This window comes from Rugamonas aquatica (genome assembly GCF_009380215.1).
In the GTDB taxonomy this organism is placed as follows: Bacteria; Pseudomonadota; Gammaproteobacteria; order Burkholderiales; family Burkholderiaceae_D; genus Rugamonas; species Rugamonas aquatica_B.
In genome coordinates, this window is the sequence record NZ_WHUG01000003.1 from 226,152 (window position 1) to 336,821 (window position 110,670).

General features: G+C 63.2%; 113 protein-coding genes and 1 riboswitch (2 of these 114 running past the window's edge). Of the genes, 73 read left to right on the plus strand and 40 right to left on the minus strand.

Annotation, left to right across the window (positions count from 1 at the left end):
- From GEV02_RS09070 to GEV02_RS09080, 3 genes are all read left to right on the plus strand, one after another.
- Window positions 1-2,311, plus strand: the 3' portion of a protein-coding gene (locus tag GEV02_RS09070) for a response regulator (RefSeq protein WP_152837713.1). It extends 1,238 nt beyond the left edge of the window; 2,311 of the gene's 3,549 nt are visible here — the last part of the coding sequence; the start codon falls outside the window, past its left edge; it ends in the stop codon at window positions 2,309-2,311.
- Window positions 2,312-2,530: 219 nt separating this feature from the next.
- Window positions 2,531-4,906 (plus strand): catecholate siderophore receptor Fiu, encoded by a 2,376-nt coding sequence (locus GEV02_RS09075; protein WP_152837714.1) that lies wholly within the window; start codon window positions 2,531-2,533, stop codon window positions 4,904-4,906.
- Between the two features lie 68 nt (window positions 4,907-4,974).
- Window positions 4,975-5,655: a Fe2+-dependent dioxygenase gene (locus tag GEV02_RS09080; protein WP_152837715.1), complete on the plus strand. Its 681-nt coding sequence runs from the start codon at window positions 4,975-4,977 to the stop codon at window positions 5,653-5,655.
- Here the strand turns inward: GEV02_RS09080 and GEV02_RS09085 are convergent.
- On the minus strand, window positions 5,652-6,317 hold the full coding sequence (locus GEV02_RS09085; protein ID WP_152837716.1) for a TMEM175 family protein: 666 nt from the start codon (window positions 6,315-6,317) through the stop codon (window positions 5,652-5,654). The two genes, GEV02_RS09080 and GEV02_RS09085, sit on opposite strands and share 4 nt — an antisense overlap.
- Window positions 6,318-6,388: 71 nt before the next feature.
- Window positions 6,389-7,045 (minus strand): response regulator, encoded by a 657-nt coding sequence (locus tag GEV02_RS09090; RefSeq protein WP_070268022.1) that lies wholly within the window; start codon window positions 7,043-7,045, stop codon window positions 6,389-6,391.
- 109 nt (window positions 7,046-7,154) lie between these two features.
- On the opposite strand from GEV02_RS09090, the gene GEV02_RS09095 reads away from it, so the two are divergent.
- The 3 genes from GEV02_RS09095 (at window position 7,155) to GEV02_RS09105 (ending at window position 12,255) form a co-directional block, all read left to right on the plus strand.
- Window positions 7,155-7,892 (plus strand): hypothetical protein, encoded by a 738-nt coding sequence (locus GEV02_RS09095; protein ID WP_152837717.1) that lies wholly within the window; start codon window positions 7,155-7,157, stop codon window positions 7,890-7,892.
- 107 nt (window positions 7,893-7,999) lie between these two features.
- Window positions 8,000-8,881 carry an SDR family oxidoreductase gene (locus tag GEV02_RS09100; protein ID WP_152837718.1) on the plus strand — a complete coding sequence of 294 codons (882 nt, stop codon included), beginning with the start codon at window positions 8,000-8,002 and terminating at the stop codon, window positions 8,879-8,881.
- Window positions 8,882-9,018: 137 nt separating this feature from the next.
- Window positions 9,019-12,255: a S41 family peptidase gene (locus GEV02_RS09105; protein WP_174999032.1), complete on the plus strand. Its 3,237-nt coding sequence runs from the start codon at window positions 9,019-9,021 to the stop codon at window positions 12,253-12,255.
- A 3-nt stretch (window positions 12,256-12,258) separates the two neighbouring features.
- Here GEV02_RS09105 and GEV02_RS09110 read toward each other — a convergent pair whose 3' ends face one another.
- Window positions 12,259-13,185 carry an AraC family transcriptional regulator gene (locus GEV02_RS09110; RefSeq protein WP_152837720.1) on the minus strand — a complete coding sequence of 309 codons (927 nt, stop codon included), beginning with the start codon at window positions 13,183-13,185 and terminating at the stop codon, window positions 12,259-12,261.
- An 85-nt stretch (window positions 13,186-13,270) separates the two neighbouring features.
- Between GEV02_RS09110 and GEV02_RS09115 the strand changes: the two genes are divergently transcribed.
- Both GEV02_RS09115 and map read left to right on the plus strand, forming a co-directional pair.
- Window positions 13,271-13,483 (plus strand): ParD-like family protein, encoded by a 213-nt coding sequence (locus tag GEV02_RS09115; RefSeq protein ID WP_152837721.1) that lies wholly within the window; start codon window positions 13,271-13,273, stop codon window positions 13,481-13,483.
- On the plus strand, window positions 13,480-14,247 hold the full coding sequence (gene map, locus GEV02_RS09120; protein WP_152837722.1) for a type I methionyl aminopeptidase: 768 nt from the start codon (window positions 13,480-13,482) through the stop codon (window positions 14,245-14,247). Before GEV02_RS09115 ends, map begins: the two co-directional genes overlap by 4 nt.
- A gap of 1 nt (window position 14,248) precedes the next feature.
- Here map and cobA read toward each other — a convergent pair whose 3' ends face one another.
- Window positions 14,249-14,968, minus strand: a complete 720-nt coding sequence (gene cobA, locus GEV02_RS09125; protein ID WP_152837723.1) for a uroporphyrinogen-III C-methyltransferase — start codon at window positions 14,966-14,968, stop codon at window positions 14,249-14,251.
- A gap of 84 nt (window positions 14,969-15,052) precedes the next feature.
- A riboswitch (cobalamin riboswitch) is annotated at window positions 15,053-15,245 on the plus strand.
- Between the two features lie 116 nt (window positions 15,246-15,361).
- On the opposite strand from cobA, the gene GEV02_RS09130 reads away from it, so the two are divergent.
- From GEV02_RS09130 to GEV02_RS09195, 14 genes are read left to right on the plus strand one after another with little or no spacing between them, the layout of a single operon-like run.
- Complete coding sequence (locus GEV02_RS09130; protein WP_152837724.1) at window positions 15,362-16,045, plus strand: energy-coupling factor ABC transporter permease; 684 nt, start codon at window positions 15,362-15,364, stop codon at window positions 16,043-16,045.
- The gene (locus tag GEV02_RS09135) at window positions 16,042-16,389 is read left to right on the plus strand and encodes an energy-coupling factor ABC transporter substrate-binding protein (RefSeq protein ID WP_152837725.1); all 348 of its coding nucleotides are present in this window, start codon (window positions 16,042-16,044) and stop codon (window positions 16,387-16,389) included. Before GEV02_RS09130 ends, GEV02_RS09135 begins: the two co-directional genes overlap by 4 nt.
- Complete coding sequence (cbiQ, locus tag GEV02_RS09140) at window positions 16,379-17,113, plus strand: cobalt ECF transporter T component CbiQ (protein WP_217433121.1); 735 nt, start codon at window positions 16,379-16,381, stop codon at window positions 17,111-17,113. Before GEV02_RS09135 ends, cbiQ begins: the two co-directional genes overlap by 11 nt.
- Complete coding sequence (locus tag GEV02_RS09145; RefSeq protein ID WP_328595764.1) at window positions 17,110-17,967, plus strand: energy-coupling factor ABC transporter ATP-binding protein; 858 nt, start codon at window positions 17,110-17,112, stop codon at window positions 17,965-17,967. The genes cbiQ and GEV02_RS09145 overlap by 4 nt, the downstream gene beginning before the upstream one ends.
- Window positions 17,964-18,758, plus strand: a complete 795-nt coding sequence (gene cobM, locus GEV02_RS09150; protein WP_008443329.1) for a precorrin-4 C(11)-methyltransferase — start codon at window positions 17,964-17,966, stop codon at window positions 18,756-18,758. The genes GEV02_RS09145 and cobM overlap by 4 nt, the downstream gene beginning before the upstream one ends.
- Entirely contained in the window at window positions 18,755-19,747 is a 993-nt protein-coding gene (locus tag GEV02_RS09155; protein ID WP_152837726.1) for a sirohydrochlorin chelatase, read from the plus strand. The genes cobM and GEV02_RS09155 overlap by 4 nt, the downstream gene beginning before the upstream one ends.
- Complete coding sequence (locus GEV02_RS09160; protein WP_008443337.1) at window positions 19,744-20,421, plus strand: precorrin-8X methylmutase; 678 nt, start codon at window positions 19,744-19,746, stop codon at window positions 20,419-20,421. The genes GEV02_RS09155 and GEV02_RS09160 overlap by 4 nt, the downstream gene beginning before the upstream one ends.
- Window positions 20,418-21,608, plus strand: coding sequence for a cobalt-precorrin-5B (C(1))-methyltransferase (locus GEV02_RS09165; RefSeq protein WP_152837727.1), 1,191 nt, complete (start codon window positions 20,418-20,420; stop codon window positions 21,606-21,608). Before GEV02_RS09160 ends, GEV02_RS09165 begins: the two co-directional genes overlap by 4 nt.
- Window positions 21,609-21,610: 2 nt before the next feature.
- Window positions 21,611-22,921, plus strand: a complete 1,311-nt coding sequence (gene cbiE / locus GEV02_RS09170; protein WP_152837728.1) for a precorrin-6y C5,15-methyltransferase (decarboxylating) subunit CbiE — start codon at window positions 21,611-21,613, stop codon at window positions 22,919-22,921.
- Window positions 22,914-23,726, plus strand: a complete 813-nt coding sequence (cobI, locus tag GEV02_RS09175; protein WP_152837729.1) for a precorrin-2 C(20)-methyltransferase — start codon at window positions 22,914-22,916, stop codon at window positions 23,724-23,726. The genes cbiE and cobI overlap by 8 nt, the downstream gene beginning before the upstream one ends.
- Window positions 23,723-24,484 (plus strand): cobalamin biosynthesis central domain-containing protein, encoded by a 762-nt coding sequence (locus tag GEV02_RS09180; RefSeq protein ID WP_152837730.1) that lies wholly within the window; start codon window positions 23,723-23,725, stop codon window positions 24,482-24,484. Before cobI ends, GEV02_RS09180 begins: the two co-directional genes overlap by 4 nt.
- The gene (locus GEV02_RS09185; protein WP_152837731.1) at window positions 24,481-24,885 is read left to right on the plus strand and encodes a cobalamin biosynthesis protein; all 405 of its coding nucleotides are present in this window, start codon (window positions 24,481-24,483) and stop codon (window positions 24,883-24,885) included. Before GEV02_RS09180 ends, GEV02_RS09185 begins: the two co-directional genes overlap by 4 nt.
- The gene (gene cobJ, locus GEV02_RS09190; protein ID WP_152808007.1) at window positions 24,882-25,874 is read left to right on the plus strand and encodes a precorrin-3B C(17)-methyltransferase; all 993 of its coding nucleotides are present in this window, start codon (window positions 24,882-24,884) and stop codon (window positions 25,872-25,874) included. The genes GEV02_RS09185 and cobJ overlap by 4 nt, the downstream gene beginning before the upstream one ends.
- Complete coding sequence (locus GEV02_RS09195) at window positions 25,871-26,218, plus strand: (2Fe-2S) ferredoxin domain-containing protein (protein ID WP_008443347.1); 348 nt, start codon at window positions 25,871-25,873, stop codon at window positions 26,216-26,218. The genes cobJ and GEV02_RS09195 overlap by 4 nt, the downstream gene beginning before the upstream one ends.
- Window positions 26,219-26,221: 3 nt before the next feature.
- Here the strand turns inward: GEV02_RS09195 and GEV02_RS09200 are convergent, their stop codons facing one another.
- The 11 genes from GEV02_RS09200 to GEV02_RS09250 form a co-directional block, all read right to left on the minus strand.
- Window positions 26,222-26,956 (minus strand): hypothetical protein, encoded by a 735-nt coding sequence (locus GEV02_RS09200; RefSeq protein ID WP_328595765.1) that lies wholly within the window; start codon window positions 26,954-26,956, stop codon window positions 26,222-26,224.
- Between the two features lie 16 nt (window positions 26,957-26,972).
- Entirely contained in the window at window positions 26,973-27,740 is a 768-nt protein-coding gene (locus GEV02_RS09205; RefSeq protein ID WP_152837732.1) for a helix-turn-helix domain-containing protein, read from the minus strand.
- Window positions 27,741-27,843: 103 nt separating this feature from the next.
- On the minus strand, window positions 27,844-29,376 hold the full coding sequence (locus tag GEV02_RS09210; protein ID WP_152837733.1) for a cryptochrome/photolyase family protein: 1,533 nt from the start codon (window positions 29,374-29,376) through the stop codon (window positions 27,844-27,846).
- A 2-nt stretch (window positions 29,377-29,378) separates the two neighbouring features.
- Window positions 29,379-29,804, minus strand: coding sequence for a nuclear transport factor 2 family protein (locus GEV02_RS09215; RefSeq protein WP_152837734.1), 426 nt, complete (start codon window positions 29,802-29,804; stop codon window positions 29,379-29,381).
- Window positions 29,801-30,580 (minus strand): SDR family NAD(P)-dependent oxidoreductase, encoded by a 780-nt coding sequence (locus tag GEV02_RS09220; protein ID WP_152837735.1) that lies wholly within the window; start codon window positions 30,578-30,580, stop codon window positions 29,801-29,803. The genes GEV02_RS09215 and GEV02_RS09220 overlap by 4 nt, the downstream gene beginning before the upstream one ends.
- Window positions 30,568-31,101, minus strand: a complete 534-nt coding sequence (locus tag GEV02_RS09225; protein WP_152837736.1) for a DUF3833 domain-containing protein — start codon at window positions 31,099-31,101, stop codon at window positions 30,568-30,570. Before GEV02_RS09225 ends, GEV02_RS09220 begins: the two co-directional genes overlap by 13 nt.
- Window positions 31,098-32,405: an MFS transporter gene (locus GEV02_RS09230; protein WP_328595766.1), complete on the minus strand. Its 1,308-nt coding sequence runs from the start codon at window positions 32,403-32,405 to the stop codon at window positions 31,098-31,100. Before GEV02_RS09230 ends, GEV02_RS09225 begins: the two co-directional genes overlap by 4 nt.
- Window positions 32,402-32,968 (minus strand): chalcone isomerase family protein, encoded by a 567-nt coding sequence (locus GEV02_RS09235; protein ID WP_152837737.1) that lies wholly within the window; start codon window positions 32,966-32,968, stop codon window positions 32,402-32,404. The genes GEV02_RS09230 and GEV02_RS09235 overlap by 4 nt, the downstream gene beginning before the upstream one ends.
- Window positions 32,937-34,142, minus strand: a complete 1,206-nt coding sequence (locus tag GEV02_RS09240) for an SAM-dependent methyltransferase (RefSeq protein WP_152837738.1) — start codon at window positions 34,140-34,142, stop codon at window positions 32,937-32,939. The genes GEV02_RS09235 and GEV02_RS09240 overlap by 32 nt, the downstream gene beginning before the upstream one ends.
- Window positions 34,139-34,912 (minus strand): DUF1365 domain-containing protein, encoded by a 774-nt coding sequence (locus GEV02_RS09245; protein WP_152837739.1) that lies wholly within the window; start codon window positions 34,910-34,912, stop codon window positions 34,139-34,141. The genes GEV02_RS09240 and GEV02_RS09245 overlap by 4 nt, the downstream gene beginning before the upstream one ends.
- Window positions 34,909-36,189 carry an NAD(P)/FAD-dependent oxidoreductase gene (locus GEV02_RS09250; protein ID WP_152837740.1) on the minus strand — a complete coding sequence of 427 codons (1,281 nt, stop codon included), beginning with the start codon at window positions 36,187-36,189 and terminating at the stop codon, window positions 34,909-34,911. The genes GEV02_RS09245 and GEV02_RS09250 overlap by 4 nt, the downstream gene beginning before the upstream one ends.
- Before the next feature lie 98 nt (window positions 36,190-36,287).
- Here GEV02_RS09250 and GEV02_RS09255 point away from each other — a divergent pair, with 98 nt between their 5' ends.
- On the plus strand, window positions 36,288-36,893 hold the full coding sequence (locus GEV02_RS09255; RefSeq protein ID WP_152837741.1) for a TetR/AcrR family transcriptional regulator: 606 nt from the start codon (window positions 36,288-36,290) through the stop codon (window positions 36,891-36,893).
- 10 nt (window positions 36,894-36,903) lie between these two features.
- Here GEV02_RS09255 and glmS read toward each other — a convergent pair whose 3' ends face one another.
- Complete coding sequence (gene glmS, locus GEV02_RS09260) at window positions 36,904-38,733, minus strand: glutamine--fructose-6-phosphate transaminase (isomerizing) (RefSeq protein WP_152837742.1); 1,830 nt, start codon at window positions 38,731-38,733, stop codon at window positions 36,904-36,906.
- Window positions 38,734-38,872: 139 nt separating this feature from the next.
- Between glmS and GEV02_RS09265 the strand changes: the two genes are divergently transcribed.
- Window positions 38,873-39,325, plus strand: a complete 453-nt coding sequence (locus GEV02_RS09265; protein ID WP_152837743.1) for an Lrp/AsnC family transcriptional regulator — start codon at window positions 38,873-38,875, stop codon at window positions 39,323-39,325.
- 380 nt (window positions 39,326-39,705) lie between these two features.
- Here the strand turns inward: GEV02_RS09265 and glmU are convergent, their stop codons facing one another.
- Window positions 39,706-41,070: a bifunctional UDP-N-acetylglucosamine diphosphorylase/glucosamine-1-phosphate N-acetyltransferase GlmU gene (gene glmU, locus GEV02_RS09270; RefSeq protein ID WP_152837744.1), complete on the minus strand. Its 1,365-nt coding sequence runs from the start codon at window positions 41,068-41,070 to the stop codon at window positions 39,706-39,708.
- Window positions 41,071-41,112: 42 nt separating this feature from the next.
- Between glmU and GEV02_RS09275 the strand changes: the two genes are divergently transcribed.
- From GEV02_RS09275 to GEV02_RS09295, 5 genes are all read left to right on the plus strand, one after another.
- Complete coding sequence (locus GEV02_RS09275; protein ID WP_152837745.1) at window positions 41,113-41,994, plus strand: DUF6279 family lipoprotein; 882 nt, start codon at window positions 41,113-41,115, stop codon at window positions 41,992-41,994.
- A gap of 53 nt (window positions 41,995-42,047) precedes the next feature.
- On the plus strand, window positions 42,048-42,704 hold the full coding sequence (gene rsmD / locus GEV02_RS09280) for a 16S rRNA (guanine(966)-N(2))-methyltransferase RsmD (protein ID WP_008443382.1): 657 nt from the start codon (window positions 42,048-42,050) through the stop codon (window positions 42,702-42,704).
- 108 nt (window positions 42,705-42,812) lie between these two features.
- A complete protein-coding gene (coaD, locus tag GEV02_RS09285) occupies window positions 42,813-43,304 on the plus strand; it encodes a pantetheine-phosphate adenylyltransferase (protein ID WP_008443383.1) in 492 nt (163 codons plus the stop codon).
- Window positions 43,305-43,319: 15 nt separating this feature from the next.
- Window positions 43,320-43,574, plus strand: coding sequence for a YfhL family 4Fe-4S dicluster ferredoxin (locus GEV02_RS09290; protein WP_070268086.1), 255 nt, complete (start codon window positions 43,320-43,322; stop codon window positions 43,572-43,574).
- Between the two features lie 113 nt (window positions 43,575-43,687).
- Complete coding sequence (locus GEV02_RS09295) at window positions 43,688-44,281, plus strand: chalcone isomerase family protein (protein ID WP_152837746.1); 594 nt, start codon at window positions 43,688-43,690, stop codon at window positions 44,279-44,281.
- A gap of 52 nt (window positions 44,282-44,333) precedes the next feature.
- On the opposite strand, the gene GEV02_RS09300 is transcribed toward GEV02_RS09295, so the two are convergent.
- Entirely contained in the window at window positions 44,334-44,609 is a 276-nt protein-coding gene (locus GEV02_RS09300; protein WP_235914554.1) for a hypothetical protein, read from the minus strand.
- A gap of 171 nt (window positions 44,610-44,780) precedes the next feature.
- On the opposite strand from GEV02_RS09300, the gene GEV02_RS09305 reads away from it, so the two are divergent.
- Window positions 44,781-45,749, plus strand: coding sequence for a LysR family transcriptional regulator (locus GEV02_RS09305; protein ID WP_152837747.1), 969 nt, complete (start codon window positions 44,781-44,783; stop codon window positions 45,747-45,749).
- Here GEV02_RS09305 and GEV02_RS09310 read toward each other — a convergent pair whose 3' ends face one another.
- A complete protein-coding gene (locus tag GEV02_RS09310) occupies window positions 45,750-47,315 on the minus strand; it encodes a methyl-accepting chemotaxis protein (RefSeq protein ID WP_152837748.1) in 1,566 nt (521 codons plus the stop codon).
- A gap of 57 nt (window positions 47,316-47,372) precedes the next feature.
- Complete coding sequence (locus tag GEV02_RS09315) at window positions 47,373-47,828, minus strand: Lrp/AsnC ligand binding domain-containing protein (RefSeq protein ID WP_008443393.1); 456 nt, start codon at window positions 47,826-47,828, stop codon at window positions 47,373-47,375.
- A gap of 212 nt (window positions 47,829-48,040) precedes the next feature.
- On the opposite strand from GEV02_RS09315, the gene putA reads away from it, so the two are divergent.
- Entirely contained in the window at window positions 48,041-51,697 is a 3,657-nt protein-coding gene (gene putA, locus GEV02_RS09320; protein ID WP_152837749.1) for a trifunctional transcriptional regulator/proline dehydrogenase/L-glutamate gamma-semialdehyde dehydrogenase, read from the plus strand.
- A gap of 49 nt (window positions 51,698-51,746) precedes the next feature.
- Here putA and GEV02_RS09325 read toward each other — a convergent pair whose 3' ends face one another.
- The 3 genes from GEV02_RS09325 to GEV02_RS09335 all read right to left on the minus strand — a co-directional run bounded on the left by GEV02_RS09325 (window position 51,747) and on the right by GEV02_RS09335 (window position 56,242).
- Window positions 51,747-52,406 carry a formylglycine-generating enzyme family protein gene (locus GEV02_RS09325; RefSeq protein ID WP_152837750.1) on the minus strand — a complete coding sequence of 220 codons (660 nt, stop codon included), beginning with the start codon at window positions 52,404-52,406 and terminating at the stop codon, window positions 51,747-51,749.
- Entirely contained in the window at window positions 52,397-53,086 is a 690-nt protein-coding gene (locus GEV02_RS09330; RefSeq protein WP_152837751.1) for a 5'-methylthioadenosine/adenosylhomocysteine nucleosidase, read from the minus strand. Before GEV02_RS09330 ends, GEV02_RS09325 begins: the two co-directional genes overlap by 10 nt.
- 363 nt (window positions 53,087-53,449) lie before the next feature.
- Complete coding sequence (locus GEV02_RS09335) at window positions 53,450-56,242, minus strand: bifunctional diguanylate cyclase/phosphodiesterase (protein ID WP_235922721.1); 2,793 nt, start codon at window positions 56,240-56,242, stop codon at window positions 53,450-53,452.
- 389 nt (window positions 56,243-56,631) lie between these two features.
- On the opposite strand from GEV02_RS09335, the gene GEV02_RS09340 reads away from it, so the two are divergent.
- The 8 genes from GEV02_RS09340 (at window position 56,632) to GEV02_RS09375 (ending at window position 66,366) form a co-directional block, all read left to right on the plus strand.
- Entirely contained in the window at window positions 56,632-57,669 is a 1,038-nt protein-coding gene (locus GEV02_RS09340; RefSeq protein WP_152837752.1) for an NAD(P)H-dependent flavin oxidoreductase, read from the plus strand.
- 29 nt (window positions 57,670-57,698) lie between these two features.
- Window positions 57,699-59,327 (plus strand): GMC family oxidoreductase, encoded by a 1,629-nt coding sequence (locus tag GEV02_RS09345; protein WP_152837753.1) that lies wholly within the window; start codon window positions 57,699-57,701, stop codon window positions 59,325-59,327.
- Between the two features lie 124 nt (window positions 59,328-59,451).
- Window positions 59,452-60,222 carry an ABC transporter ATP-binding protein gene (locus tag GEV02_RS09350; protein ID WP_008443410.1) on the plus strand — a complete coding sequence of 257 codons (771 nt, stop codon included), beginning with the start codon at window positions 59,452-59,454 and terminating at the stop codon, window positions 60,220-60,222.
- The gene (locus GEV02_RS09355) at window positions 60,222-60,929 is read left to right on the plus strand and encodes an ABC transporter ATP-binding protein (protein WP_152837754.1); all 708 of its coding nucleotides are present in this window, start codon (window positions 60,222-60,224) and stop codon (window positions 60,927-60,929) included. The genes GEV02_RS09350 and GEV02_RS09355 overlap by 1 nt, the downstream gene beginning before the upstream one ends.
- 63 nt (window positions 60,930-60,992) lie before the next feature.
- A complete protein-coding gene (locus tag GEV02_RS09360) occupies window positions 60,993-62,201 on the plus strand; it encodes an ABC transporter substrate-binding protein (RefSeq protein WP_152837755.1) in 1,209 nt (402 codons plus the stop codon).
- Window positions 62,202-62,302: 101 nt separating this feature from the next.
- Window positions 62,303-63,187: a branched-chain amino acid ABC transporter permease gene (locus GEV02_RS09365; protein ID WP_070359486.1), complete on the plus strand. Its 885-nt coding sequence runs from the start codon at window positions 62,303-62,305 to the stop codon at window positions 63,185-63,187.
- A gap of 10 nt (window positions 63,188-63,197) precedes the next feature.
- On the plus strand, window positions 63,198-64,181 hold the full coding sequence (locus GEV02_RS09370) for a branched-chain amino acid ABC transporter permease (RefSeq protein ID WP_152837756.1): 984 nt from the start codon (window positions 63,198-63,200) through the stop codon (window positions 64,179-64,181).
- A 124-nt stretch (window positions 64,182-64,305) separates the two neighbouring features.
- Complete coding sequence (locus GEV02_RS09375) at window positions 64,306-66,366, plus strand: 3-hydroxybutyrate oligomer hydrolase family protein (protein ID WP_152837757.1); 2,061 nt, start codon at window positions 64,306-64,308, stop codon at window positions 66,364-66,366.
- Window positions 66,367-66,369: 3 nt separating this feature from the next.
- On the opposite strand, the gene GEV02_RS09380 is transcribed toward GEV02_RS09375, so the two are convergent.
- On the minus strand, window positions 66,370-67,536 hold the full coding sequence (locus GEV02_RS09380; protein ID WP_152837758.1) for an iron-containing alcohol dehydrogenase: 1,167 nt from the start codon (window positions 67,534-67,536) through the stop codon (window positions 66,370-66,372).
- A 143-nt stretch (window positions 67,537-67,679) separates the two neighbouring features.
- Between GEV02_RS09380 and GEV02_RS09385 the strand changes: the two genes are divergently transcribed.
- From GEV02_RS09385 to tet, 16 genes are all read left to right on the plus strand, one after another.
- Window positions 67,680-68,444 (plus strand): sulfite exporter TauE/SafE family protein, encoded by a 765-nt coding sequence (locus GEV02_RS09385; protein ID WP_152837759.1) that lies wholly within the window; start codon window positions 67,680-67,682, stop codon window positions 68,442-68,444.
- 167 nt (window positions 68,445-68,611) lie between these two features.
- Window positions 68,612-70,543 (plus strand): tRNA uridine-5-carboxymethylaminomethyl(34) synthesis enzyme MnmG, encoded by a 1,932-nt coding sequence (gene mnmG / locus GEV02_RS09390; RefSeq protein WP_152837760.1) that lies wholly within the window; start codon window positions 68,612-68,614, stop codon window positions 70,541-70,543.
- Window positions 70,540-71,193: a 16S rRNA (guanine(527)-N(7))-methyltransferase RsmG gene (rsmG, locus tag GEV02_RS09395; protein ID WP_152837761.1), complete on the plus strand. Its 654-nt coding sequence runs from the start codon at window positions 70,540-70,542 to the stop codon at window positions 71,191-71,193. Before mnmG ends, rsmG begins: the two co-directional genes overlap by 4 nt.
- A gap of 116 nt (window positions 71,194-71,309) precedes the next feature.
- Window positions 71,310-72,080 carry a ParA family protein gene (locus GEV02_RS09400; RefSeq protein WP_152837762.1) on the plus strand — a complete coding sequence of 257 codons (771 nt, stop codon included), beginning with the start codon at window positions 71,310-71,312 and terminating at the stop codon, window positions 72,078-72,080.
- Between the two features lie 9 nt (window positions 72,081-72,089).
- Window positions 72,090-72,977, plus strand: coding sequence for a ParB/RepB/Spo0J family partition protein (locus GEV02_RS09405; RefSeq protein ID WP_008443426.1), 888 nt, complete (start codon window positions 72,090-72,092; stop codon window positions 72,975-72,977).
- A 288-nt stretch (window positions 72,978-73,265) separates the two neighbouring features.
- Window positions 73,266-73,631 (plus strand): ATP synthase subunit I, encoded by a 366-nt coding sequence (locus GEV02_RS09410; protein ID WP_070268109.1) that lies wholly within the window; start codon window positions 73,266-73,268, stop codon window positions 73,629-73,631.
- 21 nt (window positions 73,632-73,652) lie between these two features.
- Window positions 73,653-74,453, plus strand: coding sequence for a F0F1 ATP synthase subunit A (gene atpB / locus GEV02_RS09415; RefSeq protein WP_008443430.1), 801 nt, complete (start codon window positions 73,653-73,655; stop codon window positions 74,451-74,453).
- 61 nt (window positions 74,454-74,514) lie between these two features.
- Complete coding sequence (gene atpE / locus GEV02_RS09420) at window positions 74,515-74,790, plus strand: F0F1 ATP synthase subunit C (RefSeq protein ID WP_008443432.1); 276 nt, start codon at window positions 74,515-74,517, stop codon at window positions 74,788-74,790.
- A gap of 42 nt (window positions 74,791-74,832) precedes the next feature.
- The gene (locus GEV02_RS09425; RefSeq protein WP_008443434.1) at window positions 74,833-75,303 is read left to right on the plus strand and encodes a F0F1 ATP synthase subunit B; all 471 of its coding nucleotides are present in this window, start codon (window positions 74,833-74,835) and stop codon (window positions 75,301-75,303) included.
- A gap of 2 nt (window positions 75,304-75,305) precedes the next feature.
- Entirely contained in the window at window positions 75,306-75,851 is a 546-nt protein-coding gene (locus GEV02_RS09430; protein WP_008443436.1) for a F0F1 ATP synthase subunit delta, read from the plus strand.
- Between the two features lie 62 nt (window positions 75,852-75,913).
- Complete coding sequence (atpA, locus tag GEV02_RS09435) at window positions 75,914-77,455, plus strand: F0F1 ATP synthase subunit alpha (protein WP_152807972.1); 1,542 nt, start codon at window positions 75,914-75,916, stop codon at window positions 77,453-77,455.
- Between the two features lie 52 nt (window positions 77,456-77,507).
- Window positions 77,508-78,383 carry a F0F1 ATP synthase subunit gamma gene (atpG, locus tag GEV02_RS09440; protein ID WP_008443438.1) on the plus strand — a complete coding sequence of 292 codons (876 nt, stop codon included), beginning with the start codon at window positions 77,508-77,510 and terminating at the stop codon, window positions 78,381-78,383.
- A 30-nt stretch (window positions 78,384-78,413) separates the two neighbouring features.
- Window positions 78,414-79,814 (plus strand): F0F1 ATP synthase subunit beta, encoded by a 1,401-nt coding sequence (gene atpD / locus GEV02_RS09445; RefSeq protein ID WP_152807971.1) that lies wholly within the window; start codon window positions 78,414-78,416, stop codon window positions 79,812-79,814.
- Window positions 79,815-79,874: 60 nt separating this feature from the next.
- Entirely contained in the window at window positions 79,875-80,297 is a 423-nt protein-coding gene (locus tag GEV02_RS09450; protein ID WP_008443442.1) for a F0F1 ATP synthase subunit epsilon, read from the plus strand.
- Between the two features lie 59 nt (window positions 80,298-80,356).
- A complete protein-coding gene (locus tag GEV02_RS09455) occupies window positions 80,357-80,749 on the plus strand; it encodes a hypothetical protein (RefSeq protein ID WP_152837763.1) in 393 nt (130 codons plus the stop codon).
- Between the two features lie 81 nt (window positions 80,750-80,830).
- On the plus strand, window positions 80,831-82,012 hold the full coding sequence (gene tet, locus GEV02_RS09460) for a Tet(A)/Tet(B)/Tet(C) family tetracycline efflux MFS transporter (RefSeq protein ID WP_152837764.1): 1,182 nt from the start codon (window positions 80,831-80,833) through the stop codon (window positions 82,010-82,012).
- Window positions 82,013-82,133: 121 nt separating this feature from the next.
- Here the strand turns inward: tet and GEV02_RS09465 are convergent, their stop codons facing one another.
- The 4 genes from GEV02_RS09465 to GEV02_RS09480 form a co-directional block, all read right to left on the minus strand.
- Window positions 82,134-82,352: a DUF433 domain-containing protein gene (locus GEV02_RS09465; RefSeq protein ID WP_152837765.1), complete on the minus strand. Its 219-nt coding sequence runs from the start codon at window positions 82,350-82,352 to the stop codon at window positions 82,134-82,136.
- A gap of 72 nt (window positions 82,353-82,424) precedes the next feature.
- Entirely contained in the window at window positions 82,425-83,477 is a 1,053-nt protein-coding gene (gene rsgA, locus GEV02_RS09470; RefSeq protein ID WP_152837766.1) for a ribosome small subunit-dependent GTPase A, read from the minus strand.
- Between the two features lie 237 nt (window positions 83,478-83,714).
- Complete coding sequence (locus GEV02_RS09475; protein ID WP_152837767.1) at window positions 83,715-84,563, minus strand: PhzF family phenazine biosynthesis protein; 849 nt, start codon at window positions 84,561-84,563, stop codon at window positions 83,715-83,717.
- Entirely contained in the window at window positions 84,560-85,369 is an 810-nt protein-coding gene (locus tag GEV02_RS09480) for an AraC family transcriptional regulator (RefSeq protein WP_152837768.1), read from the minus strand. The genes GEV02_RS09475 and GEV02_RS09480 overlap by 4 nt, the downstream gene beginning before the upstream one ends.
- A 79-nt stretch (window positions 85,370-85,448) precedes the next feature.
- Here GEV02_RS09480 and GEV02_RS09485 point away from each other — a divergent pair, with 79 nt between their 5' ends.
- Together GEV02_RS09485 and GEV02_RS09490 are read left to right on the plus strand one after the other, a co-directional pair.
- Window positions 85,449-86,081 carry a glutathione S-transferase family protein gene (locus GEV02_RS09485; RefSeq protein ID WP_152837769.1) on the plus strand — a complete coding sequence of 211 codons (633 nt, stop codon included), beginning with the start codon at window positions 85,449-85,451 and terminating at the stop codon, window positions 86,079-86,081.
- Between the two features lie 156 nt (window positions 86,082-86,237).
- Window positions 86,238-86,693 (plus strand): hypothetical protein, encoded by a 456-nt coding sequence (locus GEV02_RS09490; protein ID WP_152837770.1) that lies wholly within the window; start codon window positions 86,238-86,240, stop codon window positions 86,691-86,693.
- On the opposite strand, the gene GEV02_RS09495 is transcribed toward GEV02_RS09490, so the two are convergent.
- Window positions 86,694-87,062 (minus strand): VOC family protein, encoded by a 369-nt coding sequence (locus GEV02_RS09495; protein WP_070268128.1) that lies wholly within the window; start codon window positions 87,060-87,062, stop codon window positions 86,694-86,696.
- An 86-nt stretch (window positions 87,063-87,148) separates the two neighbouring features.
- Between GEV02_RS09495 and GEV02_RS09500 the strand changes: the two genes are divergently transcribed.
- Complete coding sequence (locus GEV02_RS09500; RefSeq protein ID WP_152837771.1) at window positions 87,149-87,619, plus strand: hypothetical protein; 471 nt, start codon at window positions 87,149-87,151, stop codon at window positions 87,617-87,619.
- Here GEV02_RS09500 and speD read toward each other — a convergent pair.
- From speD to GEV02_RS09525, 5 genes are all read right to left on the minus strand, one after another.
- Window positions 87,612-88,013 (minus strand): adenosylmethionine decarboxylase, encoded by a 402-nt coding sequence (speD, locus tag GEV02_RS09505; RefSeq protein WP_328595767.1) that lies wholly within the window; start codon window positions 88,011-88,013, stop codon window positions 87,612-87,614. The genes GEV02_RS09500 and speD overlap by 8 nt on opposite strands.
- Window positions 88,010-88,189, minus strand: a complete 180-nt coding sequence (locus GEV02_RS09510; RefSeq protein ID WP_152837772.1) for a hypothetical protein — start codon at window positions 88,187-88,189, stop codon at window positions 88,010-88,012. The genes speD and GEV02_RS09510 overlap by 4 nt, the downstream gene beginning before the upstream one ends.
- Window positions 88,186-89,586, minus strand: coding sequence for a DUF4178 domain-containing protein (locus GEV02_RS09515; protein ID WP_235922722.1), 1,401 nt, complete (start codon window positions 89,584-89,586; stop codon window positions 88,186-88,188). Before GEV02_RS09515 ends, GEV02_RS09510 begins: the two co-directional genes overlap by 4 nt.
- Window positions 89,587-89,648: 62 nt before the next feature.
- Window positions 89,649-90,677 (minus strand): SPFH domain-containing protein, encoded by a 1,029-nt coding sequence (locus GEV02_RS09520; RefSeq protein ID WP_152837774.1) that lies wholly within the window; start codon window positions 90,675-90,677, stop codon window positions 89,649-89,651.
- A gap of 20 nt (window positions 90,678-90,697) precedes the next feature.
- Window positions 90,698-91,084: a DUF350 domain-containing protein gene (locus GEV02_RS09525; RefSeq protein WP_328595768.1), complete on the minus strand. Its 387-nt coding sequence runs from the start codon at window positions 91,082-91,084 to the stop codon at window positions 90,698-90,700.
- Window positions 91,085-91,149: 65 nt separating this feature from the next.
- Between GEV02_RS09525 and GEV02_RS09530 the strand changes: the two genes are divergently transcribed.
- Genes GEV02_RS09530 through gabD form a run of 4 tightly spaced genes read left to right on the plus strand, consistent with a single transcriptional unit; the run spans window position 91,150 to window position 96,593 of the window.
- Window positions 91,150-92,661, plus strand: coding sequence for a polyamine aminopropyltransferase (locus tag GEV02_RS09530; protein WP_152837775.1), 1,512 nt, complete (start codon window positions 91,150-91,152; stop codon window positions 92,659-92,661).
- Entirely contained in the window at window positions 92,661-94,271 is a 1,611-nt protein-coding gene (locus tag GEV02_RS09535; RefSeq protein ID WP_152837776.1) for an NAD(P)-binding protein, read from the plus strand. The genes GEV02_RS09530 and GEV02_RS09535 overlap by 1 nt, the downstream gene beginning before the upstream one ends.
- A gap of 12 nt (window positions 94,272-94,283) precedes the next feature.
- On the plus strand, window positions 94,284-95,126 hold the full coding sequence (locus tag GEV02_RS09540) for a polyphosphate kinase 2 family protein (RefSeq protein WP_152837777.1): 843 nt from the start codon (window positions 94,284-94,286) through the stop codon (window positions 95,124-95,126).
- 12 nt (window positions 95,127-95,138) lie between these two features.
- Window positions 95,139-96,593, plus strand: coding sequence for an NADP-dependent succinate-semialdehyde dehydrogenase (gabD, locus tag GEV02_RS09545; protein WP_152837778.1), 1,455 nt, complete (start codon window positions 95,139-95,141; stop codon window positions 96,591-96,593).
- A gap of 2 nt (window positions 96,594-96,595) precedes the next feature.
- Here the strand turns inward: gabD and GEV02_RS09550 are convergent, their stop codons facing one another.
- Entirely contained in the window at window positions 96,596-97,660 is a 1,065-nt protein-coding gene (locus GEV02_RS09550) for an extracellular catalytic domain type 2 short-chain-length polyhydroxyalkanoate depolymerase (protein WP_235922723.1), read from the minus strand.
- Window positions 97,661-97,827: 167 nt separating this feature from the next.
- On the opposite strand from GEV02_RS09550, the gene GEV02_RS09555 reads away from it, so the two are divergent.
- Together GEV02_RS09555 and GEV02_RS09560 are read left to right on the plus strand one after the other, a co-directional pair.
- A complete protein-coding gene (locus tag GEV02_RS09555; RefSeq protein ID WP_152837779.1) occupies window positions 97,828-98,436 on the plus strand; it encodes a glutathione peroxidase in 609 nt (202 codons plus the stop codon).
- Between the two features lie 82 nt (window positions 98,437-98,518).
- Complete coding sequence (locus tag GEV02_RS09560) at window positions 98,519-98,779, plus strand: hypothetical protein (protein ID WP_152837780.1); 261 nt, start codon at window positions 98,519-98,521, stop codon at window positions 98,777-98,779.
- Between the two features lie 11 nt (window positions 98,780-98,790).
- On the opposite strand, the gene GEV02_RS09565 is transcribed toward GEV02_RS09560, so the two are convergent.
- On the minus strand, window positions 98,791-99,564 hold the full coding sequence (locus tag GEV02_RS09565; protein WP_152837781.1) for a substrate-binding periplasmic protein: 774 nt from the start codon (window positions 99,562-99,564) through the stop codon (window positions 98,791-98,793).
- Between the two features lie 136 nt (window positions 99,565-99,700).
- Between GEV02_RS09565 and GEV02_RS09570 the strand changes: the two genes are divergently transcribed.
- From GEV02_RS09570 to GEV02_RS09590, 5 genes are all read left to right on the plus strand, one after another.
- Window positions 99,701-99,994 (plus strand): hypothetical protein, encoded by a 294-nt coding sequence (locus GEV02_RS09570; RefSeq protein ID WP_152837782.1) that lies wholly within the window; start codon window positions 99,701-99,703, stop codon window positions 99,992-99,994.
- 219 nt (window positions 99,995-100,213) lie between these two features.
- A complete protein-coding gene (locus GEV02_RS09575) occupies window positions 100,214-101,113 on the plus strand; it encodes an RHS repeat domain-containing protein (RefSeq protein ID WP_152837783.1) in 900 nt (299 codons plus the stop codon).
- Entirely contained in the window at window positions 101,110-103,470 is a 2,361-nt protein-coding gene (locus GEV02_RS09580; protein ID WP_152837784.1) for an RHS repeat domain-containing protein, read from the plus strand. Before GEV02_RS09575 ends, GEV02_RS09580 begins: the two co-directional genes overlap by 4 nt.
- 10 nt (window positions 103,471-103,480) lie before the next feature.
- Window positions 103,481-103,801 (plus strand): hypothetical protein, encoded by a 321-nt coding sequence (locus tag GEV02_RS09585; RefSeq protein ID WP_152837785.1) that lies wholly within the window; start codon window positions 103,481-103,483, stop codon window positions 103,799-103,801.
- A 97-nt stretch (window positions 103,802-103,898) separates the two neighbouring features.
- Window positions 103,899-104,555 (plus strand): class I SAM-dependent methyltransferase, encoded by a 657-nt coding sequence (locus GEV02_RS09590; RefSeq protein WP_152837786.1) that lies wholly within the window; start codon window positions 103,899-103,901, stop codon window positions 104,553-104,555.
- Here the strand turns inward: GEV02_RS09590 and GEV02_RS09595 are convergent.
- Complete coding sequence (locus tag GEV02_RS09595) at window positions 104,502-104,942, minus strand: rhodanese-like domain-containing protein (RefSeq protein WP_152837787.1); 441 nt, start codon at window positions 104,940-104,942, stop codon at window positions 104,502-104,504. The two genes, GEV02_RS09590 and GEV02_RS09595, sit on opposite strands and share 54 nt — an antisense overlap.
- Window positions 104,943-105,039: 97 nt before the next feature.
- On the opposite strand from GEV02_RS09595, the gene ftrA reads away from it, so the two are divergent.
- From ftrA to GEV02_RS09610, 3 genes are all read left to right on the plus strand, one after another.
- Window positions 105,040-105,996, plus strand: a complete 957-nt coding sequence (gene ftrA, locus GEV02_RS09600) for a transcriptional regulator FtrA (RefSeq protein ID WP_152837788.1) — start codon at window positions 105,040-105,042, stop codon at window positions 105,994-105,996.
- 66 nt (window positions 105,997-106,062) lie between these two features.
- Window positions 106,063-106,422 (plus strand): DUF1428 domain-containing protein, encoded by a 360-nt coding sequence (locus GEV02_RS09605; protein WP_070268150.1) that lies wholly within the window; start codon window positions 106,063-106,065, stop codon window positions 106,420-106,422.
- The gene (locus tag GEV02_RS09610; RefSeq protein ID WP_152837789.1) at window positions 106,423-106,884 is read left to right on the plus strand and encodes a GNAT family N-acetyltransferase; all 462 of its coding nucleotides are present in this window, start codon (window positions 106,423-106,425) and stop codon (window positions 106,882-106,884) included.
- Here the strand turns inward: GEV02_RS09610 and pabB are convergent.
- The 3 genes from pabB to GEV02_RS09625 are packed head-to-tail and all read right to left on the minus strand — an operon-like array spanning window position 106,881 to window position 110,080.
- Entirely contained in the window at window positions 106,881-108,728 is a 1,848-nt protein-coding gene (pabB, locus tag GEV02_RS09615) for an aminodeoxychorismate synthase component I (protein WP_152837790.1), read from the minus strand. The two genes, GEV02_RS09610 and pabB, sit on opposite strands and share 4 nt — an antisense overlap.
- Window positions 108,729-108,732: 4 nt before the next feature.
- On the minus strand, window positions 108,733-109,308 hold the full coding sequence (gene slmA / locus GEV02_RS09620) for a nucleoid occlusion factor SlmA (protein WP_152807621.1): 576 nt from the start codon (window positions 109,306-109,308) through the stop codon (window positions 108,733-108,735).
- A gap of 43 nt (window positions 109,309-109,351) precedes the next feature.
- Complete coding sequence (locus GEV02_RS09625; RefSeq protein WP_328595769.1) at window positions 109,352-110,080, minus strand: HAD-IA family hydrolase; 729 nt, start codon at window positions 110,078-110,080, stop codon at window positions 109,352-109,354.
- Window positions 110,081-110,138: 58 nt separating this feature from the next.
- Between GEV02_RS09625 and GEV02_RS09630 the strand changes: the two genes are divergently transcribed.
- Window positions 110,139-110,670: the 5' portion of a TraB/GumN family protein gene (locus tag GEV02_RS09630; RefSeq protein ID WP_235922724.1), read on the plus strand. The gene runs 356 nt beyond the window's last position; 532 of the gene's 888 nt are visible here — the first part of the coding sequence; the start codon lies at window positions 110,139-110,141; its stop codon lies beyond the right edge, outside the window.

Genomic DNA, 110,670 nt, shown 5'->3' on the forward strand with positions numbered 1-110,670 from the left:
GCGCGGCCAGCACGCCGCCCACCGCGTCAAGTTCTTCGCCGAGCGCCTCAGCGCCGAGCCGGTGCGCATGGGCGACGGTTCGGTGCTGTACGGCTTGCGCCAGGACGGCAGCGAGTTCCCGGTCGAGATCAACCTGAGCGCGGTGCGCACCGACCAGGGCACGAAAGTGCTGGCGGTGATTTCCGACATCACCGAACGCCACCGGCTGCGGCTGGAGGTGGAGGCGCGCGCCGAGGAGCTGGAGCGCGAACGCGACCGCGCCGAGGCGGCCAACCGCGCCAAGAGCGAGTTCGTGGCCAATATGAGCCATGAAATCCGCACACCGATGAACGCCGTGCTGGGCATGGTCTACCTGCTCGGCAACACGCCGCTGACGCCGCAGCAGCGCAAATACCTGAGCATGGTGCGGGTGTCGGGCCAGTCGCTGCTGGGCATCCTCAACGACGTGCTGGACTTCTCCAAGATCGAGGCGCGCCACATGGAACTGTCGCCGGTGGACTTCACGCTGGACGACACCATGAACTCGCTGGCCACCTTGATGACCATGAACGCCAGCGACAAGGAACTGGAGCTGGCGATCAGCGTCGACCCGGCCGTGCCGCGCCACCTGCGCGGCGATTCCATGCGCTTGCAGCAAATCCTGGTCAACCTGGCCGGCAACGCCATCAAGTTCACCGAGCAGGGCGAGGTGGTCGTCAGCGTCGAGCTCAGCGCGCGCGACGAGGGCCACGCGCTGCTGCGCTTCGAAGTGCGCGACACCGGCATGGGCATGACCGAGACCCAGCTGGCGCAACTGTTCCAGGCCTTCTCGCAGGGCGACCAGAGCATCACGCGGCGCTTCGGCGGCACCGGCCTGGGGCTGGCCATCACCAAGCGCCTGATCGAGCTGATGGGCGGGCAGATCGCCGTCAGCAGCGCCCAGGGGCGCGGCACGGCCTTCTGGTTCAGCCTGCCGTTCGACGTGCTGCCGGAACTGCCGGACGAGCGCCGCAAGCCGGCGCTGGGCAATCTGCGCCTGCTGGTGGCCGACGACAACCGCACCAGCCGCGAAGTGATCGCCAAGCTGATACGGGCCTGGGGCTGGCATGCGGACGAGGTCGACTCCGGCGCGGCCGCGCTGCACCGCTACCGCCAGAGCCAGCAGTCGCAGCAGACCTACGACGTGGTGCTGGCCGACTGGCACATGCCCGGCATGGACGGCCTGGCCACGGCCAAAGGCATCCGCGAGGCGGCCGGGGGCGGCAAGCAGCCCATCGTGGTGATGGTCAACGCCTTCGCCCGCGACCATGTGGAGGAAATCTCCAACGCGCCGGAGGCCGACGTGGTGCTGGTCAAGCCGATCACCAGTTCCAACCTGTTCGACGCGCTGCACCAGGCGCTGGTGGCCAAGAGCGACGGCCAGCCGCAGACGGCGGTCGACGCCGGCATCGCCGGCAGCCTGACCGGCCGCCATTTCCTGCTGGTGGAAGACAATGCGCTGAACCAGGTGGTGGCGCGCGGCATCCTCGAACACGCGGGCGCGACGCTGGACGTGGTCGGCGACGGCCGCCAGGCGGTCGAGCTGCTGCGCGCCAGCGCCAGCCGCTACGACCTGGTGCTGATGGACATGCAGATGCCGGTGATGGATGGCTTCACCGCCACCCGCATCCTGCGCCAGCAACTGTGCCTGACCCTGCCCATCATCGCCATGACGGCGGGCGTGCTCGGTTCCGAGCGCCACCGCAGCCAGGAGGCCGGCATCACCGATTTCATTCCCAAGCCGATCGAAGTCGAGGAAATGCTGGAAGTGCTGCTGCGCCATCTGCCTGCCCCGGTCCCGGTCCCGGCTGCGGCCGCGCCGGCCGTCGAGGACGATCTGCTGGCCGCCATGGCCGCCGCCGCCGCGCCGGTGCCGGCGCCGATGCCGGAACCGGTGCTGGTCAAGCCCCATGTCGCGGCCATGCCCACCGGCGAGGCCAGCATCTTCAACATGGACGCGCTGATGCGGGTGATGGGCAAGGACGCCAAGGGCCGCGCGGTGATGGCCAAGATGGTGCGCGGCGCCGTCGACACCGGCATGACGCCGGCCGAGGAAGCCGGCACGGCGCTGCAGGAAGGCCGGCTGCGCGACGCCGCCCGCCTGTTCCACAGCCTGCGCGGCGCGGTCGGCGTGCTGGGCGCCAAGCGCCTGATCCAGGCCACCGTGGACGCCGAGAACGCCATCAACGAACAGCGCGACGAAGAACTGGCGCAGCGCTACCAGACCGTCTGCGCCGAGCTGGAACTGACGCTGGCCCAGGCCCGCGCCTGGCTGGAACGCGAACAGCTGTAATCCCCCTCCATCTTTACATTTGTCACCATCTGCGCCCCGGGTCCAGGCCCGGGGCGCTGTCGTTTTTTCACATAACGAAATGTTATTGATAATAATTCGCATTTACATATGTGAGCTTCGTTGTTACAATCTCACGCATTAAATCGCCATGATCCGGCAGCCAGACGCAAGAACGCTTAGACCTCAGCGCAGCCAGCCGCCTACATTCTCGGAAGAAAGATGCAAATGATTAAGAGTCGCAAACACGCGCAATCGCGCTTCAACCAGCAAATGAGCGCGGCATTGGCCGTGATGCTGCTCCCGGTCGCCGCCCACGCCGCCGACGCCGGCGTCGATCCGGTCATCGTGGCCGGCAGCAACCAGACGCTGCAGGAAGTCAAAGTCACCGGCAACGCCATCAACGACTTCAAGGCCGACAAAGCCTCTTCCGCCAAGTACACCGAGAAACTGGTCGACACCGCCCAGACCCTGACCGTCATCAAGAAAGAGCTGTTCGACCAGCAAGGCGCCGTCACGCTGACCGAAGCGCTGCGCAACACCCCGGGCGTGGGCGCCTTCTTCCTGGGCGAAAACGGCAGCACCACCACCGGCGACGGCGTCTACATGCGCGGCTTCGACGCCTCCAGCAGCATCTACGTGGACGGCGTGCGCGATGTCGGCTCGATCTCGCGCGACACCTTCAACATCGAACAGATCGACGTGCTCAAAGGCCCGGCCGGCACCGACAACGGCCGCAGCTCGCCGACCGGTTCGATCAACCTGGTCAGCAAGAAGCCGCTGATGGAAGACGCCTACCTGGGTTCGGTCACCGTCGGCAGCGGCAGCCAGAAGCGCGCCACCGCCGACCTGAACAAGGTCATCAACGCCGACACCGGCACCGCCTTCCGCCTGAACCTGCTCGACCAGGACAGCGGCAATCCGGGCCGCGACGTGGTCAAGAACAAGCGCTGGGCCATCGCACCGTCGGTCGCCTTCGGCCTGAACGGTTCGACCCGCGTCTACCTGAACTACCTGCACGTCAGCCAGAACAACATCCCCGACGGCGGCGTGCTGACCATCGGCCTGCCGGGCTGGACCCCGCCGGCGCCGGTCGTCATCACCCCGGCCGCCGGCGGCAAGCCTGCCGTGCTGGGCCCGAGCTTCGACTTCATGGCTGGCGCCAAGGCTGTCGATCCAAAGAACTTCTACGGTTCGGTGCTGGACTTCGACAAGGTCAAGGCCGACATGTTCACCGCCCGCATCGAGCATGACTTCGCCGGCGGCGCCAAGCTGCAGAACACCACCCGCTACGGCCGCACCAAGCAGGATTACCTGCTGACCTCCTTCATGTCGACCGGCGCCAACCTGCGCGGCGTCGTCGCCGGTTCCAATCCGGACAACTGGCAGATGGCGCGCACCAACCTGAACTACAAAGACCAGCTGAACGAAATCCTGACCAACCAGACCACCGTCACCGCCGACTTCGACGGCGCCGGGATGAAGCACACCGTGGTCGGCGGTATCGAGCTGATCAACGAGAAGCAGACCAACTACACCAACGTCAACGCACCGGGCGCGACCGGCCTGCCGCTGGTCAGCATCTACCACCCGGACACCAGCCAGCCGGTGACGGCCGCGCAGGTGAGCACCGTGCGCAACGGCGCCCGCGGCGACGGCACCACCAACACCCAGAGCCTGTACGTGTTCGACACCGCCAAGCTGGGCGACCAGTGGATCTTCAACGCCGGCGTGCGTCTGGACCACTACAACACCACCTACAACGGCGTCACGGTGCAGGGCACGGCCACGCCGCAAACCATCCCGGTCGGCACGCTGCTGGGCAGTTCGCTGACGGCGTCGGACAACCTGATCAACGGCAAAGTATCGGCGCTGTACAAGCCGACCGCCGACAGCAGCGTCTACGCGCTGGCCGCGACCTCGAAAGCTCCACCGGGCGGCAACAACTTCACGCTGAGCTCGGCCGCCAACAGCGCGTCCAACCCGAACTACGATCCGCAAATCACCACCACCTACGAGATGGGCACCAAGTGGGATCTGCTGAAACAGAAACTGTCGCTGTCGGCCGCAGCCTACCGCACCGACGTGCGTAACGAGATCGAAGTCGACCCGAACAACGCGGCCAACTTCTTCCAGACCGGCAAGAAGCGCGTGCAGGGCGTCGAGCTGGGCGTGACCGGCGAAATCATGCGCAGCTGGCTGGTCAGCGCGGGCTACACCCGCATGTCGACCAAGGTCGTGTCCGGCAAGGTGGTCACCGCCGCCGGCGACAACCTGCTGAGCTACACGCCGAAACAGGCGTTCACGCTGTGGACCTCGTACACGCTGCCGATGGGCCTGCAGGTCGGCGGCGGCGCCCGCTTCAGCGACAAGCTGATGCGCGGCACCGACGGCGCGGTCGGCACCCCGGCCTACGCCGATTCGTACTGGGTGTACGACGCCATGGCTTCGTACCCGATCAACAAGCACGTCGATCTGCGCCTGAACGTCTACAACCTGGCCGACAAGCAGTACGTGCAGGCGATCAACAAGTCGGGCTACCGCTACACCCCGGGCGCACCGCGCTCGGCCAGCCTGACCGCCAACTTCAAGTTCTAAGCGACAGCGCAGCTGTTATGCTGGCCCCGCCCTCACCGGCGGGGCTTTTTTTTGCGAGGAGAATCATCATGATGTTGCACATTCCCGGCGTACTGAGCCGCGAACAGGTGGCCGCCATGCGCCAGCGCCTGGACCAGACCGACTGGGTCGACGGCCGCACCACGGTCGGCGCCCAGGGCGCGCAGGTCAAGCAGAACCGCCAGCTGGCCGAAGGCTCGGCGCTGGCGCAGGAACTGGGCGCGGAAGTGCTGGCGGCGCTGGCGCGCAGCCCCTTGTTCTTCTCGGCCGCGCTGCCGCTGCGCACCTGTCCGCCGCTGTTCAACAGCTATGCGGGCGGCGAGCACTACGGCGACCACGTCGACGGCGCGCTGCGGCGCGTGGCGTCCAGCGGGCAATGGCTGCGCACCGACGTGTCGTCGACGCTGTTCCTGTGCGATCCCGAGGATTACGACGGCGGCGAGCTGATCGTCACCGACGCCTATGGCGAACATGAGGTGAAATTGCCGGCCGGGGATTTGATCGTCTATCCATCGACCAGCGTGCACCGGGTCGAGCCGGTCACGCGCGGGGCGCGGGTCTGCTCCTTCTTCTGGACGCAGAGCATGGTGCGCGACGATATGCGCCGCAGCCTGCTGCTGGAACTGGACCAGAACATCCAGAGCCTGCGCGCGCGCCTGGGCGACTGCCCGGAACTGGTCGGCCTGACCGGCCACTACCACAACCTGCTGCGGCAGTGGAGCGAGGTCTAGGCCGCGGCTTCGGCGTCAGCCCTGGCCTTGGCCTGCGCGTAGTGACGTTCGATGCGCGTACCCATCGGGCGCATCAGGGACATCAGCACGAACACAAAGTTGGCATTGCCCGGCGCCGCGTAGCTGATGACGACGGCCAGCGCGGCGATCAGCATCACGCCGCAGCTGCGCGCCACGGTGGCGCGGTAGACGCCCAGCGACATCGGATGCACGCACAGGCCGGGATGGCGGTGGATGTAGCGCGCCAGCAGCAGCGTGGACACGCTGAGCCAGATCATCACGCCCGAATACAGCGCCTGCCCCGTGATCGACGCGTACTGGCCGTTGACCGCCGATGCGAACGGCAGCAGCGCGGCGCTGGCCAGGCCGAGGATGGTCAGCCACAGCAAGCCCTGGTCGGCGTGGCGCACGTAGCTGAACAGGCGGTGGTTGGCGATCCAGAATATCGCCAGCACGAAAAAGCTGATCAGCCAGGAAATCAGATTCGGGATCAGGCCGTACAACGCGCCGCGCAACGCCGCCTCGCTGTCCAGGTGCCCATGCTCGGGCAGGCGCAGCTCGATCACCAGCAGGGTCATGGCGACGGCAAAGATGCCATCGATCAGGGCTTCGATACGGTGTTTGCTCAGCTGCGGCTGGCCGTCGGCGCTGACGTCGGTCATAGGTACTCCAGGATGATGGGACTGGCCGTATTCTTGCCGCAAATTAAAATGTTTGCAACATCGGCCTGCCCTCAGGCGGCCAGCATGTAGCCGACGCCGCGCACCGTGCGGATGCGCTGGGCGCCGATCTTGCGCCGCAGGTTGGAGACGTGGACTTCGATCACGCCGAAGTCGAGGGCGTCGCCCAGCGGCTCCAGGCGCTGCGCCAGCGCGCCCTTGGGCACCACCACGCCCGGTTCGCGCGCCAGTTCCAGCATCAGCCGGAATTCACGCGGCGACAGGTCCAGCAGCTCGCCGGCCAGCCAGGCCTTGTAGCCGCGCGGCTCGATGTGCAGCTCGCCGATGGTCCACAGCGGACTGGCCTGCTGCGCGTAGCGGCGCAGCACCGCCCGCAGCCGCGACACCAGCTCGGCCATCGCGAACGGCTTGATGATGAAATCGTCGGCGCCGCCGTCCAGCCCGGCCAGACGGTCGTGCAGCGCCGAGCGCGCGGTAATCATGACGATGGGCAGCGTGACGCCGGACTGGCGCCAGCGCAGCAGCAGGTCCAGGCCGCTGCCGTCGGGCAGCGAGATGTCCAGCAGAGCGCAATCGTAGGGCAGGTCGGCCGCCAGCAGCGGCGCGTCGGCCACGCGGCGCAGCCACTCGCTGCTGATGCCGTCCGCCTTCAGCGCCTGCTGCAATGCGAATCCCAGGTCCAGGTCGTCTTCGATGATCAATATGTGCATGCGGCGATTATAACGACGTCAACCTTAAGCCCGGCTATCGGATTTTTTTCGCCCCGGCGCGGCGATACGTTATAGTTTCAGCTATTCAATTTTTCAACTGTGGATGGACATGGCGGAACAGGAAATAGCAAAGCACACCAAAAAAGTGGTGCGACTGATGGGCAAGAGCGAACATGGCTGGCGTCACAAGCTGGGCGAGATGGGGCTGGAGATCGTCACCATCGTCTTCGCGGTCAGCCTCAGCATCTGGCTGCACAGCCTGGGCGAGCACCGCCACGAGCAGCAGCAGGTGCGCGCCTTCCTGCTGGGCCTGCGGCACGATATCGGCAGCGACCTCGACATGATTAAGGAGCTCAATCAGGCCCACCATGTGTACGACGCCAACTTCGTCTACCTCGGCAAGTTCGATCCACGCGCCACGCCCGACCCGCAAACCTTCGACACCGCCTACCAGCGCGCCGACAGCAACTACTTCTTCAATCCGCTGGTCAGCCGCTACCAGGGGTTCAAGTCCTCCGGCAAGCTGGGCCACATCGAGAACGAAGCCCTGCTGGACAAGATCCTGGACCTGTACGAACGCAACACCGCCGCCATCAAATCGTCCGAAAACGGCTGGCGCAACAACCAGGACATCTACCGCGCCTACATCGAAAACGGCCTGACGGGCGAGGACAACCTCGCCGAGCGCTACCGCCTGATCACCGCGCCCAAGGGCAAGCGCCTGTTGCGCAAGCAGATCACCTTCCCGCAGCTGTACGAACGCTACAACGACTACGCCACGCTGGGCGCGGAGATCATCAAGGAAATCGAGCGCGAATATCCGGAAGCGGCACAGGAGAAAAAATAACGCGCCGCCCGCCGGACGATCGCGACAACAATACGGACGCCGACGCATAGCCCACGGCCGGGCGGCGGCATAGCATGTGTTCTTTCACCACACTGAAGGAATGCAAGATGCGCGTATTCGTTACCGGAGCGACGGGATTCGTCGGCTCCGCTGTCGTAGCAGAACTGATCGCTGCGGGCCACCAGGTCACCGGACTGGCCCGCAGCGATGCCTCCGCCCAAGCCTTGGCCGCCGCCGGCGCGCAGGCACACCGGGGCGACCTGGAAGATGTCGACGGCCTGCGCCAGGCTGCCGCCCAATCGGACGGCGTCATCCACACCGGCTTCAACCACGACTTCTCGAAATTCCAGGCCAGCTGCGAAATGGACCGCCGCGTCATCGACGCGCTCGGCTCGGCGCTGGAAGGCAGCGCGCGGCCGCTGGTCGTGACGTCGGCCATGGGCGTGCTGCCGCGTGGCGTGGTCTCGACCGAACAGTCGACGCCCATCGGCCATCCGCGCGCCGCGTCGGAGCAGGCGGTCGATGCCTTGCGGGCCAGGGCGGTGCAAGCCTCGGTGCTGCGCCTGCCGCCGTCGGTGCACGGCGCGGGCGACCATGGCTTCGTGCCCATCCTGATCGAGACGGCGCGCCGGACCGGCGTCTCCGCCATGGTCGACGGTGGCCTGAACCGCTGGCCCGCCGTGCACCGGCTGGACGCGGCCCGTCTCTACCGCCTGGCGCTGGAACAGGGTGAAGCCGGCCGCCGCTACCACGCCGCCGCCGAGGAGGGCGTGGCCTTCCGCGACATCGCCGGTCTCATCGGCGACAAGCTGGGCCTGCCCGTCGTCAGCCTGAACGCGGAGGAAGCGGCGGCCCACTTCGGCTGGTTCGCCAACTTCGCCGCGATGGATATTCCGTCGTCCAGCGCATGGACGCGGGCAACGCTGGGATGGCTGCCGACGCAGGCGGAGCTGCTGTCCGACCTGCGGCAGGCGAACTATTTCGCGTAATCGAACCGGCTCGGCCAGGGCCGGCCGCGACGGCTTTTCTGCATTCTATTCCCGCCAAACTGCAGTGCGTCGTCGCGGCATAATTCATCTGGTTTAATCGTTTTACCATGGCGCCTCCGAACAATTGGAGACACCCGATGAAATTGCGTACCACCCTGGCCCTGGCCTTATGCATGTCGACCGCACAGGCCGGCGACGTGCTCAAGCGCTTCCCCCATGCATCCGCCGAGCGCATCGTATTCGTCGCCAAAGGCAAGCTGTGGCAGGTTGCGCGCAGCGGCGGCGTGGCGAGCCAGCTGGCGCCGCAGGCCACCCGGCCGGTGATGCCGCGCTATTCGCCGGACAGCCAGTGGATCGCCTTCAGCGCCCAGCGCGACGGCCACCAGGACGTGTACGTGATGCCGGCCGCCGGCGGCGAGCCGCGCCGCCTGACCTTCAATCCCAACTACGCCCAGCAGAAAGACGACATGGTCGTGACCTGGACGCCGGACTCGCGCCACATCGTGTTCGGCTCGCGCATGCAAGCCTGGAACCAGAAGGGCTACCGCATGTTCCTGGTGCCGCGTGAAGGCGGCCTGCCGCAGCCGCTGCCGATGGAGCACGCCGGCCTGATGAGCTACGCCGCGGACGCGCGCCACATCGCCTACACCCAGGTGCTGAACGACTTCGACGCCCGCAAGCGCTACGACGGCGGCCTGGCGCAGGATATCTACACCTACGACCTCGACACCCACGCCAGCCAGAAGATCACGCACTGGAAGGGCAACGACACCGCGCCGATGTGGTACGGCCGCAGCATCTACTACCTGTCCGACAGCGACAGCAAGCGCCGCATGAACCTGTGGGCCTACGACCAGGACAGCGGCAAGTCGCGCCAGCTGACCTTCTTCACGGATTTCGATATCGACTTCCCCGCGCTCGGCGGTAATCAGATCACCTTCCAGCAGGGCGGCAAGCTGTACGCGCTCGACCTGCCGACGGAGCGGCTGCGCGAGATCCGCGTGACGCTGCCGGCCGATGCCAGCCCGCAGCTGCAGGAAGTCGACGCCTCGCGCTTTATCCGCGAGGGCGACGCCGCCTTCGCCCTGGCTCCCGACGGCGGCGCGGCCGTGTTTTCCGCGCGCGGCGATCTGTTCGCGGTCGCCACCGGCGTGAACGCCGTGACGAGGCTGACCGCCACCAGCGGCGCCGATGAAGAACGTCCGGCGTTTTCGCCCGACGGCAAGCTGCTGGCCTACATCACCGACATCAACGGCGAACAGCAGGTCGCCGTGCGTCCCGCGCAAGGCGGCGCGGAACGGCTGCTGACGCATTCCACGCGCGGCGCCTACTACACGCCGGTCTGGTCGCCAGATGGCAAGACGCTGGCCGTCACCGACAGCGACAAGCGCCTGTGGCTGCTCACCGTCGCCGACGGCACACTGCGCGACGTCGCGCACGACCTGCATCGCGTGATCGACGACGCCGCGTTTTCACCCGACGGCCGCTGGCTGGCCTACAGCACGCAGGCCGAGAATCAGCAGCGCGCCATCCACCTGTACGACATCGCGGCGGGTCAGGACCGCGTGGTCAGCTCGCCGATGAACAGCGACTGGAAGCCGGCCTTCTCGGACGATGGCCAGTACCTGTACTTCCTGTCGTCGCGCCATGAGCTGCCGGTATCGTCCAGCAGCGAGGAGGCGTTTGCGACCGTGAATCCGAACGGCATCTACGTCACCACCTTGCAGCAGCAAGCGCCGTCCGCCGTACGCGCGCTGCGCGCTTCCGCGCCGGCCGGCAATGGCAAGGCCGCGAACGGACAAATCGATTTCGAAGGACTGATGCGCCGCGCCGTACCCGTGCCTGTCGGGCCGGGCAACTATTCGGGGCTGGCGGTAAAGCAGGGTAACGTTGTCTACCTCAGCCAGCCGATGCCGCTGGTGGCCGGCGAGCTGCCGGGCCAGCAGAACGCGCTGCACCTGTACGACATGCAGCGCGGCGAAGACCGCGTGCTGCAGCAGGATGTGGAGCAGTTCCAGCTGTCCGGCGACGGCCGCCGGGTCTTGATCAAACAGGGCGACCAGTGGAAGACCATCGCCACGGCGGCCGGCGCCGCCGACAGCCAGCCACTGTCGTTCAAGGGCATGACGGCCACCATCAACCTCAAGGAGGAGTGGGCCGCGCTGTACAACAAGGTCTGGCGCCTCGACCGCGATTTCTATCTGAGTCCCACCATGAACGGCATCGACTGGCCGGCCGTGCGCAAGGCCTACGCGCGCCTGCTGCCCCTGCTCGGCTCGCGGGACGACCTGAACTACCTGATCGGACAACTGCAGGGTGAACTGGCGACCTCGCACATGGTCTACGGCAGCGGCGATTTCGGCCCGCCGCCGAACCGGCCAGCGACGCCGCGCCTGGGCGCGGACTATGCGCTGGACGCGGCCAGCGGCCGCTATCGCCTGGCACGCATCTACCCCGGCGACAACTCCCGTCCATCGTTGCGCAGTCCTTTGGCCGAGCCCGGCCTCGGCGTGCGGGAAGGCGACTATCTGCTGGCGATCAACGGCAAGCCGCTGGCCGCGCCGCACACGCCCGACGAACTGCTGGAAGGCCTGAACGGCAAGCTGGACTTGCTGGTCGCCGACAAGCCCGACGGCACGCCGCGCCAGATCACGGTTGATCCGGTCAGGAGCGAGATGGCGCTGCGCGAGGAATACATGATCGAGCAAAACCGCCGCAAGGTGGAGCAGTTGTCCGGCGGGCGCATCGCCTACGTCTTCGTGCGCGACTTCCATCAGACCGGCGCGGAGCAGTTCGTGCGCCAGTTCTATCCGCAGATGGACAAGCAGGGGCTGATTTTCGATGTGCGCTGGAACCTGGGCGGCTTCACCAGCCAGCAGATCCTGGCGCGCTTGCGGCGCAACGTGGCGGGCCTGTACGTGAACCGCGCCGGCGGCCGCGAGACGCTGCCGGCGCAGCAGATCATCGGCCCCAAGGTGGCGCTGACCAACCAGTTCACCGGTTCCGACGGCGACCAGTTCGCCTACTACTTCCGCGATTACGGGCTCGGCAAGGTCGTCGGCCAGCGCAGCTGGGGCGGCGTGCGCGGCGTGACCGGCGCGATGGAGTTGGCCGACGGCGGCTATCTGGCCATTCCCAAGGATGCGCTGTACAGCCCGGACAGCCGCTGGCTGATCGAGAATCACGGCACCGATCCCGACGTGGAAGTCAACGACGTGCCGGGCGAGACGCTAGAGGGCAAAGATGCCCAGCTGGAAGCGGCGATCCGCATGATGGTGGATGCGCTGGACCGTCAGCCGGCGGTGCTGCCGCCGGCGCCACCCGCCTTGCCGTCGTATCCCAAGGATGGCGATGTGCCGGGGCCCAGCCTCTAAGCTCTAGCCGAGGCTTGCGGCCTGCCGCTCCAGGCTGTACTGGCGCGGCGAGCCGCCCATGACGCGCTTGAATGCCGCGCCGAAAGCGCTCTCCGATTCGTAGCCGAGCGACAGCGCGACGCGCGCAATCGGCGCGCTGGAATTGGCGAGCCGGTCCGCGGCCAGCAGCATGCGCCAGCGGGTCAGGTATTCCATCGGCGGCGTGCCGACCTTCTGCTTGAACTTCTGCGCGAAGATGGAGCGTGACATGCCGGCCACGCCGGCGAGTCCGGCCAGCGTCCAGCGCTGCGCGGGGTCTTGGTGAATGGCGTTGATGGCCGCGCCGATCTGCTTGTCGGCCAGCGCGCCCAGCCAGCCGGCCTGCTCGCCGTGCTCGTCGGACAGGTAGAGGCGCAGGGCCTGCACCAGCATCATGTGGGCCAGCTGCTGCACCACCAGATCGTTGCCCGGCTGCCGTTCGCGCAGCTCCTGCGCCATGCGCTCGACCGCCCAGCGCAGCGCGGCGCGGTCGCTTTCCTTCCACAGGTGGACGACCGGCGGCAGCATGGCCAGCAGGATGCCCACATGATCGCCATTGACGGCGAAGCGGCTGCCGCCCAGGAAAAAACCGCCGCCGCCGTTGTACGTGACGACGCCGCCTTCCTGCGCCGACGAGAACACGGCCACGGATTCAACGGCCGGCAGCGACAGGTCGCTGGCCAGCCGGAAGGTGCGTCCGCTGCCCAGCACGAAGCAATCGCCGGCCGTCAGATGCATGGGCTCCGGCACGCCATCCACCGCCAGCCAGCACTGGCCGGACACCACCGTGCAGCACTTGATGAAGTTCTGCTGCTGCGAAAAACGGACGGACCAGTCGCCGCCCGCATCGAAGCCGGCGGAAACATAGCTGCGCGGTTTCAGCAATGACAGTACATCCGAGAGTGGGTCCATGGCGTTACTTTAATACATCTTGCCGCTTGCGCGGCTCTGCAACACGAATATATAATCCATATACGTTTCGTATATAGGATAAATCATGGGCATAGTGAACATCGACGACGATCTGCACGACCAGATCCGCAAGGCCAGCACCGTAGGCTGCCGCTCCATCAACTCCCAGGCGGCCTTCTGGGTCAAGATGGGCATGCTGAGCGAAATGCATCCCACGCTGACGTTCAACGAGATCGTGGCGCGGGAGATGCGGGCCGCCGGGGTCGAGATACCGCCCTTGCGGGTGGCGGCCGCATGACCAAGCGGCCGGAAGAAATCGCCCTGATGGCGGAATCGGGCAAGCTGCTGGCGAGCGTCTTCGGCCAGCTGGACAAGCTGAACCTGATCGGCATATCGACCATGGAAGTCAACGACATGGTCGACCGCTACATCGTGAACGAACTCAAGGCGCGTCCGGCCAGCAAGGGCCAGTACGGCTACGCCTATGCGCTGAATTCCTCGCGCAACCACGTGGTGTGCCACGGCGTTCCATCGGCCGGCGACATCCTGCGGGACGGGGATATCGTGAACTTCGACATCACGCTGGAAAAGAACGGCTTCATCGCCGACTCCAGCAAGACCTACTTCGTCGGCGCCGTCTCGGCATCGGCCAAGCGACTGGTGCAAACGACCTACGAAGCCATGTGGCACGGCATCCGCGCCGTGCGTCCGGGCGCCAGGCTGGGCGACGTGGGCCACGCGATCGAGCGCCATGCGCGGCGTTCCGGCTACACGGTGGTCAAGGAATATTGCGGCCACGGCATAGGCCGCGAAATGCACGAACCGCCGCAGGTTCTGCATTGGGGCAAGCCGAAGACCGGGCTGGTGCTACAGGAAGGGATGGTGTTCACCATCGAGCCCATGCTCAACCAGGGCCGCCGCACCGTGCACACCGAAGACGACGGCTGGACCGTCGTCACCACGGATGGAAAATTGTCCGCGCAGTTCGAGCACACGGTGGCGGTGACGCGGCACGGCGTGCAGGTGCTGACGCTGCGACCCGAGGAACGGCCGCTGAACTGAATCACACCGGCTGATGCAGGCGCAGTTGCAGCGCCTCGCCTATCATCACCAGCACCGGCCCGTCCGTCGCATCCAATCCCTCGCCCAGGCCCGCCAGCGTCAGGCGCCGGATGCGCTGGTCGGCGCGACTGCAATTTTCCACCACCACCACCGGCAGATCCGGCCGGCGTCCCTCGGCCAGCAGACGGGTGGCGGTGCCGACGGCTTCACGTCCGCCCATGTATTGAACCAGCGTATCCGTCGCCGGCAGCGCTGGGTGGTCCGGCTCGCCGGGCGCGGTGCTGGAGGTGAAGAAGGCCACGCTGCGGGCCACGCCGCGCCGGGTCAGCGGCTGCTTGGTGGCGGCGGCGGCGGCCAGCGCGGTGGTGATGCCGGGTACGACTTCGACCTCGATGCCCTCGGCTTCCAGCGCGCGCAACTCCTCGTCGGCACGGCCGAACAGCATCGGATCGCCGCCCTTGAGCCGCACCACCATTTGATAGCGCTGCGCGCATTCGACCAGCTGCTGGTTGATCGCCGTCTGCGCGGTCGAGCGCTGGCCCGAGCGCTTGCCGACCGAAATCAGCTCGGCCTGCGCGCACAACGCCAGCATCTCCGGCGTCACCAGCGCGTCGTACAAAACGACCTCGGCCTGCGCCAGCAGACGCGCGCCGCGCACGGTGATCAGATCGGCCGCGCCCGGTCCCGCTCCGATCAAATAGACTTTTCCCAGCGCTGCCATTGCTATCCTTTGAGTGATGTTCCAGGGCGAATGATACCGGCTACGGCACGGTTTGGGTTTCGCTTGGCACGCTATGGGGCCTAGTGTAAGATGCGACGCTTGGGTGCGCCGAATCCCTGCGGGGATAGGCGTTAAACGGGAAACCGGTTCAATTCCGGTGCAGCCCCCGCTGCTGTAAGCCAGACGACTCCGTCATCACGTCACTGCCGTAACACGCGGGAAGACACGGAGAAGGATGAAGGCGAGCCAGAATACCGGCCCAAAAAGTCCAGCACCATTCTCCGGGGTAAGGGGAAGCCGCTGTCGACCGGCTTTCCGTCCCCGCTGCTGTCGACCGTCCTCTCCTGCCCCTGTCCTTGGTGTCCATATCGCCCATTCGACGGGAGGTTTCGAATGCACATCATGGAAGGCTTTTTGCCGCCAGCGCACGCGCTCGGCTGGGCAGCCGTTTCCTTACCTTTTCTGGCCTGGGGCTTGCGCGCCATCGGCCGCGACCTGCAAGCACATCCCGAGCGGCGCATGCTGCTGGGCGTGGCTGCGGCCTTCGCCTTCCTGCTGTCGGCGCTCAAGCTGCCATCGGTGACGGGCAGTTGTTCGCACCCCACCGGCGTCGGGCTGGGCGCCGCCTTGTTCGGCCCCGCCGCGATGGTGCCGGTGGGCTTTGTCGTGCTGCTGTTCCAGGCGCTGCTGATGGCGCACGGCGGCCTGACCACGCTGGGCGCCAACGTGTTCTCGATGGCCATCGTCGGGCCGTTCGTCTCCTACGGCGTGCTGCGCGCCGTGTCGGCGCTGGGCCTGTCGCGCTCCGTGGCGGTGTTCCTGGCCGCCAGCCTCGGCGACCTGGCGACGTACGTGACCACCTCGGCGCAACTGGCGCTGGCGTTTCCTGCTGCGGCGGGCGGCTTCGGCGTATCGTTCTTCAAGTTTGCCGGCATCTTCGCACTGACGCAGGTGCCTATCGCCATCAGCGAAGGCTTGCTGACGGTGCTGGTGGTGAACGCCATGGTGCGCTTCAACGCCCACGAACTGCGCGCGCTGCCGGTGATGCGCTTGGGCGCGCGGAAGGAAGGCGCATGAAGGCCCGTACCTGTTTGCTATGGCTGGCGATCATATTGCTGACAGTGCTGCCGCTATGGCTGGTGAGCGCGCCGCCGGCGGCACCCGGCGCTGAAGCACCCGCGATCTTTGCCGGCGCCGACGACCGCGCACAGCGGGCCATCGGCGATATCGCGCCCGGCTACCAGCCGTGGTTCGCGCCGGTCTTCTCTCCGGCCAGCCCGGAAATCGCCTCGCTGCTGTTCGCGCTGCAAGCGGCCATCGGCGCCGGCGTGATCGGCTTCTGGCTTGGCCTGTCCATCGCCCGCGAACGCGCGCGCCGGGACGCTGCTGCCGTATCGTCCCAGGATCGCCGTGCTGATTGAGGCGTCGGCGTACGCGAGCCGCTGGCGCGATGTGGCGCCGTCGGCCAAGGCGTGGTTTGCGCTGGCCGGCATCGTCGCGGCTTGGCTGGCGCGCAGTCCCGCCGCACTGGGCGCACTGGCGGCGCTGCTGATGCTGGCCGCGTTGTGCGGCGCGCGCGTGAACCCGCGCGCCTACCTGCAAGTGGCGCTGCCGCCGCTCGGCTTCCTGCTGCTGTCCTGCCTGACCATGCTGGTCGGCCCCGACGCCCATGGCCACTGGGGCCTGACCACCGCCATGCTGCCGACCATAGAACATACCGCCCTGCGCTCGCTCGCCATGCTGGCCGCGCTGCTCGGCCTCGTGCTGACCACGCCGTTGCCGGACCTGCTTAACCTGCTGCGGCGCCTGCGCACGCCCGAGCTGCTGCTCGACTTGATGGTGCTGTGCTACCGCATGCTGTTCGTCATGCGCCAGGCCTGGGACGAAAGCATCACCGCGCAGAGCGCGCGCCTCGGCTATCGCAACTTGCGCCAGGCATGGCGCTCCACCGGCCTGCTGGCGGGCCAGATGGCGGTGCAGGTGTGGCAACGCGCCGCCGCGCTGCAAATGGCCGCCGACGCCCGCGCCTACCAGGGCACGCTGCGCTTCCTGCCCGCCTTCTATCCGCTGGCGCGGCGCCAGCAGGCGTGGGCCGCGCTGGCCGGCACGCTGATGCTGGCGATCGCCGTGGGAGATCGTCTGTGAGCACGCCGCAACTGGAACTGCAAACCGTCGACCACATCTACCCGGACGGCAGCACCGGCCTGCGCGACTGCACGCTGGCGCTGCAACGTGGCCGCCGCTACGCGCTGCTGGGCGCCAACGGCGCCGGCAAGACCACCGTGCTGCAACACCTGAACGGCTTGCTGCGCCCGACCGCCGGCACGCTGCGCGTCGACGGCCAACCGTTCGACTACAGCCGCCAGGGACTCACCGCGCTGCGCAGTCGCGTAGGCCTGGTGTTCCAGAACCCGGATCGCCAACTGTTCTCCGCACTGGTCGAAGAAGACGTTTCCTTCGGCCCCCTGAACCTAGGCCTGGACGCCGCCGAAGTGCGCGCCCGTGTCGCCGCCGCGCTGGACGCCGTCGGCCTGCGCGGCCATGCGCGCCGCGCCGTGCACCAACTGAGCTTCGGCCAGAAGAAGCGCGTCTGCATTGCCGGCGTGCTGGCGATGGAACCGGACGTGCTGCTGCTGGACGAACCCATGGCGGGCCTGGACGCCCCCATGCAAACCGAATTGGCCGCACTGCTGGACCGCCTCGCCGCGCGCGGCGTGACAGTACTTCTGTCCACCCACGACATCGACTTCGCGCTGCGCTGGGCCGACGACATCCACGTGATGGCGGCCGGCCGCTGCATCGCCTCCGGCTCCGCACAGCAACTGGCGACACAGACCGACATGCTGCGCGCAGCAGGCCAGCGTCCGCCGGCCGCCTTGGCGCTGCACGCGGAACTGGTCGCCCTCGGCGTGCTGCCGCAAGGTCCCGCGCCACGCAGCGTCGACGCGCTGCTGGACGCGCTGCGCGCACTACAACCATCAGGAGCAATTAACGCATGACCGGCATGACCACCTTCGGAAAAATCTGGTTCGTAGGCGCAGGCCCCGGCGACCCGGAACTCATCACAGTCAAAGGCCAGAAGCTGCTGTCGCAAGCGGGCGCGGTGCTGTTCGCCGGTTCGCTGGTCGACCACGCCGTGACGCTGTACGCGCCGCCCGGCTGCGCCATCCGCGACTCCAAGGACATGACGCTGGAAGAGATGACCGCCTGGCTGATCGAGCAGGCGCGCAGCCACGCCACCGTGGTGCGCCTGCAAACCGGCGACCCCGCGCTGTACGGCGCGCTGATCGAGCTGGCGCGCCCATTGAGCGACGCCGGCATCGAGTGGTCGGTGGTACCGGGCGTATCGTCCGCGATGGCCTCGATGGCGGCGGCAGGCGAATCCATGACGCTGCCGGAAGTGACGCAGACCGTCATCCTCACGCGCGTCGAAGGCCGCACGCCGATGCCGGACGGCGAAGACCTCGCCAGCCTGGCCGCGCACCGCACCACGATCTGCATCTTCCTGTCGATCACCTTGATGCACAAGGTGGAAACCGCGCTGCGCAGCGCCGGCTGGGCCGAAGACTCGCCGATGCTGGTGGTGCACAAGGCCAGCTGGCCGGGCGAACAGAAAATCGTCCGCGGCACTCTGGCGGATATCAAACAGCGATGCCGGGAGGCCGGTATCGCAAGCCAGGCGATGATCGTCGCCAGCCCCACGTTGGGCGCGCTGCACTGGGAAACCCTGGCGCGCTCCAAATTGTATGACCCAACCTTCACCCATCGTTTCAGAAAGGCGAGCGCATGAATCCAGTACCCCACGAGACGATCCTGATTGTCGGCCACGGCTCCCGCGAGGACTCCGGCAACCAGGAGATACGCGAATTTACGGAGCAATGGCGCGCGCGCCGTCCGGACTGGCGCATCGAATTGTGCTTCATCGAATTCGCGCCGCCCGAAATGAACGCCGCCTTGCTGAGCGCAGCGCGCAGCTCGCGCCGCGTGCTGGTGGTGCCGCTGATCCTGAACGCGGCCGGCCACGTCAAGATGGAGATACCGGAAGCGATCGAGCAGGTACGCGCGGCCTGTCCGCAGACCGAGATCATGCTGGCGCCGCACCTGACGGCTTGCGATCCTATCCTGGCGATCCTGAAGCGCCGCCTGCGCAAGGGCATGAACGCGCTGGACATGCCAGATCCGACCACCACCGGCGTGGTGGTGCTGGGACGCGGCTCGTCCGATCGTGGCGCCAATGGCGAAATGGCCAAGATGGCGCGCTGGCTGCTGGAAGAGGGCGACCACGAACTGATCGACCTGGCGTTCACCGGCATCACCTGGCCGCGCCTGGAGAAAGTGGTTCAGCGCCAGGTGTTGCTAGGCATGCGCCAGGTCGTGGTGCTGCCGTACTACCTGTACACCGGCACACTGATGCAGCGCATACACCGCCAGGTGGAGCATCTGCGCGGCCAGTATCCGCAGGTGCGTTTTTTCTGCGGCGAGCATTTCGGCTTTGAGGCGGAAATCTTCGAGCTGATGGACCAGCGCGTGGAAGACCTGCGCGCCGGCGTGCCCGATAGCCGCCTGCCTTGCGACGGTTGCAGCTATCGCGAGATCGCGCATGACCTGGGCCACGGCCATTCGCACGCGCACACGCACGACCACGCAGCTGCGCCGGCGCACGATCACGGGCATGAACATGGGCATGAGCACGGACATGAGCATGGACACGACCATGCACATGACCACGACCACGGCCACCCGCACGAGCACGTCCACCACGAGGGCCAGCCAGCATGAGCACCGTGAACACCGTCACCGAGCAGCTGACGCGCGCCGGCCAGGTCATTGAGCACGACAGCTTCGCCATCATCGACGCCGAAGTCGGCCCGCACGCCTACACCGAAGCCCAATGGCCCATCGTGCGCCGCATGATTCACGCCAACGCGGACTTCGACTTCAACGGCCTGACCGACTTCCATACAGATGCCGTGGAAGCCGGCATCAACGCCATGCTGGCCGGCGGCACGCCGGTCGTGGCGGATGTCGAGATGATCTGCTCCGGCCTGTCGCAACCGCGCCTGGGCCACTTCGGCATGAAGACCCACCAGTTCATCAGCGACGCCGACGTCATCGAAACGGCCAAGGCCGAAGACACCACCCGCGCCGTGCAGGCGATGCGCAAGGCGCACCGACTCGGCTTGCTGGACCGGGCCATCGTCGGCATCGGCAACGCGCCCACCGCGCTGATCGAACTGGTACGCCTGATCCGCGAGGAAGGCGCGCGTCCCGCACTGGTGGTCGGCATGCCGGTAGGTTTCGTCTCCGCCGCCGAATCCAAGGACTTGATGGCCACGCTGAACGACGTGCCGTGGATCGTCATCCGTGGCCGCAAAGGCGGCTCGACGCTGGTGGTGGCCACCCTGCACGCGCTGCTGTCGCTGGCCGAAGCCCGTCAAAAGGCCCAGCCATGAAGGAAAAAACGGCTGCCGAACGTGGCACCCGTACCGGCTTCACCACCGGCGCCTGTGCCGCCGCCGCCGCCCGCGCGGCGGTGCTGGGCCTCGCCCACGGCCAGGTGCCGGAAGAAATCGAAAGCCTGCTGCCCAACGGCAGCCGGGTGCGTTTTGCCATCCACGACGGCCGCTGCGGGCCGGATCACGCGCACGCGATGGTCATCAAATTCGCCGGCGACGACCCGGACTGCACCGACGGCGCCCACATGACGGTCGACCTGCGCCGGCTGCCGGGCGAAGCCGGCGTGGTGTCGTACGTGGCGGGCGATGGCGTCGGTACTGTCACCATGAAGGGCCTGGGCCTGGAAGTGGGCGGGCCGGCAATCAACCCGGTCCCGCGCCGCAACATCGCCGACAACCTGCGCGAAGCCGCGCCCGCGCTGCTGGCCGAAGACGGCATCGAAGTCACCATCAGCGTGCCGGACGGCCAGGTGATGGCTAAGAAGACCACCAACGCCCGCCTGGGTGTCCTGGGCGGCATCAGCATTCTCGGCACCACCGGCATCGTCAAGCCGTATTCGACGGCCGCCTGGCGCGCCAGCGTGGTGCAGGGCATACAGGTAGCTGCCACCGCCGGCTACGACATGGTCGCACTGACCACGGGCGGCCGCAGCGAAACCTTCGCCATGACCGCCTTGCGCGCCGAGCGCCCCGAGCTGCCGTCCGCCTGCTTCGTGCAGATGGGCGACTTCCTGCGCTACGCGCTCGATGAAGTGGTGGCGCAAGGCATAGGCCTGGTGGTGCTGGCGCTGATGGTCGGCAAACTGACCAAGATCGCGCAAGGCGAAACCATCACCCACGCCAACCGCAGCGAAGTCGATACCGACCTGGTGGCCGAGATCGCGCGCCGCATCGGCGCCACGCCGGAAGACTGCGCCGCGATGGCCGCCGCCGAAACCGCGCGCTTCGGCGCGGAGCTGATGGTCGAACGCGGCCTCGGCGACGCCTTCCACCAGGCGCTGGCGCAAGCCGCCATCGATACCCTGACCGCGCCCGACCGCTATGGCCGCGCCTTCCAGATACGCGTGCTGGTGTGCGATTTCAGCGGGGTGCAAGTGGCCGACGTCTGGTCGGCGCCGGCCGAACCGCACGAACGCCCGGCCAGCGCCGGCCGCACCGGCATCGACCACTTACCGGAATCCTGACTATGGAAATACAAGACCCCAATCCCTGCCGCGTGATCGGTGTGCTCGACGATGGCATCGCCAGCTTGAACCAGACCGCGCTGGCCTTGCTGCGCAGCGCAGACGTGATCGTCGGCGGCACGCGCACGCTGGCCTTGCTGGCGCCCGAGTTCAAGCCCGGCGCCGTGCGCCACGACCTCACAGGCAAACTGAAAGAAGTGCCGGAATGGGTGCGCGCCGCACGCGCCGACCATTTGTCCTGCGTGGTGCTGGCGACCGGCGATCCGCTGTGCCACGGCATCGCGCCGTATCTCGCACAGCATCTGTGCGTGCAGGCGCTGGACATCCTGCCCAACCTGTCGACGCTGCAATTGGCTTGTGCGCGCATCGGCCTGGCGTGGCAGGACGCGCGCATCGTCTCGGTGCACGCCAAGGATGCAGGCGAATGGCAGCGCGGCAGTGTGCCCGCCCATGGCCTGTATGCGCTGGCGCAGGCCACGCGTCAGCATGCGCGCCTGCTGGTGCTGACCAGCCCTGACAACAGCCCCGATCGGATCGCGCGCCTGCTGCTGGCCGAAGGACTGGGCGACGACTTCCTGATGGCGGTGGCGGAAAACCTGCTGCAACCGGAAGAACGCGTGGTGGCGGAACTGACGCCGCAACAGGCATCCGAGATGCGCTTCGCCGCGCTCAACGTGGTGCTGCTGTGGCGCGTGACGCCGGCAGCGCGGCCGGTGCGTTTCGGCCTGGCCGATGCGCAGTTCGTGCAGCGGCAGCCGGAGAAGGGTTTGATTACCAAGCAGGAAGTGCGCGCGGTCAGCCTGGCGCGCCTGCAACTGCGGGCGGACAGCGTGGTGTGGGACATCGGCGCCGGTTCCGGTTCGGTGGGCCTGGAGGCGGCGCGGCTTTGCCCGCAAGGCCACGTCTACGCCACGGAAAAAAACGAGGCGGATTTCGCCATCGCGGGACAGAACCACGCCAACTTCGGCGTCAGCAACTACAGCCTGTTCCTCGGCAAAGCGCCGGAGGGACTCGACGCCTGGCCGGATCCGGACGCGGTCTTCGTCGGCGGCTCCGGCGGTGAGCTGGCGACGCTGATCGGCGGTGTGATGTCGCGCCTGCGTCCCGGCGGCGCGCTGGTGATGAACTTCGTCACGCTGGAAAACCTGGCCACCGCCACCGCCACGCTGCAAGCGCTGGAAGGCGTCGACTGGGATGTGCTGCAACTGCAAGCGGCGCGCAGCAAACCTATCCTGCACATGCACCGCATGGCGGCGGAAAACCCGGTGTGGATCGTCTGCGCGCGCCGCGCCGAGGAGGCACGCGATGAGTGAGCATATCCATATCCAGCCAGGCACCTTGTGGGGCATTTCTCTCGGTCCCGGCGATCCAGGCCTGATCACGCGCGCCGCGTGGGAAGCGCTGCAACGCCGCGATACGATCTGGGTCTACCCGGCGCGCAGCGGCAAGACGCCCAGCTACGCCTTCGACATCGTGCAGCGCGCCGGCGCGACGCCGCCCGAGCAGCACACGCAGTTGCTGTTCCCGATGACGCACGACGGCGAAAAACTCGGCCGCGCATGGCTCAAGGCCGCCGACACGGTGCTGCCATGGCTGCGCGCCGGCCGCGACGTGCTGTTCCTGGTCGAAGGCGACGCCAGCACCTACGCCACCTTCGGCCACCTGGCCCGCACGGTGAACGCGCTGGACCCCGGCGTGCCGGTGCAGATCATCGCCGGCGTCAACGCCTTCACCGCCGCCTGCGCGCAAGTGCCGGTGCCGTTCGCCGAGCAGGATGACACGGTCGCCATCGTGCCCGCAGCGTACGGCGTCAGCGCGGTCGAACGCCTGCTGCCCGACTTCGACACGCTGGTGCTGATGAAGGTGAAGCCGTTGATGGATGAGCTGATCGACTGGCTCGAACGGCGCGAGCTGCTGGCAGGCTCGCACTTCATCGAACGCGTGGGCGCACCCGACGAACGCCGCTTCAGCGGCAACGACATCCTGGCACTGCGCGGCACCAAGGTCAGCTACCTGTCGCTGCTGATCGTCAAACACGGACACCGCATACGCGGCGAACGCATCAAAGGCTGCCTGAAGAAAGACAGCCCTCAACCCCAAGTCACGGAGACCGCATGAGCAGCGCACCTATCACCACCGAAGCACCACGCGTATGCCTGGTCGCCATCACCAAGCACGGCGCCGCGCAGGCCGCGCGCCTGGCCGCCGATCTGCCGGAAGCAGACATCTGCACCTCGGCCAAATTCGCCGCCGTGTTTGCGGAAGCCAGCAACACCGTGCGCGCCTACGACGGCGCATTGCGCGACGAGATAGGCCCGTTGTTCGCCGGCTACGACCAGATCATCTTCTTCGTTTCGCTGGGCGCCGTGGTGCGCCTGATCGCGCCCCACCTGCGCAGCAAGGATGAAGACCCGGGCATCATCGTCGTCGACGACGCCGGCCAGTATGTGATTCCGGTGCTGTCCGGCCACGTCGGCGGCGCCAACGAGTGGAGCGAGCGGGTCGCCGACCTGCTGGGCGCCGCGCCCGTGCTGACCACCGCGTCCGACGTCGGCCGCACGATACCGGTCGATATCCTGGGCCGCCACCTGGGCTGGAAAGTGGAAGCGCCCAAGATCAACATCACGCGCGTGTCCGCCCATGTGGTCAACGGCGAACCGATCGCCTTTGTGCAGGAAGCGGGCAGCCCGGACTGGTGGACCCGTCCCACCCCGGTGCCGGACAACATCCACCGCTTTGCGCGCTTCGACGACGTGCCGCTGGACCGCTACGCGGCGCTGCTGTGGGTCACGCACGCCGACGTGACGGCCGAGCGCTGGGATGCGCTGACCGAGCGCCTGGTGGTCTACCGCCCGCCGCTGGATAACGCGGCATGACGCAATACACCGTGGGCCTCGGCTGCGACCGTGGCGTGCTGCTGGAGACGCTGCGCGAAGCCGTGCAGGCGGCGCTGGCCGACGCCGGCGCGCATGCCGGGCAAGTGGTGGCCGCCGCCAGCATCACGCTGAAGCGGGACGAGGCGGCGCTGCTGGCATTGGCGGCGGAACTCGGCTGGCCGCTGCATTTCTACGAGGCGCAGCAGCTGGCCGCCGTGGAAGTGCCGCACCCGTCCGAAACCGTGCGCCGCTACACCGGCACGCCGTCGGTGAGCGAAGCGGCGGCGCTGCTGGCCGCCGGACCGGATACGCCGATGACCGCGCTGGTCGTCGAAAAACATAAACTCAAAGGCGCAGATGGCCGCAATGCCACCGTCTCCATCGCAAGGAAACAACCATGAACGAAGCATACGTCCCGACCGCCGGCAAGATCATGCTGGTGGGCATAGGCCCCGGCAGCGTCGACCACATGACCAAGCGCGCGCGCGACGCCATCGCCGAAGCCGACGTGGTGATCGGCTACGTCACCTACATCAAGCTGGTGGCGGATCTGCTCGAAGGCAAGGAAATCATCCGCAAGTCGATGACCGAAGAGCTGGACCGCGCCGTCAGCGCACTGGAGGCTGCGCGCGCCGGCAAGAAGGTGGCGCTGATTTCGTCGGGCGACGCCGGCGTGTACGGCATGGCCGGGCCGACCTTCGAAGTGCTGTTCCAGTCCGGCTGGACGCCGGACGATCCGGTGCAGGTCGAGATCATTCCCGGCGCCTCGGCGCTGAACAGCTGCGCGGCGCTGGTCGGCGCTCCGCTGACGCACGACTTCTGCGCGATCTCGCTGTCCGACCTGCTGACGCCGTGGCCGACCATCGCCCGCCGCCTGGACGCGGTGGCGATGGCCGATTTCGTCGTCGCGCTGTACAACCCGAAGAGCGGCCGCCGCACGCGCCAGATCCTGGAAGCGCAGCGCCTGTTCCTGCGCCATCGCCGTCCGGATACGCCGGTGGCCATCGTCAAGAGCGGCTACCGCCGCCGCCAGAACATCGTCTTCACCACGCTGGATTCGATGGCGGACGCGGATATCGGCATGCTCAGCACCGTCCTGATCGGCAATAGCAATACCTTCGTGCGCCATGGCCTGATGGTCACGCCGCGTGGCTACGCCAACAAGTACGACATGGAAGAGGGCGGCGCCACGCGTGAGGGGGAGCGTGCGGGCCGTTCGCTGTCCACCGGCCTGCTGGGCTGGCTGGAAACGCTGCAGGCCGAGCACGCGGCCGGCGACAGCATCGAGACGCTGGCGGCACGCCATCGCCTGCCGGCCGACTACATCCGCGACACCTTGAACGAGCCGGTGGAAGCCGAAGCCGCCGCCAGCGAGGAGGCCGAAGCATGAGTGAAGCCGTCGTCAAGCCGAAGATCGGCAATTACCACCGCCACCTGCTGATCTGCACCGGCCCGCGTTGCAGCGAAGACGGCGCGTCGCAGCTGCTGTTCGACAGCCTGGGCGGCAAGTTCAAGGCCGCCGGGCTCGATGCGGGCGAACTGCGCGTCAAGCGCAGCCGCGTCGGTTGTTTCGCCGCCTGCAAGGGCGGCCCCATCGTCTGCGTGCAGCCGGATGGCACCTGGTACTACAACGTCACGCCGGAGAACATGGATCGCATCATCGATGACCACCTGTGCAACGGCAAACGGGTGGAGGAACTGGTGTTCCACCAGGCTGGCGCAGAGGATCAGTAAGCCTTATTCCTTCGAGGTCGGCGAGATGGTCTTGCTGACCTTGCCGGCTTCGTCCAGCATCTGAATCTCGGCCTTGCCGTCCGCGCTGACCAGCAGCATCATGCGGACCCGGCCTTGCGCATCATTCAGTTGCAGGGACGAGCCCTTGTCGCGCGTATTGCCCAGCCAGATGCGGTTGTTGCTCAGGCGGCCCTGATCGCTCAGCTTCTGCCAATACGCTTCCTGATCGGCCTTGGGCAGCTTTCTCGCCGCCTCGCGGAAGCGGCTGTGGTCCTCCAGCGACGTCACCGTGTACAGCGGAACGTCGTTGATCTTGATGCCGGTAGTTTGATGGGTCGCGCTGTCGTTGTTCATCAATTGCAGGGCCTGGTCCTGGCGGAAGCGGTCGAAGGTCAGCGACAGGCCGGACGAGATCTTGCCATCGGCGGCAATGCTGCCTTTCTGGATCAAGCCGCCATTTTCCGTGCCTTCCTCGTTGATGAACAACATGCCGGCAAAGCTGCTGCGGTCCGGGCGGGCGCCTTCCTTGCCCTGCATGAAATCGCCAGGGAACTGCGCCTTGTTCGAAATGACGATGCGCTTGGTGCCGTCCGGTTCGACGATATTGATGCGGCCGACCGTGATCTCGTCGAACTTCTCATGCCTGATCGGCTCCCTGGCCCCGGTCAGGAAAAACACTGCGGCCAGCGCGCTGGCCATCGTCGTTGCACCCGTCAAAAATGTTCTGATTTGCGACACGCTACTTCTCCTCTGGTTATTTCAACTCGTTATTAATCGCCGCGCTTGCCTTGCGCATCCGCCACTCGACAAAACAGATCAGCACGCTGCAAAACGCCAGCAGTCCGCCCAGGTATTGCAACACCCGGTTGAGCGGCGAACGCGCATGGCGCGTGTTGATCAGTTCGAACTTGCGCTTGCCGTTCTCGACGTTCTCGAAGAACACGCTGCCCCGGTCCTCCGGGAACTCGACCGTCGCCAGCCGGACCCGGTCGGCTTCGAACGCGGCCAGCAATCTGGCGTGTTCTTCGGCGCTGATCGTGTTCGCGGCGAGCTTCAGGTTCTGGATCTCTTTGAACTGGTCAAAGATGTTGTCTGACTCATTTTTCAGCAGCACGCCTTTGGATACGTACTTGTACTGCATGTTGGAAGAGAAAATGCCGTCGTTGGCCGCCAGCATCAGTGCGAACCCGAGGGCGCCGGCGGCGGCGGCGCTGAACAGCCATTTCCTGGCGTCGTGAACGCGCTGGGTGACGGTGCCGTTCAAGAACTGGCTAACTTCCGGTATATGGCGCAGCGAGGTTTGCAGCGCCTGCTTGTTGATACCGCCCAGGAACTCCTTGGCGTCGAGTTCGAGGGCGGCGACGATGGCGCTGAACATCTCGGCCGAGGGCTGGGATTTATCGTTTTCCAGCTTGGACAGGTAGGACTGCTCGATGCCGATCGCAGCCGACATCTGCGGCTGCGTGAGATTTCTTTCCGTTCTGATTTGCTTGAGTCGTTCGCCAAAATTCATCGGGGACATGCCTTTCTTCCAAGAGAATGGGCATATTCTTGCGGATTCCACAATGAATTAGAAGATGAATATCGGCGAATACCGGTGAATATTGCGTTTTGAGCCTCGATTCCTACAGCGTGGCCAGGTTGGCGCGGGTCGCGGCGGCCTGCTCCTGCAGGGCCTGCCGGTCGGCGTCACCCATGCGGCGTAGCTGCTGATAGACCATGCCGAGGCGGTGGTTGTTGCCCAGCCGCTTGTCATTGCGCAGAAAAAAATCCCAGTACAGCGCGTTGTAGGGACAGGCGCGTTCGCCGATGCGTTGTTTCTTTTGGTAGTGACAGCCTTTGCAATAATCGCTCATGCGGTCGATATAGGCGGCGCTGGAAACATAGGGTTTGGTCGCCAGCAGGCCGCCATCGGCGTACTGGCTCATGCCCAGCGTGTTCGGCAATTCCACCCATTCGAAGGCGTCGATGTAGATGCCCAGATACCATTGATGCAGCTCCTGCGGCGACAGCCCCGCCAGCAGGGAAAAATTGCCGATGACCATAAGCCGGTTGATATGGTGGCTGTGTGCGTGCTCCAGCGACTGGCCGATGGCCGCCGCCACGCAGCGCATGCGCGTGTCCCCGCTCCAGAACCAGTGCGGCAGCGCGGTCGTGTGGCCGAAGGTGTTGAGCTGGTCGTAGCCCGGCATGCGGTGCCAGTAGACGCCGCGCACGTATTCGCGCCAGCCAAGTATCTGCCGGATGTAACCCTCGGCCGATGCCAGCGGCACGGCGCCGTCGCGCCAGGCGGCTTCGACCCGTTCGACCACGGTGCGCGGATCGAGCATCTTGGTGTTCATCGCGAACGACAGCAGCGAGTGGAACAGCCGCCAGGCGCGCACGCTCATCGCGTCCTGGTAGCGGCCGAAATGGGGCAAGGCGTGCTGCACGAAGCTGTCCAGTTGCAGCAGCGCCTCCTCGCGGTTGAGCGGCCACGCGAAATCACCGGCCTGCGGAGCGCCGAAGGTGCGCACGCCTGCCGCTTCGATGGTTTGCCATAGCGCGCTGTGGTCGTGGCGCGGACGCGGATCGGCCGGTTCCCACGGCACGCCCGGCCAGGCTTCGCGGTTGTCGTGGTCGAAATTCCATTGGCCGCCGGTCGGACTTCCAGTCTCCGAGACCAGCACGCCGTGCCGCTGGCGCATGTGACGGTAGAACGGTTCCATGACCCAGGCGGCGCGGCCTTCGAAAAAGTCGGCGGCCCCGCGGCGGGCGGTGTAGAAGTGCTCGCTGTCGTCCATCTGCGTGGCGATGTCGAGGCCGGCGGCGTAGGCGGCGAGTTGCCGGTCCAGCCGCCATTCGTCCGGCGCCTGCCAGGCAAAACTGTCGGCCCCGTAGTGCGCCAGCAGAAAGTCCAGGTTGGCGGGCAGGGACTGGCGGTTGTCGCGGTCGTCGATGGTCAGGTAGTGCACGCGGTGGCCGGCCTCGCGCAGCCGGCGCGCCAGGTCGCGCATGGCGGCAAAGATGGCGATCACCTTTTGCGCGTGGTGCAGCACGTAATCGGTCTCCTGGCGCACTTCCATCAGCACGAACACCACGTCCTGGCGTGGCCGGGCAAACCAGCTGTGGCCGCAATTGAGCTGGTCGCCGAGGATCAGCTTGAGCGTTGTGCTCATGCTCAGTCCGGCATCGGAACGCGGAAGCGGCTGCGCAGCCAGCGGATCGGCGCGCCGATCAGGGGCAGCTTGGCCAGCAATTCCTCGGCGGCGTCCCAGTAGTCGCGGTGGACCACCACCAGGCCGTCCTGGTTGAAGCGCAGATGGCTGCCGCCGGCGATCTGATACGGCACGCCGCGCAGCCGGAACACAAACAGCCAGGTGACAAACGCCTGGTCGCCCTGCACGATGCGCTCGCCGATGACGAAGCGCGGCTCCTCGGTGTGGACAAACATGTGGCGGAAGATCGCCTCGATGGCGGCAACGCCGCGCACGTCGTTGAAGGGGTCGCGAAACTGCGCATCGGCTGCGTAGAATTCGCCGGCCCGCGCAACGGTGTGCGGCGTCAGCGTGGCATACCAGGCCAACAGGGGTTCGGGATCGGTCATTGCGGTATCAGGAAGTGGGTGATCAGGGCAAAACGCCAGCGGTACGGCAGCCAGCGCAGCAGTTTGAGTATCAGTGTAAATCGTTTCGGAAAGTGGATTTCGAACAGGCCGGCGGCGAAGCCGCGCCGTATGGCCTTGGCCGCCGCCTGCGGTGTCTGCAACGCCGGCATGGCGAACTGGTTCTGCGCGGTCAGCGGCGTCTGCACAAAGCCGGGATTGATCAGATAGACGTCCAGCCCGCGTGGCCGCAAGTCGGTGTACAGCAGTTCCGCCAAATTGATCAGCGCGGCTTTGCTGGGTCCGTACACGCTGGCATTGGGCAGGCCGACGTAGCCGGCCACGCTGGCGACGATGGCGATGCCGCCGCTGCCGCGCGCCAGCATGGCGGGCAGCACCGTGGCCAATCCCGTGTAGACGCTGCCCAGGTTCACGGCCAGCGTGTGGGCGGCGCCGTCCGGGCTGACATCCCAGCTGCGCTCGGGGTGGTAGGCGGCGGCGCAGAACACGATCAGGTCGACGCCGCCGGCCTGGTCGCAGATATACTGGTAGCGCTCGGCCCATGCATCCTGGTCCAGGATATCGAAGGGCGCGACGATGGCTTGCGGGTGCCTGGCGGCGACACCTTGCAGCAGCTCGGCGCGGCGGGCCGACAGCGCCACCCGCGCCCCCGCCAGCAGCAGTTCCTGGGCCAGCGCGGCGCCGATGCCGCTGGAGGCGCCGACCAGCCACACGCGCCGGCCGGCCCACGTCGTGATCGTCCGGTTCAGGGGCCGCATGCGCGCCTCCGGAACATCAATGTGACTTGCCCCAGCTCGATGCCGAACTTGGCCATGCTGGCGCGGTTGATCATCGTGCAATCGTCGATCAGGAACATCCAGTCGTCGAAGGCCATCTCGTAGGTGCTGCCGTCGACCGGCAGCAGCAGCGTGTATTGCCAGCGCAGCGCATTGCCGGCCAGTTCGCCCTGCGCCTCGCCCTTGACGTCGTCGGCGCGTCCGCGCCAGCGGCCGTCTGCTGCGCGCGTCAGGCGCCATACGCGGCGCTGGGTGCTGCCGTCGTCGTAGCGAAACTGTTCGTCGAGCGTCAGTGCGCCGTCGGTGCTGGTGCCGGTGATGACGACGTGGAAGCGTTTTTGCACCGCGCCGCCGCGCCGCTGGAACATGCCCCAGGCATCGGTGGTGCCGGTGAAGTAGGCGGCCAGGTCGAGTGCGGGCTGTTGCGCCTTGTATTGCTGGACGTCGGGGCCGGCGCAGCCGGCGAGCAAGGCCAGCAGCAGGCCGCAGAACAAGGTTTTCATGGTGAACTCCAGTAGCGTACGACGGGCATGGATGCCGGATGGAAGCGCCACAGCGCGGCCATCGCCAGCAGTTTGAGCAGGCAAGGAACGGCGGCGTAGACCAGCGCCAGCGCGGCGCCGCCGGCCACGCCGGGCTTGTATCCAAGCGCGGCCAGCAGCGGCAGCGCCAGGCCGGACAAGGCCAGCGCCAGCTTGCCCAGCAGCGTCAGCACGCCGTAGTAGGCGCCGGCCGCTTCGCCGGTTCCGATCAGCTCAGCCAGCAGCACCGGCGGCATGGCCAGGTCAGCGCCCAACGCCGCGCCGGCGGCGATGCAGACGGCAAAGTAGGGCAGCACGTCGCCCTCGCCCAGCAGGCCGGCGCCGGCAAAGCTGGCGATGGCCAGCGCCATGCCGATACGCCAGCACGGCAGTACGCCGATGCGGCGGGCCAGCGCGGTCCACAGCGGCAGGCCGCAGGCCGCGGCAATGAAATAGCAGCCGAGGAAGGCGCCGGCCAGCGGCGCCGCGTGCAAGCGGTCGCGGATGAAGAACAGCGCCAGCGTCGCCGGCAGCGACACCGAACAGGCATTGAGGAAATACGGCGCCAGCAAACGCAGGAAGGCGCGGTTCGACGCCATGCGCCGCAGCGTGCTGCGCCACCCGCCGGCGCGTTCGGTGACGGCGGGCCACGCGGGCGCCAGTTTCAGCAGCGCCAGCAAAGCCGCCAGCAGCAGCGCGGCAAACGCCAGGCTGTAGAGCGCCATGCGGGCCGGGATGCGTTCGGCGTCGCCGCTCATGATGGTGGCGGGGATCACGCTGGCGACGATCATGCCGACCAACCCCGCGCCCTCGCGCCAGGCGGCGGCCGGCAGCAGGGCGCTGTCGCGCTGCGTGCCGCCGCCGTTCAGGCGCGCGCCCCACGTCAGGTAGGCGATGTTCAACATGCTGTGCGCGCTGTAAGCCAGCACCAGCATGGCGCCCAGCCAGACGGCCGCGGCCAAGTTGCCAGCCGGCGGCTGCCACAGGCCCGCGAAAGCCAGCGCGAGCACGGCGCCGCCCAGCGCCAGCCAGCGTCCGATGCCGTTGCGCAGGCGGTCGATGATGTGGCCTTGCAGCGGGTCTTGCAAGGTGTCGAGCAGGCGCGCGGCAAACAGCACCCAACCCAACTGCGCCAGCGGAACGCCGCGCAACATGCTGTAGTACGCCCCCACCTGCACGTACACGGGCAGCGCGGCCATGGCCAACGGCAGGCCGAGCAGGCCGTAGGCGGCCAGGCGCCACCAGTGCGGATGGCCAACGGCCGGCTGCGCGGCGACGGGTGTCACTGTGGAGCTCCCATCAGTTTGCGGCGCAAGTCTTGGTCGCGGGTCCGCTCGTCTAGCCAGATGCCGAAGAAGGCGCGCGCCAGCCGCAGGTCGTCGATATCCGCCAGCAGGCGCTGCTGGTTGTAGAAGCGCATGCCGTGGCCGGGCACATACACGCCGGTCAATTCTTCGCCGGGCTCGACATCGGTGAAGGCGCGGTTCAGCGACTTGTCCCATTGCGCCAGCGTGGCCGCATCGATGGCGGCGCCGTTCAGGCGCTGGATTTCGTCCAGGCTGGTCTGCACCAGGCGCTGGCGGCTGATGCTGCGGTAGTAGTGCAGTTGCAGCGCGAACGCGCGCTCGGGCTGGAATGGCCGCTGCTCCGCCCACAGCGTGGCGCGGTAGATGCGAAAGCCCAGCCAGCGCAGTTCGCCGTCGCCCAGCGCCTCGGCGCGGGGCAGCTCGTCGCGCCAGCTGGCGGCACCGCACAGGCCACTCGCTAAAAAGCAGCACAGCAGAACCCCTTGCAGGGCCAGCCGCAGCCAGGCGGGTTCAGGCTTTTTGCAGCAGGAATTGGACAACATCGGTGCGTCCCTCGTCAAAGGCGGCCTCGCAGTAGGCGAAGTACATCTGCCAGATGCGCAGGAAGTGCTCGTCGAAGCCCTGGCCAGCGATCTGCTGGTGGACGTTGCGGCACCGGGCATCCCAGCGGCGCAGCGTCTCCGCATAGTCGCGGCCGAAAGCGTGGCGCGCCAACGGATGCAGGCCGCAGCGGGCCGCCTGCCGTTCGAAGCGCTCGACACTGGGCAACATACCGCCGGGGAAAATGTACTGCTGGATGAAATCGGCGCTGCTGCGGTAGCGCGGGAAATACTGTTCGCCGATGGTGATCGACTGCACCAGCGCCTGCCCGCCAGCCTTCAGCCGGGCCGCGACGGTGTGGAAATACTGCGGCCAGTATTGCTCGCCGACCGCCTCGAACATTTCAATCGACACCACGGCGTCGTATTCGCCCCGCAGGTCGCGGTAATCGCATAGCTCCAACCGCACCCGGTCCTGCAGTCCCTGCGCCTGCACGCGGCGTTGCGCCACTTCCAGCTGCGACGGCGAAATCGTCACGCCGTGCACGTGGATGCCCTGCTGCGCGGCCTGCTCGGCGAAGCCGCCCCAGCCGCAGCCGATTTCCAGCACGCGCTGGCCCGGCTTCAGTTGCAGCGTGTCGATGATGCGCTGGTATTTGCGCTGCTGCGCGTCTTGCAGCGACAGGCTGTAGTCGCCGTCGAACAGCGCGCTGGAATAGGTCCAGCTGGGATCGAGCCACAGCTGGTAGAAATCGTTGCCGATGTCGTAGTGGGCGTGGATATTGCGCTGGCTGCCCTTGCGGGTATTGGGCCGCAGCCAGTGCCGCAGCCGGTACCAGCAACGCGCCAGCACGCCGCCGAACACCAGCTGGTCCAGCGACGCTTCGTTGCGCAGCGCCAGGCGCAGCAGCGCGGTCAGGTCGGGCGTGGCTATCCATCCGGCTGCGTAGGCCTCGGCAAAGCCGATGTCGCCCGCGCGCAGGATGCGCTGGCAGGCGCGCCAGTCGTGCAGTTGCAGCGTGGCGCCGGTGGGCGCGTGGGCGTCGCCGAACACCATGCGGGTATTGCAGGGCGTGATCAGCTCCAGGTGGCCGTGACGGATATTGTTGAGCAGCGCCAGGAACATGCGCGCGCCGACGGGGGCCGACAGCGTGGCGGTGGATAAGGTGCGGTTCATCGGGCAGTCTCCTGGTGCACGGTGGTGTGATGGGCGGGGGCGGGCGGCTTGCTGAAAAACGGGACGCGCTTCAGCCAGAGCCTGAGCGCCTGCCAGTGAATGCGGAACACGATGCCCAGCCCCAGCAGCGGATAGCGCAGCAGCGCGCCGGCCACGGCGCGGTCGGTCATGGGTGCGGGACGGCCGCTGAGCGCGGTGCGCAACAGCAGGCCATCGCTGTCGTAATAGTCGAGGCCGGTGCAGTGGCTGGCGCCACCGAGGCGGAAGCGGAAACGGTAGTGCCCTGCAACCTCGCAGAACGGCGACACATGCATCTGCTTGTCGGCGCGGGCGGTGCCGGCACCAGCTGTCGGAGCGACGCGCATCAGGTAGCGGTGGCTTTCGCCGAAGGTGTTGTTGACCTCGGCCAGCACGGCGCACAGCCCGCCGTCGGCGTCGTGGCAGTGCCAGAAGCTGACGGGATTGAATGCGTAGCCGGCAACGCGGGGAAAAGTTTGCAGCCAGATCTCGCCATCGGCGGCGATATGGTGTTCGCGCAGCAGCGCGCGCATCCATTGTTCCAGGCTGGAGCCGTCGCGCGGGCCGTAGTCGCGGCGGCGGATCGACAGCGGCCGCCAGCGGTCCACGCCGAACCAGCGCGAATTGCAGGCGTCCAGCCGGGCCAGGTTCAGGCGCACATAGAACAGCGGATAGACGAAACGGTGCGGCGCCGGGCGCAGGCGCGCGTGCATCACCTGGCCGTGCACCAGCTGGGCAGCGGGCGGCTTCATGGCAGCGTGGTCCATGCGGGCGCGGCGTCGAAGGCCGCCGCGATGCGCAGCGCCGATTTCAAGCCATCCTCGTGGAAGCCGTAGCCGGTCCAGGCGCCGGCGTACCAGATGCCGTCGTTGCCCTGTATCTGCGCCAGTTGCTGCTGCGCGCGGACGGCGGCCTGATCCATGATCGGATGGTCGTATTCGAACCTGGCCAGCAGCGTGCCAGCGGCGGGCGGCGTGTAGGGATTGAGCGTGACGACGACCGGCGTCGCGAATGGCAGCGCCTGCAGCTGGTTCAGCCAGTAACTCACGCATACGGGACGCTGTCCGGCCGACTGCGCGCCAGAAAGATAGTTCCAGGCGGCCCAGACCTTGCGCCGGCGCGGCATCAGTTTCACGTCCGTGTGCAGGTAGGCGGTGTTGGGCTGGTAGCGTACGCCGCCGAGAATAGCGCGCTCGGCCTCGCCGGCATTGAGCAGCAGCGACAGCGTGGTCGGCGCGTGGGTGGCGAACACCACGTCGTCGAAGGCTTCGGTGCCGGCGGCGGTGGAGACCAGCAGCTTGCCGCCCTCGCGCAGCACCGCGCGCACGGGCGTGTTCAGGCGGCAGTCCGGCAGCACGGCGGCGATCTTCTCGACATAATGGCGCGCGCCGCCCGCCACTGTGCGCCATTGCGGACGGTTGTTGACCTGCAGCAGCGCATGGTTCAGGCAAAAGCGCAGAAAGGTCGCCGCAGGGAATTTCAGGATGTCGTTCGGCGAACTGGACCAGATGGCGGCGGCCATCGGCAGCAGGTAGGCGTCGCGGAAGCGCGCGCCGTAGCGCTGTTGCTGGAGCAGCTGCCCCAGCGTCAGGTCGTCCCGGCTGGACAATTGCAGGAAGCGCTCGGCGTTGCGGTTGAAATGCAGGATATCCCACAGCATGCGCAGGAAGGACGGCGAGCCGATGTTGGCGAGCTGCGCGAACACGGTGGCCAGGCTGGTGCCCGCCCACTCCAGCGCGCCGTCGTCCATCGACACGGCGAACGACATGTCGCTGGCGTTGCTGGCCACGTCCAGTTCGTCGAACAGGGCCACCAGGTTGGGGTAGGTGCGCTCGTTGTACACCAGGAAGCCGGTGTCGACGCCGTGGGTATGTCCCTCCAGCGTGACCTCGACGGTGTTGGTATGGCCGCCGAGATAGCCGGCCGCCTCGAACAGCACGACATCGTGCTTGCGGCTGAGGAAATAGGCGCTGGCCAGGCCGGAGATGCCTGAACCGATAATGGCGATACGTTTGCGTGGCAGATTCATGTCGTTGGGATGGTTATTTTGACCGCCTTGTGTACCGGCGTGCTAATATTACTACCACCACACAACAAAAGCTACTGATTAGTAGCGTAAATTTACCAATGAGTATCCTTCCCAGATTAAGCTTTAAAAATCAAGCATTTAAGCTGCGCGAAAATGCGATCCTCGATGCCGCGACCGCCGTGCTGAGCCAAAAAGGCTATGACTTGATGACCATGGATGACGTCGCCGGTGCGGTGGGCATCTCCAAACCCAGCCTGTACAAGCACTTCAAGTCGAAGGAGGAGCTGGTGGGCGAGGCGCTGATACGCTTGCTGGATGGAGCGCTGGATTACGTCGCGGCGCTGGACCCTGCGCTGAGCGCGTTGCAGAAATTGTCGGCGCTATTGGAATGGGCGCTGCGGGTGCGTCTCGATGGCGGCTTGCCGTTCCTGCCGTCCACCAGCCCCCATGTGCGCGATATGTTGATACGGAATGTGAAGTACATGCTGCGCATCGTCAAACTGAACCGGCAGCTGGAAGCCCTGGTGAAACAGGCGCAGCAGCAGGGGCAGCTCAACCGCGAGCTGCCCACCGACGTCATCCTGTTCAGCTACTATGCGCGGACCTGCGACCCGGCGGTCGAGTATCTGCAGAAATACAGCAAGATGGCGACCGACGATATCGTGCGCCATATGCTGAAGGTGTCGTTCGAGGGCTTCCACTGAAGCCCACGGCTTACTCGACAGTAACGGACTTCGCCAGATTACGCGGCTTGTCCACATCGGTGCCGCGTGCCAGCGCCGAGTGATAGGCCAGCAGCTGCAGCGATACCACGTGCAGTATCGGCGACAGCAGGCCGTAGTGTTCCGGCAGACGGATCACGTGCACGCCTTCGCCCGAGGTGATGCGCGAGTCGACGTCGGCAAACACGTACAGCTGGCCGCCGCGCGCGCGCACTTCCTGCATGTTCGACTTCAGCTTCTCGATCAGCGCATCGTTAGGCGCGATCGTCACGACCGGCATTTCTTCCGTCACCAGCGCCAGCGGGCCGTGCTTCAGTTCGCCTGCCGGGTAGGCTTCGGCGTGGATGTAGGAAATCTCTTTCAGCTTCAGCGCGCCTTCCAGCGCGATCGGGTAGTGCATGCCGCGGCCGAGGAACAGCGCATTTTCCTTGCGGGCGAAGTCTTCCGACCAGGCGATGATCTGCGGTTCCAGCGCCAGCACGGCCGAGATCGCAACCGGCAGGTGGCGCATGGCTTTCAGGTGCTGCTCTTCTTCCTCGTCGGTCAGGCGGCCGTTGACTTGCGCCAGCGACAAGGTCAGCAGGAACAGCGCGGCCAGCTGGGTGGTGAAGGCCTTGGTCGACGCCACGCCCACTTCGACGCCGGCGCGGGTGATGTAGGCCAGCTTGCATTCGCGCACCATGGCGCTGGTGGCGACGTTGCAGATGGTCAGCGTGTGTTCCATGCCCAGGCTGCGTGCGTGCTTCAGCGCGGCCAGGGTGTCGGCGGTTTCGCCGCTTTGCGAGATCGTCACCACCAGCGTGTTCGGGTGCGGCACGCTGTCGCGGTAGCGGTATTCGCTGGCGATCTCGACGTTGACCGGGATCTTGGCCACCGATTCGATCCAGTACTTGGCGGTCAGGCCGGAGTAGTAGCTGGTGCCGCAAGCGAGGATCAGCACGCGGTCGATCTGCTTGAAGACGTTGTAGGCGCCGTCGCCGAACAGTTCCGGCATGATGCCGGTGACGCCTTCGAGCGTGTCGCCGATGACGCGTGGCTGTTCGAAGATTTCCTTCTGCATGTAGTGGCGGTATGGGCCCAGCTCGGCTGCACCGGTGTGCGCCTGCACGGTTTTGACTTCGCGGGTGACCGGCTTGCCGTCGACGTCGACGATCCAGGTGCGCGCCAGTTGCAGGTCGACCACGTCGCCTTCTTCCAGGTAGATGATCTGGTCGGTGGTGCCGGCCAGCGCCATCGCGTCCGAGGCGACGAAGTTTTCACCCTGGCCCAGGCCGACGATCAGCGGCGAACCCTGGCGCGCGGCGACCACGCGGTGCGGCTCTTCGCGGGCGAACACGGCGATCGCATACGCGCCGTGCAGGCGCTTGACGGCCTGCTGGACGGTTTCGAACAAGTCGCCGGTGTACATGTGGTCGACCAGGTGGGCGATCACTTCGGTGTCGGTCTGGCTCTGGAATACGTAGCCGAGCGCGGTCAGTTCGGCGCGCAGCTCGTCGTGGTTTTCAATGATGCCGTTGTGGACCAGGGCGATGCGCGCCTGCTCGGTCGATGGCGAGAAGTGCGGGTGGGCATTGTGCGACGCAGGGGCGCCGTGGGTGGCCCAGCGGGTGTGGGCGATGCCGGTGAAGCCTTGCATGCCGACTTCGGCGATCTGCTTTTCCAGGTCGGCCACCCGCGAGGTGCTGCGCGAGCGCTGCAACTGGCCATCCACGTGCAGGGCGACGCCGCAGGAATCGTAGCCGCGGTATTCCAGGCGCTTCAGGCCTTCGATCAGGATAGGGGTGATGTTACGTTGCGCTACCGCGCCGACAATGCCGCACATGGAAAACCTCGCTAAAAATAAGTGTAGCCATGCTAGAGCAGGACTTCTGAAATAAGCTTTCTAAATCCTGTATATTTTGGAATATTCTTTCACTGCACTGTTATCGTGAAATATTATTTCATTTTCTAGGAATATTTTTATGGATGAGATAGATCGTCGCATTTTGAATGCGCTGCAAGTTGATTCTTCACAAACAAATAGCGAGTTGGCGCTGGCGGTCCACGTGTCGGCGCCCACTTGCCTGCGCCGGGTCAAGCACCTGACCGAAAGCGGCGTGATCCAGCGCCAGGTCGCCATCGTGGCGCCGGAGAAGGTCGGCCCCAGCCTGACGGCGATTGTGGAAATCTCGCTGGATATCCAGGCCGCCGAGCGCATGGCCGAGTTCGAAGCCCATGTGGCGGGCGACGACGCCGTGCTGCAGTGCTACCGCGTGGCGCCGGGGCCGGACTTCGTGCTGATCGTCCAGGTGGTGGACATGCCGGCCTATCACGCGCTGGCGCACCGTTTGTTCGCCACGCAGACCAATGTGCGCAACGTCAAAGCGTATTTTTCCACTTTCCGCAGCAAATTCGAGACGCGGATCGCGGTTTAACAGCTTATCCCCGGCTTGTTCAGGTGCTTTTACACAGGCTTATCCACACCGGATTGTGAGCGGGAAATGTTTTCCCGCCTTTTCCAAGGCTTTTCCAAGGGCTATGCACGGGCTTATACCCAGGCTTATCCACAGTAAAAAGTTATCCTGAATTACTCACAAGATTTCCCACAGGCTTATCCACAACATGAGCGGAAGTGTGGCTGCAGGCCGTGGCGCGGGGTCGCTTTGTTCATGCAAGCAAGGTTGTCCAACACTTTTCCCCGGCTTATACCTGGCTTTTGCAGGGCTTGTACGCAGGCTTCTCCACATCGTTATCCACAATACGAGGCGTAAAAAAAGCCGGGACGTATCCCGGCTTTGCTTGAGGCGCTGAGCGCTTACTTCGGCTTTTTCACCGGGCGGCTCCAGCCGTCGATGGTGATCTGGCGCGCGCGCGAAATCGTCAGCTTGCCGGCCGGCGCATCCTTGGTCAGCGTGGTGCCGGCGCCCAGGGTCGCGCCTTTGCCGACGGTGACGGGCGCCACCAGCTGGCTGTCGCTGCCGATGAAGGCGTCGTCTTCGATCACGGTGCGGAACTTGTTCACGCCATCGTAATTGCAGGTGATGGTGCCGGCGCCGATGTTGACGCGCGAACCGATGGTCGCATCGCCGATGTAGGCCAGGTGGTTGGCCTTGCTGTGCGCGGCGACCTGGCCGTTTTTGATTTCGACGAAGTTACCCACGTGCACATCCTCGGCCAGCACGGTGCCAGGACGCAGGCGCGCATACGGGCCGATGATGGACACTTCGCCCACCACCGCCTCTTCGATATGGCAGAACGGCTTGATCTGCGCGCCGGCCAGGATGCGGGAGTTGATGATGACGCTGTGCGGGCCGACGCGCACGCCGTCCGCCAGCTCAACCTTGCCTTCGAACACGCAGCCGACGTCGATGGTGACATCACGGCCGCAGATCAACTCGCCACGCACGTCGATGCGGGCTGGGTCCATCAGCGTCACGCCCTGTTCCAGCAGTTTCAGGGCGATATTGCCCTGGTGGATGCGCTCCAGTTCGGCCAGCTGCACCTTGCTGTTCACGCCCGCCACTTCCCACTGCGCCGACGGCTGGGCCGACACGACAGGCACGCCGTCCGCTACCGCCATGGCGACGATGTCGGTCAGGTAATACTCGCCCTGGGCATTGTTGTTCTTCAGCGCGCCCAGCCATTGCTTGAGGCGCGCGGTCGGCACCACCAGAATGCCGCTGTTGATCTCTTTAATCGCACGTTCGGCTTCGTTCGCATCTTTTTGCTCGACGATGCGGACAATTTCGCCATTTTCACGGACGATGCGGCCGAGCCCGGTCGGGTCGTCCTGCACCACGGTCAGGATGCCCAGCTTGTCCTTGCCGGCCACGTCCACCAGCGCTTGCAGCGAGGCGGAAGTGGTCAGCGGCACGTCGCCGTACAGGATCAGGGTGGCGGCGCTGTCGTCCAGCTCCGGCAGCGCCTGCATGACGGCGTGGCCCGTGCCCAGTTGCGGTTCCTGCAGGGCGGTGGCGACCTTTTCCGGCTGCTTGGACAGCATGTCCAGCACGGCTGCGCCCCCATGACCGTAAATCACGCATAATCGGCTGGCGGACAGGCTGCGCGCCGTGTCCAGCACATGCGACAACAACGGCTTGCCAGCCAGCGGATGCAACACTTTTGGCAAGGCCGACTGCATGCGCTTGCCCATGCCTGCTGCGAGGATAACTACGTTCATAGGTGCCAAATCAAAGAAAGTTAATCAATGCGAAAGTTTAACATGCCAGATATCCACAGCCCCGCACTGCGCCGGGTTTTCCTGATCGTCCTGATGGCGGTGCTGGCCGGTTGCAGCTCGCTGCGCCTGGCCTACAACCACGGCGACACGCTGCTGTACTGGTGGCTGGACGCCTACGTCGACCTCAACAGCGATCAAAAAGTCTGGGTCAAGAAGGATATCGACGAGCTGTTCCACTGGCATCGCAAGACCCAGTTGCGTGACTACACGCAACTTCTGCAGACCGGACAGCGCCAGCTGGCCGGCAACCCGACCGTGGCCGACCTCACCAACGATTACGACGAAATCAAACGCCGCACCCAGCTGTTGCTGTTCAAGGCCTTGCCCGAGCTGGCCGACCTGGCGCGTTCGCTGCAACCCGAGCAGATCGTCGCGCTGGAAAAAAAGTTCGCCGCCAATAACGTCGAGTTCCGCAAGAAGAATATGAAGGGCGACAAGGAAGCCCAGCAAAAGTTCCGCTATAAAAAATCGATGGAGCAGTTCGAGCTGTGGTTCGGCCCCTTCAGCGCCGAGCAGGAAGCGCAGATCCGCCGCGCCTCTGACGCCCGCCCGCTGGACAACGACATCTGGCTCGACGAGCGCATGCGCCGCCAGAAGAACATCCTGACGCTGGTGCAAAAGGTGCAGCGCGAAAAACTCAGCAAGGAAGCGACGATGGCGCTGATCCACACGCTGATCAAGGACAGCTTCGAGCGCCTGGAACATTCCGAGCGCAAACCGTTCTTCGATGCCTACGATGAATCCACCATGCAGTTCATCTTGACCGTCATCAAGATCGCGACGCCGGCCCAGAAAGCCCACGCACACAAGCGCATGCAGGGCTGGATCGACGACTTCAACAGCCTGTCGGCGGAACCTCGCTAGGGCCGGTATGGTATAGTGGCCCCTGTTGAATCAATGACTTAGAACACAGCCACATGCCAAAGAAGCCCGCCAACAAGCCCGCGAAACCTGCCAAAGTCCCGGTCCACGGTCCCCAGCACAGCAACCAGGTGCGCATCATCGGCGGCGCCTGGAAGCGCACGCCGCTGCCGGTGCTGAGCGCCTCCGGCCTGCGTCCGACGCCGGATCGCGTGCGCGAAACCGTGTTCAACTGGATCAATCACCAGCGCGACGGCTACTGGGCCGATGCGCAGGTGCTGGACTTGTTCGCCGGCAGCGGCGCGCTGGGCTTCGAAGCGGCCAGCCGCGGCGCACAATCGGTGACGATGATCGACACCGTGGTGCCGGTGGTGCGCCAGCTGGAAGACATCAAGGCCAAGCTGAAAGCCGACAACGTGCAGATCATCCGCGCCGACGCGCTGGCCGTGGCCCAGTCCGCCATTGCGCGCGGCCAGAAGTACGACCTGATCTTCCTCGATCCGCCCTACCAGCAGGAATTCCTCGAACGCTGCCTGCCGCTGTGCACGCGCATCTTGAAAGAGGGCGGCCTGATCTACGCCGAATCCGGACTGGCGCTGGAGTTCGAAGAAGGCGCGGCGCCGGAGTGGATGGCGCCATGGGAAGTGCTGCGGGCTGACAAGGCCGGGATGGTGTTCTATCATTTGTTAAAGCACAAGCAAACGGCTGCCTGAACACCCGCCATTTGCCGCTAAAAGGGCCGCAAGCCGCCCCAAATTAAGGCAAACAGGGTTTTTCAGGCATAATGCGCGTTCTATATTGGTGCACTGCAAGGAGCCGCGATGGTAGTAGCCGTTTATCCAGGAACTTTTGATCCGTTGACCCGTGGTCACGAAGATCTGGTGCGTCGCGCATCCGGTCTGTTCGACACGCTGGTGGTCGGTGTCGCCGACAGCAAGAACAAGAAACCGTTCTTCTCGCTGGAAGAGCGCCTGACCATCGCCAACGAAGTCCTGGGCCACTATCCCAACGTCAAGGTCGAGAGTTTCTCCGGCCTGTTGAAAGATTTCGTGCGCGAGCATGATGCCCGCGTCATCGTGCGCGGCCTGCGCGCCGTGTCCGACTTCGAGTACGAGTTCCAGATGGCGGGCATGAACCGCTACCTGCTGCCGGATGTCGAAACCCTGTTCCTGACGCCGTCCGACCAATACCAGTTTATCTCCGGCACCATCGTGCGCGAGATCGCGGTGCTGGGCGGCGACGTATCGAAGTTTGTTTTCCCATCGGTCGACCGCTGGCTGCAAAAGAAAATTGCCGCCACCAAGGCCGAGTAATCAGCGAGTATTGCCATGGCCTTGATGATCACCGACGACTGTATAAATTGCGACGTTTGCGAGCCTGAGTGCCCGAACGACGCGATCTACATGGGCGCGGAAATTTACGAAATCGACCCGGACAAGTGCACCGAATGCGTCGGCCATTTCAATGAGCCGCAATGCCAGCAGGTGTGCCCGGTCAGCTGCATCCCCTTCAATCCCGCCTGGCGCGAGAGTGAAGAACAGTTGCGCGACAAATTCGAACGTTTGCAAGCTGCCAAGGCCTGACGAGCCAAAAAAGCATGACCGTGCGGCCAATTTGCGCCGCACCGTGTTGCTGTCCTGCTCCGGGTGGTATATTCCACCAACGCCTACCTCACGGGCGCCCTCGGAGACTACACATGAATCGCAGAAATACCATCAAGAGCCTGATGGCAGCCGCCTTCCTGGCCAGCAGCTTCAGCCTGCCCGCATTTGCCGCCGTGGAAGTGGCCGGCGTTAAATTCGACGACAGCATCAGCGTTGCCGGCAAAGAATTGAAGCTGAACGGCGCCGGTCTGCGCACCAAGGTCATCTTCAAGGTCTACGCCGCCGGCCTGTACCTGACCGAAAAGAAAACCACCGTGCCGGACGTGCTGGCGACCCAGGGCCCGCGCCGCGTGGCGATCACGATGCTGCGCGAAGTGAGTTCGGAAGATTTCGGCAAGGCCTTCATGGACGGCCTGAACAACAACACCGACAAGAACGAGCGCAGCAAGATCCTGCCGCAGACGATGAAGTTCGGCGAAGTATTCGCGCAAATCCAGGCGCTGAAAAAGGGCGACCAGATGCTGCTGGACTGGACCCCGGGCGAGGGCACGCAGTGCTATCTGAATGGTAAGAAGATCGGGGAATTGATGCCGGACGTGGCGTTCTACAACGCCGTGCTGCGCATCTGGCTGGGCGACCATCCGGTCGACAGCTCGCTGAAACCTGCCCTGCTGGGCGAGAAGTAATGTTGCGGCGCGGTACCGGCGGGGGCGTCCCCACGGTACCGCCGCTTAAAATTTAGGCACGGGCTGCCATCGCGCGCAGCTCGGCGGCCTGACTAGGCTCCACCGAGTTCAGCATGCGCTTGAGCATCATGGCGTCGCGCATCTGGCGGCGCTGCAGCTGCTCTTCCTTGCTGCGCTTAGGCTTGACGACCAGCATGGCTGCACGGCCCAGGCCGCGCAACAGCGGTTTGAACAGCACGATCAGCGCGCAAACAGCGCCGCTGGCCAGCGCCAGCTCACCGGCGGCGACCAGGGAAAAATTTTGTACGAATGAGATGATGGTAGACATGTTGTAACACTGCATTTAGAATCAAGTGTAACTATAGTGCAGCGCAACATAAGTATCCAATTTACTTCCCCGATAACAATTATTCGTTTGGTGAATGGGATGTCTTATCATTGACGAGAAATCCATATTTCTCGATACTGCAACGACCCCAACCCCACATCCCGAGCCGACATGAGCTTTTTGACGCTGGACTTGAATTTGTTACGCGTCTTCGACGCCGTGATGACAGAGCAGAACCTGACACGCGCCGCCGGCCATTTGGCCATGACCCAGCCCGCCGTCTCCAACGCCATCAAGCGTTTGCGCGAAAGCCTGGGCGACGAATTGCTGATACGCACAGCCTACGGCGTCAAGCCAACCCCGCGCGCCGAGGCGCTGTGGCCGTCGGTGCGCAGCGCGCTGGCCAGCCTGGAAGCGGCGGTGGCGCCGGAGACTTTCGACGTTTCCGCAGCCCACGCCACCTTCCGCATGGCCATGGCCGACGCCACCGCCGCCTTCTGGCTGCCGTCGCTGATGCGTTCGATCGAGCGGGAAGCGCCGGGCGTCAACGTGCGCATGGTGCCGCTGACCACACGCGAGCCGCGTCCCATGCTGCTGCGCGGCGATATCGATCTGGCGGTGGGCTTCTTCCCCGGCGTGGCGGCGCAGCTGTCGTACGAGACCGGCTCGCCGATCCGTCACGAGCGGCTGTATTCGGGACATTATGTGTGCGTGATGCGGCGCGACCATCCGCTGTCCAAGGTCGACCTGACCCTGGACAACTACTGCAAGGCCAATCACCTGCTGGTGAGTTTTTCCGGCCGCGCGCACGGCCTGGTGGACGAGGCGCTTGCGCAGATCCAGCGCGAACGCCGCATCCTGCTGACGGTCAACCAGTTCTTCACCGCCGGCCGCGTGGTGGCCAATTCGGATCTGATCACCGTGCTGCCGCGCCACCTGATCGCCTCGACCGGCATGACCGATGCGCTGATTTCCAAGGAATTGCCGTTCACCTTGCCTGCGGTCCACCTGGACATGCTGTGGCACGAGCGCGATGCCCGCAGCCCGGCCCACAAGTGGCTGCGCATGCATCTGGAAGGCATGAACACCGTGGCCCAGCGCACCGCGCCGGGTTCGGCGCCGAAGAACGACACGTACTGATTACCGGTGGCTGGAGCGGTAGCCGATGCGGAAACCGCCCCAGTGCCTGCCGTTCACATAGATCGGCGCCGACAGGTCGTGCATCACCTCGCCGGTATCGCGCTTGTAGGTTTGCAGCAGGAAGGGCTTGGTGTTCGAGCCGCAGCGCTTGCCGGTGCGGTCGCTGAAGATGCGCTTGGTGCGGTTGTTGACGATGTCGACATCGTAATTGCCCGTCAGCGGCTGCGAAAACTTCTTGTTGTGGGTGGGGAAATATCCATTGTTATCCACAGCGCCGGCGTAGGCCAGCTGCGGCATCGCCGCCAGCACGCCTTCCTGCAACTGCGGCAGCGCTCGGTCGGTGAAATCGTCGAAGCGGGTCTTGTGCTTGGGCGGATCGGTGTTCGGGATCGGCGTGTAGCTGCGGTCGAACAGCGCTTCGCGGGTGATCTTGCCGGCAGCGATGGCCGCTTCGAAGCGCCGTCCCACTTCCGCCGCCGCCTGCTGCGCGGCGATGCGGATGGCGTCGTGCGAGGTGGCGATCGACGATTCGCCCAGCGCGCCGGTGATGACCTCGGCCCGCTCGGCCAGCGCCATCGCCGAACTGGCGGCGCGCGGCAATTCCTTCTCTGTGGATAACAAGCTGTCGCGGATGCTGGCGATGGCCGTGGCGATGTCCTCGGTGGTGGCGACATGCTCGCGCGAGGCGCGTGCGATCTCGCCGATCTCCTCTTCCGACTCGCCGGAAGACCGTTCGATATTGCCCAGCAGGCCATGCACGGTTTCCACATTGCCGGCCGCCTCGCTGACCTTGGCCGCCAGCGAATTCATGCCGGACGCCGCCTGTTCGGCCTGCTGATTAATCTCGCGCACCATGGTGCTGATCTCGTCGGTGGCTTCCTTGGTGCGCAAGGCCAGCTGACGCACCTCGCTGGCGACCACGGCAAAGCCGCGCCCCTGTTCGCCGGCGCGCGCCGCCTCGATGGCGGCGTTCAGCGCCAGCAGATTGGTGCGGGCCGAGATTTCGCTGATGGCCTCGGTAAATCCATAGATTTTGCGGGAGTTGGTTTGCAGGCTGGCCATGACGGCCGCTGCGGTCTGCGCATCCTGGCGCGCGGTGTTGATGCGCTGCAGGCCGTTGTCGGCCTCGGCGCGGCCGGCCACCGTTTCTCCGCGCACCTGGGCGGCGATCTTGGCGGCGCGCTCGGCGTTGGCGGCGATCGCGGCGGTGGCCTGGGCATTGTCGGCGGAACTGCGGACGATGCCGCCGGCGGTGCCGACGTCGAGCTCGATTTTCTTTTTGACTGAATCGACGAAATACGAAGTTTCCGCCGCGCCGATCATGATGGCGTCGATTTCGTCGCCGACCACATGGGCGAAACGCTTGACGCCATCCTCATCGCCGTTCTGGCGGGCGGCCCACCAGGCCACCGCGGCGCCTGTCAGCGCCGCCGGGGCCGCCGTATAAACCAGCATGGCGCCGTCGCCGGCCGCCAGTTTGAACAAATAAGCTACGCAGGTACCGCCTGCCGTCGCGCCCAAAAACCATAATCCACGTTGCACCAGCTTGTGCTGCAAAAGCTTCATTTGTCCCCCGTTTTACCAGGCGCCTCGGGCGTCTCGACTAATTTTATTTCCCTGCTGCTATTTTATGGGTAACTTGGTGGTATTCTTCACCTCTTCCATAACGGCGTAGGTGTGAGTTTCACGCACGCCCTTCTGGAGCAGGGTTTTTCCCAGGAATTCGCGGTAGGCCGCCATGTCCTTGACGCGGGCTTTGACCAGATAGTCGAAGCCGCCGGCAACCATGTGGCACTCCAGCACTTCCGGGATCACCTGGACGCTGTGCTTGAAGGCGTCGAAGACTTCGGGTGTCGTGCGATCGAGCACGACCTCGATAAAGACGAGCAGGGACACATCCAGCAGCTGCGGGTTCAGTTGCGCGGTGTAGCCCATGATGTAGCCGGACTCGTGCAACTTGCGCACGCGTTCCAGGCAAGCGGCTGGTGACAGGTTCACCCGCGCCGCCAGTTCCACATTGCTGATGCGGCCATCGCTCTGCAATTCCATCAAGATTTTTTTGCTGATCTTGTCTAACATTTCCGGGAACTCCCAAATAAATATTATTTGGTTAAATTGTCGCACTAAAAACAATCTATTGCTAGCCCCCTGCAATACCAGAATTAATCCAGAAGAAATCCCACTACAATCGAATCATCAGCAGTTGACTCAGATTCACGCTCGCCAGCACCCGCCGGCCGGGCGTTTTTTTGCAATCAGCGGCGCCAAAATTTCCCTTCTGAGAGTATTCAATGCAAGCAGCAGCAGCCACCGGTTTTACCCCTTTCGCCGCACTGCAGGACGAGATCCTGCGCGACCCGATTCCCCTGCGCTCAGCAGTGACAGCGGCCTACCGCCGCGATGAAATCAGCGCCGTTCAGTGGCTGCTGGAACAGATCAAGAACAACGACGCCGGCACCTTGCAACAGGCCCAGCAACTGGCCCACAAACTGGTCAGCTCGGTGCGCGAACAGCGCACCCGCGCGTCCGGCGTCGACGCCCTGATGCACGAGTTTTCGCTGTCCTCGGAAGAGGGTGTGGCACTGATGTGCCTGGCCGAAGCACTGTTGCGTATTCCCGACAACGCCACGGCAGACCGCCTGATCGCCGACAAAATCAGCAAAGGCGACTGGCGCAAGCACCTGGGCGAATCGCCTTCGCTGTTCGTCAATGCCGCCACCTGGGGCTTGCTGATTACCGGCAAGCTGGTCTCGACCAGCAGCGAAACCGGCCTGGGCTCGGCGCTGACCAAGCTCATTTCCAAAGGCGGCGAGCCGCTGATCCGCAAAGGCGTGGACCTGGCGATGCGCATGCTGGGCAACCAGTTCGTCACCGGCCAGACCATCGACGAAGCGATCAAGAACGGCCAGTCCAACGAGGCGCGCGGCTACCGCTATTCCTACGACATGCTGGGCGAAGCGGCGCTGACCGAGGCCGACGCCAAGAATTACTACGCTTCCTACGAAACCGCGATCCACGCGATCGGCAAGGCCTCGAACGGCCGCGGCATCAAGAACGGCCCCGGCATTTCGGTGAAACTGTCGGCGCTGCACCCGCGCTACAGCCGCGCCCAGCGCGCCCGCGTGATGCAGGAACTACTGCCGCGCGTGCGCGAACTGATGCTGCTGGCCAAGCGCTACAACATCGGCCTGAACATCGATGCGGAAGAGGCCGATCGTCTGGAACTGTCGCTGGACCTGGTCGAAGCGCTGGCGCACGATCCTGAACTGGCCGGCTTCGAAGGCATCGGCATCGTGGTGCAGGCTTACCAGAAGCGTTGCCCGTTCGTCATCGACTACCTGGTCGACCTGGCCAAGCGCAGCGGCCGCAAGTTCATGGTGCGTCTGGTCAAGGGCGCGTATTGGGATGCCGAGATCAAGCGCGCCCAGGTGGACGGCATGAGCGGCTATCCGGTCTACACCCGCAAGGTCTACACCGACGTGTCCTACCTGGTGTGCGCGCAAAAGCTGCTGGCCGCGACCGACGTGATCTATCCGCAGTTCGCCACCCACAATGCGCAAACCCTGTCGACAATCTACACCTGGGCCAAGCGCGACGGTGTGACCGACTACGAATTCCAATGCCTGCACGGCATGGGCGAATCGCTGTACGACCAGGTGGTCGGCAAAGACAACCTGGACAAGCCTTGCCGCATCTACGCGCCGGTCGGCACCCATGAAACGCTGCTGGCCTACCTGGTGCGCCGCCTGCTGGAAAACGGCGCCAACTCCTCCTTCGTCAACCAGATCGTCGACGAGGCGATCCCGGTCGACTCGCTGGTCAAGGATCCGGTCGCCCAGGCGCGCGAACAGGGCGGCCTGCCGCACACCGGCATCGCCCTGCCGCTGGACATGTTCGGCGCCGACCGCAAGAACTCGGCCGGTTTCGACCTGGCCAATGAAAACGTGCTGCGCGACATTTCGGCAGCACTGGCGACGCCGCGCAGCTGGCACGCCGCGCCACTGCTGGCAGGCGGCCTGAGCGCCGGCCAGCCGACGCAGGACGTCACCAATCCGGCGCAACGCAGCGATATCGTCGGCCAACTGGTCGAAGCGAGCGCCGCCGACGTTGAAACCGCGCTGACCAGCGCCAGCACCTTCGCCATGGACTGGCAGACCACCGAGCCATCGCAACGCGCCGCAGCGCTGAACCGCGCCGCCGACCTGTTCGAAGCCAACGCCATGGAACTGATGACGCTGGCCATCCGCGAAGCGGGCAAATCGCTGCCGAACGCCATCGCCGAGCTGCGCGAGGCGGTCGACTTCCTGCGCTACTACGCCGGCGAAGTGCACGGCGCGACCAATCCCCTGGCGCTGGGTCCGGTAACCTGCATCAGCCCATGGAACTTCCCGCTGGCGATCTTCACCGGCCAGGTGGCCGCCTCGCTGGCGGCCGGCAACGTGGTGCTGGCCAAGCCGGCCGAGCAGACGCCGCTGATCGCCCACCGCGCCGTCGAGCTGCTGCACGAAGCCGGCATCCCGCGCGCCGCGCTGCAATTCCTGCCGGGCCGTGGTGAAGTGGTCGGCGCCGCGCTGACCGCCGACGCGCGTGTCAAAGGCGTGATCTTCACCGGTTCGACCGAAGTGGCGCAGCTGATCAACCGCACGCTGGCCAAGCGCGCCGTCGCTGAAAACGCCGACATCCCGCTGATCGCCGAGACCGGCGGCCAGAACGCGATGATCGTCGATTCGTCGGCGCTGCCGGAGCAGGTGGTGCAGGATGCGATTTCGTCGGCCTTCGACAGCGCCGGCCAGCGCTGCTCGGCGCTGCGCGTGCTGTTCCTGCAGGAAGATATCGCCGACAAGACCATCAAGATGCTCAAGGGCGCGATGCAGGAGCTGAAAGTGGGCTGCCCGGACCGCCTGGTGACGGACATCGGCCCGGTGATCGACGCCGAAGCCCAGCAAAACCTGCTGGCCCACATCAACAAGCTGAAGGCGACCGCGCTGAACTACTTCTCGCTGGACCTGCCGTCGAGCGTGACCACGGCCGGCACCTTCGTGCCGCCGACCGTGCTGGAGATCCGCTCGCTGTCCGAGCTGACGCAGGAAGTGTTCGGCCCGGTCCTGCACGTGATCCGCTACAAGCGCGCCGACCTGCCGAAACTGGTCGAGCAAATCAACGAAAGCGGCTACGGCCTGACGCTGGGCGTGCATTCGCGCATCGATGAAACCATCGACTACATCACCTCGCGCGCGCATGTGGGCAATATCTACGTCAACCGCAACATCGTCGGCGCTGTGGTCGGCGTGCAGCCGTTCGGTGGCGAGGGCAAATCCGGCACCGGCCCGAAAGCGGGCGGTCCGCTGTACCTGAAGCGCCTGCAGCGCGGCGCCGTCGCCAACGCCACCCACGAACGCCAGGCGACGCCGGGCCTGGATGCGCTGGCGGTCTGGTCGAAAATGCACGGCCATGAGCGTGTCGCCACTCTGGCGGAACAATACAGCCGCACCACGATGCTGGGCAACCTGACCGTGCTGCCAGGCCCGACCGGCGAACGCAACACGCTGGCGCTGGTCGCGCGCGGCTCCGTGGTGTGCGCTGCCGCGACCCAGGCCGGCCTGCTGAACCAGCTGGCGGCGACGCTGGCGACCGGCAATATCGCGCTGGTGACGGCGGAATCGTCGAAATTGCTGCCGGCGGACCTGCCAGCGGTGGTCAAGGACCGCATCCAGGCGATTGGCAGCCTCGACAGCTTCAATGGCGACTTCCAGATCGCGCTGGTGGAGGCGATGCTGGTCGGCGGCCTGCGCACCTCGCTGGCGGCCCGTAGCGGGGCGCTGGTGGGCTTGATCGACACCAATGAGGATGGCGCCATCCCCCTGTGGCGTTTGCTTGCTGAGCGCGCTCTGTGCGTGAATACGACGGCAGCCGGCGGCAACGCCAGCCTGATGACGCTCGACGCGTAACGATTACCTGTTGTTGTTTTGGGGGCCGGGGTCAAACCTGGCCCTTTTTTTATGCGCGCTGCCTGACGATGCGGAATCCCAGATCGTCGATGGCGTAGGTCGGATGGCTGCGGCGGCGGTTGGTGGCCAGGCAGCCACGCTCCACATCCGACCAGCCGCCCCCCCGGAACACCCGATACGAGCCATAGACCTCGGGATCGTACTGATCCTCGCACCATTCCCAGACATTGCCCAACATGTCGTGCAGCCCCCATGGATTCGGCTGCTTGAGGCCAACCGCACAGGTACGGCCGCGGGAGTTTTCCCGATACCAGGCGATATCGTCGAGTTCGCCATAGCGGGGACCATTGCCGCCAGCGCGGCAGGCGTACTCCCATTCCGCCTCGGTGGGCAGGCGATAGCCGTCGCCATCGCTCAAGCGGGAGGCGCCCATGCCGTCGTCATCCAAAACGTAGCAGGCACGCAAGCCTTCGGTCTCCGACAACATATTGCAAAACCGCACAGCATCGATCCAGGACACGTTTTCCACCGGGCACTCCGGGGCAACGTGCGACGAAGGCTGCAAGCCACAGACCGCCGCATACTGCGCCTGCGTGACCGGATAACGGCCGATCGCAAAGGACGGCAGTTCGACCACCCATGCGCGGCTGGTCCTGTCATCCCTCAAAGCGATGGTTCCTGCCGGGATAACTACCGTTTCTATCGCCATTTGCAAAAGTTCTCGATCACCTCATACGCGTAGCGGGAAGCCACGGTTTTGATGAAATGCATGAAATCAACGGCGGCCTCGTCGTTGGCGTTGTCGGAAATCGTGCGGATGACGGCAAACGGAATGCCCAGCTCAAAACACACTTGCGCCACGGCAGCGCCTTCCATCTCCACAGCCAATAAATCGGGCAAAGCAGTCTTCAGTGCCTGAATTTGCGTCAATTTGCCGATGAACTGGTCGCCGCTGGCGATCAAACCGCGATGTACGCGCGTAGTTTGCGCGGCAGCGCCAGCCAATCGCTCGGTCAAGGCGCGGTCGGTCGCGAAGCGCGACAGGCCGGTCAGCGGGATTTCAAACTGCGGAAACAGCGGGCTGGCATTGAAATCATGCTGAATCAGTTCTTCAGCGACGACGATATCGCCGACTTTGACGTTTTTATCCCCGCTACCGGCAACGCCGGTGAAGACGATGTGGGTAACTCCGAACTTTTCCACAAGGATTGCAGCTGTCATGGCTGCTGCAACCTTGCCTATACGCGACAGAACGCACACAGCGTCGATTTCCCAGAGTTTCCCGGCCGTGTACTCCCGCATACCGTGGACGAGCTTGTAGGGGCTCTCAAGGGCTTCTATGAGCCCATGCTGTTCTTCAGCCAAAGCGCTGATGATGCCTAAACGCATACGTTTCCTTGGTTTTCAGTGGTTTTTTAAAGATGGAGCTTGTGGATTTCGAGCTGCTTTTCCACAGGAGTTTACAAAAAACGATCGATTTTAAAGCGTTTTTTGTGGTCAGAAGTGCTTACAGAAGGCGAACAAGCCTTCAATTTTCGGCTTTTTCCTTCGGATTTCGCGTTTTCACGGTTTAGTAGTTTACAAAGGATTTATATAAAAATAGTAGTAATAGTAAACGAGCCAAAGCCTGTGGATAAGTCATGTATACGTTTACAAATCATTTGTTTACGTGAAAGATAAGCACTTGCATAAGCGCTGTACCAGTTCAGGAGCAATTCTGTATAAAATGCGGGTCTTTGGACAACTTCGTCCTTACTCACAAGTCGTCCTGTGGATATCCAGCGAGTTATTCACAGGTGACTGCTCGTTTTTGATCTGTTTTTCCAGTTCTTCGCCCGAAATGGGCCTGGAAAACAGGTATCCCTGCCCTAAATCGCATCCGGCGGCCGTCAAGGCGGCCAATTGTTGGGGTGTTTCGATGCCTTCGGCGATGACTTTGATGTTCAGCTTGTGCGCCATGGCGATAATTGCCTCGCAAAGCACCACCCCATCGGTTCCTTCCGACAGATTTGAGACGAAAGTCGGGTCGATTTTGATGTAATCGATATCGAAACGCTTTAAAAACGCCACCGAGCAGTAGCCGGTGCCGAAATCGTCGAGCGAAATCTGCATATGGGCGTGCTGGAACGCCAACATCCGCTCGGAAACCGAGTTTGCAGTGTCCAGCAACAGGTTTTCCGTCACTTCGATGATGATGCTGTTGGCATTCAGGTGCAGTTCCTGCAGAAAATCCAGCCATTGCTGGTAGTTGCTGCCGTCGTCGCGGAACTGCCAGGCCGATTTGTTGACGCTGACCTGGAAATCCGGCAATCCCAGCGCCTGCAATTTCTGCACTTCCCGTGCCGCCTGCTTGAAAACCCAGTCGCCGATGCCGACGATCATGCCGCTGCTCTCCGCGATGCTGATAAATTCAGCAGGATTGAGCAATCCCCGCACTGGATGTTGCCAGCGCACCAGCGCTTCCGCCTTGCAGATCTTGCCGCTGGCCAGGTCGATAATCGGCTGGAACAAGATCCGCAATTCATCGTGGTTGACCGCTTCGCGCAATTCGTTGACCAGGGTCATGCGTACGCGCGTGGCTTCCTGCATGAACGGAGCGAAATAATTGAAGCGGTTACGCCCTTGCTGCTTGGCCGCGTACATCGCCTGGTCGGCGTTTTTGATTAAAGTTTCAGCATCGGCGCCATCTTCGGGGTAGAGCGTGATGCCGATGCTGCTCGAAATATGGGCAACATGCTTGTCGCCGGCACTGCCCAGGTTGAATGGCGTGCTCATCTGCTTGAGGATTTCCTGCGCCGTGCGGACCACATCGCTCGCATTGCGCAGCTCGCTCAAGATGATGGTGAACTCGTCGCCGCCCAGCCTGGCCACCGTATCCGTGCCGCGAACCGAGCTGGATAAGCGAATTGCCACTTCTTTGAGCAGCAAATCGCCTTTATCGTGGCCCAGGGTGTCGTTGATTTCCTTAAAGTGGTCCAGATCCATGAAGACCAGCGCCATCGGCAGGTTCGAGCGGTCGGTTTTCTTCATTTCCTGACGCAGATGCTCGTGGAACATGCGCCGGTTCGGCAAGCCGGTCAGCGCATCGAAGTTGGCTTGGCGCCAGATCAATTCTTCCGAGGCTTTTTTCTTGGTGATATCGCTCAGCAACGCGACGTAGCGGAAGGGATTTCCCAACTCGTCGTAGACGGTGTTGAAGCGCATCGCCACCAGGTATTCCTCGCCATCCTTGTGCTGGTGCCAGAGTTCGCCTTCCCATTGCCCGGTCTGGGCGATCGATTCGAACATGCGGGTGAAGAAATTGATGTCCTGGCGGCTGGTCGTCAGTTCATAGCCGCGGTGGCCGATCAGTTCTTTTTCGGTGTAGCCGCTCAGCAGGGAAAACGCCGGGTTCACGGTCAGGATACGGCCGTCCGCGTCCGTCACCATCATGCCTTCGCCGCTGTTCTGGAATAACAGGGCGGCCAACTTCATGGATTCTTCGTTTTTCTTGCGCTCTTCCTCGTTGGCCAGCAGTTTTTGTTCCATTTCCCGGCTGTCGGCATACAGGGCGCGGTAGCGCAGTTCACGTTCTTCCTGCCTGGTGTAGGTGCGCAGCGAAAAATGACCGGCGCCTGCCATCAAAATGAGCAGCATGATCAGGCCAGCGCCAGCGATCAGATAGTTTTGCTGGAGCAGTCGGGCCGATTCCGCGTCGTTGCTGCCGACGGCGATGATCAGCGGCAGGTTGTCGAATACCCGGTAGCTGAACACGCGCGCGATATTGTCGATGCTGCTGACAACTTTGTACGTACCGGAACTGGCGATGCGGACATTGTCGAACAGGGCGGTAGGCCCCAGGTCTTTGGCAAACGATTCTTCGAAATTCGGCACGCGGGCGATCACCTTGCCACCGCCGTGTACCAGTGCGATCGAGATGTCGGAGTTGAAGCGGGAATTTTCAAACACCGTGACGTAACGGCTGACATTCAAAGGCGCGACGATCACACCAAGAAATTCTCCCTTGGCACTTTCTACCCGGCGACTGAGGAAAAACAGTTTTTGACTGCTGCGACGGCCTATCGATGGTTCGCCGATGAACAATTTGCCGCGCATGGCGACATCCAGATGGGCTTTGAAGTAATCGCGGTCGCCGTAGCGGGTGCCGGTGATGTTGTTGCCGGTCGAAGTGGCGACGGCATTGCCTTTGGCATCGAGAAAGCTGATCCAGTATTCGCTGTTGAAACTGGAACCGCGCGAGGACAGCAATTCCGACATCGTTTCAGGCGAATGCCGTTGTTGAGCAGTCAGAACTTTGATGGCGTTGGCAAATCCAATCAGTGACAGGTCGACCGATTGGATGGAATACAGCACATGGGCTTCCATCGCTTTGACGAAATGCTCGGTCTGGTTTTTGACTGAGAGTTCGCGTTCAACGTAGGCAGTGCGGAATTGGGAGACAACTACGGCAATGGCAAGTGCGGCCATCAGCAAAAGGCCGGTGATCAGGCGTCGCCGAAAACGCAGATATGCAGGCGACCGCAGATTTTTGCGCTGTGAGGCCAAAGTGTCTCCGGCTTGTGCAGTTTGTTTGCCAATCCAGTATAGGGGAAAGCAGATGTTGGCGAAATCTTATTTCCGTTTCAGTGGGGTATCAGGTCATTCTGGCGCGTGCGCCTGTGGTTTTTGAGTTTATGGTTTACTCTAAAGATGTAGATATAAAAATAGTAGTAGTTGTTAACGCAGACACTTTTCTGTGGATAAGTGTTCATTTTGGATTAGAATCAGGCGTTTACGGGCTGCATAAGCAGGCGAGAAAGCCGTGTATGAGCAAAGAACTGTTTTGGGATAAGAAAATCGGTCCCCAAAAATTTTTTGTTTACTCACATTTGGTGCCTGTGGATATCCATAGACTTATCCACATGTCGTAAACGCCACTTTTTGTGAGAAATCAGATGAAATTGGCATCCATTTTTCCTCATCCCATCATCCAGGGACCGACTGCCGGCGGCAATAACACCCCGGCGCAAGTGGCGGCGGTTTCCAATGCAGGCGGCCTGGGCTCGCTGGCTTGTTCCCTGCTTTCGCCCGACACCATCCGCACGCAAACCGCGCAAATCCGCGCCCTCACCGACAAGCCGTTTTGCCTGAATTTCTTCGTCCTGGAGACGCCGACGCCGGATCCGGCCGAGGTGGCCCGCGCTGTTGAGTGGCTCAAGCCGGCCTGGTCGTCGCTGGGCTGGACGGAATTGCCCACGCCCGCCAAATGGTGCGAAGACTTCTCCGCCCAGTTCGAAGCGCTGATCGAATTGCGGCCTGCCGTCGCCAGTTTTACCTTCGGCATCCTCAGCGTGGAGCAGATCAAGCGCCTGCATGAGGCAGGCATTGCCGTCATCGGCACGATTACCCACGCCGACGAAGCGCTGGCCTGGCAAAGCAGGGGCGCCGATGCGGTGATCGCTTCCGGCACCGAGTCCGGCGGCCATCGCGGCACCTTCATCGGCGCGCAGGAAGACGCGAAGTTGACCACTTTCGAGCTGCTGCCAACCATCGTCGCGGCGGTGAACATTCCGGTGATCGCCGCCGGCGGCATCATGGATGGCGCCGATATCAAGCGCGCGCTGGACGGCGGCGCCCAGGCAGTGCAGATGGGCACGGCTTTCCTGGTGTGCGATGAATCGTCTATCAATCCGGTTTACAAGCAGCGCCTGCTGACGGCCGGCGATCATCCGACCCGGCTGACGCGTACTTTTTCCGGCCGTTATGCACGCGGTCTGGAGAACCGTTTCATGCGCGAGATGGCGGCGGTGGAAAAACAAATCCCGGCCTATCCGGTACAAAATGCATTGACCGGCGCCATTCGTGCCGAAGCAGGCAAGCGCGGCGAAACGGAATTGATGTCGCTGTGGTGCGGCACCGGCGTGGCACGCGCCCGGCCGATGCCGGCGGCGAAACTGGTTGAGACTTTGCTGGCGGAGATAGCAGCCGCCTGACCGAAACACCGCTCTTGGAGGAGAAGTTTTTGGAATCAGCAGGCAGTTACGATTACATCATTATTGGAGCGGGCTCGGCGGGCTGCGTATTGGCAAACCGGCTCAGCGCAAACAAGAACGCGAATGTTCTGCTGATCGAGGCGGGCGGTAGAGACGATTATGTGTGGATACATATTCCCGTCGGCTATCTGCATTGCATCGACAATCCGCGCACCGACTGGATGTACCGCACCGAAGCCGATGCCGGCCTGGGCGGACGCAGTCTGCTGTACCCGCGCGGCAAGGTGCTGGGCGGCAGTTCCTCCATCAACGGCATGATCTACATGCGCGGCCAGGCCGGCGACTACGACCGCTGGGCCGAGCTGACCGGCGACGACAGCTGGCGCTGGTCGTCGGTGCTGCCGCTGTTCAAAAAGAGCGAGGATTATCACGGCGGCGCTTCCGAACTGCACGGCGCCGGCGGTGCGTGGCGCGTGGAAAAACAGCGTTTGTCGTGGAAGATACTGGACGCGTTCCGCGATGCGGCGGAGCAGGTCGGCATCCAGAAGGTCGACGATTTCAATCGCGGCGACAACGCCGGCTGCGGCTATTTCGAAGTCAATCAAAAGCGCGGCATCCGTTGGAACACGGCGAAGGCGTTTTTGAAACCGGTGTCGATGCGGCCCAACCTGACCATCATGACCGGCTGCCACGTGGAACGTTTGCAGATCGAAATGAGCGATCGCGGACCCGTGTGCAAGGGCGTGATTTTCACCGGCGGCGGCACACAGTTCAGCGCGACGGCCGAGAAAGAAACCCTGCTGGCGGCTGGCGCCGTTGGTTCTCCACAGATTTTGCAATGCTCGGGCATAGGCTCGGCCGAGCGCTTGCATCAGCACGGCATCGAGCCGCTGGCGGACTTGCCCGGCGTCGGCGAAAACCTGCAGGATCATCTGCAGTTGCGCATGATTTACAAGCTCGGCGGTGGCGCCCGTACGCTCAATACGATGGCGTCCAGCTGGTACGGCAAGATGAAAATCGGCCTGCAATATGCGCTGTTCCAGAGCGGGCCGATGTCGATGGCGCCGTCGCAGCTGGGCGCTTTTGCCCGTTCCGATGCAGGGCAGGCGACGCCGAATCTGCAATATCACGTGCAGCCCTTGTCGCTGGAAAAGTTCGGCGAGCCTTTGCACGCTTTCCCCGCGTTCACCGCCAGCGTGTGCAATCTGCGGCCGACCTCGCGCGGCCACGTGCGTATCGCCAGCGCCGATTCCTACGCGCCGCCGAAGATTTCGCCGATGTATTTGAGCACGCCGGAAGACCGCAAGGTCGCCGCCGATGCGCTGACGCTGACGCGCAAGATCGTCGCCGCGCCGGCGTTGCAGCGCTACGCACCGGAAGAGTACAAGCCTGGCGTCCACTATCGCACCGAGGAGGAATTGGCGGTGGCCGCGGGCGCGATCGGCACCACGATTTTCCATCCGGTCGGTACCTGCAAGATGGGCCGCGCCGACGATCCGACCGCCGTGGTCGACAGCGCGCTGCGTGTAATTGGGATACAAGGACTGCGTGTAGTTGACGCGTCCGTCATGCCTTTCATCACGTCCGGCAATACCAATTCGCCCACCATCATGATCGCTGAGAAAGCTTCAGAACTGATCCGTTCAGAGTGGAAATGAAACCTCGTGTTCGCTAGGTCCAGATCAAAAGTCGACCGTAGTTATACTGTATTGTTAGCCAATTTGTTACTGTGTATGATCTAAAAAAAATTTAGTAGTTTGAAAAGAATAACAAGGAGACAGGATGTCCGGCGTTATCTTGGAAACAAAGCATTTGACCAAGGAATTCAAGGGTTTTACCGCGGTCAATGATGTGAATTTAAAAGTTCAGCGCGGCCACATCCACGCGCTGATCGGTCCCAATGGCGCGGGTAAAACCACGTGCTTCAACCTGCTCACCAAGTTCCTGGTGCCCACCTCGGGCCAGATACTTTTCAACGGCAAAGACATCACCGCCGCCAAGCCGGCGCAGATCGCCCGCATGGGCGTGATCCGTTCGTTCCAGATTTCCGCAGTCTTCCCGCACCTGACGGTGCTGCAGAATGTCCGCATCGGCCTGCAGCGCCAGCTCGGCACCAGCTTCAATTTCTGGCAGAGCGAACGATCGCTGGACAAGTTGAACGAGCGCGCCATGCAGCTGCTGGCCGAGGTCGATCTGACCGAATTCGCCGACACCGTCACCGTCGATATGCCTTATGGCCGCAAGCGCGCTTTGGAAATCGCCACCACGCTGGCGATGGAACCGGAGCTGATGCTGCTGGACGAACCGACCCAGGGCATGGGCCACGAAGACGTGCACCGCGTGACGGAATTGATTAAGAAAGTTTCAGCCGGCCGCACCATCCTGATGGTCGAACACAATATGAAAGTGGTGTCCGGCATTTGCGACAAGATCTCCGTGTTGCAGCGCGGTGCGATGCTGGCCGAAGGCACGTACGCAGAAGTTTCAAGCAATCCTCAAGTGATGGAAGCCTACATGGGTACCGAAGCCGCAGTGCTGGAAGGAGCCCACTGATGGCGGCCGCTCTAGAAATCTCCAACCTGCAGACCTGGTATGGTGAATCGCATATTTTGCACGACGTGAACCTGACGGTGCAGCCCGGCGAAGTGGTCACGCTGCTGGGCCGCAACGGCGCCGGCCGCACCACCACGCTGCGCGCGATCATGGGCCTGACCGGCGCCCGCAAGGGTTCCATCAAGGTCAACGGCGTGGAAGCGATCGGCTTGCCGACGCATAAAATCGCCCACCTCGGCATAGGCTATTGCCCGGAAGAGCGCGGCATTTTCTCGTCGCTGTCGACCGAGGAAAACCTGATGCTGCCGCCGCAGCTGTCGACCGGCGAGAAGGGCATGTCGGTCGAGGAAATCTACGCCATGTTCCCCAACCTGGACGAGCGCAAGCACAGCCAGGGCACGCGGCTGTCCGGCGGCGAGCAGCAGATGCTGGCGGTGGCGCGCATCCTGCGCACCGGCGCGCGGCTGCTGCTGCTCGATGAAATCTCCGAAGGCCTGGCGCCGGTCATCGTGCAGGGTCTGGCGCGCATGATTACCACGCTGAAATCGAAGGGCTACACCATCGTCATGGTGGAACAGAATTTCCGGTTTGCCGCGCCGCTGGCGGACCGGTTTTATGTGATGGAACACGGTCAGATCGTCGAGACCTTTGTTGCATCGGAATTGAGCGCCAAGATGCCGGTCCTGACCGAGCTTCTGGGTGTCTGAAGTTTGCAAGGCAAGTGTAAAAAAATAAGCAATAACACTATTTCTTGAACCAACGGAGACAAAATGAAACTTAAAGCCATCACCATCGCAGCCACCGCCGTGTGCGCACTCGGCCTGTCCTTTGCTGCCCAAGCCCAGGTTTCAGGCGACACCATCAAGATCGGCCTGATCACCGACATGTCCGGCCTGTACACGGACATCGACGGCGCCGGTGGTGCCGAGGCCATCAAGATGGCGATTGCCGATGCGGGCGTGGTTATCGCCGGCAAAAAGGTCGAGTTCATCTCCGCCGACCACCAGAACAAGGCCGACATCGCCGCCTCCAAGGCGCGCGAATGGTTCGACCAGCAGGGCGTCGACATGCTTATCGGCGGCACCAACTCGGGCGCCAACTTGGCCATGGCCAAGGTCGCGGCCGAGAAGAAAAAAGTCTTCATCTCGATCGGCGCCGGCTCCGCCCGCCTGACCAACGAGGAATGCACGCCGTACACGGTGCACTACGCCTACGACACCATCGCGCTGGCGCGCGGCACCGGCGGCGCCATCGTCAAGCAGGGCGGCAAGAGCTGGTACTTCATGACCGCCGACTACGCCTTCGGCCAGTCGCTGGAAAAAGATACGGCGGAAGTGGTGAAGGCCAACGGCGGCAAGGTGCTGGGCGCGGTCAAGCATCCGCTGTCGGCGTCGGACTTCTCGTCCTTCCTGTTGCAGGCGCAATCGTCGGGCGCGCAGATCCTCGGCCTGGCCAACGCCGGCGGCGACGCGATCAACTCGATCAAGGCCGCCAACGAATTCGGCATCACCAAGAAAATGAAGCTGGCCGGCCTGCTGATCTTCATCAACGACGTGCACTCGCTGGGCCTGAATATGACCCAGGGCATGTACCTGACCGACGGCTGGTACTGGGACGCCAACGCCGAGACCCGCGCCTGGTCGAAACGCTACTTCGAGAAGATGAAGAAGGAACCGTCGATGCTGCAGGCGGCCGACTACTCGGCGGCGGCCAATTACCTGAAGGCGGTCAAGGCTGTCGGCAGCGACGACACCGACAAGGTCATGGCCTACCTGAAAGCCAACAAGATCAACGACATGTTCGCCAAGAACGGCGTGATCCGTCCGGACGGCCGCATGGTCCACGATATGTACCTGATGGAAGTGAAGAAGCCGTCGGAATCGAAATATCCATGGGATTACTACAAGATCGTCGCCACCATTCCTGGCGACCAGGCCTACGCCACCAAGGCGGAGACCAAGTGCTCCCTGTGGAAATAAGCTGAGTTGTACACAGGCCGTGTGCGGTTGCACCTTGCGCACGGCCTTTTTCTGGTGTCGCGCCGCACCGTCCGGGACGGCGATCTTTATATTGTGATCTCATGGAAATATTCGGCTACCCCTTGCCCATGATTATGAGCCAGCTGATGCTGGGCCTAGTCAACGGCTCCTTCTATGCCATGCTGTCGCTCGGCCTGGCCGTGATCTTCGGCTTGCTGAACGTGATTAACTTCTCGCACGGCGCGCTCTACATGATGGGTGCGTTTGTCGCGTGGATGGGCATGGCCTACCTCGGCCTGAACTACTGGGTGATGCTGGTACTGGCGCCGCTGATCGTCGGCGTGTTCGGCATCATCATTGAAAAAACCATGCTGCGCTGGCTCTACAAGCTGGACCATTTGTATGGCCTGCTGCTGACCTTCGGCATCACGCTGCTGGTCGAAGGCGTGTTCCGCTCGTTCTACGGCGTGTCCGGCCAGCCGTTCCAGGTGCCTGAGGCGCTGGCGGGGGCGACCGACCTCGGCTTCATGGTGCTGCCGAACTACCGCGCCTGGGTAGTGGTGGCGTCGCTGGCGGTGTGCTTGTCGACCTGGTTCGTCATCGAGAAGACCAAACTGGGCGCCTACCTGCGCGCCGGCACCGAGAATCCCAAGCTGGTCGAAGCCTTCGGCATCAACGTGCCGCTGATGGTCACGCTGACCTATGGCTTCGGCGTCGCTTTGGCGGGCTTTGCAGGGGTGCTGGCGGCCCCGGTGATCCAGGTGCAGCCACTGATGGGTCAGAACCTGATTATCGTCGTATTCGCCGTTGTAGTGATCGGTGGCATGGGTTCGATCATGGGTTCCATCCTGACCGGCCTCGGCCTGGGCGTGATCGAGGGCCTGACCAAGGTGTTCTACCCCGAGTTTTCGTCGACGGTGGTGTTCCTGGTGATGGTCATCGTGTTGCTGATCCGTCCAGCCGGCTTGTTCGGCAAAGAAAAATAAGAGGCCGCAGATGAACAAAAACATAGGTTATATCGTCGCTTTCGCCATCGCGCTGGCGGCGCCGTTTGTCGGCTATCCGATCTTCCTGGCCAAGCTGCTGTGCTTTGCGCTGTTCGCCAGCGCCTTCAACCTGCTGATCGGTTTCACCGGCCTGCTGTCGTTCGGCCACGCGGCCTTCTTCGGCGCCGCCGGCTACGTGGCCGGCAACGCGATGAAGGTGTGGGGCTGGCCGGTCGAGCTGGGCATGCTGGCCGGCGTCGCGGCCGGCGCCCTGATCGGCCTGGTGATGGGTGCGCTGGCGATCCGCCGCCAGGGCATCTACTTCTCGATGATTACGCTGGCGCTGGCGCAGATGGTGTACTTCGGCGCGCTGCGCGCCGGCGAGTTCACCGGCGGCGAGGACGGCCTGCAAGGCGTTCCACGTGGAAAACTGCTGGGCCTGGTCGACCTGAGCAACGACACCGCGCTGTACTTCTTCGTGCTGGGCGTGGCCGTGCTGGCCTTCATGCTGATCGTGCGCACCGTGCATTCGCCGTTCGGCCAGGTGCTGAAGGCGATCAAGGAAAACGAGCCGCGCGCGATTTCGCTGGGCTACGATGTGGACAAGTACAAGCTGCTAGCCTTCGTGCTGTCGGCCGCGCTGGCCGGTCTGGCGGGCGCGTCCAACATGCTGGTGCAGGGCTTCGAGACGCTGACCGACGTGCACTGGAGCATGTCGGGCCTGGTGATCCTGATGACCCTGGTCGGCGGCATGGGCACGTTTGCCGGCCCGATGCTGGGCGCCATCCTCGTCATCGCGCTGGAGAACAAGCTGGGCGACTTCGGCATCTTCATGGTCGCGCACACCGGCGTCGAATGGTTCAACACCATCGGCGAGGCGGTCAATATGGTGATCGGCTTTATCTTCATCGTTTGCGTGCTGCTGTTCCGGCGCGGCATCGTCGGCGAGATCATCGCCAAGTTCGCGTTCAGCAGCGGCAAAAAGACAGCTTGATGTAGCGCACACGCCGGACGTTCTGTCCGGCGTTTTTATTTCACCGGTAGTACATTTCGTCTGGCCGCCGGCCGGAGTGGGAGTAGTCCGTCCGTAACTTTTATCGACATAGAGGATGACATACATGCATATCAAGAAAATCTCGCTGGCGCTGGCCGGCATTGCGCTGACCGCCTGCGGTGCCAACGAGCACGACGCGACGGAAGATTTGAACGTGTTGCCGACGTATCTGGGCACCATCAGCAGCAAGAGCTACGACGGCGTCACCGACGACCTGCTGACCGCCGGCCTGGGCGCTACCGGCCTGGCCGCCGTCGCCGCGCCGTCTTACACCGATCCCACCAATCCTACCGCCGCCGAGCTGCGCCGCAACGCGATCTACGCCAACTACCGCGCCGTGCTCGACATCGCCACCAACAGCGGCTACGGCACGCTGTACGGCCCGAATGTGGACGCCAAGGGCGTGGCCGGGTCAGGGCAGGGCATGATAGGCGGCACCGAGTACATCGCCTACTCGGATGACGGCAGCGGCAACCAGAACGTCACCTTGATGGTGCAGATCCCGACCGGTTTCGACATCAACAATCCCTGCATCGTCACCGGCACGTCGAGCGGTTCGCGCGGTATCTATGGCGCCATCGGCAGCGCCGGCGAATGGGGTTTGAAGAACAACTGCGCCGTGGCCTACGCCGACAAGGGTAGCGGCACCGGCCTCTACACCTTCGACGACGACAGCGTGAACCTGCAGAATGGCGTGCGCGCCACCCGCACCGCGGCCGCGAAGAACGCCATGTTCGCGCCGGCGCTGAGCGATGCCGACCGCGCCGCCTTCGCCGCCGGGTCACCCGGCCGCATCGCCTTCAAGCACGCCCACTCGCAGCAGAACCCGGAAAAGGACTGGGGCAAGTTCACCCTGCAGTCGCTGGAATTCGCCTTCTACGTGCTCAACGAAAAGTACGGCGTGCTGGCCAAGGATAACAAAAGCCACATCGTGCGCCTGACGCCGAAGAACACGGTGACGATCGCCTCCAGCATTTCCAACGGCGCCGGCTCGGCCCTGCTGGCTGCGGAGCAGGACACCAAGGGCCTGATCGGCGGCGTGGCGGCCACCGAGCCGCAGGTGCAGCCCAAGGCCGCCACCGGCTACACGGTGCGCCAGGGCGGCGTCAACGTGACGGGGCAGGGCAAGGCGCTGTTCGACTACTCGACCTATGCGGCGCTGTACCAGCCCTGCATCGCTTCGACCGCCGCCGCACCGGGACGCTGCACCGCGCTGGCCGCCAAAGGCCTGTTGACCGGCACCGACCTGCCGTCGCAGCAGGCCGACGCCAAGGCCCGCCTGAAAGCCTACGGCTGGCTGCTCGATTCCGACATCCTGCAAGCGGCCCACGCCGGCACCAACATCCTGGTGGCGGTGACGTACGCCAACGCCTACGGCAAGTTCTCCGTGACCGACAAGGTGTGCGGATTCTCGTTTGCCCCGACCGACGCCACCGGCGCGCCGCTGGCCTTCACGGCCGCACAGAAAGCCAGCAGCTTCGCCACGCAGAACGGCATCGTCGGCAGCGTGGTCTACGAGGATTCGGTGGGTGGCGCCAGGGCGTATAACTTCGGCGTGTCGCCGAGCAGCAGCCTGGCGGACCAGTCGCTGGACGGCTTCCTGTGCCTGCGTTCGCTGGCGACCGGCGTCGATCCGGTGACGGGCGGCGCCTTGAGCGCGACGCTGGCGGCGCAGAGCGCGCGCGTGAAAGCGGGCATGGTGGAAGTGGCGGCGACCGGCAATCTGCGCGGCAAGCCGGCCATCATCGTGCAAGGGCGCAGCGATACGCTGATCCCGGTGAACTTTGCCTCGCGCTCGTATGTGGGCTTGAACGCGTCGGTGGAAGGGGCGGCCAGCAAGCTGCGCTACATCGAGGTGACCAACGCCAACCACTTCGATTCCTTCACCAACGCCCTGCCGGCCAACATCGTGCCGCTGCACGTCTACCTGTTCCGCGCGCTCGATGCGATGCTGGCCAATCTGCGCAACTCGTCGGCGGCGCTGCCGGCGTCACAGGTGGTGCGGACGGTGCCGCGTATCGACAACACCTCGTTGATCACCGTCGCCAACGTGCCGCCGATCTCGGCCACGCCGGGCGCCAACGCCATCTCGGTCAGCGGCGCCACGGTCGATGTGCCGAACTAAGGTCTACAACGCCGCCGCGTAGATCGCCCTCGCATCGTCGCGCGTGACGGTGCGGGGGTTATTCCCCAACAAACGGGTCTGGAGCATGGCGTCATCCGCCAGCCGGTCCAGATCCGTTTCCCGTATGCCCACCTGCTGCAAGGTCCGCTCTATCCCCGTGATGATGGCTATTTGTTGCATCGCAACAACCAGCGCCTCCGCCCTCGCCTCGGCGCTGCCGCTGGCCAGCGGCACGACGATCTCCGCCAGCTCGGCATACAGCGGCGCCGCCTCCGGCGCATTGAAGCGCAGCACATGGGGCAAGACCAGCGAGTTCGACAAGCCATGCGGCACGTGGAAAATGCCGCCTATCGGGTAAGCCAGCGCATGCACGGCCGCCACCGGCGCATTGGAAAACGCCTGCCCCGCCAGCATCGCGCCGAGCAGCATGGCTTGCCGCGCCGCCAGGTCGCGGCCGTTTTCGCAGGCGCGTATCACGTTGGCGGACAGCAGACTCAGCGCCTTGCGCGCAAAGATATCGGACAGCGGATTCTTTTTGTGGCGGCTGGTGTAGGCCTCGATGGCGTGCACCATCGCGTCGATGCCGGTGGCGGCCGTCACCATGGGCGGCAGGCCGATGGTCAGTTCGGCGTCCAGCAATGCCAGATCGGCATAGAGTTGCGGCGCGACCACGCCCATTTTTGTGGTAGCGCCAGTGGTGACGATGGCGACGTTGGTCACTTCAGAACCGGTGCCGGCGGTGGTCGGAATCTGCACCAGCGGCAGCCGCCCGCCCTTCACATTGCCGATGCCGTAGATCGCGGACAGCGGCTGGTCGCTGCCGGCCAGCACGGCGATCAGCTTGGCGACGTCCATCGAACTGCCGCCGCCCAGGCCGATGACGATGTCAGTACGGTGCGTGCGGGCGGCGTCCACGGCATCCAGCACCACCTGTTCCGGCGGGTCCGCCACCACCTGCGAGTAGACCTCGACCGCCAGTCCGGCGGCGCGCAGGCTGGCGGCCGGAGCATCGACCAGGCCGGTTTTCAGGAAGCCGGGATCGGTGACGAGCAGGGCGCGCCTGGCCGCCGGGAAGCGCTGGGCGATATGGTCACCGAGCCGGCCGGCCGCACCCAGCTCGGAAACGATGTGGGCGACGGTGCTGAAAGCAAACGCAGGGAAGTCATGCATGGCGATTCCAGGTGGTGGATTTCACGTGAAGCTTACCTCATGCGGCAGGCTTGCGCATGCGCCTATCTATGCAGGATGCGCATCAGCCGCATTGAATTTCTTCCGTACAATGTAGCCTTTGCATGTGGAAGGATGGCAGGGCGATGGTCGATTATCTGGTGTTGGGAGTGGCGGCGTTCGGCGCGGGACTGGTGGACGCGGTAGTTGGGGGCGGGGGACTGATACAGTTGCCGGCGATGTTCTCGGTGTTTCCCAACATGGCCCCGGCCACGCTGATCGGCACCAACAAGCTGGCCAGCATCTTCGGCACCGGCGTGGCGGCGGTCAGCTATGCGCGCCGGGTCGCCATTGCCTGGTCGGTCGCCACACCGGCCGCGCTGGCCGCCCTGGTCTTTGCCTTCCTCGGCGCCTACACCGTCACCAAGGTCTCGGCCGAATTCATGCGTTTGCTGTTGCCGGTGGTACTGGTGGCGGTGGCCGTCTACACCTTCGCCAAGAAAGACTTCGGCAGCGTGCACGCCCCCATCCACTCCGGCGCCAAAGAGCAGACGCTGGCGCTGGTGATCGGCGCCGGCATTGGTTTCTACGACGGGTTCTTCGGCCCGGGCACCGGCAGCTTCCTGGTGTTCCTGTTCGTACGCATCTTCGGCTTCGACTTCCTCGGCGCCTCGGCGGTGGCCAAGGTCGTCAACGTCGCCTGCAACTTTGCCGCGCTGATCTGGTTCGGCTACAGCGGCCACCTGATCTGGCAACTGGGCGCGACGATGGCCGTGTGCCAGATCGCCGGTTCGCTGATCGGCTCGCGCATGGCGATGAAGCACGGCAGCGGATTCGTCCGCAAACTATTCCTGGTCGTGGTGACGATACTGATCATAAAAACTGGCTACGATGCATGGTTGCGTTGGTGACACTGTTTCACGTGGAACAAAAAGAGGGCTCTTATTGGGAACGATAAGGGCCCTTTTTCAATGTTTCACGTGGAACAATTTGGGGATATTTTTTTGCTTAAAAAAGTCGCAGCAGCAAAAAGACTCTATAATCTGACCTTGATCCCTTCGCTTTAACCAATTCCAACATGCTATTTCCTACAAATTTCGACGTCATCGTTGTCGGCGGTGGTCACGCCGGTACCGAGGCTGCCCTCGCTTCCGCCCGCATGGGACAGAAGACTTTGCTGCTCACTCACAACATTGAGACGCTGGGCCAGATGTCGTGCAACCCATCCATCGGCGGTATCGGCAAAGGCCATCTGGTCAAGGAAGTCGACGCCATGGGCGGCGCCATGGCCATCGCCACCGATGAGTCGGGCATCCAGTTCCGCATCCTGAACTCGTCCAAAGGCCCTGCCGTGCGCGCCACCCGCGCCCAGGCCGACCGCATCCTGTACAAGCAAGCCATCCGCTCGCGCTTGGAAAACCAGCCGAATCTGTGGCTGTTCCAGCAGGCCGTCGACGACCTGATGGTGGAGGGCGACCGCGTGGTCGGCGCCGTCACCCAGATCGGCCTGAAGTTCCTGGCGCCGGCAGTCGTGCTGACCGCCGGCACTTTCCTCGATGGTAAGATCCACGTCGGTTTGCAAAACTACTCGGCCGGCCGCGCCGGCGATCCGCCTGCCATCTCGCTGTCGGCCCGCCTGAAGGAACTGAAGCTGCCGCAAGGCCGCCTGAAGACCGGCACGCCGCCGCGCATCGATGGCCGCAGCATCGATTTCTCGCTGATGACCGAGCAGCCTGGCGACCTCGATCCGGTGCCGGTGTTCTCGGTGATGGGCAATGCCTCCATGCATCCTGAGCAAATGCCGTGCTGGGTCACGCACACCAACAGCCAGACCCACGACATCATCCGCGCCGGCCTGGACCGCAGCCCGATGTACACCGGCGTCATCGAAGGCGTCGGCCCGCGCTATTGCCCGTCGATCGAAGACAAGATCCACCGCTTCTCGGCCAAGGAATCGCACCAGATTTTCCTGGAACCGGAAGGCCTGACGACCAACGAATTCTATCCAAACGGCATCTCCACCAGCCTGCCGTTCGACGTGCAGATCAACCTGGTGCGCTCGATGAAGGGCATGGAAAACGCCCACATCCTGCGTCCCGGCTACGCCATCGAATACGATTATTTCGACCCGCGCGGCCTCAAGGCTTCGCTGGAAACCAAGGCCATCAACGGCCTGTACTTCGCCGGCCAGATCAACGGCACCACCGGTTACGAAGAGGCTGCGGCGCAAGGCATGCTGGCCGGTATCAACGCCGCGCTGCAAACCCAGGGCCGCGAGTCTTGGACGCCGGCCCGTTCCGAAGCCTACCTGGGCGTGATGGTCGACGACCTGGTCACGCAAGGCGTGATGGAACCGTACCGCATGTTCACCAGCCGCGCCGAGTATCGCCTGAGCCTGCGCGAAGACAATGCCGACATGCGCCTGACCGAAATCGGCCGCAAGCTGGGCGTGGTCGGCGATGCGCAGTGGGAGGCCTTCGAAACCAAACGCGAATCCGTGGCGCGCGAACTGGAGCGTCTGCGCTCCACGTGGGTCAATCCACGCATCCTGGAAGCGGCCGAATCCGAGCGCGTTATCGGCCAGGCGATCGAGCGCGAGTACTCGCTGGCCAACCTGCTGGCCCGTCCCGGCGTCGAGTACGACAAGCTGATGAGCCTGTCCGGCATCGATGGCCGCGACCTCGCCGGCCCCGGCGTGGCCGATGGCGCGGTGCGCGAACAGGTGGAAATCCAGCTCAAATATTCGGGCTATATCGACCGCCAGACCAAGGAAGTCGAGCGCCACGAGCACTACGAAAACCTGAAGTTGCCGGAAGGTTTCAGCTATCTGGACATCACCGCGCTGTCGGTGGAAGTGCGCCAGAAGCTGCACGCGCAGCGTCCGGAAACGCTGGGCCAGGCATCGCGCATTTCCGGCGTGACCCCGGCGGCGATCTCGCTGTTGCTGGTGCACCTGAAGAAGGCCGGTTTCGGCGGTTTTTTGAATCAAAAAGATGAGGCTGTTCAATGAAGGTGTTTGACCGTGCAGTACTAGCGGATGTTTTAAAACAAGGCATCACCAGTCTGAAGCTGGACCTGAACGAGGCCCAGGTGGAAAAACTGCTGGACTACCTGGCGCTGCTGAACAAGTGGAACTCGGTGTACAACCTTACCTCGGTGCGCGATCCGATGCAGATGGTCACCTTGCATGTGCTCGATTCGCTGGCGGCGGTGCCTGCCTTCGCCGGCGCGCAGAACGTGCTGGACGTGGGAGCAGGGGGCGGACTGCCGGGCATGGTGCTGGCGATCAGCCGCCCGGACATGAAAGTGTCGATGATCGACACGGTGCACAAGAAGACCGCCTTCCTCAACCAGGTGAAGGCGGAGCTGGAACTGGTCAACGTGACGGTGTACACCAAGCGCGTGGAGCAGCTGGAAGTGAAGACCAAGTTCGACGTCATCACCTCGCGGGCCTTCGCAGACCTGTCCGATTTCGTCAACTGGTCGGGGCACCTGCTGCAAGAGGGCGGGCGATTCATAGCCCTGAAAGGAACGGCGCCGGCAGAGGAGCGCGAGCGACTGCCAGAGCCATGGAAAGTGCAGAAACTGGAACCTTTAGAAGTGCCGGGGCTGGACGCGGAGCGCCACCTGGTATTCATCCAGGCCGAAACGAGTAAATGATTTATACGATATTAATCGTTTATAAGGTTTATACCGTTTATTCTGTATAAACAGTATAAATCGTTTATATCGTTTTAATAGTATAAATAATTAAGAAGTACAACACAAAGAAATACATGGCGAAAATTTTTTGCGTAGCGAATCAAAAGGGTGGCGTAGGGAAAACCACCACGACGGTAAACCTGGCCGCCGGATTGGCAAAGCTGGGCCAGCGGGTATTGCTGGTCGACCTGGACCCGCAGGGCAACGCCACGATGGGCGCGGGCATCAACAAGGCAGGGCTGCCTGCGTCGACCTATGAGGTGATGCTGGGCGAATCCGACGTGGCCACTGCGCGCCAGCGTTCGGAGCCGGGCCAGTTCGACGTGCTGCCTTCCAACCGCGAGCTGGCCGGCGCCGAGGTCGAGATGGTCGCGCTGGACAACCGCGAGCGTCGCCTGAAGGATGCGCTGGCCCTGGTCGACAAGGAGTACGACTTCATCCTGATCGACTGCCCGCCGGCGCTGTCGATGCTGACGCTGAACGGCCTGTGCGCCGCGCACGGCGTCATCATCCCCATGCAGTGCGAGTACTACGCATTGGAAGGTCTGTCCGACCTGGTCAACACCATCAAGAAGGTGCACGCCAACCTGAACCCGGACTTGAAGATCATCGGCCTGCTGCGCGTGATGTTCGATCCGCGCATGACGCTGTCGCAGCAAGTGTCGGCCCAGCTGGAGCAGCACTTCGGCGACAAGGTCTTCAAAACCATCATCCCCCGCAACGTGCGACTGGCCGAAGCGCCGTCCTACGGCTTGCCGGGCGTTACCTTCGATCCATCCTCCAAGGGTGCGCAGGCGTATATCGCCTTCGGCGCCGAGATGGTCAAGCGCATCAAGAAAATGTAAGGCAATCACATGGCAACCAAAAAACTCAAAGGCCTGGGTCGCGGCCTGGAAGCGCTGCTCGGCGGCGACGGCGACATCACCACCCCGGACGCCAACACGCCGTCCGAACTGCCGGTCACGCAAATGCAGGCCGGCAAGTACCAGCCGCGTACCCGCATGGACGAGGGGGGCCTGCAGGAACTGGCCGCATCGATCAAGACCCAGGGCATCATGCAGCCCATCCTGGTGCGTCCGGTCGGCACGGATAAACTGACCGGCGCGATCAAGTACGAGATCATCGCCGGCGAGCGCCGTTTCCGCGCGGCGCAGTTGGCCGGCCTGGAAGTGCTGCCGGTGCTGGTGCGCGATGTCGACGACCAGGCCGCCGCCGCGATGGCGCTGATCGAGAACATGCAGCGCGAGGATTTGAATCCGCTGGAAGAGGCGCAGGGCATCCATCGCCTGATCACCGATTTCAGTTTCACGCACGAGCAGGCGGCCACGGCTGTCGGCCGTTCGCGCAGCGCGGTGTCCAACTTGCTGCGTTTGATGAACCTGGCCAATCCGGTGCAGACCATGCTGATGGCCGGCGATATCGACATGGGCCACGCCCGCGCGCTGTTGTCGGTCGATGCGGCCACGCAGATCAACCTGGCGAACATGGTTGTCGCCAAACGGTTATCGGTGCGTGAAACTGAAAAGTTGGTGGCAAAAACGCTGGAAGATCAAAAAGCCTCGCCGACCGAAGCGCGCCAGAAGGAAAAGTCCGGCGACATCGTGCGTCTGGAAGAAGAGCTGTCGGACAAGCTGGCCACGCCGGTGGTGTTCAAGATGGGCACCAAGGGACGCGGCCAGATGATCATCGACTTCGCCGACCTCGACATCCTCGACGGCGTGCTGGCCCGCCTGCGCGCCTAACCCTGGGGTCAAGTCTGACATTTGGACACGAGCTCTGCCGTAATGTCATATACGCCAGAGTCCGTGTCCGAATGTCAGACTTGACCCCCGATGTTGCAGTGGAGCTAACAAAAAACGAAAACGCTTAACTGGTTCCAACTTGGTGCAACCGGCTTGGAAATGTTTATAAAAGCGTCTCTTTCGTGCACCAATTGCTCTGCTGCGGTGCAGCAATGTTTGACGTGATACAGTAAAGACACATATAATCCCGTGTCTTTGGGTTTTATCGGCTTTTTGGGAGCTCGCCAGATGAATGATTCGACGAGTATTTCCAAGCCGGTGTATAAAGTCGTCGCCCTCCAGTTAGCCATCGCAACTGGATTCGCCTTGCTCGCCTGGAACTTGGGTGGAGTACTCAAAGCTTGGTCGGCCGCCTATGGCGGAGCAATCGCAGTCATCGGGAGTCTGATGTACGCGATGATTGTTGCGGGCGGAACAAATGACGCCAAAAAAGCTTTCCGGTCGCATGTGCGCGCCGAAGTAGTGAAAATATTTATCACGGTAGTGCTGTTTGTTTTGGCACTGGCGCTGTTTCAGTCGGCCTCTTGGTTATGGCTGATCTTGGGTTTCGCGGTGGCAACCTTAGCTTATTGGTTTTCACTGCTCGCAATTTAATCACCAAAATCTAATACTTTTATGACCACAGAAAACGCTGTAGGGGCACACGAAGCGCCCACCTCCATTGAGTATATTCAGCATCACCTGTCGCACCTGAAGACTGCCGACGGCGCATTCAACCTGGACACGTTCTGGGTTTCTGCCGTTCTGGGCATGATTTTCCTCGGTGTGTTCTACATGGCGTCGCGCCGCGCGACCGCCGGTGTACCGGGCAAGCTGCAAAACTTTGTCGAAGCCGTCATGGAGCTGGTCAACGAAGTCGTCAATTCCGCATTCCACGCCAAGAGCAAGGTTATCGCGCCGCTGGCCATCACGATCTTCTGCTGGGTTTGGCTGATGAACGCGATGGACTTCCTGCCGGTCGATCTGCTGCCTAAGCTGCTTGGCTACGTTGGCGTTCACAAGCTGCGCGTCGTGCCGACCGCGGACGTCAATCACACTTTTGGCATGTCGTTCGGCGTCATGCTGTGCATTATTGGTTTCTCGATCAAAGCCAAAGGTCTCGGCGGCTGGGGTAAAGAGTTGCTGACCGCGCCATTCCACGCCCACGGCTTCATGGCCGTCGTGCTGGCCCCGGTCAACTTCATCTTCCAGATGATCGAGTTGCTGGCTAAGCCACTGTCGCTGTCGCTGCGACTCTTCGGCAATATGTACGCCGGTGAGCTGCTGTTCATTCTGATCGCTCTGCTGCCATGGTGGGCGCAGTGGCTGCTGGGTGGTCCTTGGGTTATCTTCCACATTCTGGTGGTGACCCTGCAAGCGTTTGTGTTTATGGCGTTGACTGTCGTGTACCTGAGCCTCGCGGTTGAGAAGCACTAAGCAACTTAGTTTTAACTTTTTTAGTATCTGTAGTCTTTTTTAAAATCTTAGGAGAAATTCAATGCAAGCTCTGATCGCACAAGTACAAAGCATGACCGTTCTGGCCGCAGCAATCATCATCGGTCTGGCCGCTATCGGCACCGCACTCGGTTTCGCAATTCTGGGCGGCAAATTCCTGGAAGCTTCGGCTCGTCAACCAGAACTGATGCCACAACTGCAAACCAAACTGTTCGTTATCGCTGGTCTGCTGGATGCGATCTCGATGATCGGCGTCGGCGTTGCTCTGCTGTACACCTTCAGCAACCCATTCCTGGCAGCAGTTCTGGCAGCACATTAATTCGCTCCCTTCTAGGAGAAACTTTTAGTTAGGAGCAAAGGTATGGACATCAATATGTCTCTCATCGGTCAGATGATCACCTTCGCGGTGTTGGTCTGGGTTTCGATGAAGTTCGTATTTCCTTCGCTGAATGCAGCGTTGGATGAGCGTGCCAAGCGTATCGCTGACGGTCTGGCTGCGGCCGACCAAGGCCAGCAAGCGATGGTAGTTGCTGAGAAGCGCGCCAGCGAAGCGCTGGCCGGTGCACGCGAAGAAGCTTCGCAACGCGTTGCCGACGCTGAAAAGCGCGCGCAACTGGTGGCGGAAGAAATCAAAGCACATGCACAAGCTGAAGCCGACCGCATCATTGCGCAAGCTAAAGCCGACGCCGATCAGCAACTGGCCAAGGCGCGCGAAGCGCTGCGCGCTCAGGTGGCTGACCTGGCTGTGAAGGGCGCCGAGCAAATCCTCAAGCGCGAAGTCAACGCTTCGGCTCACGCCGATCTGTTGTCGCGCCTGTCTGTCGAGCTGTAATCATGGCAGAAAACGCAACCGTCGCCCGTCCCTACGCGGAAGCTTTGTTCCGCGTAGCCCAAGCAGGTAAGGAATCGTTCAACCTCGCGGCGTGGTCCGAACTGGTGGCCGAACTGGCCCAGATCGGTGCCCACCCCGAGGTGCAAGCATTCGCCCGCAACCCGAAAGCTTCGGCTAGCGATGTGAGCGCCGCCATTACGGCACTGGTGAAGTCGCCGTTGAACACGGAAGCGAAAAACTTCCTGGCGATGCTGGTCGAAAACGGCCGCATCAGTCTGCTGCCGGAAATCGGCGCGCAATTCCAGGCGTTGAAAAACGCCCAGGAAGGTGCGGCAGACGCCGACATCACCAGCGCATTCGACCTGAGCTCGGCTCAAGTGAGCGAGCTGGTCGCCACGCTGGAAAAGAAATTCAGCCGCAAGCTGAACCCGGTTGTCACCGTGGATCCAGCGTTGATCGGTGGCGTGCGCGTGGTCGTTGGCGATGAAGTGCTGGACACTTCGGTCCGCGCCAAGCTGCAGCAAATGCGTGTCGCACTGGTCGCATAAGCGTCGCTTAGAACAGATTCTTCATCTCGCGCAAGCTGAGAGAAACACTTTTAGGAGTTAGTATGCAACTCAACCCATCTGAAATCAGCGAGCTGATCAAGAGCCGTATCGAAGGCCTTGATGGCGGCGCTGAAGTACGCAACCAAGGCACGGTTATCTCCGTCGCCGACGGTATCGTCCGCATCCACGGCCTGTCCGAAGTGATGCAGGGCGAAATGCTGGAATTCCCTGGTAACACCTTTGGCCTGGCAATGAATCTGGAGCGCGACTCCGTCGGCGCCGTGATTCTGGGTGCTTACGAGCACATCTCCGAAGGCGACACGGTCAAGTGCACCGGCCGCATTCTGGAAGTGCCAGTCGGTCCTGAACTGCGTGGCCGTGTGGTCAACGCCCTGGGCCAGCCTATCGACGGCAAAGGCGCCATCGACGCCAAGCTGACCTCGCCAATCGAAAAGATCGCTCCAGGCGTTATCGCCCGTGAGTCCGTCTCGCAGCCTATGCAGACCGGTCTGAAATCGATCGACGCGATGGTACCAATTGGCCGTGGCCAGCGCGAGCTGATCATTGGCGACCGTCAAACCGGTAAGTCCGCCGTAGCGGTTGATGCGATCATCAACCAAAAAGGCCAGGGCATGACCTGCATCTACGTGGCTATCGGTCAGAAAGCCTCGACGATCAAGAACATCGTGCGTTCGCTGGAACAGCACGGCGCGCTGGAGTACACCATTGTTGTCGCCGCATCGGCCGCCGAATCGGCAGCGATGCAGTACATCTCGGCTTACTCGGGTTGCACCATGGGCGAGTACTTCCGCGACCGCGGCGAAGACGCGCTGATCGTGTACGATGACCTGTCCAAGCAAGCTGTAGCTTACCGTCAGATCTCCCTGCTGCTGCGCCGCCCACCAGGCCGCGAAGCCTACCCAGGCGACGTGTTCTACCTGCACTCCCGTCTGCTGGAACGCGCAGCACGCGTCAACGCCGACTACGTCGAAGCCTTCACCGGCGGCGCAGTCAAAGGCAAGACCGGCTCGCTGACCGCACTGCCGATCATTGAAACCCAGGCTGGCGACGTTTCGGCCTTCGTGCCAACCAACGTGATTTCGATTACCGACGGCCAGATCTTCCTGGAAACCTCGCTGTTCAACTCGGGCATCCGTCCTGCGATTAACGCGGGTATCTCGGTATCGCGCGTTGGTGGCGCCGCTCAGACCAAGGTCATCAAAAACCTGTCCGGCGGTATCCGTACCGACTTGGCGCAGTACCGTGAACTGGCTGCGTTCGCGCAGTTCGCTTCCGACCTGGACGAATCGACCCGCAAGCAGCTGGACCGCGGTGCACGCGTGACCGAACTGCTGAAGCAGGCTCAGTACTCGCCACTGTCGATCTCCCTGATGGCTGCCTCGCTGTTCGCAGTGAACAAGGGCTACCTGGATGATGTGCCAGTCAAGAAAGTACTGCCATTCGAAGCCGGTCTGCATGCATACCTGAAGACCAAGCAAGCTGCGCTGCTGGCCAAGATTGAAGAAACCAAGCAACTGGACAAAGACGGCGAAGCAACGCTGTCGGCCGCCATTGCGGACTTCAAGAAATCCGGCGCATTTTAAGCGACACGGCGGTCCCTCGGGACCGCCTTCAGCGCAGAAGGAGTAAGGACTCATGGCAGTAGGCAAAGAGATACGTGGCAAGATCAAGAGCGTAGAGAATACGAAGAAGATCACCAAGGCGATGGAAATGGTCGCCGCATCGAAAATGCGCAAAGCGCAGGATCGCATGCGCGCCGCCCGTCCCTACAGTGAAAAGATTCGCAATATCGCCGCCAATCTGGCTACCGCAAATCCGGAATACACCCACCCGTTCCTGGCTGAAGAGCAACAGGACACGGCGAAGGCAGTTGGCTTCGTGATCGTCACCACCGACAAAGGTCTGTGCGGCGGCATGAACACCAACATCCTGCGCATGGTGACGGCGAAAACCCGTGAGCTGGAAACAGCCGGCAACAAGATTGCCGCGGTAGCTATCGGTAACAAAGGTTTGGGGTTTTTGAATCGCGTAGGCATTCCTGTCGTTGCGCAAGTAACGCAGATCGGCGACACGCCGCACCTGGAAAAACTGATCGGACCTGTCAAGGTCATGCTCGAAAAGTTCCAGAACGGTGAAGTCGACGCAGTCTACCTGTGCTACACCAAGTTCATCAACACGATGAAGCAAGAGCCGGTCGTGGAGCAGTTGCTGCCACTGCCAGCCGCGAAGACGCAGGCCGACGCGGGTAATCACAACTGGGATTACATCTACGAGCCGGACGCTGCGACCGTGATTGACGAACTGCTGGAGCGCTATGTAGAAGCGCTGGTGTACCAGTCGGTGGCGGAAAACCTGGCGTCCGAGCAATCGGCGCGTATGGTGGCGATGAAGTCGGCAAGCGACAACGCCGGCAGTGTGATCGGCGAATTGAAGCTGATCTACAACAAGACCCGCCAAGCTGCGATTACCAAAGAACTCTCCGAAATCGTTGCCGGTGCGGCTGCGGTTTAAACGAATTTAACTATATTTGAAGGAACGAACATGGCTGATGGCAAAATCGTTCAGTGTATCGGCGCTGTGGTGGACGTAGAGTTTCCACGCAACGCGATGCCTAAGGTATTTGATGCCTTGAAAATGGAAGGCTCCGAGCTGACCCTGGAAGTACAACAACAGCTGGGCGACGGCGTAGTCCGTACCATTGCTCTGGGTTCGTCCGACGGCCTGCGCCGCGGCATGATGATCCAGAACACCGGCAAGCCGATCATGGTGCCAGTGGGTAAAGCTACCCTGGGTCGCATCATGGACGTGCTGGGCAACCCGATCGACGAATGCGGCCCGGTCGCTCACGACCAGATCGCTTCGATCCACCGCACTCCTCCTGCCTACGACGAACTGTCGCCATCGCAGGATCTGCTGGAAACCGGCATCAAGGTGATCGACCTGGTGTGCCCGTTCGCCAAAGGCGGTAAAGTCGGTCTGTTCGGCGGTGCAGGTGTGGGCAAGACCGTGAACATGATGGAACTGATCAACAACATCGCTAAAGCGCACTCGGGTCTGTCCGTGTTCGCCGGTGTTGGTGAGCGTACCCGCGAAGGTAACGACTTCTACCACGAAATGGCTGACGCTAAAGTAGTTGACCTGGAAAACCCGGCCAACTCGAAAGTAGCGATGGTTTACGGTCAGATGAATGAACCACCTGGTAACCGTCTGCGCGTCGCGCTGACCGGTCTGACCATCGCGGAATCGTTCCGTGACGAAGGCAAAGACGTTCTGTTCTTCGTGGATAACATCTACCGCTTCACGCTGGCCGGTACCGAAGTATCCGCACTGCTGGGCCGTATGCCTTCCGCAGTGGGTTACCAGCCTACCCTGGCCGAAGAAATGGGCCGTCTGCAAGAGCGCATCACCTCGACCAAGACCGGTTCGATCACCTCGATCCAAGCCGTGTATGTTCCAGCGGATGACTTGACCGACCCATCGCCAGCGACCACCTTCGGTCACCTGGATTCGACCGTCGTTCTGTCGCGTGACATCGCCTCGCTGGGTATCTACCCTGCGGTGGACCCACTGGATTCGACCTCGCGTCAGCTGGATCCGCTGGTCGTCGGCCAAGAGCACTACGACACCGCGCGCGCTGTTCAGGGCACCCTGCAGCGCTACAAAGAACTGCGTGACATTATCGCGATTCTGGGTATGGACGAACTGGCGCCGGAAGACAAACTGCTGGTGGCCCGCGCACGTAAGATGCAGCGTTTCCTGTCGCAGCCGTTCCACGTTGCTGAAGTGTTTACCGGTTCGCCAGGTAAATACGTTTCGCTGAAAGACACGATCAAGGGCTTCAAAATGATCGCTTCCGGCGAACTCGATCACCTGCCAGAACAAGCGTTCTACATGGTCGGCACGATCGACGAAGCTATCGAAAAAGCCAAGAAGCTCAACTAATCGTTGAGTTTCGATCGCGGCCCTGTGCAAACGGGGCCGCATCACACCGACAGGACACACATGGCAAACACTATTCACGTTGACGTGGTTTCCGCCGAGGAGTTGATCTACTCGGGCGAAGCCGAATTCGTCGCGTTGCCGGGCGAGCAGGGCGAGCTGGGGATCTACCCCAAGCACACGCCGCTGATCACCCGCATCCGTCCGGGCGCGGTGCGCATCCAGGTACCAGGTCAAGCCGAGGAAGAATTTGTCTTCGTCGCGGGCGGCCTGCTGGAAGTGCAGCCGGGCGCCGTGACGGTGCTGGCGGATACCGCGATTCGCGGCAAGGATCTGGACGAAGCCAAAGCGGCAGCGGCCAAGAAACGTGCCGAAGAAGCGCTGGCGAACAACACCTCCGGTATCGACTACGCGAAAGCGCAAGCCGAACTGGCAGCGGCCATCGGCCAGCTGGCGGCGATCGCCAAACTGCGCGCGAAGCACTAAGCAACGCACAGCATCACAGCAAAAAGGCAGCTTCGGCTGCCTTTTTTATTGGCGGAAGCATGAAAACAGCAACCGTCGTCGCATGGTATGTCAAAGCCGAGATCGTCTGCGTGGCGGCGGTGACGCTGCTCGTCGGTTATCTCGGGTGGCTGATGTTTTCGTCGCCGTTTTCCCACGCGGACTTCGACCGGCGCGCCTGGGCTCTCATCAGCCCCGCCACCGACAACAGCTGCGCGCGCGGCGCGATGGTCGACAGCCTGTTGAAAAAACACGTCCAGATCGGCATGGACAAGAGCCAACTGGTCGCGCTGCTCGGCAAGCCGGATTATGACCGTGGCGGCGCAGCCTCTTATGAGCTAGGCTATTGCCAGACCTTCGTCGATCCGGATACCCTGGATTTTTACTTCGACAGCCAAGGCGTTCTCACCAGGCACGCGATTACCAATCACTAAGACTGGCAGTTTGTGACAGTGGGCACAGCAGAGAAAGATTGATCGCTTTACAATCGGCGGCTACTTCATGAAGAGCGCCAGATGAACCGAGCACTGCTGACCATCCTTTCCACCGTAGTCCTGAGCGCCGTCGGCATCGGGCTGACGATGCCCATCATTCCGCAATTGATGCGCGACGTCGGCCATACGGCCGAACTGGGCTGGCGCTTCGGCGCCTTCACCGGGCTGTATGCGCTGATGCAGTTCATCTTCTCGCCGGTGCTCGGCGTGCTGAGCGACCGCATCGGCCGCCGGCCGGTGCTGCTGCTGTCGCTGGCGGGCGCGGTGGTCGATTATCTGTTCATGGCGATGGCGCCGTCGCTGACCTTGCTGTTCGTCGGCCGCGCGATTGCCGGCATCAGCGGCGCCAGCATCGCCGTCACCTCCGCCTACATCGCCGACGTCACGCCCGAAGACCAGCGCTCGCGCCGCTACGGCCAGCTGGGCGCCTGCTTCGGCATCGGCTTCATCATCGGGCCGGTGATCGGAGGCCTGCTGGGCGCGTGGTGGGTGAGGGCGCCGTTCCTTGCTGCCGCGGCGATGAACGCCGTCAACCTGATCCTGACCTTGCTGCTGGTGCGCGAATCGCATACCGAACGTTCGGCCTCCGCATCGGACATGTCGTTCAATCCGCTGGCCAACTTGCGCTGGGCGGCCGGCTTCAAGTCGCTGCTGCCGCTGATCTTCGCCTCGGGCATGCTGGTGTTGATCGGCGAGATAGGCGGCACGGTCTGGGTGCTGTACAGCGAAGACAAGTTCGCGTGGGATACGCTGACCATCGGCATTTCGCTGGCGGGCTTCGGCGCGTTTCACGCCTTGGCGCAGGCGTTCGTGGTCGGCCCGATTTCCGAGCGCTGGGGCGAGCGCCGCGCGCTGATGGTGGGCGTCACGGCCGATACCTGTGCGTATGTGTTGATCGCGCTGGCCAACCAGGGCTGGATGTTGTTCGCGTTGATGCCCTTGTTCTGCATAGGCGGCATCGGCGCGCCGGCCTTGCAGGCGATCATGTCCGGCAGCGTGGGGCCGGACCAGCAAGGCAAGCTGCAGGGCGTGCTGGCCAGCGCCGCCAGCCTGGCAACAGTGATCGGCCCGGTGGCGATCAGCACGATCTACTTCATGTCGCGCGGCAGCTTCCCCGGCCTGGTGTGGCTGATCGGCGCCGGCCTGTACGTGCTGTGCCTGCCGCTGTTGCTGCGCAAGCCTGCCGCCGCGTCGTTGTCGTAGCTGCTAGAGCGTAGCTAGCGCCAGTAATTTGCCATTTTGTGTACCCGCCCAGCCGCATTGCACAACCGTTCTCACGCTATGACCTGTCAGGTCGGCGGCAAGGGGACCAGGCATAGACTCATCAAACAAGATACGCATGGTCGTCTGCTAACTTTCCAGCGATTTCCAGCGCCGCAATCGCTGCGTCTCTGGAAACGGATGGATAGTGATCGATGAAGGTTGCTATCGATTCTCCTGCTTTCAAATAATCAAACATGAACGACAACGGCACGCGGGTGCCCACGAACACCGTGGCACCGCTATAAATCTCCGGATCACGATGGATAACTTGCTGGTTCATATGTCCTCCTGCGCTGCAGATCGACTATACCTAAAGCCAGTATAGTCGATCTGACGCAGCGTCAAATGCCCGTTAGCGCTTGCTGAGCTTGTCCTTCGAGCGGGCCACGGCGGCGCGTTGCATCACTTTCCATTTGGCGACTTGGGCGATGCGGTCCAGCGGTGTCTGCTGGCTGCGGCGTGCTTCGCGCATCAGCTTGTGATAGTTCAGCAGACGGTCCGCATCGACCACGCCGCGCACCGCGCAACCGGGTTCGCCGTCGTGGTGGCAGTCGCGGAACTGGCATTGCGCCGCCAGCGCGTCGATGTCTTCGAAAGCGGCCGTCAGGCTGGCTTCGTCGGCATCCGGTTGCCAGCTGCGCAGGCCCGGCGTGTCGATGATGCAGGCGCCGCCAGCGCACAGATGCAGCGAACGGGAGGTGGTCGTGTGACGGCCGCGTCCATCGCCCTTGCGCACGCCGCCGGTCTGCTGGCCCGCTTGCGTCAGCGTGTTGGTCAGCGTGGATTTGCCGGCGCCCGAAGACCCCAGCAGCACCAGCGTCTGGCCGACGCCCAGCCACGGCGCCAGCTGCGCCGCCGCGTCGTCGCTCAGCGTGTTGAGGGCCAGCAGCGGTATGCTGGCGGGCAGCCGCTGCCGCAGCAGCTCCATGCGCTGCTCGACGTCGTCGCCGATGTCGGCCTTGCTCATCACCACCACAGGCTCCACGCCCGCCGTCTTGACGATGGCGAGGTAGCGTTCCAGGCGGCGCGGGTTGAAGTCGTGATCCAGACCCATCACCAGCAGCGCCGTGTCGACATTGCTGACCAGGCTGTGATGCCGGCCGTCGTTGCCGCGCCGGGCGATGTGGGTGGTGGGCGGTAGCAGCGTGCTGAGCCAGCGTTCGTCGTGCGCCAGCGTGGTGCTGAGCACCCAGTCGCCGACGGCCAACGCCTCGTCGTGCAGCGCCGGCAGCACGCGCGCGCGGAATTCGGCCTGGCCGTCGTGGACGGTGAGCCAGTCGCGCTGGATTTCGGTGATGCGCACCAGGCTGGCGTTGGCTGGTGCGTTGGGCAGTTGGTAGAGCTGGCTGGCGATGGTTTGCGTTAAGCCGATAAGGCGCAGCGATTCAAAATCGATGTCGATCATGGTGTGTGTATTTCCTGATTCCGGTAAGACGAGCGGTACCCTTCGCGAAGATGCGAACAGGTGGCGAATACGGGAAGTCAGCTGCGCGAGAACGCGCGGATCAACACACTACGGAGGGGATTCCGACGTAATCAGGCAGCCGACAGGAGGGCAGTATCTACTTGGCGCATTTTATGGTCTCCTGTGGTTGGGGTAAGGCGCACAGTGTCTCATCTGGATGACGTATAGTCAACGTAATCAGTTTTCTAACGTGCCATCGATGACGGTGACGACGCGCCCGCCTATCCAGGGCTCGCCGTCGAGGTAGGTGATGGTGACGCGGCCGTCGCGGCCCAGCGCCGTGCCCTGGCGTACGGTGTAGTCCGGGCCGCTCGCCAGCAGCCGGGCGATGCAGGCGTTGGCGCTGCCGGTGACCGGGTCTTCGATCATCACGCCGTTTTCCACGCACATCGCGCGCACCTCGTAGTCCGCCGGGGCGCCGGACGGATGCGGACCGTAGACCGCCACGCCGTCGCTGCCGGCGCGCTGCGTCAGCTCGGCGACCGCCGCCGCGCTGAACGACGCAGCCATGCAATCGGCCGCCGTATCGAGCCGCACGACCAGCCAGCGTATGCCGATACTCACCACGACCGGCGGCTGGCTTTCGGTCAGCGCAGCGGTGCCTAGCGCGGTCCGCAGCAACGGCATCAGGCCGGCATCCAGCGCCGCGAGTGTGGCCGGCGGCGCGCGGAACGCCAGGCCGCCATCGTCGGCGATACGCACCGGCACCAGGCCGACGCCGCATTCCTGCACCAGCGTGCCGGGCGTCTTGGGCCGCAGTCCCGCCTGCAGCAGCGCGTGGGCCGTGCCCAGCGTCGGATGGCCGGCAAAGGGAAACTCTTCCGACGTCGTGAAGATGCGCACGCGGTAATCGGCGGCCGGATCCGTGGCCGGCAGCACAAAGGTGGTCTCGGATAAATTGGTCCAGCGTGCAATGGCTTGCATCTGCTGATCGCTGAGTCCTTCCGCATCGAGTATCACCGCCAACGGGTTGCCCATGAATGGCGCGGTGGTGAAGACATCGACCTGCTTGAAACGACGGCTCATGCTTGCTCCTTGCAACTGCGGCGGTAGTCGGCGGGCGGCTTGCCGACCAGTTTTTCAAAATCGGTGGTGAAGTGCGCCTGGTCGTAATAGCCCAGCGCCTGCGCCAGCGTGGCCAGGTCGATCTCGGCGCCGTGCGACAGCTGGTCGGCCGCGTCCAGCAGGCGGTTGCGGCGTATCACCCATTTCGGCGTGGCGCCTACGTATTCCTTGAACAGAATCTGCAGCCGCCGCACGCTGATGCCCGTGTGCCCGGCCAGCTGCTGTACCTGCGTGATGTCCGGCTGCCGCTGGATCGCTTCCAGTATCCCGGCGATGCGCGCGGTCTGCGGATCGGGCGCGGGCAGGGCGCGGCGCAGGATGGCGCTCGCGGCCGCGACCATGCCGGCGTCGTCGTCGGCCGTCAGCACGCTGCGTTCGGCCTCGGCATCGTCGCAGTCGAACAGCGACGACAGCGATAATTCGCGATCCGTCGCCGACTGCACCGGCTGCTTCAGGAAGCTGCGGAACGCGCCCGGCAGGAAGCGCACGCCCAGGATGCGGCCGCTGTTTTTCAGCGTATATTCGAAAGCGCCCGTCATCACGCCGAACACCGCCGTGCGGCCGGCGTCGAACACCATGTGGATGCAGGGCGAGGGCAGGGTGCGCTGCACGTGCGTCACGCCGTCCGGCAATTGCCACGCCACCAGCCAGAAGTGCTCGATGAAAGGCGCCAGGTCGGGTTCGGGCAGGTAGCGTTCCAGCCGAAATATTTTTTCCGCCGCAGCGGGATTGACCACGCCCTTGGGCCGGCTGGTGACGGTTTGCATAGCTGTTCGCGTTTTTACAAGACCACCATCATAGCAAGAGTTATTGTGGCGTTTCTTCACCCCCAACAGGAGACATAACATGGCACCACAGCTGACTTTGTACCACTGCCCGTATTCCCGCTCCACCGGCGTCTTGACCTTGCTGGAAGAGCTGCATGCGCCCTACGATTTACACGTGATGAACATGAAGAAGGGCGAGAACCGCGAGGCCGCCTACCTGGCCGTCAACCCGATGGGCAAGGTGCCGGCGGTGCGCCACGGCGACGCCGTCATCACCGAACAGGTGGCGATCTACCTGTACCTGGCCGACCTGTTCCCGGATGCCAAACTGGCGCCGCCGCTGGGCGATCCGCTGCGTGGCCCCTACCTGCGCTGGATGGCGTTCTACGGCAGCTGCTTCGAGCCGGCCATCGTCGACAAGTGGATGAAGAACACGCCGGCCGACAAAACGTCCTGCCACTACGGCGACTTCGACACCATGTTCAACACGCTGATCGAACAGCTGTCCAAGGGCCCGTACCTGCTGGGCGAGCAGTTCAGCGCGCTGGACGTGCTGTGGGCCTCGGCGATGGGCTGGATGGGCGCCTACGAGCTGCTGCCCAAGCTGCCCGTGATCGAACAATATGTGGCCCGCGTCATGAGCCGCCCGTCGTTTGCCGCCGCCAACACCAAGGATGGCGAACTGGCCGCCGCCCAGGCCGACGCCGCGTAACGGTATTCTTTCCTGGTAACCCTGGTGGTGTTGCTATAAATCATTATATTTTTCAAAAGTGACAATTTGCTAGTTTTGAATAGGCAACAGACGGTTACTGTGCTCAAGCTTTTGTCTCAAGAAAAGTATAAAAACATAATCCACTAGGGGAAATACATGAAAAGAATACTCGCTTTGCTGGGCGTCGTGGCAGTGACCGGTTGTGCATCGGTGGCTGGCGAAAAGATGCAACCGGTGTCCGTCACCACGATTTTCGATAACAAGGAAATCGCCGGCCTGGGTTGCACCTTGACCAACGATGCCGGCAGCTGGTTCCTGACCAGCCCGGCAAGCGTGACCGTGCACAAGAGCACCGGCGACCTGGCGATCGACTGCAAGAAGGATTCCTACGCAGGCACCGCCACCGCCGTTTCCAAGTCGAACGGTGCGGTGTGGGGCAATATCTTGCTGGGAGGCGGCATCGGCTACATCGTCGACCGAAATACCGGCGCCGGTTTTGACTACCCGCCTACCATCGTCGTTACCCTGCGCCAGCTCGACACTGTCGGTATTCCTGCCAATGCACCGCTGAAGCCCGTGTCGTCCACCGACAGCGCCGCCAAGGCGAACTGATTAGCGTTTTTCTTCCATCACGGCCAGCAGATGGCCGTCCGGGTCGCGGAAAAAGCCCATCCACAATTCGTGATCGGGCATTTTCGCGACCAGGTGCGGCGCCGCTTCGAACACCACGCCTTTCGCCTGCAGCGTGGCCGCCACCGCCTCGATCTGCTCGACCTTGAAATAGTGGCACACGCCGGTGCCGGCTTGCACCGGCGCCTTGCCCGAACCTTCCAGCATCAGGCGCACGCCGCCGCAATCGAAAAACACCAGCTCGCCGTAGCGGAACAGCTTGGGCAGCCCCAGGCTGTCGCCGTAAAACTGCTCCGAACGGTCGGCGTTGGAAACGGGGAGGGCGATCTGCCCGATGCGGGAAAGCGTCATTTTTCATCTCTTTGATAATTGCACATTGTCATCTTCTGTTTCCTGAGTGATAATTTGGTGGACATGAAGTCCATCAGGGAAAACACATGAAGAGAATACTCGCTTTGTCCGGGATGTTGGCGTTGACCGGCTGCGCGTCTGTACTGAGCGGGAAGACGCAGCCGGTCTCCGTCACGACGGTGTTCGACAGCAAGGAAGTCGCCGGCCTCGGCTGCACCCTGAGCAACGACGCCGGCAATTGGTCGCTGACCAGCCCGGCAAGCGTCATCGTCCACAAGAGCACGGCCGACCTGGCGATCAACTGCAAGCAGGACGCCTACGTTGGCAACACCACGGCCGTATCCAAGGCCAACGGCGCGGTGTGGGGCAATATCCTGCTGGGCGGCGGCATCGGCTACTTCGTCGACCGCAGTACCGGGGCCGGCTTCGACTACCCGCAGAACATCGTCGTGACGGTGCGCCAGCTGGCCGCGCCCGCCATCACCTCCAGCGCGCTGCTGGAAGAGGTGCCGCTCAAGCTGATGTCGCCCAGCCAGAGCGCCGCCAGGGTCAACTGATCGCCGGAGGCGCCCGCCTTACCGTGTTGATCTGACTGGACGTAGGCTGCAAGGCCTTTTCAATGATGGTGAGCGCTAACTCAGGCCGCGCGTTGCCGCACATGAAGAGGTCGGCGGCGGCAAAGCCGCATTCGGGCCAGGTGTGGATCGTGATGTGCGATTCCGCCAGCAGCACCACCCCGGTCACACCCTGACCTTCCCCAAAACCGTGGAAATGACTGAACAGCACGCGCGCGCCCGCAGCCTCGGCGGCCGCGCGCAGCAGCGCTTCCAGTTCGGCGCAATTGCCCAATTTTTCGGCAGCGATGCCGCCCAGGTCCGCCAGCAGATGCGTGCCGGCCGGCTGGTGCACCAGCCCGGACGCCGCCGCCTGCGGTAACGTTTCGCGTTTCACTTGTGGCCTCCGCCGCCGGAGCCGCCGCCGTAGCTGCCACCGCCGCCGCCGGTGTTCGAGCTCCACGTGCTGCCCCGGTAGCCGCTGCTGTAGTTGCTGCCGCTGGTGGCGCGCATCCAGCTGCTGCCCGACGTGACGATGGAAACGATGACCGCGTAGATGAAATATTTGCTCATGATTGGTCTTCGTTATCCATAAACCAGGCGGGCAGGTAGATGGCCGCCGCGCCGATCAGGCTGAGGAACCAGGTGCCGGAGAAATTCATCAGCAGCGGAATCGCGTTAATCGCCAGCATGAACCAGATGATGTACTTGGCGGTGTCGCGATAGCGGCGCTTGCCGCCCTTGGCCGCCGCCGGCGCCGCCTGGCCCTTGAACTGCTTGCCGAACCAGGCCTTGAGCTGGTCAACCGATACCGGCGATGAGCGCGACCACGTCATTTCCTGCTCCGACGTTTCGGACGCCAGCCGGATCTGGCCGGCGGTGAATTCCTCCACCCGCGTGCGGTCGCCCGCCGCCACCCGCCAGTTGAAGGCGCCGGCGGCGAACGTCACCACCGAGCCGTAGTCGTACAGGCGGTTATATTGGACCTTATCCACAGTCACCCGATCGGAACCGGGGGCGTACCACAGCGGCCACTCGGCCATCACATTGGAGCCGGACCAGCCTTCGTCGGTCTCCACCAGCCACGAGAAGCCGGCGCGGGTGCCGTACATCAGGTACTCGCTCCACTCGGTGCCCTCGTCGTCGGCGCGGCGCATCATGCCGATGATGGTGAAGTCCTGGTTGTTGATCTTGGCGGTCGCGCCCAGCTCCAGCGAGGATTCGTAGCGCGTCACGCGCTCGCCGGCGGCCAGCACGGCGGCTTTCGGGCTGGCGGCGTCGATCTGCGCCTGGCAGGCCGGGCACACCAGCGTCGCCGTCACGCCGGGGATGTATTTGATCGCGCTGCCGCACGAAGGGCAGTCGAGCGCATCGACCTTGCCGCGATAACGGCCGGCCGCGCGCTGGATGGTGTCGTCGTCGCGCAGCAGCTGGCATTTCATGCCCTCCAGCGTGACGGCCAGGCCGGTGTAGACCACGGGACGCGGTCCGTCCGAATAATCGAGCGTGATGAATTCGCCGGCGCGGCGGAAGTCCGCCACCCTGGCCTGGTAGCCTTCGCCCACCTTGAACGGCAGCTCGCCCTGGCCGCCTATGCAATCGGCGGTGCGGATTTCGGCGGCCGTGTAGGGGGCGCCGTTGATGGCGTAGTTATGGCCGGGCTGCAGCTGTTCGAAGGCCGGCATCTCGCCTTCGCCCTTGTACTGCGCCGTGATGGTGTACATGCCGGACGAATCGCCCAGCCATGAGGTGACGCCGTCGTCGAACAGCAGGTACCACTCGTTCCACATGCCGGCCGCATAGCGCAGCTGGATGCGGCCCACCACCGTGAACTGGCGCTTGCCCAGCACGCCGGTGGTGCCGATCTGGATCGGCGAATAGTCCTCCAGCACGGACGACATCTTGCCCAGGTCCTTGACCGAGTCCGCGTCTTTGAGCACGCTGGTGCTGCAGTATTCGCAGACCGCCATAACCGAGGCATGCGAGCGGAATTTGACTTCCGCGCCGCAGCTGGGACAGGAAACGATTTGCATTAGCCGAGCAGTTTTTTCAGCAGTTCGGCCTTGGTGCTGTCGTAGTCGGTAGCCGTAATCAAGCCCTTGTCGAGCAGACCTTTAAGTTTTTCCAAGCGCGCCTCGATCGAATCTTCGGCCGGCGCGGCAGCAGCAGGTGCCGCCTGCGGCGCCAGCGCCGAGCCGAGCGCCTGGCCCATCACCTGGCCCAGCTGCACGCCCGCGCCCAGGCCGACGCCGATGCCGGCCATGCCGCCCTCGTTCTGCGCCGCCAGTGGAATCGCGGTGGCCGCCTGGTACTTGGTGAAGCCGGCCATCTTGTCGGCGCTCATGCCGCCCTTCATGCCGGCGGAGATGCGTTCGTCCAGCGCGGCTTGCAGCTCTTCCGGCAGGCTGACGCTGGCGACGTTGAATTCATCGAGGCCGATGCCGTAGCGGCCGAAGGCCGTGGCCAGGTCGCCCTTGACCTGCTGCGCCATCAGCGCCTGGTTGGCCGCCATGTCGAGGAAGGGCACCTGCGCGCTGCCCAGCGAGCTGGCCATGGTCGCCATCAGGATGCCGCGCAGCTGGTCTTCCACCTCGTCGCGGGTGTAGGCCTCGCGGGTGCCGCTGATCTCCTTGAAAAACAGGCGCGGATCGGCCACGCGGTACGAGTACATGCCGAAGGCGCGCACGCGCACCATGTCGAAGTCCTTGTCGCGGATGGTGATCGGCTGCTGCGTGCCCCATTTGCGGCCGGTCTGCACGCGGGTGCTGAAATAATAGACATCCGACTTGAACGGCGAATCGAACAGCTTGTCCCAGTTTTTCAGGTTGGTCAGCACTGGCAGGGTTTGCGTGGTCAGCTTGTGGGTGCCGGGGCCGAACACGTCGGCGATCTGGCCTTCGTTGACGAACACCGCCATCTGCGATTCACGCACCACCAGCACGCCGCCGTTCTGGATCTCCTGGTCCTGCATCGGATAACGCCATGCCAGCACGCCGTCGACTTCCTCGTTCCATTGCAGTACGTCGATAAACTGCTTCTTGATAAAGCTGCCTAAGCCCATGATGGTCCTCGCTTAAATATTTAGGAAATGCAGGCGCCGTTGATGGCGCCGATGGAAATGGAGATAGCGCCCAGCAGGCCGCCGAAAGCGGCGTTGTTGGCTTCGATCTGGTCTTTCGACATGTTCAGCACGCGTGTCGCGATCGCGTAGGAGAGCATCTGCACCACCATGGCGCCGAAGGCCCAGGCCGCGAACTCGCGGTAATCGGCAGTATGCACCAGCGCCGAACCGATGGTGATGGAAAAACCTATCAAGGCCCCGCCCAGCGATAGCGCCGCGGCGAAATTCCCCTGTCGTATCAGCAGCACCTCGTCGAAAGGCGTCATCCACGTGTAGGCTTTGAAAAAGACGGCCAGCAGCACGGCGGCCAGCAAAAGATGGATCAGGTAGTTTAGGATGGCGGGCACGGCGCACCTTGGGTTAAAGTGGTTAACTTGCTAACGCTGAAACATATTAGAGCAAAAAGAGCTAAATGACCAAAAAGATTCTGATCCTGTCCGTCTTCGTCGTCGCCTCCTGCGGCCTGGCCTACGAGTTGATCGCCGGCGCCTTGTCCAGCTATCTGCTGGGCGACTCCATCCTGCAGTTCTCGACCATCATCGGCTGCTACTTGTTCGCGATGGGCGTGGGCGCGCACTTTTCCAAGTATGTCAGGGATGAGGATGTGCTGGCGCGCTTCGTGGATATCGAACTGGCGGTCGGCCTGGTGGGCGGGCTGTCGGCGGCCGTGCTGTTCCTGACCTTCTCGTGGATGGCCGCGCCGTTCCGCACGCTGCTGTACGTGATGGTGTTCCTGATCGGCGCCTTCGTCGGCATGGAAGTGCCGCTGGTGATGCGCGCGCTGAACGAGCGCAAGACCGAGTTCAATGAGCTGGTCAGCCGCGTGCTGACCTTCGACTACCTGGGCGCGCTGGCGGTGTCGCTGCTGTTCCCGCTGGTGCTGGCGCCGTATCTGGGCCTGGTGCGTACCGGATTTTTGTTCGGCATGCTCAATGTCGGCGTCGCCCTGTGGACAATTATGGCTTTCCGCACAGAGCTGAAAAACGTCACCGGCCGCATGCTGCGCGCCGCCAGCGTGATGTGCGTGCTGATCTTCGGCTTCGCCTTCGCCGACAAGATGACCTACTGGGGCGAGCATGGCCTGTTCGGCGACGAGATCGTGTTCGCCACCACCACGCCCTACCAGCGGCTGGTGGTCACGCGCTGGAAGGATGACCTGCGCCTGTACATCAACGGCAACCTGCAATTCTCCTCGCGTGACGAGTACCGCTATCACGAGGCGCTGGTGCATCCGGTGCTGCAACCGCTGCCCTGGGCCAAGCGCGTGCTGGTGCTGGGCGGCGGCGACGGCCTGGCGCTGCGCGAAATCCTGCGCTATCCGAATATCGAGCAGGTCACACTGGTCGACCTCGACCCGGCGATGACGGGCGCCTTCTCCAAACGTGAAGAACTGGTCAAGCTCAATCACGGTTCCTTCAGCGACAAGCGGGTGCGCGTCATCAACGCCGACGCGGCGATCTGGCTGCAGCACAGCGACGACATGTTCGACGCCGTCATCGTCGACTTCCCCGATCCATCCAGCTTCGCGCTGGGCAAGCTGTATTCGGTGCCGTTCTACGGCATGGTGAAGAAGCACCTGGCGGCCAACGGCCTGATGGTGGTGCAATCGACGTCGCCGTTCTTCGCACCGCACGCCTACTGGACCATCGACGCCACCTTGCGCGAGGTCGGCCTCAAAACCCATCCCTACCACGCCTACGTGCCGTCGTTCGGCGAATGGGGCTTCATCCTCGCCACGTCCCAGGCGCAGTACAAGCCGCCCACCGAGTACCGCCTGCCAATGCGCTACTTGAACGCCGACACCACGCGCGAAATGTTCATCTTCCCGCCGGATATGAAGGCCTTGCCGATGGAGCCGAATCGCCTCAACACGCAGTCGCTGGTGCACGAGTTCGAGCAGGACTGGCGCAGGGTGATACGTTGATGCTGCGCCGTTCCTTCCTCGTGTGGGCCGGCGCCAGCGGCGTGGTGGCGGCGGGCAGCGTGGCAGGATTTCAACGCTGGCAGGAAATCACGCCAACGGTCCACTATCCGGGCCGCGACGAGGGCCACTTCCTGCGCGACCGCCGCGCCTTGCCGCCGCCCTCGCAAGTTATCCACACCGACATCGCCATCCTCGGCTCCGGCGTGGCCGGCCTGACCGCCGCGTGGAAGCTCAATAAACTCGGCAAGACCGACGTGCTGATGATCGACGGTCCCCAGCCGCACGGCAACGCCGCCGGCGGCGCCTTCGGCGACCTCGAATATCCGACCGGCGCGCACTATCTGCCGCTGCCGTCGCCGGAATCGCTGCATGTGCGCGAAATCCTGGCCGACCTGGGCATCATCCAGAAAGACCCGTTCGCGGAGAAGCCTTACTACGACGAGCGCTTCATCCTGCACGGCCCGGAGGAACGGCTGCTGTTCAACGGCCACTGGCAGGACGGCTTCATCCCCACCGACGGCGTGCCGCAGTGGGAGCGCGACGAACATGCGCGCTTCTTCGCCGAAGTGGCGCGGCTGCGCCAGACCCACGGCGCCGACGGCCGCCGCGTGTTCGTGTTCCCGACCGTGATGTCGTCGGAAGACCCGCAGTGGCAGGCGCTGGACCGCATCACGCTCAAGCAGTGGCTGGAGCAGGGCGGCTACAAATCGCCCACGCTGCACTGGTATCTGAACTACTGCTGCCGCGACGACTATGGCACGCGCTACGACCAGGTCTCTGCCTGGGCCGGCCTGCACTACTACTGCAGCCGCTGGGGCCAGGCCGCCAACGCCGGCAACGGCGCCTGGCTCACCTGGCCGGGAGGCTTGCAGCCGCTGGCTTCCGGCATCGAGCGCGCGTCCGGCGTCAAGCGCATGGCCGGCACCGTGGTGTCGCTGAAAAAAACGGCGGACGGCGTCGAAGCGCTGTGCTTCAAGCTGGAAAACGGCAAGCCGTCCACCTACCTGGTCCGCGCCCGCAAGGCGATTTGCGCGATGCCGATCTACGTGGCCGCGAGGGTTGTGGATAACATCGCCGCGTACGGCTTCGATCCGTCCAAGCACATTCCCGAATACGCGCCGTGGATGGTGGCGAACTTCCTGCTCAAGCGCTTCCCGGACGAGCGCCCCAGCCAGCCGCTGTCGTGGGATAACGTGGTGTACAGCGAGCCGGGACTGGGCTTTGTCGTCTCCACGCACCAGGACATCCGCGTGCGGCCGCCGGAGAAGACGGTATTCAGCGCCTACGTCGCGCTGTCGGACCGCAAGCCCAGCACCGCGCGTCACTGGATGGCGGCGGCCAAGCCGGAGGAGCTGCTGGCGCTGGCCAGCGCCGATCTGAAGGAAGCCTACGGCCCGCAGTTCGCCTCCTGCGTCGAGCGGGTCGACATCACGCTGCGCGGACACGCGATGGCGTCGCCGTGGCCCAACTTCCGCAGCAACGCCGGCATGAAGGCCTTGCGCGAGGTCGATGGCCCCATTCTTTTCGCGCATGCCGACCTGTCGGGCTTCTCGGTTTTCGAGGAGGCCGCGTGGTGGGGCTATCGCGCAGCAACCCTTGCCGCAAAGTGATAAGCTAATCCGATGACACATAACGCCCGCCAGCGCTTCGGCGCCTCCGCCAAACTCAAACTGCATGAAAAAGATGCAGACGACGCGGCTTTCTCCAGCCGTTCCGCCAACCCTGAACTGAGCAAGTCCAAGGGCAAGGCTCTGGACTTGAAACGCACCGCCGCGCTGATCTCGCGCATCGGCGCCCTGCAGGACAAGCTGTACGCGCAGCACAAGCAGAAGGTGCTGCTGATCCTGCAAGGCATGGACACCGCCGGCAAGGACGGCACGATACGCGCCATGTTCAACGGCATCAGCCCGATGGGCATCCGCGCGGCCGCCTTCAAGGCGCCGACCGACAACGAGCTGGCGCACGACTACCTGTGGCGCGTGCATCAGCAGGTGCCGGTCAAGGGCGAGATCGCGATCTTCAACCGCAGTCACTACGAAGACGTGTTGATTACCAAGGTGCAGGGCATGATCGATGAAGACGAATGCCAGCGCCGCTACGCGCAGATCCGCGATTTCGAACGCATGCTGGCGGAGACGGGCACGGTGATCGTCAAGGTATTCTTGCACATCTCGAAGGAAGAACAGCGCGAGCGCCTGCAGGAGCGGCTGGACGATCCCGACAAGCAGTGGAAATTCAACCCGGCCGACGTCGAGCAGCGCAAGAAGTGGAACGCCTATCAGCGCGCCTACGAACAGGCCATCCGCGAGACCAACGCGCCGCATGCGCCGTGGTACGTGGTGCCGGCCAATTCCAAGACTCACCGCAACCTGGTGGTCGCCAGCCTGCTGCTGGAGACTTTGGAAGGCATGGACCTGGCTTACCCCGAGCCGCATCCCGACCTGTCCTCGTTCACCGTGGAGTAAAAGGAGCTACCCATGCTGCAACTGAAAGATCCCTCCCTGCTGCGCCAGCAAGCCTATATCGACGGCGCATGGCGCGACGCCGACAGCGGCGCCACGCTGGCTGTCACCAATCCCGCCACCGGCGAGCAGCTCGGCACCGTGCCGCTGATGGGCGCGGCCGAGACGCGCCGCGCCATCGCCGCCGCCAACGCGGCCTGGCCGGCCTGGCGCAAGAAGAGCGCCAAGGAACGCGCCGCCATCCTGCGCAAATGGAATGACCTGATCCTGGAAAACACCGAAGACCTGGCGCAGCTGATGACGACCGAACAGGGCAAGCCGCTGGCCGAGTCGCGCGGCGAAGTCGCATACGGCGCTTCCTTCATCGAATGGTTCGGCGAAGAAGCCAAGCGCGTGGCCGGCGAGACGCTGGCCTCGCCGTGGCCGGACCGCCGCCTGCTGGTGACGAAGGAGCCGATCGGCGTCTGCGCCGCCATCACGCCGTGGAACTTCCCGATCGCGATGATTACCCGCAAGGCCGGCCCGGCGCTGGCCGCCGGCTGTCCGATGGTGCTCAAGCCGGCCGAATCGACGCCGTACTGCGCGCTGGCGCTGGCGGTATTGGCCGAGCGCGCGGGCGTGCCGGCCGGCGTGTTCAGCGTGGTGACGGGCACGCCGAAGGACATCGGCGGCGAGATGACGTCCAACCCCACCGTGCGCAAGCTGACCTTCACCGGCTCGACGGCGGTGGGCCGTCTGCTGATGGAGCAGAGCGCCAAGACCATCAAGAAGCTGTCGCTGGAACTGGGCGGCAACGCGCCGTTCATTGTGTTCGACGACGCCGACCTCGATGCGGCGGTGGAGGGCGCGCTGGCGTCCAAGTACCGCAACGCCGGCCAGACCTGCGTGTGCGCCAACCGCCTGTACGTGCAGGATGGCGTGTACGAGCAGTTCGCCGCCAAGCTGGTGGCCGCCGTGGCCAAGCTCAAGGTCGGCAACGGCGCGGAAGAGGGCGTCACGCAAGGCCCGCTGATCGATGAGAAGGCGGTGCAGAAGGTCGAGCAGCACGTGGCCGATGCGCTGTCCAAGGGCGGCCGCCTGCTGGCGGGCGGCAAGCGCCATGCGCTGGGCCACAGCTTCTTCGAGCCGACCGTGATCGCCGACGTCACCAATGACATGATCGTCGCCACCGAGGAAACCTTCGGCCCGCTGGCGCCGCTGTTTCGCTTCAAGACCGACGAGGAAGCCGTGGAGCTGGCCAACAGCACCGAGTTCGGCCTGGCCAGCTATTTCTATTCGCGCGACATCGGCCGGATCTGGCGCGTGGCGGAAGGGCTGGAGAGCGGCATGGTCGGCGTTAATACCGGTCTGATCTCCAACGAGATCGCGCCGTTCGGCGGCGTTAAGCAATCGGGCCTGGGCCGCGAGGGTTCGCACTACGGCCTGGATGACTTCCTGGTCATCAAATACATCTGCATGGGCGGCATCTAAGCCTATCGGGCGCGCAGCCGCACCAGCACCGTGGCCGGCGCAACGCCGGTCAGCCGGTCGACCATGTGCTTGACGGCCGCCATCTGGCGGCCCGATTGCAGCGCGTAGCGCGGGTCGTCGTAGGCAAACCAGTCCCAGCATGCGTTGGGATTGGTGTACGGGTAGATCGCCGACGCCTGCGGATACAGGATCACCAGCTTGTTGCTGTCGGCCCAGGCGTTGTAGCCGGCGTGCTCGACGAAGGTGGGGCCGATGTTGTCCAGATCTTGCAGGCAGCCATGGAAGGCCACGTGCAGCCTGCAGCCCGCGCCGCTGTTGCCGTCGCAGGCCTTGGGCACATACAGGTAGCCGGTGCCGGCCATGCCGTGCCAGCCCGGCAGCGCCAAGAATTCCGATTGGTCGAAAGCGATCAAGCGCCCGCTTGGCGTGCCGTTGTTGCGGGGCGTGAGCGGGCCATAGAGCCAGCGCAGCAGTTCTCCCGCCGCATCGTAGCCGCAGTTGTTGATGTAGGGGCTGCCCAGCGTGCTGCAACTGCTGCCGTACTGATCGGTGGGCATCGCATGCTCGGCCGGCAGGGTGCGGGTGTAGGAGATATGGTCGGCGTCGATGTAGTGGCGATAGTAGAAGTACAGGTCGGTCATCACCGGCTGCGGCACGACGGAATCGGCGCTGCCGGACAGCATCCAGACATGGTGGCCGGCCAGCGCGGCGGTCGGGTCGATGCTGCCGGCGCCGGCGAACCAGTCGGTGAAGGCGATCAGGTCGTTGATGCGGGTGCCGCCGGCCCGCACCCGGCAGGTGAACAGCTCGGTGGTGCAGCTGCAACTGGTGGTGGCGGTGAACACGCTGCCCTGCGAACAGAAGTAGGGGCCGCCCGCGATCACCCCGGCGCCGCGCACCGTCTGCGAGAACGCCACCTCGAACTGCACCGCCATGTAGGCGCCGGAGGACAGGCCGGACACCGTCACCTGTGTTGCGCTCATGTTCGGCAGCGCCACCACCTGCGCTTGCACGGCCGTTCCCAACAGGCCGATGAGCCACAGGCACAGCAAACACAGCATCTTCATGATAGGCCTCCTGGCGCCGGGACGGAAATTCAGTGTGGGGCAGGGGCTGGCGGTTTGCTTAATTTCGCTCAATCGTGCGCGGGGCGGAAAAGCTAATTCGCGGGCTCGGCAAGCAGGGTGGGCGAGTTTGGCATAGAATGGTTTTTTACCTTTTGCGGCCGCCCATCATGTCCAAGACCTTTGCCCAGTTGTGCCTAGTTTCCTCGCTGACCCTGCTGGCCAGCGCGTCCGCGTTTGCGCAGGCGCCGGCGCCGGCGGCCGCACCATCTGCTGCGCCGGCAGCGGCTGCGGGCAGTTGTCCGGCCATCCTCAAGCAGAACTTCAAGCGCCTGCAGGACGATACGCCGCAGGACCTGTGCCAGTACGCGGGCAAGGTGATACTGGTGGTCAACACGGCCAGCTACTGCGGCTTCACCAACCAGTACGAAGGCCTGGAGGCGATGTACGCCAAATACAGTGGCAAGGGCCTGGTGGTGCTGGGCTTCCCGTCGAACGACTTCGGCCAGCAGGAGCCGGGCAGCAGCAAGGAGATCGCCGATTTCTGCTACAACACCTACGGCGTGAAGTTCCCGATGTTCGCCAAGTCGGTTGTGTCGGGCAAGGAACCGAATCCGCTGTTTGCCAACCTGATCAAAATCACCGGCAAGGCGCCGGCCTGGAACTTCCACAAATACCTGATCGACCGCAACGGCAAGGTTGTGGACAACTTCGGCAGCAAGGTCACGCCGTCGGACAAGCAACTGGTCGGCGCGGTGGAAAAAGCGCTGGCGATGTAAGTTGCACTGAACTTTTGAGCAGGGCCGAGGTCTACCAGTAATGGCCGCCTCGGCGGCTCAACCGCCGGTGCAGGAGGATGCCATGGCGCGCAATAGAAAAATGCAGATAGCAGTTCCACCGTTGGCAGATGATACCGATCTGCGGGACAGCCGTCGTGTAGCCAAGGCCTTGCCGGTTGCAGTAGCCGCTTTGCCTGCTGAACTGAGTTTGCGTTTCAAGAGCGATACCCCGCTGTTTTCCGCCGACCCTTCCGATCCGACTATCCTCATTCGCAAGCTCAAGCGAAATACCTCTCGCGGCCGCTTCGTTGGCGGCAAATTTGTCGTCGCGCCGCTGTCGTGAAATGCCTTTAGCTAGTCGATCTTGTAGCGCTTCTGCAGTGCTTTCAGATCGCCGGACGCTTCCATCTTGTGCATGCCGTCGGCCAGCGCGCGTATCCAGGTTTCGGCCCGGATATCCTGCGTCGCAAAACCGATGGTCAGGGGCAGTTCATGGTCGAGGCAGCCTGCCTGGCGGATACGGCCGACCACGTCAAGCCGCTTGCTCAACTGCGCCATCACGGCGGTGTGTTCCAGCATGACGCGATAGCGTCCACCCAGTAACTTCTGCACATTGGTCGTACCGGCCGATGCGCCGTAAGCGAGCGCGATCAGGGCAGGCTTGCGCCGGTTCTCGGCAATGTAGGCGTCCATCGGCCCGTCATCGTAGCCGTAGTCGTCGATCACACCCACCACCAGTGTTTTAAGCGAGCCGATGGAGTGGAAACTCCAGTCATCGTCCGCCCGCGTGTAGAAGCAGGCCCGCGACTGCGCCAGGGGCGCGCTCAGATGCAGGCGCCGGTCGATCGGCGGGGCGTAGACGCCTTCGATATCGCCATGCGCCGTTTGGGTGATGGCCCGGTTGAGCGGCATGAGCACCGGTTCCACCCGATACCCTTCCTGCGCCATCGCCATCGAGGCCAGTTCCACCAGATAGCCACTGGGAGGCTTGCCGTCGGTCGCGCACACAAACGGGCACCAGTCGTCCGAGCCCAGGCGGATCAACGGGCCGGCTTGCGACAGCCCCGAGGACGCCAGCAGGCAAGCGAGCAGCGCTGCGGTGAACAGCCGGCCTGCGTTGATGGTCATGCGGCGCTCCCAGTGCGGATGGTGGGCTAATAGTATCGCCAAACGCGGTTCGCCGGCGCGCTGAACTTTTGCATACGGCAGAGGTCTACCAGTAATGGCTGCCTCGGCGGCTCAATTGCCGATGGAGGAGGGTGTTATGGCGCGTATCGCGAAAAAGGTTGCGGCCAAACTGGCCGCGTCAAAATCCAGCGAGTTGATCGATATCCCGGCTGTCGGCATAGTCATCCGGGAGGATGTGCCGACCGCCCAGCACCTGGTACGGGTGCGCGCCGAAGGCAAACGAGCCGTCATCGCCATCGCCGATGTACCTGCCGAACCTGGCACGCCCGTTTTCAGCATCGATCCGCATGACGCCAAACTGGTGATCCGCCGGCTCGACGGCCAAGTGGTCCGAGGCTACTTCAAAGATGGAAAGTTTGTGAAAGTTTAGTGATTGTCATCGCCGCCCACACACGCCCTGCGTTGCATGATAAATATTCATGGTGACTCTTCGTTAGATTTCCCGTGATGTAAATCGTTACTATGAATTATCAAATTCCGTTTGTGTTCTTTCGAACGTCACTATTCATTATTTAATTATCATGAAAATAGACAAAACAGCGATCCGCTCGGGACGACAAGAAGCTATGTTTTTGGGAATTACGGGAGTATGACCAAAAATCTGTCGATTACGCAGCCTGGCCCCACAGGTAGCGGCTGGGTTTCGAAAACCATGGTCTATGACGTCAATGGCAACATATCCAGTTCAGTCGACTTTAATGGCAACAAAACCACCTTCACCTTCGACATGGCGCGCAACCTTGAGCTCACCAGGGTTGATGCCGCAGGTACCGTTAATGCCAGAACCACCACGACAGCCTGGCATCCGACATGGCGTTTGCCGTTAAAAATTGCGGAACCTAAACGGCTTACCACTTTTACATACGATGGGAATGGCAACGTCCTGACGAAGTCGATTCAAGCAAGCGGCGACGCTACGGGGGCCGCCGGTTTCAGCGCAGCCCTGATCGGCACTGCGCGAATCTGGACCTACACCTACGACAGCATGGGACATCTGTTGACAGCCAAAGGGCCCCGTACCGATGTGAGGGATTTAACCAGCTACTTTTATGATGAACTCGGAAATTTAACCAGCATCACGAACGCCGTCGGCCACACCACGACCTTCTCGAATTACGATCCGCACGGACGCGTAGGTCGAGTCACCGATCCCAACGGACTGCACACGGACTACACCTATACGCCTCGCGGATGGCTGGCGACGCGCACTGTTGGAAGCGAACTCACCAGCTACACCTATGACGGGGTTGGTCAAATGACGCAAGTGACTTTCCCCGACAACTCTACAATTTCGTACACCTACGACGGCGCGCATCGGCTGACTGGCATCGCGGATAACCTGGGCAATAGCATCACCTACACCCTGGATGCCAAGGGCAACCGCTCCACTGAATCGGCAAACGATCCTGGCGGTGCACTGGCACGAAAAACGACGCGGGTATATGACGCACTGAACAACTTGAAGCAGCAAACAGGGGGTGTGCAATGAACCGCTCGTTGATTACGCGGCGACTTGTCTGCGCCCTCATCGCATGGCTTGCCTACACCCCCGTGCTCGGCAGCTTTACCGGCACGCAGGCCGCAGCGCAGACTGTGCAAAATACCCTGCGCACCTTCCAATACGACGCGCAGGGAAATTTGATCCAGACAGCGGATGCGCTGAACAACACGACGAACCTGAACTACGATCCGCTCCATCGTGTGAAGCAAAAGGTTCAACCGGTACCCGCAGCAGGCGTCGCCCGCCCGATCATTAATTTCAGCTACGACGGGCTGGACCAAATGGCCACGCTCAGCGATCCGCGAAATCTCAGCACAAGCTACACCACTGACGGCCTGGGTAATCAGTCCAGCTTGGCGAGCCCGGATACCGGCACGACCAACAACACCTACGACAACGCCGGAAACGTCCTTACAAGTACCGATGCGCGCGGAAAGGTGACCAGCTATACGTACGATGCGCTCAACCGCTTACTCAGTATTTCCTTTGTCACTGGAACTCCCGTCACGTATGAGTACGATGGCGGTAGCGCTGGTGCGGCGTATGCCGTTGGCCACCTGACTAAAATGTCCGACGAGTCTGGGCAGTCCGCTTATGCCTACGACCAGATGGGACACCTCTTAAGCAAGACACAGACGACGATCAGCGCGACCGGAACAGTCAATCATACGGTCAGCTATGCATACAGCAGCAGCGGAAAACTGCTGAGCCTCACTTATCCCAGCGGGAACCGCGTCAACTATGGTTACGATGCGGCGGGCAGGGTCAACAGCCTGACGTTGAATTCTTCCGATTCCAGCGGCGGCACAAATACCGGTACTGCAAATGTGCTGTTGGATCAGATCGCTTATGCGCCATTTGGCGCGGTGCAGAGTTGGTCGTGGGGGAACAACAGCGCAACGGCGCCCAACACCTACAGCCGCACGTTTGATTTGGATGGCCGCGTAGTCAGCTACCCGTTGGGCAACGTCGCAGCCAGTACTGGCATGCTCCGCACGGTTGTTTATGATGCGGCTAGTCGCATCACGTCGATGACACACACCGGCAATGCTACTGCCGCTACTTACGATCAGACGTTCGCGTATGACGGCCTGGGCCGGCTGATCAATTTCATTGGGAATAATTCCACTCAAGCTTACACCTATGACGCGAACGGAAATCGTACCCAACTGAGCATGGGGGCTGCGAGTTTTACCAACACCGTAAGCCTCTCCAGCAACCGACTGACAGCGACCACAGGTCCATACCCGGCTAAGAGTTACCAGTACGACGCAGCCGGAAATCCGAGCAGCGACGGCACCATCACCTATACGTACAATGATCGTGGCCGGATGAAAAGTAGCACGAAGGCCGGCGCAACCACGAGCTATCTGTATAACGGCTTGGGCCAGCGGGTCAGCAAGACGGGCGCACTTGTGGCTACTGGGGGCAATGAGTACGTATATGACGAGGAAGGTAAGCTGCTAGGAGAGTACGATGCTACGGGGCAGGTAGTCCAGGAAACAGTCTATCTTGGTACGACGCCCGTCAGTATCTTAAAGCAAGCGCGCAGTGGATCACCGGTTGTGGTGAGCACGACTTGGTACTACGTTTATGCTGATCATATTGAGACTCCAAGGATTGTCACCAGTGCTGTCAATGGTGCGGTCGTATGGCATTGGCTTAGTGTCGATCCATTCGGAATGAGCGGACCCAATGAGAACCCTACCGGCGCTGGGGAATTTATCTACAATGTGCGGTTCCCTGGTCAATTCTATGACCGTGAGACCAATCTTCACTACAACTATTTCCGCGACTATGATCCGCAGACGGGGCGGTATGTGCAGAGCGATCCGATCGGACTCAAAGGTGGCATAAATACCTACGCATATGTCGAGGCGAATCCGCTGTCACTAAGCGATCCGCGTGGATTAACTCCGAACCCCTTGGAGTTGGCATGTGTCGCCGGCCCTAATCCCGTGTGCGGTGTTGGAGTGAGTCTTGACGTACTAACTTGGATCGCAGCTGGGGCAGCAGTTACCGCTGGCGGTGCAATAATCTCCAGCTCGTCGAACAAAACATCGGGAACTTCCGCGGGCGCTTCTGCGAAGTCCTGCTCATCCGATAGCAAGGATCCTTGCGATGAGATCCGAAAAAAGATTAGGGACTTAGAGCAAAAATTAGCATCTAAGGAACGCCAAATGGCTGAGAACAGATATGATCTTTATAACCGTGCCTATGACTCGAATCCAGGGGGAGATCTTGCCGGCAAAGGTACTTGGGTTGGGCACCTTGCGCAGGTTGAGGGGTTGCGGGTTGGATTAGCACGCGCCAAAGCTCAAGCTAAGGCAATGGGATGTTTATGATTGGTGAGGTATGACTATGATTCAACACCGCATGATTTCACAGTCGCTTGTCGACCTGGTCGTAGGCACGCTTATCGAGCAATTGCCATGGGCAGAGGGGAAGCTCGGCTTTGAACTACAAGATGATTTTCAATTTCTTCTTATAACGGTGCCTTGTGATATCGGGCCGGAACTATCGCAGGAAGAGCGAAGGCAGCTCGGACATCAAGTGGACCGTATGATGCCAACGCGAGATGGGGAGCTTACCTGGATGTTGAATTTCACCACGCGAGGCAAAGTAGTGGACAGCTATTTCGGTGGAGACTCTCGGTCCCCAGCGATAGGCTTTTGAGCTAGTCTGCAAAAATCGCGTCATTCCACGCAGCACAAGGCCCTCTCATCCATCCTCCTTACACTGGCGTTACGTGGAACGTCATTCAGGAGGCAATATGATCAGGCAGGTGGCTGCATGGATAGCGCGGAATCACTGGCGTTTCTCCCCGATGAACCTGTACGAGAAATTCGAGCGGCACCGCTTCGACAGCAGGCATGGGGTGGACACGCAAATCGATGTCCACTTGGCCGATCTGAACATCGACAGCCCCAACAAGCTGCACGGCAACCGCTACCATGCCACACCCCCGGTATCGTTCCGGCGCGTCTTGAAAAAACTGAAGGTGAATCTTGCCGACTACACCTTCATCGATTTTGGCTCCGGCAAAGGCCGCACGCTGCTGATGGCGAGCGATTTTCCGTTCAAGCGCATTATCGGTGTCGAATTCGGAGAACAATTGCATCGGCATGCCGTCGCCAACATTCAGCGGTACAAGGCCAGGCACGACACGCACATCCAATCGCTCAACGTCGACGCAACGCAGTTCCCCCTGCCCGACGGACCGTTGATCCTGTATTTTTTCAACCCCTTCGATGAGATCGTATTGAGACAGGTGCTTGCCAATATCCGGCAAGCCGCAGCTGCATCGAAGCGCAAGATTTTCATCCTGTATCTCTACCTTCAAAACGAAGAGGTGTTCAAGGAGTCCGGAGCGTTTTCACTGGTCTTCCGCTGGCATCGATTCGATGCCTTTGAATGCCGGCTTGCTTAACGCGAAGCCCTCATCCACCCAGCCTGTGATCCCGCCCGGCATCAGTTTGACCGGCCGTCCCAGTTGCGCCAGCCGTACCGCCGCGCGCGCCGCGCCGTTGCAGTGCGGGCCGGCGCAGTACACGACGAACAGCGTGTCGGCCGGGAACTCCGCCAGCTTCGAACCGATGATCTTGCGGTGCGCCAGGTCCAGCGCCCCCGGCACGTGGCCGGCCGCGTACTTTTCCGTGCCGCGCACGTCGAGCAGAACGAAATCCTGCGGGCCGTTGGTCAGCGCATCGTGCACATCCCAGCAGTCGGTTTCATAGCTGAAGCTCGCTTCGAAGCGGGCCAGCGCATCGCTGCTGGCGGCGGCGGGAATGGCGGCGACATGGGACTTGGCGGACATCGTTTTCTCCTTCATTGAGTGGACAGTGACGCCATTGTGCGACGCCGCCGCTATCGCCGTCAGTGGCGCACAAGCCATTCTGCGTTAAGATTGCGCCATGAAAAAACATCTGGTTGTCGCACTGGCCTATGACCGTCTGTGCACATTCGAGTTCGGCTGCACGGTCGAACTGTTCGCGCTGGAACGCCCCGAGCTGGACGTGGACTGGTACGACTTCGCCGTCTGCGCCGTCGAGCCGGGTCCGATCCGCGCGGCCGGCGGCATCACCGTGCAGGCGCCGTACACGCCCGAGCTGCTGGAGCGGGCCGACACCATCGTCATCCCCGGCTGGCGCGATGCCGACGAACTGCCGCCGCCCGCCATGCTGGAGCTGATACGCGCCGCGCACCGGCGCGGCGCGCGGCTGTGCTCGATCTGCTCGGGCGTGTTCGTGCTGGCCGCCGCCGGGGTGCTGGACGGCCAGCGCGCCACCACCCACTGGCGCTATGCCGACCGCCTGGCCCAGCGTTATCCACAGATCCAGGTCCAGCCCGACCATCTGTACGTGGACAACGGCCAGGTCATCACGGCCGCCGGTTCCGCCGCCGGCCTCGACATGCTGCTGCACCTGGTGCGGCGCGACTATGGCGCCAGGGTCGGCAACCAGGTGGCGCAGCGGCTGGTGGTGGCGCCGCACCGCGAAGGCGGCCAGGCGCAGTTCCTGCCCCGGCCGATGGCGCAGGGCGAGCAGGGCCGCCTGTCGCGCCTGATGGACTGGCTGCGCAGCCACCCCGGCCAGCCGCACACCGTCGCCAGCATGGCCGAACGCGCCGCGATGAGTCCGCGCACCTTGCAGCGCCAGTTCCAGCAGGCCACCGGCCTCGGTCCCGTCGAATGGCTGACCCGCGAACGGGTCGCCCTCGTCAAGGAAATGCTGGAGGTGCCGGACGTGCCGCTGGCGCAGATCGCCGAGCGCGCCGGCTTCGGTTCGGAGGAATCGCTGCGCCACCATTTCCGCCGCCTGGCCGCGACCACGCCGGGCGCTTACCGGCGCCGTTTTTCCGGCACGATATAAGCCGCGCCGCTTGTCATTTCAGCCATATTTGGCTACCCTGAATCTCCCACTGAAAAGGAGACAGCCATGTCCTATGTAGACGGTTTTGTGATTCCGGTGCCTAAGGAAAATGTGGAGGCATACAAGAAAATGTCGCTGGAGTGCGGCAAGGTCTGGAAGGAATACGGCGCGCTGGAATTCCGCGAGTGCATCGGCGACGATGTCCCGCCGGGCAAGGTGACGTCGTTCCCGCTCAGCGTCGACCTGAAGGAGGGCGAGGCGGTGGTGTTCTCGTGGATCGTCTACGCAAACCGCGCCGCGCGCGACGAGATCAACGACAAGGTCATGAAGGATCCGCGCATCGCCCACTACATGGATCCGAAGAACATGCCCTTCGACGGCAAGCGCATGATCTTTGGCGGCTTCGAAATGATGATCGATCTGTAGATGCTGTCGCTGCGCCCCAGCCAGCCGCAGGACGAGGCGTTTCTGCGCAGCGTGTACGCGTCCACCCGCGCCGGCGAGATCAGCCTGTTCGGCTGGCACTCCAGCCAGGCCGAGATCTTCCTGCGCATGCAGTTCGACGCGCAGGACCGCCACTTTCGCGGGAACTATCCGCACGGCCGGTTCGATATCGTCGAACTGGATGGCACGCCGATAGGCCGCTTCTACGTCGCCCGGCAGCCGCAGGGTTTCCATGTGATCGACATCGCGCTGCTGCCGCCGTGGCAGGGCCAGGGTTACGGCGCCGAACTGCTGCGCAACGTGCAGCAGCAGGCCGCGCGCGACGGATTGCATGTGAGCTTGCATGTGGATCGCAGCAATCCGGCCCAGCGGCTGTATGCCCGGCTGGGCTTTCAGGATGCTGGTGACGCCGGTTTGTATCGTCTGCTGGAGTGGTGGCCCTAGCTCGCGAGCACGGCGCGCATCGCACCGCGCAGCGCGTTGCAGACGACGATTTCATCTGCCGCTTCCAGCATCGCACGCGTGATGACGGCCTCGCTGGCGCTCCGTTGCGGATCGTCCAGCAGCACGCCGCGCATCACGCCGGGTAGCAGGCCGCAGTCCAGCGATGGCGTCAGCCAGCGGCCATCGATGCGCACGAACACATTGGTGCGGCCGCCCTCGGTCAGCTCGCCGCGTTCGTTGAAGAACAGCGTATCGAAAGCACCTTGCGCCTCCGCTTCGCGCCAGGCGGCGTCGTAGCGGCTGCGGATGCTGGTTTTATGGCGCAGGAACAGGTCGCCCGCCTCGGTGGCGTCCGGCGCCAGCAGCACGCGCACGGGTTCCGTCAGCGGCGCGATCGGCGCGTGCTGTACCGAGAAGGCGCCGGCCGCGTTCAACGCCAGCCGCAGACGGTAGCTGGTGTCGGCCTCCAGCATCGCGCAGGCGGTGTCGAGGTAGGCGTCGGCCGCCGCCGCGTCCCAGGCGTAGCCGAAGCAGGCCGCCGATGACGCCAGCCGCTTCAGATGACGTTCGCGGTGGCGCACGCCGTTCGCTCGCGTGGCGTGCATGGTTTCGAAAATCTCGAAGTCGTTTTTCAGGCCGGTCAGGAAGCGCGCCTTGAGCTGGCATTCGGCGTATTCCTCCTGCGCGTCGCTGTCGAAGACGATGCCGGCGCCCACGCCCATCTCGCCGCGGCGCGCGCCGTTCGGGCTGTCCGGCGCTTGCAGCGTCAGCGTGCGGATCGGCACCGACATGCAGAAGTCGCCCACCTTGCCTGCGTCTTTGACCGGATCGAACCAGCCGATGGCGCCGGTGTAGATGCCGCGCGGGTCCGGCTCCAGTTCGCGGATGATCTCCATGGTGCGCCGCTTGGGTGCGCCGGTGATCGAGCCGCATGGGTACAGCGCGGTAAAGATGTCGGCCAGCGTGGCGCCGGCGCGCAGCCTGGCGGTGATGGTGGAGGTCATTTGCAGCACGCTGCTGTAGCGGTGCACCTCGAACAGCGCGGGCACCTCGACGCTGCCGGTCTGCGCGACGCGGGCGATGTCGTTGCGCAGCAGGTCGACGATCATCAGGTTCTCGGCGCGGTTCTTCGGATCGGCGGCCAGCGTGGTGGCGCGCTGGATGTTCTCGGCCGATTGCGCCGGCGGCGCGGCCGGCGCCGTGCCCTTCATCGGCCGCGCGGTCAGCACGCCGTTCTCGTGGCGCACGAACAGTTCGGGCGACAGCGACAGCACGGCGCTGCCATCCTCCAGGCCCACCAGCGCGCCGTAGGGCACCGGCTGGCGTCCGCGCAGGCGGGCGTACAGTGCGTGGATGCTGCCAAACGCGTCAAAACGCAGCCTGTACGTGTAATTGACCTGGTAGGTGTCGCCGGCCTCGATGTAGTCGTGGATGCGCGCCAGGGCTGCGCTGAACGCGTCCTGATCGATGTTGGCGCGAATGTTGGCGATGCCCGACGGCCGGTCTATCGGGAAGGAGCGCGCCGCCAGCCAGTCGCCCACTTCGGCCGACGACAGTTGCGCGCAGTGCGAGAACAACAGGATCTGGGCCAGCGGCGATGATGCAGGCGCGGCGGCCGCATCCAGCTCCAGCAGCTCCGCGCCCAGTTCATAGGCGCAGATGGTGACGGCGTATTGGCCGCGCTCCAGCGCCGCCTGCATCTGCTCCAGCAGTTGCGGCCATTGGCCGATATGGTCGCAGCGCAGCGTGCCGGTGTGGCCGGTGTACAGGCGCGAACGCGCGCCCGGAGTCTGGGGGCCCTCCGGGCTGGCGTCATCCAGCAGTGCGAAAACTTCGTTCATCATCAACTCAGGCAAGCAGCAGGGCGATCTGCAAAGGCGCGTCCTGCGCCGGGTTATTCTTGAATCCACTCTTGGCGTAACGGTGCCAGCGGCCGATGACGAAGCTGGCCAGCATGCCGGCGCGCGCCTGCACCTCGGCCTCGTGGGCCTGGCCTTCGCTCACTGCCAGGCGCAAGGCCTGCTTCAGCGCCAGCTCCACGCGGTCGTAGAACTGGTTCATGCGCAGTTGCAGCCGCTCGTCCTCGTTGACCAGCGCTTCGCCGATCAGCACCCGCGTCATGCCCGGATTCTGGCTGGCGAAATTGAGCAGCATGCCGACGATGTCGCGCGCCTGCGCCAGGCCGTCGCTCTGGCGCTCGGCGATCTGGTTGATCAAGCCGAACACCGACGATTCGATAAACTCGATCAAGCCCTCGAACATCTGCGCCTTGCTGGCGAAGTGGCGGTACAGCGCGGCCTCGGAGAACTCCAGCTTGCGCGCCAGCGCGGCGGTGGTGATCTTGTCGCCCTTGGGTTGTTCCAGCATCTCCGCCAGCGCCTGCAGAATCTGCATGCGGCGCTGGCCCGGCGGGTTGCTTGCCATGTGATCTCGCGGATAAGTGAATGGGTGGGGTGGATTTTTTCGTTCAGCGCAGATGATGCAGGCGTGCCGGCAAATTCCTGACAGATTTTACTTTGACATCGACATAAGCGGGGCGAATTAACCTTTTTTGCGGATGCGCCAGGCCGACCGCGTCGCCCACTTCCAGGTATTGCGTGACCCAGGCGGTGCGCATGCCCAGCGCGTGCGCGCTGCGCAGATTGGCCAGCGTATCCTCGACCAGCACGCAGCGCGCCGGCGTCAGGCCATGGCGGCGCATCAGTTTGCGCAGCAGCAGCTTGGACGGCTTGGGCCGCATCTGCCGGTGCACCACCATCGACTCCACCGACACGTGGTGGCTGAACTGGCGCTGCAAACCCAGATGGCGCAGCACCTGCGTCGAATAGCGGTGCGGCGCGTTGGTCAGCAGGATTTTGCGGCCGGGCAGGCGGCGCAGCAGCTGGCGCAGTCCCCGTTCGGCGCGGATCATGTCGGTCAGCCGCTCGAAGCGGTGGGTCTCGTCGAGAAAATGCGCGGCTTTTACGCCATGGTGCTTGACCAGTCCGAGCATCGTCGCGCCGTAGCGCCGCCAGTACAGCGTGCGCGCGGCGTTGACCGCGTCCTCGCCGGCGGGCGTGACGCCGTCGCCCAGCACATTGGCGATGTAGACGTTCATGCTGGCCATGATCGCCGGGAAGATCGCGTGCGAGGCGTTGTGCAGCGTGTTATCCAGATCGAATAGCCACACGGGGGAATTGCGGGTAATAATGTTCACTTCAAGTCAGTCATCTAAGGAAGCCATGCGGGAAGCCATACAGCGCCAGATTATAGTGATGTTCTGGACTTTGCTCTGTTTTACCCTCGCGCCGGCGTGGGCGGCAGACAAAGTCCAGGCGCCCAACCACGGCGCCTTGTTCAAGGTGCAGCAGGGCGGACATACACTGTACCTGTTCGGCACCATCCACGTCGGCGCGGCGGATTTCTATCCGCTGGAGCCGCGCATCACCGCCGCGTTGAAGAAGGCGCCGGTGCTGGCGCTGGAGATCGATCCGCTGGGCGACCAGCAGCAGCTGATGCGCGCTGTGCAGCGCCACGGCATGCTGACGCGCGGCGGCCCGGCCGGCCCTGAACTGTCGGCCGACTGGCGGCAGCGGCTGGACCGCCTGCTCAAGCAGTACAACATCGAAGCGGAGACGGTGGCGGCGATGAAGCCCTGGCTGCTGGCCAGCCTGCTGACGGTGAGCGAATTCTCGGCCCAGGGCTACGAGGCGGCGCTGGCGGTGGACGCCCATCTGTCCCGCCAGGCGCACGGGCGCGGCCAGAAGGTGATCGAGCTGGAGTCGGCCGAGAGCCAGATGTCGCTGT

Coding starts and splice junctions, on each gene's coding strand:
- GEV02_RS09075 (WP_152837714.1), top strand. CDS start 2,531: ATGCAAATGATTAAGAGTCGCAAACACGCGCAATCGCGCTTCAACCAG.
- GEV02_RS09080 (WP_152837715.1), top strand. CDS start 4,975: ATGATGTTGCACATTCCCGGCGTACTGAGCCGCGAACAGGTGGCCGCC.
- GEV02_RS09085 (WP_152837716.1), bottom strand. CDS start 6,317: ATGACCGACGTCAGCGCCGACGGCCAGCCGCAGCTGAGCAAACACCGT.
- GEV02_RS09090 (WP_070268022.1), bottom strand. CDS start 7,045: ATGCACATATTGATCATCGAAGACGACCTGGACCTGGGATTCGCATTG.
- GEV02_RS09095 (WP_152837717.1), top strand. CDS start 7,155: ATGGCGGAACAGGAAATAGCAAAGCACACCAAAAAAGTGGTGCGACTG.
- GEV02_RS09100 (WP_152837718.1), top strand. CDS start 8,000: ATGCGCGTATTCGTTACCGGAGCGACGGGATTCGTCGGCTCCGCTGTC.
- GEV02_RS09105 (WP_174999032.1), top strand. CDS start 9,019: ATGAAATTGCGTACCACCCTGGCCCTGGCCTTATGCATGTCGACCGCA.
- GEV02_RS09110 (WP_152837720.1), bottom strand. CDS start 13,185: ATGGACCCACTCTCGGATGTACTGTCATTGCTGAAACCGCGCAGCTAT.
- GEV02_RS09115 (WP_152837721.1), top strand. CDS start 13,271: ATGGGCATAGTGAACATCGACGACGATCTGCACGACCAGATCCGCAAG.
- map (WP_152837722.1), top strand. CDS start 13,480: ATGACCAAGCGGCCGGAAGAAATCGCCCTGATGGCGGAATCGGGCAAG.
- cobA (WP_152837723.1), bottom strand. CDS start 14,968: ATGGCAGCGCTGGGAAAAGTCTATTTGATCGGAGCGGGACCGGGCGCG.
- GEV02_RS09130 (WP_152837724.1), top strand. CDS start 15,362: ATGCACATCATGGAAGGCTTTTTGCCGCCAGCGCACGCGCTCGGCTGG.
- GEV02_RS09135 (WP_152837725.1), top strand. CDS start 16,042: ATGAAGGCCCGTACCTGTTTGCTATGGCTGGCGATCATATTGCTGACA.
- cobM (WP_008443329.1), top strand. CDS start 17,964: ATGACCGGCATGACCACCTTCGGAAAAATCTGGTTCGTAGGCGCAGGC.
- GEV02_RS09155 (WP_152837726.1), top strand. CDS start 18,755: ATGAATCCAGTACCCCACGAGACGATCCTGATTGTCGGCCACGGCTCC.
- GEV02_RS09160 (WP_008443337.1), top strand. CDS start 19,744: ATGAGCACCGTGAACACCGTCACCGAGCAGCTGACGCGCGCCGGCCAG.
- GEV02_RS09165 (WP_152837727.1), top strand. CDS start 20,418: ATGAAGGAAAAAACGGCTGCCGAACGTGGCACCCGTACCGGCTTCACC.
- cbiE (WP_152837728.1), top strand. CDS start 21,611: ATGGAAATACAAGACCCCAATCCCTGCCGCGTGATCGGTGTGCTCGAC.
- cobI (WP_152837729.1), top strand. CDS start 22,914: ATGAGTGAGCATATCCATATCCAGCCAGGCACCTTGTGGGGCATTTCT.
- GEV02_RS09180 (WP_152837730.1), top strand. CDS start 23,723: ATGAGCAGCGCACCTATCACCACCGAAGCACCACGCGTATGCCTGGTC.
- GEV02_RS09185 (WP_152837731.1), top strand. CDS start 24,481: ATGACGCAATACACCGTGGGCCTCGGCTGCGACCGTGGCGTGCTGCTG.
- cobJ (WP_152808007.1), top strand. CDS start 24,882: ATGAACGAAGCATACGTCCCGACCGCCGGCAAGATCATGCTGGTGGGC.
- GEV02_RS09195 (WP_008443347.1), top strand. CDS start 25,871: ATGAGTGAAGCCGTCGTCAAGCCGAAGATCGGCAATTACCACCGCCAC.
- GEV02_RS09205 (WP_152837732.1), bottom strand. CDS start 27,740: ATGTCCCCGATGAATTTTGGCGAACGACTCAAGCAAATCAGAACGGAA.
- GEV02_RS09210 (WP_152837733.1), bottom strand. CDS start 29,376: ATGAGCACAACGCTCAAGCTGATCCTCGGCGACCAGCTCAATTGCGGC.
- GEV02_RS09215 (WP_152837734.1), bottom strand. CDS start 29,804: ATGACCGATCCCGAACCCCTGTTGGCCTGGTATGCCACGCTGACGCCG.
- GEV02_RS09220 (WP_152837735.1), bottom strand. CDS start 30,580: ATGCGGCCCCTGAACCGGACGATCACGACGTGGGCCGGCCGGCGCGTG.
- GEV02_RS09225 (WP_152837736.1), bottom strand. CDS start 31,101: ATGAAAACCTTGTTCTGCGGCCTGCTGCTGGCCTTGCTCGCCGGCTGC.
- GEV02_RS09235 (WP_152837737.1), bottom strand. CDS start 32,968: ATGTTGTCCAATTCCTGCTGCAAAAAGCCTGAACCCGCCTGGCTGCGG.
- GEV02_RS09240 (WP_152837738.1), bottom strand. CDS start 34,142: ATGAACCGCACCTTATCCACCGCCACGCTGTCGGCCCCCGTCGGCGCG.
- GEV02_RS09245 (WP_152837739.1), bottom strand. CDS start 34,912: ATGAAGCCGCCCGCTGCCCAGCTGGTGCACGGCCAGGTGATGCACGCG.
- GEV02_RS09250 (WP_152837740.1), bottom strand. CDS start 36,189: ATGAATCTGCCACGCAAACGTATCGCCATTATCGGTTCAGGCATCTCC.
- GEV02_RS09255 (WP_152837741.1), top strand. CDS start 36,288: ATGAGTATCCTTCCCAGATTAAGCTTTAAAAATCAAGCATTTAAGCTG.
- glmS (WP_152837742.1), bottom strand. CDS start 38,733: ATGTGCGGCATTGTCGGCGCGGTAGCGCAACGTAACATCACCCCTATC.
- GEV02_RS09265 (WP_152837743.1), top strand. CDS start 38,873: ATGGATGAGATAGATCGTCGCATTTTGAATGCGCTGCAAGTTGATTCT.
- glmU (WP_152837744.1), bottom strand. CDS start 41,070: ATGAACGTAGTTATCCTCGCAGCAGGCATGGGCAAGCGCATGCAGTCG.
- GEV02_RS09275 (WP_152837745.1), top strand. CDS start 41,113: ATGCCAGATATCCACAGCCCCGCACTGCGCCGGGTTTTCCTGATCGTC.
- rsmD (WP_008443382.1), top strand. CDS start 42,048: ATGCCAAAGAAGCCCGCCAACAAGCCCGCGAAACCTGCCAAAGTCCCG.
- coaD (WP_008443383.1), top strand. CDS start 42,813: ATGGTAGTAGCCGTTTATCCAGGAACTTTTGATCCGTTGACCCGTGGT.
- GEV02_RS09290 (WP_070268086.1), top strand. CDS start 43,320: ATGGCCTTGATGATCACCGACGACTGTATAAATTGCGACGTTTGCGAG.
- GEV02_RS09295 (WP_152837746.1), top strand. CDS start 43,688: ATGAATCGCAGAAATACCATCAAGAGCCTGATGGCAGCCGCCTTCCTG.
- GEV02_RS09300 (WP_235914554.1), bottom strand. CDS start 44,609: ATGTCTACCATCATCTCATTCGTACAAAATTTTTCCCTGGTCGCCGCC.
- GEV02_RS09305 (WP_152837747.1), top strand. CDS start 44,781: ATGAGCTTTTTGACGCTGGACTTGAATTTGTTACGCGTCTTCGACGCC.
- GEV02_RS09310 (WP_152837748.1), bottom strand. CDS start 47,315: ATGAAGCTTTTGCAGCACAAGCTGGTGCAACGTGGATTATGGTTTTTG.
- GEV02_RS09315 (WP_008443393.1), bottom strand. CDS start 47,828: ATGTTAGACAAGATCAGCAAAAAAATCTTGATGGAATTGCAGAGCGAT.
- putA (WP_152837749.1), top strand. CDS start 48,041: ATGCAAGCAGCAGCAGCCACCGGTTTTACCCCTTTCGCCGCACTGCAG.
- GEV02_RS09325 (WP_152837750.1), bottom strand. CDS start 52,406: ATGGCGATAGAAACGGTAGTTATCCCGGCAGGAACCATCGCTTTGAGG.
- GEV02_RS09330 (WP_152837751.1), bottom strand. CDS start 53,086: ATGCGTTTAGGCATCATCAGCGCTTTGGCTGAAGAACAGCATGGGCTC.
- GEV02_RS09340 (WP_152837752.1), top strand. CDS start 56,632: ATGAAATTGGCATCCATTTTTCCTCATCCCATCATCCAGGGACCGACT.
- GEV02_RS09350 (WP_008443410.1), top strand. CDS start 59,452: ATGTCCGGCGTTATCTTGGAAACAAAGCATTTGACCAAGGAATTCAAG.
- GEV02_RS09355 (WP_152837754.1), top strand. CDS start 60,222: ATGGCGGCCGCTCTAGAAATCTCCAACCTGCAGACCTGGTATGGTGAA.
- GEV02_RS09360 (WP_152837755.1), top strand. CDS start 60,993: ATGAAACTTAAAGCCATCACCATCGCAGCCACCGCCGTGTGCGCACTC.
- GEV02_RS09365 (WP_070359486.1), top strand. CDS start 62,303: ATGGAAATATTCGGCTACCCCTTGCCCATGATTATGAGCCAGCTGATG.
- GEV02_RS09370 (WP_152837756.1), top strand. CDS start 63,198: ATGAACAAAAACATAGGTTATATCGTCGCTTTCGCCATCGCGCTGGCG.
- GEV02_RS09375 (WP_152837757.1), top strand. CDS start 64,306: ATGCATATCAAGAAAATCTCGCTGGCGCTGGCCGGCATTGCGCTGACC.
- GEV02_RS09380 (WP_152837758.1), bottom strand. CDS start 67,536: ATGCATGACTTCCCTGCGTTTGCTTTCAGCACCGTCGCCCACATCGTT.
- GEV02_RS09385 (WP_152837759.1), top strand. CDS start 67,680: ATGGTCGATTATCTGGTGTTGGGAGTGGCGGCGTTCGGCGCGGGACTG.
- mnmG (WP_152837760.1), top strand. CDS start 68,612: ATGCTATTTCCTACAAATTTCGACGTCATCGTTGTCGGCGGTGGTCAC.
- rsmG (WP_152837761.1), top strand. CDS start 70,540: ATGAAGGTGTTTGACCGTGCAGTACTAGCGGATGTTTTAAAACAAGGC.
- GEV02_RS09400 (WP_152837762.1), top strand. CDS start 71,310: ATGGCGAAAATTTTTTGCGTAGCGAATCAAAAGGGTGGCGTAGGGAAA.
- GEV02_RS09405 (WP_008443426.1), top strand. CDS start 72,090: ATGGCAACCAAAAAACTCAAAGGCCTGGGTCGCGGCCTGGAAGCGCTG.
- GEV02_RS09410 (WP_070268109.1), top strand. CDS start 73,266: ATGAATGATTCGACGAGTATTTCCAAGCCGGTGTATAAAGTCGTCGCC.
- atpB (WP_008443430.1), top strand. CDS start 73,653: ATGACCACAGAAAACGCTGTAGGGGCACACGAAGCGCCCACCTCCATT.
- atpE (WP_008443432.1), top strand. CDS start 74,515: ATGCAAGCTCTGATCGCACAAGTACAAAGCATGACCGTTCTGGCCGCA.
- GEV02_RS09425 (WP_008443434.1), top strand. CDS start 74,833: ATGGACATCAATATGTCTCTCATCGGTCAGATGATCACCTTCGCGGTG.
- GEV02_RS09430 (WP_008443436.1), top strand. CDS start 75,306: ATGGCAGAAAACGCAACCGTCGCCCGTCCCTACGCGGAAGCTTTGTTC.
- atpA (WP_152807972.1), top strand. CDS start 75,914: ATGCAACTCAACCCATCTGAAATCAGCGAGCTGATCAAGAGCCGTATC.
- atpG (WP_008443438.1), top strand. CDS start 77,508: ATGGCAGTAGGCAAAGAGATACGTGGCAAGATCAAGAGCGTAGAGAAT.
- atpD (WP_152807971.1), top strand. CDS start 78,414: ATGGCTGATGGCAAAATCGTTCAGTGTATCGGCGCTGTGGTGGACGTA.
- GEV02_RS09450 (WP_008443442.1), top strand. CDS start 79,875: ATGGCAAACACTATTCACGTTGACGTGGTTTCCGCCGAGGAGTTGATC.
- GEV02_RS09455 (WP_152837763.1), top strand. CDS start 80,357: ATGAAAACAGCAACCGTCGTCGCATGGTATGTCAAAGCCGAGATCGTC.
- tet (WP_152837764.1), top strand. CDS start 80,831: ATGAACCGAGCACTGCTGACCATCCTTTCCACCGTAGTCCTGAGCGCC.
- GEV02_RS09465 (WP_152837765.1), bottom strand. CDS start 82,352: ATGAACCAGCAAGTTATCCATCGTGATCCGGAGATTTATAGCGGTGCC.
- rsgA (WP_152837766.1), bottom strand. CDS start 83,477: ATGATCGACATCGATTTTGAATCGCTGCGCCTTATCGGCTTAACGCAA.
- GEV02_RS09475 (WP_152837767.1), bottom strand. CDS start 84,563: ATGAGCCGTCGTTTCAAGCAGGTCGATGTCTTCACCACCGCGCCATTC.
- GEV02_RS09480 (WP_152837768.1), bottom strand. CDS start 85,369: ATGCAAACCGTCACCAGCCGGCCCAAGGGCGTGGTCAATCCCGCTGCG.
- GEV02_RS09485 (WP_152837769.1), top strand. CDS start 85,449: ATGGCACCACAGCTGACTTTGTACCACTGCCCGTATTCCCGCTCCACC.
- GEV02_RS09490 (WP_152837770.1), top strand. CDS start 86,238: ATGAAAAGAATACTCGCTTTGCTGGGCGTCGTGGCAGTGACCGGTTGT.
- GEV02_RS09495 (WP_070268128.1), bottom strand. CDS start 87,062: ATGACGCTTTCCCGCATCGGGCAGATCGCCCTCCCCGTTTCCAACGCC.
- GEV02_RS09500 (WP_152837771.1), top strand. CDS start 87,149: ATGAAGAGAATACTCGCTTTGTCCGGGATGTTGGCGTTGACCGGCTGC.
- GEV02_RS09510 (WP_152837772.1), bottom strand. CDS start 88,189: ATGAGCAAATATTTCATCTACGCGGTCATCGTTTCCATCGTCACGTCG.
- GEV02_RS09515 (WP_235922722.1), bottom strand. CDS start 89,586: ATGGCGGTCTGCGAATACTGCAGCACCAGCGTGCTCAAAGACGCGGAC.
- GEV02_RS09520 (WP_152837774.1), bottom strand. CDS start 90,677: ATGGGCTTAGGCAGCTTTATCAAGAAGCAGTTTATCGACGTACTGCAA.
- GEV02_RS09530 (WP_152837775.1), top strand. CDS start 91,150: ATGACCAAAAAGATTCTGATCCTGTCCGTCTTCGTCGTCGCCTCCTGC.
- GEV02_RS09535 (WP_152837776.1), top strand. CDS start 92,661: ATGCTGCGCCGTTCCTTCCTCGTGTGGGCCGGCGCCAGCGGCGTGGTG.
- GEV02_RS09540 (WP_152837777.1), top strand. CDS start 94,284: ATGACACATAACGCCCGCCAGCGCTTCGGCGCCTCCGCCAAACTCAAA.
- gabD (WP_152837778.1), top strand. CDS start 95,139: ATGCTGCAACTGAAAGATCCCTCCCTGCTGCGCCAGCAAGCCTATATC.
- GEV02_RS09550 (WP_235922723.1), bottom strand. CDS start 97,660: ATGAAGATGCTGTGTTTGCTGTGCCTGTGGCTCATCGGCCTGTTGGGA.
- GEV02_RS09555 (WP_152837779.1), top strand. CDS start 97,828: ATGTCCAAGACCTTTGCCCAGTTGTGCCTAGTTTCCTCGCTGACCCTG.
- GEV02_RS09560 (WP_152837780.1), top strand. CDS start 98,519: ATGGCGCGCAATAGAAAAATGCAGATAGCAGTTCCACCGTTGGCAGAT.
- GEV02_RS09565 (WP_152837781.1), bottom strand. CDS start 99,564: ATGACCATCAACGCAGGCCGGCTGTTCACCGCAGCGCTGCTCGCTTGC.
- GEV02_RS09570 (WP_152837782.1), top strand. CDS start 99,701: ATGGCGCGTATCGCGAAAAAGGTTGCGGCCAAACTGGCCGCGTCAAAA.
- GEV02_RS09575 (WP_152837783.1), top strand. CDS start 100,214: ATGACCAAAAATCTGTCGATTACGCAGCCTGGCCCCACAGGTAGCGGC.
- GEV02_RS09580 (WP_152837784.1), top strand. CDS start 101,110: ATGAACCGCTCGTTGATTACGCGGCGACTTGTCTGCGCCCTCATCGCA.
- GEV02_RS09585 (WP_152837785.1), top strand. CDS start 103,481: ATGACTATGATTCAACACCGCATGATTTCACAGTCGCTTGTCGACCTG.
- GEV02_RS09590 (WP_152837786.1), top strand. CDS start 103,899: ATGATCAGGCAGGTGGCTGCATGGATAGCGCGGAATCACTGGCGTTTC.
- GEV02_RS09595 (WP_152837787.1), bottom strand. CDS start 104,942: ATGTCCGCCAAGTCCCATGTCGCCGCCATTCCCGCCGCCGCCAGCAGC.
- ftrA (WP_152837788.1), top strand. CDS start 105,040: ATGAAAAAACATCTGGTTGTCGCACTGGCCTATGACCGTCTGTGCACA.
- GEV02_RS09605 (WP_070268150.1), top strand. CDS start 106,063: ATGTCCTATGTAGACGGTTTTGTGATTCCGGTGCCTAAGGAAAATGTG.
- GEV02_RS09610 (WP_152837789.1), top strand. CDS start 106,423: ATGCTGTCGCTGCGCCCCAGCCAGCCGCAGGACGAGGCGTTTCTGCGC.
- pabB (WP_152837790.1), bottom strand. CDS start 108,728: ATGATGAACGAAGTTTTCGCACTGCTGGATGACGCCAGCCCGGAGGGC.
- slmA (WP_152807621.1), bottom strand. CDS start 109,308: ATGGCAAGCAACCCGCCGGGCCAGCGCCGCATGCAGATTCTGCAGGCG.